This window comes from Streptoverticillium reticulum (assembly GCF_047456005.1).
Lineage (GTDB): Bacteria > Actinomycetota > Actinomycetes > Streptomycetales > Streptomycetaceae > Streptomyces > Streptomyces reticulum.
This window is the reverse complement of the sequence record NZ_CP179755.1, coordinates 6,878,874-6,994,216: the sequence shown is the minus strand read 5'-3', so window position 1 is coordinate 6,994,216 and position 115,343 is coordinate 6,878,874. Positions and strand designations below refer to the sequence as shown.

Here is a 115,343-nt window from a genome sequence, read left to right as displayed (position 1 = left end):
CGGGGGCACCGGCGATCTCGGCGCGCTCGGCGCGCAGCGCGCGGGCGGTGCGGCGGGCGTCGTCGGCGGCGCGCTGGGCGGCGCGGCGCTCCTCGTCGGCGGCGCGGGCGCGGTCGACGCACTCCTCCGCGCGCTCCTCCGCCTCGGCGGCCTCCTCGCCCAGGTCGCGCAACGTGGCCTGCCAGGAGGCGCGTTCGCGCAGCCGGTAGGCGAGACCGGCGAGCGCGTCGGCGACCCGGCGGGCGCGCTGGGCGGTCTCCTGCCGCTCGTCGCGGACGACGACCGCCTCGGCGGCGGTCTCCTCGGCCTCGGCCCGGGCCTCGCGCAGCGCCGCCAGCTCCTGCTGTGCGGCGTCCGCGGCCGTACGGACCCGCCCGGCCTCCGCGGCCAGTTCGGCGAGGCGGCCGGCCGGGCAGCCGGCACGCCACGAGGCGAGCCGGGCCGCGAGCGTGCGGTCGCCGGCCAGCCGGGCCGCGACCGTGCGGATCTCCTCGTCGCGGGCGGCGGCGCGGGCGCGCAGCGCGTGCCGCTCCTCGTCCGCGGCGCGCTCGTCGTGCATGGCCGGGTTCGGCGGGACCAGAAAGACGCCCGCCTCCTGTGCGGACGGCTCCGGCGCGGGGGCCAGCAGGGCGGCGGCCGTGCCGACGGCCACCGTGGAGCGGGGCAACAGCGAGGCCTCGGCGAGGACTTCGCGGGCCCGGGCGTGGGAGTCGGCGTCGGTGATGACCACACCGTCGACGAGCTCGGGGCGGGCGGCCAGCACCGCGGCGTGGTCCGCCGGGTCGACGGCCTGGGCGAGGTAACGCCAGCCGGGCAGCGCGGGGATGCCGTGCTCGCCGAGGAACTCGACGGTCGCCAGCACGTCGGGGCCGGGCGGCAGCAGGCCGCCGTCACCGAGCGCGCCGAGGATCCGGGAGTCGTCGGCGGCGGCCGTGCGCAGGTCGAACAGCTGCCGCTCGGCGGAGGCCACGTTCTCTTCGAGGAGGGCGTGGACGGCGTCGGCACTGCGGTCCAGTTCCTCGGCCGTCAGGGCGCCGGGGCGCGGAGTCGTCGGCGTCCCGTCGTCGTCGGCGGTGCGCTGGCCCGGCACCTGGCCGGAGGCCGCCGGCTGGGGCAGGCCGAGCAGGTCGGCCAGGCGCTGTTCCGATCCGAGGGACTCCGCCGCGCGGCGCTCCGCCTCGTACGCCGATTCGGCGGCCGTGGCCGCGTCCGCGGCACGTGCCGCGGCCAGTTCGGCGCGGCTCTCGGCGCCGGCCGCCTCCTTCGCGCGCTCGGTGGCCTCGCGTGCCGCCTCGCGGGCGGCCTCGTACGCGGCGACGGCCGGCTTCTCGGCGTCGCTCGCGGCGAGCGCGGCGCGGGCGGGGTCGGCGTCGGGGCCCGAGGCGTCGATCCAGCCGGCGCGCACCGCCTCCTCCGTCTCCTGCTCGACCTCGGCGAGGCGCTGGCGCAGGTGGCCGGACTCGCTGCGGGCGCGCTGGGCGTCGGTGGCGGCCGCGGTGGCGTCCCGGTGGGCGGCCTCGCCGGCCTGCTGGAGGGCGGCGGACCGTTCCTCCTGCTCGTTGGCGAGCACTTCGCCCTGCTCGGCGGCGGCGTTGAGGGCGCGCACGAGGTCCGCGGCGGCGCGGGAACGGGCGGCGAGGGCGGGGGCGGCGTCCTTCTCCGCCTCGTGGATGGCGGCGGCCACACGGGCCGAGCGGTCGGCGGCGGCACGGTGGCGCAGCACCGTTTCGGCAGCCTGCCAGGCAGAGTGCAGGGTACGGGCGTCGTTGAGCTCGCGGCGCTGCGAGGCGGCGGCCTTCTCGGCCGCGGCCAGGGCCAACGAGGCGTGCCGGTAGGCGAGTTCGGAGGCAATCAGCGCACTGCGACCGCGCGCCTCCTCGGCGTCGGTGACGGCGTGCCCGGCCGCGGCGACCTGCTCGGCCAGCTCGGCGGCACGGCCGCGCTCCTGTCCCCCGCGCGCGGAGAGACGGCGGGCGAGGGTGCGGGTGCGGCGCTCGGCCCCGGCGTGCACGCCGCGCGCCTGGTCGCGCCGGGCGCCGGCCTCGGCGATGCGCGCGAGCATGTCCAGCGAACCGGCCGTGAAGTCCCGCTCGGCGGTGAGCTCGGCCCGGCGGCCGAGCTTGTGCGCGAAGCCGTGCACGAGGTCGGCGAGGCCGTCGGTGTCACGGGTGTCGGTGACGGCGCGCAGCAGCAGGTCGGTGAAGTCGGAGTCGTTCTTGACGGCGAAGAGGCCGGCGGCCTCGCCCTCGTCGGCGTTCATCTCCCGCTGGTAGCGGAAGAGTTCGGGGTCCAGGCCGAGCTCGCCGAGGTGCTCGTTCCAGCGCTCGTGGATCTCCTCCCACACCACGTCCAGGTGCGGGTAGGCCTTGCCGGCCTCGGTGAGGGCGTCGCGGAAGCCCTTCATCGTGCGGCGGCGTCCCCGGGCGCCGGAGGCGCCGTCGGCGCGCGGGCGCATGGCGGAGGCCATCGGCACAACCGCTGAGACGGGCAGCGCGTCGAGGCTGAGCCCGGGGCCGGGGCGGAAGGAGTACCAGGCCTCGGCGAACTTGCGCGGGTCGTTGGAGACCTGGCGGCCGCGCCACTCGCTGACCTTGCCGACGACGATGCTCTCGCCGGTGAGGACGTGCTGCCACTCCAGGGCGACGTGGCCGCAGTCGTCGGCGAGCAGGAACTTGCGCAGCACGCCGGAGCTGGCGCCACCGAGGGTGTTGCGGTGGCCCGGGAGCATCACCGAGAAGATCAGCTTGAGCAGGACGGACTTGCCGCCGCCGTTCTCCAGGAAGAGCACGCCCGCGGGCGCCGGGCGGCGCGGCGGGCCGACGGGCTCCTCCGCGAAGAACTCCGCCTGCGCGGGCGCGGGGTTCGGCACCGGGGCCCCGACCCCGCGCAGGTCCAGCACGGTGTCGGCGTAGCGCGCACCGGCGGGCCCGATGGAGTAGAGGCGGACCCGGGACAGCTCGTACATGGCGGCGGACTCTCGTTGGATGCGGGGTCGGATGCGGGGACGGGGTCAGGCGGAGTGGAAGGGCAGGCCGGCGTCGGCCACCAGGTCGAGGGCGTCGGCCTCGTCCGGCGGCAGGAGCGTGGCGCCGCCGTCGGCAACGGGCACGATGCCCAGCTCCAGCAGTTCGGCCATGGCCGCGCTGCCCGCTATGTCGCGCACCTGGAGCTGGTAGCGGGCGGTGGTGCGGTAGGTGCCGCCGGACTCGTCGCCGGTGCGCTGGAGGAAGCCGGAGTCGACGAGGAAGGTGACGGCCTTGGCGATGATGCCGGTGGTGGAACCGGCCAGGCGGCGGGCGTCCTTGGTGGCACCGGTCGCGCTGCGCCGCGCGTAGACCCGCCAGGCGGCCTCCAGTCCCGGGGCGTCGGTGCTGGGGTCGGTGTTCTCGCCCTGCTCGGCGGCGCGCTCCTCCAGGCGGCGGCAGGCCTGGCGGACGAAGGCGTCCACGCCGTTGACGGTGACGCGGCCGATGTAGCCGTCGTCGGCGAGGTCCTCGGGGCGGGGGAAGGACATGGCGGCCACGGCGAGATGGGCCAGGCCGTGCAGGAAGCGGTCGCCGGAGTCGACGGTGGCGCGGCGCGCGTAGTCGCCCATGCGGACGGCGAAGACGGAGTCCTCGGCGGCGGTGACGGCCATGCCGGCACGGGTGGAGACCTCGAGCACGACGAGCCCGAGGCCTGCGGCCACGGCGTCGGCGAGGCGGGCGAAAGCGGGGTCCTCGCGGTGGCGGCGGAGGAGTTCGGCGTACTCCGCGTCGCGGGCGGGCTGCAGCTTGGGCTGCAGCCCGTAGGCCACCAGGCGTGCGGCGTCGGCCGCGTCGGCGGGGGTGACGTTCGGGGTGCCCACACGCTCCGGCTCGGCGTCCGGCTGCGCCGGGGCGTCGATGTCCTCGTACTCAGTCACGGTTGCTGCTCCTGCCGGGTGTTCCATGGGCGACGGTGGGTTCGGCACCGCCGGGCCGGATCGTCGTGGTTGCCCGCCGCTGCGGCGGGGGTTTGGCGCTGGCCGGGCACGGCGGCGACTGCCCGTCGGGGGCCTGCCGGCCCGCGGTCGGCTCGGCACCACCGAACCGCGTCATCGCAGTTGCTCACCGCTGCGGCAGGGGTTTGGTGCCGACCGTGCACAGCAGCGACTGCCCGTCGGACGTCCGCCACCGCGCGGCCGGTCCGGCACCGCCGGGCCGGATCGTCGTGGTTGCCCGCCGCTGCGGCGGGGGTTTGGCGCTGGCCGGGCACGGCGGCGACTGCCCGTCCGGCGGCGGGGGTTCCGGGGGGCCTCATACCGCGTCCTTTCTGTCCGCCGCCATGCCCGCCGCGTCCAGCAGCGCCTTGCCGACGATGAGGTCGGCGCCGCCGAATTCCGGATCGTCCAGCTGCGTGCCGTCGTCGACGGCGAACAGCAGCTGCTGTTCGCCCTGGCGGTAGGCCGTGCCGACCGCGGGGCTCGCGGCGTGGACGGCCAGGAGGGCGACCAGGTACGGGAGTTCGGGGTCGCGGCGGCGGGCCTCGGCCAGCAGGCCCGACAGGCGGCGGGGCGCGTCGGCCGGGAGGTCGAGCAGCTCCATCGCGGAGGCCAGCTGCTCCTCGCTGAAGCGGCTGTCGTCCGGGGTGGCGATCAGATCCGGCTCGGGCATCTCCGCGCCGAGGTGCTCGCGCTCCAGCGGCGGCGTCAGCAGCGCCTCCACCAGGTCCGTGATGCGCACCGCGGCCGGGGTGCGCAGGCCCGTGCCCCGCGCGAAGAAGGCGTCGGTGACGCGCGTCGCCTGCTCCACCGGCAGCGGCAGGACGGGCGCCACGAGCTGGCCGTACAGGTCCAGCCCGGACTGCGCGGCGGGCGTGGCGAACGCCTGCCGGTCCTGCTCGGCGCGGAACAGCGGCCCGGCCTCCAGCAGCCGGGACTGCAGCTGGGTGTGCCGGCGGATGCAGTCCTTGACGATGTCGACGAGCTCGGCGGCGCGGCGCTTGTGCTCCGGCTCCTCGGCCTCGTCGCGCGCCTTGCGGATGTTGGTGAGGATCGCGTTCTCGTGGCGGTAGCGGTCGGCGACGTGCTCGAGCGCTTCGGCGATCATGTCGGGGACGGTCTTCAGCCAGTCGACCGCGCGGACGTTGCGCCGGGTGGCGTCGAGGGTCTTGCGGAGGGTCTCCGCGTACTGCACGGTCCGGTAGCGGGCCTGCTCGGCGGCGAGCTGGGCGTCGGCGAGGCGGCCCCGGCTGATGAGGACCTCCAGCTTCACCTCGGCGGCGATCTGCGCGCTGGTGACGTCCGTGTCGAGGGCGCCGACGAGGACGTTGACGGCCTCGTCGGTGGTGCGCAGGAAGACCGTGCCGCCGGGGCCCGGGACCTCCTCGACGAGCTTGAAGTCGTAGTCCCGGCGGACGTAGACGCCGTCCGCGCCGAAGGTGCCGTAGACGGCGCGGAAGCCACGGTCGACGCTGCCGACGTTGATGAGGTTCTCCAGGACCCAGCGGCTCACGCGCTCGTGCTCGGCGTGCGGGCGCTCGGGGGCCTGGGCCGCGACGCGCGGCAGCAGGCGGGCCACTATCTGCTCGTGGTCGGCGCCGGTGTCGAAGTCCATGTTGAGCGTGACGAGGTCGATGGCGGCCAGGGCCACCTCCGCCATGGCGTAGACGCCGTACTCGCCCACGAGGTTGGCCTTGCGTGCGTCCAGGTCGTGCAGCGGCGCCGTGCACGCGAGCGCGCGCAGCCTGCGGGCCAGGCCCTCGTCGGCGGCCGGGCCCGGGGCAGGGCGTGGGGGCCCGTTGAGCTGGGGCGGAACGGCCGCCGGGGCTGGAGAAGTCACGTCGCACAGCGTAGGCGGTCACCCTGACAACGGACGAAACGGCACCGTCGGATCGGCGGTCAGACGGCAAAGACGGACATGATGCCGATATTGCAAGCAAGCAGGACAAACGCCGTCGGCAGTTGTGCCTTGATGGGCCCGTACTGGTCCGTGAGCTCCAGCAGCGCGGCCGGAACCATGTTGTAGTTGGCGGCCATCGGCGTCACGAGCGTGCCGCAGAAGCCGGCCAGCATGCCGACGGCCATGACCCCGGGTGCGCTGCCGTGGGCCTGCTGGACGAGAACCGGCCAGCCGACCGCGGCGGTCATCACGGGGAAGGCCGCGAAGCCGTTTCCCATGACGACGGTGAAGAGGAACATGCCCACGCAGTAGACGACGACCGCCAGGAAGACCGAGCCGTCGGGCAGTACCGCGGTGGTGATCCGGCGGACCTGGTCGCCGACCCCGGCGACGGAGAAGATGGCGCCGAGCGTGGCGAGCAGCTGCGGCAGCAGCAGGACCCAGCCGGCCTTCTCCAGGATGGAACGGCCCTCGTGCACCGGGACCGCGATCCGCTTCTCGCGCAGCATCACCATGGCGACGGCGAGGGCGACGACGGCGCCGATGCCCAGGCCCAGGATGGTCTCGCTGCCTTTCTCCAGCACCGGTTCGCCGCCGGCGTGCAGCCGCTTCACGCCCACCGCGCAGATCAGGGCGACGGCGGGGATGGTGAGTGCGGGCACGAAGAGGCGGTTGCCGAAGCGCGTCGCGTCGGCGGCCCGCTGTGCGGGCGTGGCCGTACGGGGCGTGCCGCGGCCGGTGAAGCCGAAGCCGGCGAGGCAGATCATGACGAGGACGGCGGCACCGAGCGGCTCGGCGGGGGCCGTCTTGTCCGCCACCCACGTGCTGTAGACGAAGCCCGCGCCGAGCAGGCCCCAGAAGGCGGCCGTGCCGTAGCGCTTGGGGTTGGTGCGGTCGGCGAGCATCTGGGCGGCCATGGCCAGGAGGACGCCGCCGACGAGCCAGAAGAACCACTCGGCCTTGATCACTTGCCCGCCTCCTTCGCGACCGCCCCCGCCACGCGCGCGTGCTCCAGCGTGCGGTCCAGGCGCAACAGCCGCCAGCCGTGCACCAGCAGGGCGCACAGCGCGGTCGGGACGGCCCACAGCGCGAGGTCCAGCGGTTCCAGGTGCGTGTGGTACGTGGTGTTGACGAAGCCGGTGATGAGCAGGATCGAGCCGACGGCGAGGAAGACGTCCTCGCCGAAGAAGAGCCCGACGTTGTCGGCGCTCGCCGCGTAGGAGCGCACCTTCTCCCGCACCATGTCGGGGAGTTGGCCGTGGCTGCGTTCGGCCGCGCCTTCGGCCATCGGCGCGGCGAGCGGGCGTACCGTCTGGGCCTGACCGAAGACGCTGTTGAGTCCGAGGGCTGCGGTGAGCTGGCGCAGGAGGAGGTAGAGGGCGAGGAAGCGGCCGACGGTGAGGCCGGCGAACCGTGCTATCAAGTGCCGTGCCTGTTCCTGGAGTCCGTGCCGTTCCAGGAGGCCGATGACGGGGAGGGTGATGGCGAAGATCGTCACCGAACGGCTGGAGGCGAACCCGGTGCCGAAGGCGGCGAGCACCTCCCGGGGCGACAGGCCGCCGAGCAGTCCGGTGGTGATGCCCGCAACACCCACCACCAGCAAGGGGTTGCGCCTCGTGGCGAATCCGGCCACGACCACGAGGACGCCCAGAAGTACGAGCATGCGTCCTGCCTTCCGCATTCTCGGACCTCACTCGACGAGGTGAGGCGGTTGGCGAGGAGGCTAGGATATTGTTGAACAATCCTCAACAGGCAATGCTGAAACCGTCGAAGGCTGAGACAGCTGGAGCGTCAGGAACAGCTGAAGCAGCCACTCCGCCGCAACCCGTGGGAGAGGCCATGGCCCTGTCCACCGCACAGCGTGTCGCCGCAGCACTGCGTGCCCGTATCGAGAACGGCGATCTGCCGCCGGGCCACCGGCTGTCGGAGGAGGCCCTCGGCAGAGAGCACGAGGTCTCGCGCAACACCCTGCGCGAGGCCTTCCGGCTGCTCATCCACGACAGCCTCGTCGTCCACCTGCTCAACCGCGGTGTCTTCGTACGAGTGTTGGAGCCCGCGGACGTCACCGACATCTACCGGATGCGCGCCGCCCTGGAGACCGCGGGCGTGCGGGCCGCGGCGGACGCCCCCCGGACACTGCACGAGACCCTCTCCGCCACGGTCGCCGAGGCCGAACGCGCCGCCGCAGCGGGCGACTGGCGGCACGTCGGCTCTGCGGACCTGCACTTCCACCGCGCGCTCGCCGCGCTGGCGCAGAGCCCGCGCATCGACGCGGCCATGGACCGCCTGCTGGCCGAACTGCGCCTGGCCTTCCACGAGATGCCCTCGCCGCGCCGCTTCCACGAACCCTTCGTGGCCCGCAACCGCACCCTCTCCAAACTGCTGGAGAGCGGGGAACACGCCCGCGCCGAGGCCGGGTTGACCGCCTATCTGGACGACGCCCGGGAGCTGATCCTGAGCGCCATGAAGGAGACCCACCGATGACCCCCGGGACCGCAGCAGCGCCGGAGACCGTCGTCCTCGACCTCAACGCCGACCTCGGCGAGGGCTTCGGGCGCTGGCGCCTCACCGACGACGACGCCCTGCTGTCCGTGGTCACCAGCGCCAACGTGGCCTGCGGGTTCCACGGCGGCGACCCCTCGACCATGCGCCGGGTGTGCGGGACGGCGGCCGAGCGCGGCGTCGGCATCGGCGCCCAGGTCTCCTACCGCGACCTGGCGGGCTTCGGACGCCGGGCGATGGACGTGCCGCCGCAGGAGCTGGCCGACGAGATCGCCTACCAGATCGGCGCGTTGGAGATCTTCGCGCGGGCCGCCGGCGCCCGCGTCGCGTACGTCAAACCGCACGGCGCGCTGTACAACCGCAGCGTGCACGACGCGGAGCAGGCCGCGGCCGTGGTCGAGGGCATACGGCTCGCGGGCGGGGCGCTGCCCGTGCTGGGGCTGCCCGGCTCCCGGCTGCACGAGGCGGCGCAGCGGGCCGGATTACCCGTCGTCGCCGAGGCGTTCGCCGACCGCGCGTACACCGCGGCGGGCACGCTCGTCCCCCGTCACGAGCCGGGCGCCGTCGTCACCGACCCGGACGCCGTGGTGCAGCGCTCGCTCGGCCTCGCCCGGGACCGGGCGGTGACCGCGATCGGCGGCCAGCGGGTGCCCGTCCGCGTCCGCTCGCTGTGCGTGCACGGCGACACCCCCGGGGCCGCCGCCCTCGCCCGCCGGGTGCGCGACGAACTGGAGGCCGCGGGCGTGCGGCTGGAGGCCTTCGCATGAGGGCCCTGCCCGCCGGGGACCACGGACTGCTGGTCGAGCTCGGCAGCACCGAGGAGGCCGAGGCGCTCCACGCCGAGCTGCTGCGCAGGGTGGCGGCCGGCGAACTGCCCGCCGTGCAGGAGATCGTGCCGGCCGACCGCACCGTGCTGATCGACGGTCTGGCCGAACCCGGCGCCCTCGCCGAGAACCTGGCCTCCTGGCACATACCTCCGCTGACCCGCGGCGCACAGCGGGCCGTCGAGGTCCGGGTCCGCTACGACGGCCCCGACCTGGCCGAGGTCGCCGAGCGGTGGGGCGTCACGCCGCGCGAGGCGGCCGCCCTCCACGCGGAGACCGAATTCCGCGTCGCCTTCTGCGGGTTCGCCCCGGGGTTCGGCTACCTCAGCGGGCTGCCCGCCCGCTACCACGTGCCGCGCCGGGCCACGCCCCGCACGAAGGTCCCCGCCGGTTCGGTGGCCCTCGCCGGGCGGTACACGAGCGTGTACCCGCGCTCCTCCCCCGGCGGCTGGCAGCTCATCGGCACCACCGACGCGACGCTGTGGGACGCGGCGCGCACCCCGGCGGCACTGTTCTCCCCGGGCACCCGGGTCCGCTTCGTACCGGAGGACCGCGCATGACGGAACGGACGGTCGCGGTCGTCCGCGCCGGAGCGCTGACCACCGTGCAGGACCTGGGCCGCACCGGCCACGCCCACCTGGGGGTGCCCCGCTCCGGCGCCCTCGACCAGCCCGCCCACCGGCTGGCGAACCGCCTCGTCGGCAACCCCGGCGGGGCCGCAACCCTGGAGACGACCCTGACCGGCTGTGCCGTCCGCGTCCGCCGGGCGGTGACGGCGGCGGTGACGGGCGCGCCGTGCGCGGTGACCGTGGACGGGCGTCCCGCCGCGTGGGGCGCGGCCGTCCGGGTCCCGTCGGGGGCGGTGCTGGAGGCCGGTCCGGCCGTGCACGGCGTGCGGAGCTATCTGGCCTTCTCCGGGGGGCTGGCCGTCCCGCCCGTCCTGGACAGCCGCTCGACGGACGTGCTCTCCGGTCTGGGGCCCGCCCCGCTGGCCGACGGCGCCGTGCTGCCGCTCGGCGCCCCGTGCGGGCCGCCGGCGGGCCCGGACGCGGTGCCGCACCCCGGCCCCGTACGGGAGTTGGTGCTGCCGGTCGTGCTCGGGCCGCGCGACGACTGGTTCACCGCCGGGGCGCTGCGGACCCTGGCGGCCGGCGGCTTCCGGGTGTCGTCCGCGGGCAACCGGATCGGCCTGCGCACGGAGGGCCCGTCCCTGGAGCGGGCGCAGGACGGCGAACTGCCCAGCGAGGGCATGGTCCTGGGCGCGGTCCAGGTGCCGCCCGACGGCCGTCCCGTGGTCTTCCTCGCCGACCACCCCACCACGGGCGGCTATCCCGTGGTGGGCGTCGTGCCCGGGGCCTTCCTGGCCGCGGCGGCGCAGGCGGTGCCCGGCACGCCGGTCCGCTTCGTGCTGCGAAGACCGCGGTTCCGCTAGGGGGCGCCCCGAAGGGGCGCGGGGAACTGCGCGCTCAGCTGCGACGCGCCCGCAGTCGAGGCACTCGGGGCTGCGCCCCGAACCTCTGGGGTGGTGCGTCCGGCTGCGGGCCGGTGGGGGCTGGTCGCGCAGTTCCCCGCGCCCCTTCGGGGCGCCTCCGGTCGCGCCCACGCGGCGGAGCCGCATATGTGAACAGCCCCGCGCCCCTGACGGGGCGCCATGGTCGCGCCCACGCGGCGGAGCCGCACATCGACACAGCCCCGCGCCCCTTACGGCGGCGCCCCGTAGCCGCCGCCTCCGGGCGTGCGGACCTCCAGGACGTCGCCCGCGCCGGCCTCCACCACGGCGCAGCCGGCCAGCCGCTCGACGGAACCGTCGGCGCGCTCGACGAGGTTGGCGCCGAGTGCCCCGGGCTCCCCGCCGGCCATGCCGTACGGGGGCACCCGGCGGTGTCCGGTGAGCAGGGCGGCCGTCATGGGCTCCAGGAAGCGGATGCGGCGCACCACGCCGCATCCGCCCGTCCACCGGCCGCGCCCGCCGCTGCCCCGGCGCACCGCGAAGCTCTCCACGCGCACGGGGTAACGCCATTCGAGGACCTCGGGGTCGGTCAGACGTGAGTTGGTCATGTGGGTCTGCACGGCGTCGGCCCCGTCGAAGCCGTCCCCTGCGCCCGAGCCGCTGGCCACGGTCTCGTAGTACTGGGCGCGCTCGTTGCCGAAGGTGACGTTGTTCATGGTGCCGGAGCCCTCGGCCTGGACCCCGAGGGCCGCGTAGAGGGCGCCCGTGACGGCCTGCGAGGTCTCGACGTTCCCGGCGACGGTGGCCGCGGGGAATTCCGGTGCCAGCATGGATCCTTCGGGGATGCGGATGTCGAGGGGCTTCAGGCAGCCGCTGTTGAGCGGGATGTCCTCGGCGACCAGCGTGCGGAAGACGTACAGCACGGCCGCCTTGACCACGGAGCTGGGGGCGTTGGCGTTGCCGGGCTGCTGGGGCGAGGTGCCGGCGAAGTCGAGGACGGCGCTGCGGGCGGCGCGGTCCACGCGGACGGCCACCTGGATCACCGCGCCGCTGTCGGTCTCGTAGCGGTGGGATCCGTCGCGCAGCCCGGCGACGATGCGGCGCACGGACTCCTCGGCGTTGTCCTGCACGTGCCCCATGTAGGCCCGGACGACGTCCTGGCCGAACTCCTCGGTCATGCGGCGCAGTTCGCGGATGCCCTTCTCGTTGGCGGCGATCTGGGCACGCAGGTCGGCGAGGTTGACGTCGGGGGCGCGCGAGGGGTACGGGCCGGAGGTGAGCAGCTCGCGCGTCTCCTGCTCGCGCAGCCGGCCGTCGCGGACGAGGAGCCAGTTGTCGAAGAGGACGCCCTCCTCGTGGATCGTGCGGCTGAAGGCGGGCATGGAGCCGGGGGTGATGCCGCCGATCTCGGCGTGGTGGCCGCGCGAGGCGACCAGGAAGAGCAGTTCGCCGCTGTGCTCGTCGAAGACGGGCGTGACGACGGTGATGTCCGGCAGGTGCGTGCCGCCGTGGTACGGGTCGTTGACGGCGTACGCGTCCCCCGGCCGCATCGCCTCGCCGTTGCGCCGCAGCACCTCCTTGATGGACTCCCCCATCGAACCGAGGTGCACGGGGATGTGCGGGGCGTTGGCGATCAGGTTGCCGTCGGCGTCGAAGAGGGCGCAGGAGAAGTCCAGCCGTTCCTTGATGTTGACGGAGTGCGCGGTGTTCTCCAGGCGCAGGCCCATCTGTTCGGCGATGGCCATGAAGAGGCTGTTGAAGACCTCCAGCATCACCGGGTCCACGTCCGTGCCGACGGCGGCCGTGCGGGGCCGGGGACGGACGCGGGTGAGCAGCAGGTGGCCCTTGTCGCCCGCCTCCGCCTGCCAGCCGGGGTCGACGACGGTGGTGGCGTCGGCCTCCGTGACGATGGCGGGGCCGGTGAGGACGTCCCCGGGGCGCAGGGCGGTGCGCTGCCGGAGCCGGGTCTCCTGCCAGGCGCCGCCGGTGAACATCCGGACGGTCTCGTCCTGTTCCTCCTGATCCCCTTGGCGTTCCGGCGGCGCGGCCGTATATGCCGTATATCCGGAGGCCCCGCCGGATGCCCCGACCGCCTCGACCGAGACGGCCTCGACGACCAGGGGCTTGTCCATGGTGAAGGCGTAGCGGGCGCGGTGGGCGCGGACGAACTCCGCGCTCATCGCGGCGGCGGAGTCCAGGGCCACGGGGAGGGCGGAGTCGGTGCCCGCGTAGCGCAGGTGCACGCGGGCGGTGGTGGTGACGGTGTCCTCCGGGACGCCGTCCGCGCGGAGTTCGGCGCGGGTGCGCTGCGCGAGCCGGTCGCAGGCCTCGTGCACCTGCGGCATCGCCTGCTCGTCCAGCTCGGTCTCCAGGGCCTGTTCGCGCAGGGCGGTGGCGTCGGCGACGCCGATGCCGTAGGCGGAGAGCACGCCCGCCAGGGGCGGCACGATCACGGTGCCGATGCCGAGCGCGTCCGCGACGGCGCAGGCGTGCTGGCCGCCCGCGCCGCCGAAGCCGGTGAGCGCGTAGCGGGTGATGTCGCGGCCGCGCTGCACGGAGATCTTCTTGACGGCGTTGGCCATGTTGAGGACGGCGATGTCGAGGAAACCCGCCGCGACCTCCTCGGGTCCGCGCCGGTCGCCGGTCGCGTCGGTGATCTCCCGGGCCAGCTGCGCGAAGTGCGTACGGACCACGTCGGCGTCGATCGGCCGGTCGCCGTCCGGGCCGAAGACGGCCGGGAAGCGGCCGGGCTGGATGCGGCCGAGCATCACGTTGGCGTCGGTGAGCGTGAGCGGACCGCCGCGCCGGTAGCAGGCGGGGCCGGGATCGGCACCGGCAGAGTCCGGGCCGACGCGGTAGCGCCGCCCGTCGAAGTGCAGCAGCGATCCGCCGCCGGCCGCGACGGTGTGGATGTTCATCATGGGGGCGCGCATCCGCACGCCGGCGACCTCGGTGCCGAAGACCCGCTCGAACTCGCCCGCGTAGTGCGAGACATCGGTCGACGTGCCGCCCATGTCGAAGCCGATGACCCTGCCGTACCCGGCCTCGGCGGAGGTGCGGGCCATGCCGACCACGCCGCCCGCGGGACCGGACAGCACGGCGTCCTTGCCGCGGAAGTGCAGCGCCTCGCGCAGCCCGCCGCTCGACTGCATGAACAGCAGCCGCACGCCTGGCAGTTCGCGGGCCACGTCGTCGACGTAGCGGCGCAGGATCGGCGAGAGGTAGGCGTCGACGACGGTGGTGTCACCGCGCGGGACGAGCTTCATCAGCGGGCTGACCTCGTGCGAACAGCTCACCTGGGAGAAGCCGGCCGCGCGGGCCGCCGCGGCGACCTGCTGCTCGTGCGCGGGGTACCGGTAGCCGTGGAGCAGGACGACGGCGGCGCTCGCGAAGCCGTCGCCGCGGGCCGCGCGGAGGGCGTCGGCGGTGGCGTCCAGGTCGAGCGGACGGACCGCTTCACCGTGTGCGCCGACCCGTTCGGGGATCTCCACGACCCGGTCGTAGAGCGCCTCGGGCAGCACGATGCGGCGGTCGAACAGGCGCGGGCGGTTCTGGTAGGCGATGCGCAGCGCGTCGCGGAAGCCCTCGGTGACGACCAGCACGGTGGGGGTGCCCGTGCGTTCCAGCAGGGCGTTGGTGGCGACGGTGGTGCCCATCTTGACGACCGCGATCCGGTCGGCGGGGACGGGGTCGTCCGGGCCCAGGCCCAGGGTCTGCCGGATGCCTGCGACGGCCGCGTCACGGTAGCGGGCGGGGTCGTGGGAGAGCAGTTTGCGGGTGACGAGCCGGCCGTCGGGGCGCCGGGCCACCACGTCCGTGAAGGTGCCGCCGCGGTCGATCCAGAACTCCCAGCGTTCTGCCATGGGGCCATTGTGGGACTGCGCCCCGTCAGGGGCGCGCCCCGAAGGGGCGCGGGGAACTGCGCGAGCAAGCACGACGCGCCTGCAGTCGAGTGCTCGGGGCTTCGCCCCGGACCCCTGGGGTGGTGCGTCGGCTGCGGGCCGGTGGGGGCTGGTCGCGCCCACGCGGCGGAGCCGCATATGGGAACAGCCCCGCGCCCCTTACGGGGCGCTGCACGCCGCCGGGCGGGCCGCCCGTTCCGCCAACACGTCGGCATAGTGCCGCAACAGCAGATCCCCCACCACCGTCCAGGTGCGGCCCAGCACCGAGCGGCGGCCGGCGAGCCCGTACTCCGCGCGGCGGCGCCGCCCGGACTCCAGGGTGAGGACCGCCTCGCGCAGCGCCTCCGCGTCGTGCGGGCGGACCAGGAGTCCGGTGCGCAGGTGCTCGACCAGGTCCAGGGGGCCGCCGGCCGCGGGGGCGACCACGGGGACGCCGCTGGCCTGCGCCTCCTGGACGGTCTGGCAGAACGTCTCCTGCGGGCCCGGGTGGACGAAGACGTCGAGCGAGGCGAAGATGCGGGCGAGTTCGCGGCCGGTGCGCGTGCCGAGGAAGCGCGCCCCGGGCAGGGCGGTCCGCAGCCGGGCCGCGTGCGGACCGTCCCCGACGACGACCACGCGCACGCCCGGCAGCGCGCAGACCGGGGCGAGCAACTCCACCCGTTTCTCGGGCGCGAGGCGGCCCACGTAGCCGACGATCAGCTCCCCGCCGGGGGCGAGGGCCCGCCGCAGCTCCAGGTCGCGGTGCGCGGGGTGGAAGCGTTCGGAGTCCACCCCGCGCGGCCACAGCCACACCCGCGGGATGCCATGGCCGATCAGGTCGCGGGCGGCCGCGGTGGAGGGCGCGAGGGTGCGGTCGGCGGCGCGGTGCACGGCCCTGATGCGGCGCCAGGCGACGCCTTCGCCGGCGCCCAGGTAGGTGCGGGCGTAGCCGCCGAGGTCGGTCTGGTAGACGGCGACGGCCGGCACGCCGAGCCGGGCGGCGGCGGCCATGCCGCGCGCCCCGAGGACGAAGGGGCTCGCGAGGTGGACGACGTCGGGGCGGTGCGCGGCGAGCACGCCGGCCAGGCGGCGGCCCGGCAGGGCGACCCGGACCTGTGGATAGCCGGGCAGCGGCAGCGAGGGCACCCGGACGACCGGGCAGGGGGCGCGGTCCTCGTCGCCGCCGTCCCCGGACGGAGCGGGGCCGGCCGGGGTCAGGACGAGCGGATCGTGCCCGCGGCGCCACAGGTGCCGGGCGGTCTGCCAGGCGCAGTGGGCGACCCCGTTGACGTCGGGCGGAAACGATTCGGTGACGATGGCGACCCGCATACGGCTGTTGTCGGCCCTGCGCGCGTGGCGTGGGCCACGTGGATCTTTCCGCCCGGCGAACGTCCCATGAGCGTTGACCCGGTCCCGCCCGGATTCCATACCCCATTCGGGTTAATTCAGGGGGAATTGGGTTAAAATGCAGGCAGGTCCGAATTGACAGCGAAAGAAGGTGGCCGATGTGACCGCCCCTACGTCGCCCCGGATCGACCAGCACCCGGACATCATGGCGCTCCGCGCCCACTCCGAGGAGACGACGGGGACCCCCGCCGCTCAGGCCGTCGAGGCCCTGGCCGTCCTCTGTGGTGTCTATCTGGCCGCTTCACCGTGGATTGTGGGCTTCAACGCCGCCTCCACCCTGACCGTCACCAACCTGATCACCGGTGTCGCCTTTGCCTGCCTGGTAGGCATCGGCCCCGCGTACGAACGCACGCACTCCATGAGCTGGGCCGCGCTGGGCATCGGCGTGTGGGCGATCGTCGCTCCCTTCGTGGTGGCGGGCCATGCGTTCGCCGCCCGTGCCGTCGTCAGCAACGTCATCGTCGGAGCCGTGGCCTGCCTGACCGCTCTGGCGCTGGCGGGCCTGGGCAGCGGCAGGCTGCGCCGCTGACCGCACACCGCGCATACCCGTACCGCGCCCCGTAAGGGGCGCGGGGAACTGCGCGAGCAACCACCGACGGCCTGCAGTCAACCTTCTCGGGGGCCGGGGCGAAGCCCCGGGACTTCGGCTGCGGGCGCGTCGTGGTTGCTCGCGCAGTTCCCCGCGCCCCTTACGGGGCGCCCGGCGTACGGCTCCGGCTCCGGATCCGCGCCACCGGCCGGGGGCGCAGCCGCCCGGCCGGCCCGCTTGCGGAGTTGCACGTTCATGTCCCGGCGGATACGTCGGATCATCTCATCCATGTCAGGCATGCGGCGAAGGTAGAGCCCCCGGTTCCGCAACGCCGCGCCCGCCCGGGGCCGTTCACCCGCGCGGATGAATACTCAGGTGATCTTCGGCTGCCGTGGCTTCGCCCGGCGGGAAGTGGCAATGCTCCCCTCTCCCGACCGGCCCCCACCCCAAGAGGTACGAGGCATGACGTCCGTACGCGCAACCGCCGCCGAGCCGTTGCCGTCCCGCCCCGCCGAACTCGCCCTGCACGCCCGGGACTCCGGGCCCACCGAACCGCCGCGCGCCCCGCGGCCGCCGCACCGCGGGAGGGCCGCCGCATGAGCACGGCGAACGGCGCCCGCGGCGGCGCGGGCCGGGAGGGCGGCCTGCCCGTCGCCTCGGCGGGCGAGAACCTGCGGCTGGCCCTCGTGTACTTCCTCCCCGACCACCTCAAGGGCGTCTTCCGCTGCCGCCCCCGGATGGCCCGGCTGGTGGCCCGGCTGGACCCGGGGCGGCGCCGGCTGGAGGCGATGCGCGGGCTGCGCCGCAGGCACGGCCGCGGACCGGTCCTGGTGCACGGCACCTGCGGCCCCACCCTGCTGGTGCTGGACGCCGAGGACGCCCGGCAGGTGCTCTCCGGGCCGGTGGAGGTCTATGCGGTGGACACCTGGGAGAAGGTGAACGGCTTCGCAGCCGTGCAGCCCGACGCCCTGGTCGCCTCGCACGGCCGGCAGCGCACGGCCCGCCGCGCCTTCAACGACGCGGTGCTGGACGCCGGTTGCGACGTGCACCGGCTGGCGGGCCACTTCCTGCGGGTCGTGGGCGAGGAGGCCCGCGCGCTGCTGGGGCCGGAGGCGGAGGCCGGACTGACGGCCGACGTGGTGCGCGAGCGCTTCGAACGGATCGGGCGGCGCTGCTTCCTGGGCGAAGCCGCCGCCGACGACACGGAGTTCTCCCGGCTCCTGGGCGAACTGCTGGCCGAGGCCAACTGGATGGGCACCCGGCGCTGGCGGACGGGCCGGGCCCGCAGAATCCGGCGGACGATGATGCAGCGCCAGTCCCGCTACCTGTGCGACGCCGACCCGCGCAGCCTGACCGGGCTGTTCCGCAGCGCACCCCGCGGCCCCGAGACCGCGCCCGAGAGCCAGCTCACCCAGTGGTTCATGGCGCTGGCCGTGGTGCACAGCGCCGTCGTGCAGACGCTGGCCCTGCTCGCCACGCACCCGCAGCACCACACGCGCGCCGCGGCCGAGGTCGCCGACGCCGACCGGCGGCACGGCCTGCGCACGGTGGCCGGCTTCCAGGGCATGCCGTACGTGCGCGCCTGCATCCAGGACGCGGCGCGGCTGTGGGCGCCCGTGCCCAGCCTGCTGCGCCGCACCACGGCGGAAACCCGCTGGCGGGCGGCGGTCGCGCCGGGCGGGATGAACGTCCTGGTGCCCGCCGCCTTCCACGCCCGCGACGACGAACGGCTCGACTACGCGCACCGGTTCGCGCCCGAGAAGTGGATGGACGGCACGGCCGAGCGGGACTGGGCCGTCAGCCCCTTCAGCCGCGGCGAGGCCCGGTGCAGCGGAATGGAGCTGGGGCTGCTGCTGGCCACCGGCTTCGTCGCCGAGTTCCTGCGCGACGGCGAACTGGCCGTCGCGGGCGTGCGGTTGACGCACCGGAAGCCGCTGCCGCACAGCTTCGACGCCTCCCGGCTGCGGATCGGCTACCGCGCCCACCGGGCCCCGGCCCGCACCGTCCCCCCGCCCGTCCTGGAGAGCGACCGATGACCCCGGCACCCCGCCCGCGCCGCGAGTGGCATTCCCTGCCCCTCCCCCTGGCGCTCCTGGAGCTGCGCCGGCAGCGGCAGTTGCTGCGCGCCCACAACCTGTACGACGCCCACGGCGGCGCACGGCCTCCTGAGCCGGTCCGCGAACTGCTGCCCCACCGCAGCTACGACGGGTCGGGCTCCTGTCCCTCCGACGCCGCCATGGGCCGCGCGGGCACCCGCTTCGACCGCAACTGCGCGCTGCCGCAGGCCTTCCCCGAGCCCGAGGACGACGGCCTGTTCTCGCCGAGCCCCCGCGAGGTGAGCAGACGGCTCCTGGCCCGTACCGCCGGCTTCCGCCCGGCCCCGATGCTCAACCTGCTGGCCGCGGCCTGGATCCAGTTCCAGCAGCACGGCTGGTTCCACCACGGCACCCGCCCCTCCGGCCCGCCGCTGGACGTCCCCCTCGCCGCCGACGACGACTGGCCGCAGTGCCCGATGCTGCTGCGCCGCACCCTGCCCGACCCAGCGGGCCCCGCCGGCGCGTCCCTGCCGCCCGCCTACGCGAACGCGGTGACCCACTGGTGGGACGGCTCGCAGATCTACGGGTCGAGCGAGGAGCAGTGCCGGGCGCTGCGCACCGGCGAGGGCGGCAAGCTGGCCGTCGTGGACGGCAGGCTGCCGGACGAGGAGCGGGCGGGCCTGTCCGGCATCGACCGCACGGGCTTCAACGAGGACTACTGGGCCGGCCTGTCCCTGCTGCACACCCTCTTCGCCAAGGAGCACAACGCGATCTGCGACCGGATCGCCTCCGCCCGTCCCACCTGGGGCGACGAGCGTCTCTTCCAGACGGCGCGGCTGGTCGCCACCGCCGTGATGGCCAAGATCCACACGGTGGAGTGGATGCCGGCCGTCGTCGACCGGCCGGTGACCCGGGCCGCGATGCACCTCGACTGGTACGGGGTGCTCCCCGCCCGGCTGCGCCGCCGGGTGCGGCGCTTCGGCCGGGGCGAGACGCTGTTCGGCATCCCCGGCTCGCCCACCCGGCACCACACGGCCCCGTACGCGATGACGGAGGAGTCCGTCGCCGCCCACCGGCTGCACCCGATGATCCGCGACGAGTACGAGATCCGCTCGCACCTGACGGGCGACCTCGTCGAGCGGACGGACTTCGATCCGCTCCAGGCGCTGGCCACCCGCAAGGCCGTCGAGCGCTGGGGCACGGCCGACCTGCTCTACTCCTTCGGCACCATGCACGCGGGCGACATCACCCTGCACAACCACCCCGACTGTCTGCGGGAGCTGGTGCGCGTCTCCGGGGAGCGCATCGACCTCGGCACGGTCGACGTGCTGCGCGACCGCGAGCGCGGCGTCCCCCGCTACACCGCCCTCCGCGCGGCGCTGCACCGGCCGCCCGTGCGCAGCTTCGGCGAGCTCACCGGCGGGGACGCCGCCCTGGCCGGCGAGCTGCGCGAGGTCTACGGCGGCCGGCTGGAGCGGGTCGACACCATGGTCGGCCTGTACGCGGAACCCCGGCCGCACGGCTTCGCGTTCAGCGACACGGCGTTCCGGATGCTCGCGCTGATGACGGCGCGGCGGCTGAAGAGCGACCGCTTCTTCACCACCTGCTACCGGCCGGAGATCTACACGGCCGAGGGCCTGGAATGGGTCGACCGCACCTCGATGGGCGACGTCCTGCTGCGCCACCACCCGGAGCTGGCCCCCGCATTGGAGGGCGCGCGCAACGTGTTCGCGCCCTGGAGGCTGCTGTAACAGCGCCCCGTAAGGGGCGCGGGGCTGTGACATGTGCGGCTCCGCCGCGTGGGCGCGACCAGCCCCCACCGGCCCGCAGTCGACGCACAACCCAGGGGTCCGGGGCAAAACCCCGAGAACCTCGACTGCAGGCGCGTCGTGGCTGATCGCGCCCACGCGGCGGAGCCGCAAATCGAAGCAGCCCCGCGCCCCTACGGGGCGCCCTGGCGGCTGGCGTACCAGCGGTCGCCGCGCAGCTCCGCCAGGCCGTGACCGGCCAGGCCCTGCACGTGCTTGAGGATCGTGCGCGCCTGGTAGCCCACGGACGCGCACAGGTCGTCGACGGAGGCGCCCCCGTCCCCGCAGGCCCGCAGGCCGTCCCAGGTGCGGGCCTCGTGGCGGCCGAGGTCGGGGAGCACCCGCGGGTGCTCGGGCCGCGTCTCCGGCCGCGGGGCGTACGGGCGGGATGCGCCGACCGGGCGCGGGGTGCGGTTGACCCGGCGGTGCCGGCGGCCCTTCTGGCGTTTGCTCATGGCTGAGACCACTGCTCCGTCCTGCGTGCGAACTGTTCTTCCACCGTGTTTCGATGCGTCAACTCGACGCGATGTCGGCCGGTTACGGCCGCCACCACCGAGTGTGCGCGACGTCACGCATCGTCATGCAGCACCCACGCCGGAAGGGTGTCATGCCGGATATGTGAGGCTGGGGGCGTGCGCATACTGATAGTCGAGGACGAGGTGGGGCCCGCCGATTCGCTCCGCCGTGGGCTGACCGCCGAGGGGCACTGGGTGGACGCCGTCCACGACGGCCGGCGCGGTCTGGAGGCCGCGCTCTCCGGCACGTACGACGTGATCGTGCTGGACGTGATGCTGCCCGGCCCGGACGGCTACGAGATCTGCGCCCGGCTGCGGCGGCTCGACCAGTGGACCCCGGTGCTGATGCTCACCGCGAAGGACGGCGAGTACGACGAGGCGGCCGGGCTGGACGCGGGGGCCGACGACTACCTGACCAAGCCGTTCTCCTTCGTGGTGCTGACGGCCCGGCTGCGCGCCCTGGGCCGCCGCCGCGGCACCGGCACGTACGGCGAACTGCGCGCCGGGGACCTGATGCTGGACCCCGGCGCGCGGCGCTGCCGGCGCGGCGGGACGGAGGTCGAGCTGACCGCCCGTGAGCTGTCCGTGCTGCGCCACCTGCTGGAGAACGCCGGGCGGGCCGTGGCCAAGCGGGACATCCTCGACGAGGTGTGGGACTCCCCCGCCGAGACCGACCCCAACATCGTCGAGGTCTACGTCTCCTCGCTGCGCCGGAAGATCGACGCCCCCTCCGGGCGCCGCTCCATCCTGACCGCCCACGGCACGGGCTACCGGCTGTCGCCCGACGGCGGCTGAGCGCGTGGCCCGTCTCCTCCCGCGCACGGTCCGCGGCCGGGCCGCCGCGGCCGCCGCGCTCGCCATGACGCTGCTGCTGGCCGCGGGCGGCGCCTGGCTGTACACGGTCCTGCGGACCAACCTGCTGGACAACGCCAACAGCCGCACCGAGCTGGCCGCCCGCGAGACCGCCGCCCTGGCCGACTCCGGCGAGCTGCCCGCCCTGCTGCCCGCACCCCGCTCCGGGGTCGACGTGGTCCTCGTGCTCGGCCCGCACGGCGAGATCGTCGCCACCAGCCGCCCCTCGGCCGGCCCCCTGGCCCGCGCCTTCGCCCCGGTCCGCCCGGCCGCCGACGAGGACAGCGCCTCCCGCGTGCTGTGCTGCACCCCGGCCACGGGCGGCCGGCGCGGCGCCGTGGTGGTGGTCCGCGCGACCCCGCCGGGCGGGGAACGGTACGTCTACGCCCTGACCGTGCTCAGCGACGTGAACGACGCCGCACACACCATCGCCCTGGGCCTGGTCGCCGGGGCCCCGCCGCTGATCGCCCTCGCGGCGGCCATCGCCTGGGCCGTGACGGGCCTGGCCCTGCGCCCGGTGACGGCCATCCGCACCGAGCTGGCCGCGGTCGGCGCCCGCGAGCCGGACCGCAGGGTGCCGGAGCCGGCGGACGGCGACGAGGTGGCGCTGCCGGCCCGTACCGTCAACGCCACCCTGGACCGGCTGGAGCAGGCCGGTCGGCCGGCAGCGGCAGTTCGTCGCCGACGCCTCGCACGAGCTGCGCAACCCGGTGGCGGCGGTGCGCTCGCAGCTGGAGGTGGCACTCGTCTCCTCCCCTGCGGGAAAGAGGTGCCCGTCCGCCGAGTCCGTGCGGGCGGCCCTCGCGGAGACCGTGCGGCTGCAGGCGATCGCCGCCGACCTGCTGCTCCTGGCCGGGCTCGACGCGCGGGCGTCGGGCCCGGGCGAACCGGTGGACCTGGCGCTGCTGGCCGCGGAGGAGGCGGCACGCCGCCCGGCGCCCCGCGTACCCTTGACCGTCACCGCCGACGTGCCCGTGCCGATGCGCGGACGCCCGGGGCAGCTGGAGCGCATGCTGGCCGACCTCGTCGACAATGCGCTGCGGCACGCCGCGTCCCGGGTGACCGTGCGCGCGTCCCTGGACAAGCGGGCGCGGGAGGCGGTGCTGGAGGTGGCCGACGACGGTGCCGGGATCCCGGCGGCGGAGCGGGAGCGGGTCTTCGAGCGCTTCGTGCGGCTGGACGCCGCGCGACCGGGAGCGCGGGGGCAGCGGCCTGGGGCTCGCCATCGCCCGCGGGATCGCGCGGGCGCACGGCGGGGAGCTCGAGGTCGCCGCGGGTGCTCCCGGTGCCCGGCTGACGGCCCGTTTCCCGCTGCCTCCGGACCCCGGTTCCTGAAGACGGCTTCAGGAACCTCAGGATTTCTTCAGCCGACCCCGAGGATCATGGACGGTGTGACCGTGGAAACCGTACGAGTCGAGAGCGACGACGGGAGCGGCGTGTCCGCCGAGGCGCGCGCGGCCTCGGCCAAGTGGCGCCGCCACGAGGCGGTCATGCTCGCCTTCGGCGTCGTGATCTGCGTCGGCGGCTATGCGTACACGGGCCTGGCGACCACCGGCAGCGTCCCGGGCGGGCTCGCCGGATTCGCGGCCAGCATGCTGTGCCTGGCCCTGGTGCCGCACCTGGCGGTGCGCCGCTGGGCGCCGTACGCGGACCCGCTGATCCTGCCGCTGGCCGTGCTGCTGTCCGGGTTCGGGCTGGTGCTGCTCTACCGGCTGGACTACTCCTACAAGGAGCGGTTCAACTCCGCGCCGACCGCCTCCGGCCAGCTGATGTGGACGGTCATAGGGGTGGCGGTCTGCGTCGCCGTGCTGGTGCTGCTGAAGGACCACCGCTGGCTGCAGCGCTACATCTACCTGATGATGGCCGTCGCCCTGGTGCTGCTGATGGCGCCGGCCTTCTTCCCCGGCGACACCTACGGCGCCAAGCGCTGGATCTTCCTGGGGCCGCTGTCCTTCCAGCCCGGCGAGTTCGTCAAGACCATGATCGCGGTCTTCTTCGCGGGCTATCTGGTCATCCACCGCGACGCGCTGGCGCTCACCGGCCGGAAGGTCCTCGGCGTCCGGCTGCCCCCGGGCCGCCAGCTGGGCCCGATTCTGGCCGTGTGGCTGCTGAGCCTGTTCGTCCTGATCATCGAACGGGACCTGGGCACCTCGCTGATCTTCTTCGGCCTGTTCGTGGTGATGCTCTACGCGGCCACCGAGCGGGGCAGCTGGGTGATCGTCGGCGTGCTGATGGCCTCGGTCGGCGCGGTGGTCGTGGGCTCGATGGAGCCGCACGTCAAGGGCCGCATCCTGGCGTGGCAGCACCCCTTCGACGCGTACAAGCCGGGCAGCACGGTCTCCACCCAGCTGGCGAACGCCCTGTTCGGCTTCGGCAGCGGCGGCGTCACGGGCACCGGCCTGGGCCAGGGCCACCCGGAGCTGATCGGCTTCGCGGGCCGCAGCGACTTCATCCTCACCACGGTGGGCGAGGAACTCGGCCTGGCCGGGGTGATGGTGGTGCTCATGCTGTACGGGCTGATGGCCCAGCGCGGCCTGAGCGTGGCCCTGCGCTCGCGCGACCCGTTCGGCAAGCTCCTGGCGGTGGGCCTGGCGGGCGCGCTGGCCCTGCAGGTCTTCGTGGTGGCGGGCGGTGTGATGGGCCTGATCCCGCTGACGGGCAAGGCCCTGCCCTTCCTGGCGAAGAGCGGTTCGTCCCTGGTGGCCAACTGGCTGATGGTGGCCGTATTGATCCGGATCAGCGACGGGGCGGGCCGGTCGAGGATCCGCCCCGGCCCCTGACGGGCCCCGTACCGCCCCCTGGAAAGGTCCGCCTCCCGGCGGGCCTTTTCTGCTGTCCGCCCGCCTACGCGGCGTCCGCCGGGAGCTCGACGGGGTAGTCCTCGCCGAAGTCGGCGGAGGCGGAGACGGCCTGCCAGGCTCCGGCCTCGGCGAGCTGCCGCTGCGCGTGGTCGAGCGCCATGCGGGCCGCGTTCGTGCCCAGGGGCAGGTGGGTGGGGAGGTGGTCGCGCTTGACGACGCGGACCAGGATCCCGGCGCCGCGGTCCGGGTCACCGGCGGCCAGGCCGGCACGGGCCCGGTCGTGGAAGGCGCCGACGGTCTCCCGGTACTCCGGCGGGACGTCCTGGACGTCCATGGAGGCGCCGGCCCAGTCGGTGGCGAAGCCGCTGGGCTCGACGACCAGGTAGCGGATGCCGAACGGCGCGGTCTCGGCGGCGAGCACGCGGGTGAAGCCGTCGATGGCGAACTTGGCCGCCTGGTAGGAGCCCAGACCGGGGCTGCCGCCCACCCGGCCGCCGATGGAGGAGAACTGGACGACGATGCCGCCGCCCTGTGCTTTCAGCAGGGGCAGTGCCGCCTTGGAGACGTTGTACACGCCCCAGAAGTTCGTCTCGAACTGGCGGCGGAAGTCGTCCTCCGGAGCCGTCTCGACCGGGGCGACGTTCGCGTAGCCGGCGTTGTTGACGATCACGTCGATGCGGCCGAAGCGGTCACGGGCGGCGTCGAGCGCGGCGGCGGCCGCGGCGGCGTCGGTCACGTCGAGCGCGACCGGGAGGACCCGGTCGCCGAACCGCTCGGCCAGGTCGGCGAGCTGTTCCGGCTTGCGGGCCGTGGCGACGACCCGGTCGCCCGCCTCCAGGGCGGCGACGGCGAGGGAGCGGCCGAAGCCGCGGGAGGAACCGGTGATGAACCACGTCTGGATTGCCATGGGCGTTAGCAAAACATGGTTGCGTTAATAGTGCAACCCGGTTGCGTTAGGATGCGGGCATGGCCGGCAGCAGTCAGTCCACAAGAGCCCGGAGCCCCGAGGCCAAGCGCGCCCGCGAGGCCGCGATCCTCGCCGCGGCGACCCGCCTGGCCACGGCGCACGGCATCCGGTCGGTGACCCTGACCGACATCGCCGCAGAGGTCGGCATGCACAAGTCGGCGATGCTCCGCTACTTCGAGACGCGGGAGGAGATCTTTCTCCGCCTGGCCGCCGCCGGATGGACGGAGTGGTCGCGGGCGGTGCGCGACGCCGTGCACGGCATGGACCGGGAGCCTCCCCTGCAGGCGGTCGCCGGCCTGCTGGCCGAATCGCTCGTGGCGCGGCCCCTGTTCTGCGACCTGCTCGCCCACACGCCGATGAACCTGGAGCGCAACGTCTCGCTGGAGAGCGTGCGCACCTTCAAGGTGACCGCCCTCGCCGAGGTCGCGGCCGTGAGCGAGGCGCTGCGCCGGGCTGCCGCACTGAGCCCGGAGCAGGCCGGCAACGTCGTCGCCACGGCCACGTCGATGGCCGGGGCGCTGTGGCAGATGGCCGCCCCGGGAACGGAGGTGCGCCGCCTCTACGAGTCGGACCCGGACCTCGCCCACGCCGTCGTCGACGTCGCCCCCCGCCTGACCGACATCCTGACCGCACTGCTCCGGGGCTACAGCGCCCCGTAAGCGCCCCGCAGGGGCGCCGGGGCGGTCGACGTGCGCGGCTCAGCTGCCGCCCTGGAACAGCTCCAGCAGATCCTGCCGCCCGAAGACCTGCGCCGCCTCCACAGCGGAAGGCGTCCCGGCGGACGGGTCCGCGCCGTGCGCCAGCAGGATGCGGACGGCCTCCTCCTCGCCCTTGAAGACCGCACCCGCCAGCGGCGTCTGACCGCGGTCGTTGGCCCTGTCGGGGTCGGCGCCGCGGTCCAGCAGTGCGGTGACGGCGTCCGCGTGCCCGTGGTAGGCGGCCAGCATGACGAGCGAATCGCCGCGGTCATTGGTGAGGTTGACCGGCACGCCTGCGTCCACGTAGGCGGCGAGGGTGGCGGTGTCACCGTGCCGGGCCAGGTCGAAGACCTTGGCCGCGAGCTGGAGCACCTCGGGGTCGTGGGCGGGCTCGGTCGACTCGGGGGTCGGTCCGGTCATGATGTGCGGTCCTCCGCTCGGGTTACCAACGGTTGCCGTGGTGACACATTCTGTGAAGCTGGAGGAGCTCATGGTGACCGTCCCCCAGCACCCAGGAGATTCCCATGATCCTCTCCATCTCCGGCGTCGTCCTGCTCGGTGTCGTGGTGTTCCTGTTCTTCCGCAAGGACGGACTCAAGGCTTCGCACCTGATCGTCTGCTCCCTGTTCGGCTTCTACCTCGCCAGCACCGGGATCGCCCCGAGCATCAAGGCCGGTGGAGCCAGCCTGGCGAGTCTGCTGGGCGGGATCAAGTTCTAGCGGCGCCCGCCAGGAGACCGACGTGGGCCGGCGAGGACTTCCGCGCACCCCGCACCGCAGCCCCCGGCTGCCGCAGGGCCGGGAGTTCGCACAGACGGTCGCCGAGAGCGCCCGGGACGTCTTCCACCCGCTGATCGTCATCACCCGCGGCCTGCGGGCGCTGGCGGTCTCCGGGCGGCGGCGGTGGGCGCAGACCCCCCGGGACCGGCGCGGCTCCGCGGTGCTCCTGGCGGCCTCGTGCCTGGCCATCGTGGCGCTGGTGCCCTACGGGCCGCCGCTGGCCACGGTCTCGCTGCTGGCGGCCGGCGCCTGGGCCGGGCGCGCCCGGCGGACGCAGCGGACGCAGGAGCCCGAACCGGCGGAGACGGCCCGGCTGCAGGCGCTCTACGAGGCGCTGGTGCCGTACCTGTCCGATCCGCAGGACCCGAGGCCGCTGTACGAGCACGGGGGCAGCTGGCGGAAGGCGTTCGACGAGTACGTCTTCGACGACCGGGGACGGCTGGCCGCGCTGCAGCTGCGCTACCCGGGCTGGTTCACCGACGGCGAGAACGCCTCCCGCACCCGGATCGAGCAGCTGCTGCACCTCAAGGCCGGGCGGGACCGCGAGTACGGCTTCGACTGGGACGAGTCCGCCAACCGGCTGTGCCTGACCGTACTGCCCCCGCTGCCGACGGAGGTCTGCGCCCAGCGCTTCGTGACCGCCCCCGGGGAGACCGTGCTGGGCTTCACCGACCCCTCGGCGGTCCAGCGCACCCTGCCGGTGGCCGAGGGCGACGAACTGTACGACGCCTCGCCCGTGGTGTGGCGCACGGGCCCGCGCTCCGCCGAACCGCACCTGCTGGCGCTGGGCCGGCCGGGTGCGGGCGTCACCACCCTGCTGCGCTCGGTCCTGCTGCAGGCGCTCCCGCACGGCGACGCGGTGATCCTGGACGGCGGCGGCACCGGGGAGTACGCGGCGCTCGCCGGGCGCCACGGGGTGCTGGCCGTGGAGTCCTCGCTCACCGGGGCCCTCGCCGTGCTGGAGTGGGCGGGGCACGAGACGGAGCGGCGGCTCATGGCCGTCAACTCGGCGCGGCAGCAGGGGCATCCGGTGCCGGAGGACGCCCGCCGCCCGCTGTGGATCGTCGTGGACCGGCCCGCGGCGCTGAGCCGCCTCGCCGCGGCCCAGGAGCGCCCCGACCCGCAGACGCTGCTGCAGGTGCCCCTGTTCAACGGCCGGGTCGCGAACGTGACGGTCGTGATCGGCGAACAGCTCGACGCCGAGGGGCTGTTGGACGCGCAGGTGCGCTCCCAGCCCCTCGCCCGGGTGCTGCTCGGCGCGGTCACCTCCGAGCAGGTACTGGCGGCGCTCGGCGCCCCCGCGCACTCCACGACCGTCAACGACGTGCCGCCGGGCCGGGGTTACGCGCGGCTGGGCGCCGGCCCCGTGCACCGCCTGCAGGTGCCGGCCACGCCGGACCCGTACGACGAGGACGCCGGCGAGGCCCAGCGGCAGGCCGTGCTGGACCTGCTGCCGGAACCGCTGCTCCCGGCGTACCCCGCGGCGGATCAGGCCACGTAGGTGCGCGGCGTCTCGGCCGCCGCGGTCGCGCCGCTGGCCACCAGGTGCGCGGCCTCGGCCAGCCTGGTGGCGGCCTCCTCCGCGACCGCGCCGTTGACGGTGAACGGCAGGCGCACATAGCCCTCGAAGGCCCCGTCGACCCCGAACCGCGGTCCGGACGGCACCCGCACGCCCAGCCGCTCCCCCGCCTCGGCGATCCGCGAGCCGGAGAGCCCGCCGGTGCGCGCCCACAGGGTCAGGCCGCCGTGCGGGACGGTGTACTCCCAGTCGGGCAGGTGCCGCCGGAGCGCCGCGACGAGCGCGTCGCGGTTCTCGCGCGTGGTGGAGCGCCGTATGGCGATGGACTCCTCCCAGCCCTCGGTGTTGAGCAGCCAGGTGACGGCGAGCTGGTCGAGCACGGGGGTGGCCAGGTCGGCCCAGGCGCGGGCGGCGACGAGGCTGCGGACGATGTCGGGCGCGGCCCGCACCCAGCCGATGCGCAGGCCGGCCCAGAAGGACTTGCTGGCCGAGCCGACGGTGATGACGGAGCTGCCGGCGGGGTCGAAGGCGCAGACCGGGCGCGGCAGTTCCACGTCCTCGTCGAGCACCAGGTCCGCCATGGTCTCGTCGGCGATCAGCACGGTGCCCGCGGCCCGCGCCGCCTCGACGAGCTCGCGGCGCTGCTCCTCGGGGGCGAGGGCGCCGGTGGGGTTGTGGAAGTCGGCGATGACGTAGGCCATGCGCGGTGCGGCGTCGCGCAGCACCTGCCGCCAGGCGGCCAGGTCCCAGCCGGCGAGCCCGTCGGCCATGGCCACGGGCACCAGCCGGGCGCCGGCCTCGCGCATCAGCTGCAGGACGTTGGCATAGGAGGGCGACTCGACGGCGACCCGCTCGCCGCGCCCGGCCAGCAGCTTGCAGATGGCGGCGACGGCGCCCATGGCCCCGGTGGTGACCATGATCTGCTCGGGCATGGTGGGGATGCCGCGGGCGGTGTAGCGGTCGGCGAGGGCCTGCCGCAGCGCGGGCAGACCCGCCGGGTAGTCGCCGTGGGTGTGGGCGTAGGGCGGGAGTTCGCCGAGGGCGCCCTGGAAGGCGCGGGTCAGCCAGGGCTCGGGGGCGGTGAGGGCGGCGCAGCCCAGGTCGATCACCGAGCCGGCGGCCTCCGGCGGCAGCGGGTCCAGGCCCCGGGTGGGCAGCGGGTTGCCGGCGGGCACGGCCGTCCAGCTGCCCGCGCCGCGCCGGGACTCCAGGAACCCCTCACCGCGCAGGGCCTCGTAGGCGGCGGCGACGGTGGTGCGGCTGACGGAGAGGGCGGCGGCCAGCTCCCGCTCGGCGGGCAGCCTGGCGGCGACGGGCACGCGGCCCTCGAAGACCAGCAGCCGGATGCCGTCCGCGAGGGACCGGTAGGCGGGCGCCCGGCGGCCGCCCAGCGGGGTCACCGTGCCACCGCGGGAGTGCTGCGAACCGAGGAGGCGCGCCAGTTGTGGCGCCCCCACCGAAGAAGTCCACTGACTCATCTTTCCGGTCCACCTTTCGGGGATTGGCCATGGATCTTGTCTTGACCCAGTCCACAGACTGTCATGCCACAGGCCACTTGCACCACTGCCGGGAGCTGCCCGGAACCGCCGAGGAGGAGTCTTGTCCGCATCAGGGGGGTCGCACCTCGCCCGCCGTCTCGTCCAGCTGTACGGCGGGCTCACGCTGTACGGGATCAGCTGCGCGCTGCAGCTGCGGGCGGGTCTGGGGCTGGCGCCGTGGGACGTGCTCAACCAGGGGATCGCCCGGCACTCGGGCCTGTCGGTCGGCACGGCCACGATCCTCGTCGGGGTCGCCGTGCTGCTGCTGTGGATCCCGCTGCGGCAGCGGCCGGGGCTGGGCACGGTCTCCAACGTGCTGCTGATCGGCCTGGTCATGGACGCCACGCTGAGCCTGGTGCCCGCGCCCGGGTCGCTGTGGGTGCGGGTGCCGCTGCTGCTGTTCTCGGTCGCCCTGTGCGCGCTGGCGACCGGCCTCTACATCACGCCCCGCTTCGGCCCGGGCCCGCGCGACGGACTGATGACCGGGCTGCACCGCAGGACGGGACGCTCGGTGCGGCTGGTGCGCACGGGAATCGAGATCGTGGTGCTGGCGACGGGGTACCTGCTCGGCGGCACGGTCGGCGTGGGCACGGTGCTGTTCGCGGCGGCCATCGGCCCGCTCTCACAGTTCTTCCTGCGGCTGTTCGCCCCGCGCCCGACGGCGCCCGCCGAGCCCGTGGCATCCGGAACAGGGGGCCTGGTGCAGGAGCCGGAAATGCGAACCGGTAGTGTACGCCTTTGATTCACCGGACGGACCGTTACTGCACGTTGAAGCACCTGAATCACAGGGTGACATCTGGTGCCAGATGTGACAAACCGGGCGCTGGTGGGTACAAAAGGGGCGGCACGACGGGCGACGCATGTCCCTCAACGGGGAATCTTCACCGCCGACCGGACGTTGACCGGATGACGACGACAGCGACACCTGTCCTGTGGGCGACAAGCCCGGGAGGCACGATTCATGAGTGAGCGAGCTCTCCGCGGCACGCGACTTGTGGTTACCAGCTACGAGACCGACCGCGGCATCGATCTGGCCCCGCGCCAGGCGGTGGAGTACGCATGCGAGAACGGCCATCGATTCGAGATGCCGTTCTCGGTGGAGGCGGATATTCCGCCGGAGTGGGAGTGCAAGGCGTGCGGCGCCGTGGCACTCCTGGTGGACGGGGACGGCCCCGAGGAGAAGAAGGGCAAGCCTGCGCGTACGCACTGGGACATGCTCATGGAGCGACGCACCCGCGAGGAGCTCGAGGAGGTGCTGGCCGAGCGGCTGGCCGTCCTGCGCTCCGGCGCCATGAACATCGCGGTGCATCCGCGGGACACCCGCAAGTCCGCCTGACGGCGGCGGGTACAGACCCGAATCAAGGGCCCGGGCCGCTGCATTCGCAGCGGCCCGGGCCCTTGTGTGCACGGAACCAGGGGCTCAGCGCGGCAGCTGGGGGTCGTCGTAACGCGGCGCCGGGGGCTCGTCGTTCCGGATGACCTCGCCCTGGACGACCTTGCCGTCCGGCTGGTGCATGCGCGCCTGCCGGAAGGCGTCGCCGAGCGAGCCCGGTGCCGGGGCCGTACGGCCCAGCCGGCGCTCGAAGCCCTTGCGCAGCAGGTTGCGGGTCGGCGGGAAGAGGCACAGCAGCCCCGCCGCGTCGGAGATCAGGCCCGGCACCATCAGCAGCAGCCCGCCCAGCATCGTCAGGGCGTTCCCGCCGCCCGCCCCTTCCCGGCCGCCGAGCTCGTCCCGGCCGGCGGCGGACGGTTCCTGGGCCTGCTGCATCGAGCGGGTCAGCCGCTGCCAGGCGCGCCGGCCCGCGCGCTTGATCACGTACGCACCCGCCACCACGCCCGCGGCCAGCAGGGCGGCGACGGTGAGCCCGCCCGCCGCCCCGGCCACGAGCGTCAGCAGCCAGATCTCCAGGACCGCCCAGACGGCCACTCCCAGCGGGACGAGCCTGCGGGCGCCGCCGCCCTTGGGCGGACGGCCCGCTCGGCTGCGGGCGGACTGCTGCTGTGCTCCGAACGTCATGCCTCAAGTGTGCCTGGGCCGCCGCGGAACGGAGCCGCCGCACCCTGCGGCCGCAGCAGGCCGCCCAGGAACCGGCCCACCGCCCGGGTGCCGGGGCTGGAGGCGACCCTGACGAACGCGTCGCGGGCCAGCTTGCCGACGGTGTTGGCGGGCATGAAGTAGTGCTGCATGTACAGCGCCGTCTTCTGGTGCCTGGCGATCTCCGGGCGCAGCTCCTGCTCCCAGGCGCCGAGGGCGACGGCGATGTCCCCGGGGTGCTCGGTCAGCTTGCGGGCGAGCAGTTCCCCGCCCGCGATGCCCATGCCGGAACCCTGGCCGGAGTGGAGCGTCATGCACCACGCGGAGTCGCCGACCAGCACCACCCGGCCCTGGCTCCAGCGGTTGATGTGGATCTGGCTGACCTGGTCGAAGGCGGTGGACTCGGCGCCGTCCATCGCCGCCAGCATCGGCGGCACGATGCGCCCGCCGAACCCGGCGAAGGCGGCGCGCAGCGCGTCGGCGGGCGGCTTGCGGACCTCGGCGGCGGGCCAGGGGGTGCGGTAGACGAAGAAGGCCACCGGCGGGTGGTCGGCGTAGCCGGTGATCCAGGCGGCGCGCCCGGCATCGGTGGCGATCATGCAGTCGCCGTCCTTCAGCCCCGGGACGGGCCGGTCCATCACACAGGCCGCGACGACGTGGCCGAAGTCCTTGCGGTAGAGGTCCTCGGGCCCGAACACCAGGGAACGGACGGTGGAATGGATGCCGTCGGCGCCGACGAGGAGGTCGGCGCTCTCCTCGCTGCCGTCGCCGAACACGGCCGTCACCCGGTTCCGGTCCTGGGTGATGTGCACCGGGCTCGTGCCGTAGCGGATCTCCACCCGGTCGCGCACCTGCTCGTACAGCACCTGCTCCAGGTCGCTGCGGAGCAGGGTGAGCAGGGGGGTGCCGCCCATGAACTTCGGGAAGGCCAGCCCGCGGGAGAGGCGGCCCCGGTGGTCCACCTCGTACACGCGCCCGCCGGGATGGCGCCGGTCGGGTAACTGCCCGACGATGCCCAGGCGTTCGGCCGCCCGGTAGCCCGGGCCGTTGAAGCGGACGAAGTAGCCGCCGGTGCGGCGCCGTGGGGCGCGTTCGACGATCAGCGCGTCCCAGCCCGCCCGGTGCAGAGCGAGGGCCGTGGTCAGGCCGGAGATGCCGGAGCCGACGATCAGGGCGCGGGGACGGTGTGAACGGTGAGACGAGGGGGGCGTCTGTGGCGTCATATCGGCGACCGTAACACCGCGCAATACCGAGTGACCAAGTTTGAAATTCAGTCATACAGGTCCCGGACGGCGGTTTTCGGCTAGCATCCCGGACGCATGGACGACGAGCGCGCCGAGCGCATTCTGGGGGCGGCCCGCGAGCTGCTGCTGCGCTGGGGCTACAAGCGGGTCACCGTCGACGACGTGGCCCGCCGGGCCCAGGTCGGCAAGGGCACCCTGTACCTGCACTGGAAGACCAAGGAGGAGCTCTTCACGACGCTCCTGCGGCGCGAGTTCGCGGCGATGCTCGCCGACGTGGCCGCCCGGATCGAGGAGGACCCGGCGGGCGTCCTCCCCCACCGGCTGCTGCGCTGCGTGTACTTGGAGCGGCTCCGGCAGCCGATCGTCCGGGCGATCCATGCGGAGGACGACGAGGTGCTGGGCGCGCTGCTGACGAACGCCCCGACCGGGGTGCCGCTGACGGAGGAGCTGCGGATCCACACGACGCTCGCGGACATCGTGTGTGCGCAGAACCGGCACGGGCTGCTGGTTCCTGCGGAGCGGCTGGAGGAGCAGGTGTACGCGATCGACTCCGTGCTGATCGGCTTCTTCTTCACGGCGGACACCGGGGCGCTGCCGCCGGAGCGGCAGGGGGATCTGCTGGCGGAGACGGTGCGCGCGGCGTTCGAGCCGCGACGGGCCGTCGGCGCCGCGGCGGTGCGGGCCGCGGCGCGGGAGGTCCTGGACATCCTGGGCGAGGCCCAGAAGGCCCTTTGCCCGTAACGGGGTTGCCGCGGGTCGGTTGCTGCGCGCCCCGAAGGGGCGCGAGGAACTGCGCGAGCAACCGCCGACGGCCCGCAGCCGACGAACCGAGGGCCGCGCCCCGTAAGGGGCGCGGGGAACTGCGCGAGCGGCCACAGCGGACCCGCGGCCGAAGTACCGCACATCCAGCGGAAGGCTAGACGGCCTCCGCCTCCACGATCGACTGCCAAGACGCCGTCGGGACAACCCGCACCGGCCTGAAGCCCGACTCCCGCAAGAGCGCAGCGAATTCGGCCTCGGTGCGCTCCTTCCCCCACAGGGTCGACAGCATGATGATGTCCGCGGCCTTGCCGTAGTGCGGCTCGTTCCCGGCAGGGAGCACCGCCTCCACCACCAGCAGCCGGACACCCGGCCGCACGGCCTCGCGCAGGCCGCGCAGGATGCGCACGGAGTCCTCGTCGTTCCAGTCGTGAAGGATGTTCTTCAGCAGGTAGACGTCACCGCCCCCGGGCAGCTTCGAGAAGAAGTCGCCCGGCTCGGTGCGCCAGCGGCCCGCCAGTTCGGGCACGTCGAGGATGTGCTCGCGGACCGTCTGCTCCTGGTCGAACAGCACGCCGGACAGACCGGGGTTGCGCTGCAGCACGGTCCGCAGCAGCCCGCCGCGGCCGCCGCCGACGTCGATGACGGTGCCCTCGGCGGGGAACTCGTAGGCCGCGGTCACGATGTCGTCCAGCGGACCGGAGAAGGAGGACATGCCCCGGTCGAAGAGCTTCTGCAGCTCCGGCTGCGTGGCCAGGTAGTCGAACAGCGGCATTCCGTAGGCCGCTTCGAAGGCCGGCACCCCGGTGCGCACGGCCCCCGTCATGCCCGCGACCGAGCGCTGGAAGAGCTCGTTGGTGAGCAGCAGCGCGCCGTCGTGCTGGGAGACGGGCGCGTCCGCGCGCAGCAACTCCGCGGCGGGGGTGAGCCCGAAGGCCCCCTTCTCGTCCTCGCCGAAGACCCCGCGGCCGGCGAGCAGCCGCAACACCCGTCGCAGGGACGGCGCGTGGGTGCCGGTGCGCCCGGCGATCTCCTCGGGCGTGAGCGGGCCGTCGGCCAGGCAGTCGGCGACGCCGAGCTCGACGGCGGTGCGCAGTGCACTGGAGTAGATGTGGCCGAGCATGAGGTCGATCAGGACGGCCCCGGGGTCACCGGTCGGCGTGCTGGAGAACGTCGAGGTGTAGGGCGGGTTGCTGGGCGAAGTGGTCAACGGTCGTCTCCCGTTCATCGGCCGATACTGGTTGACACTTGACCCAATGTGTCAGCCCGAAGTCCGGGCTGTCACCGGTGGTCCCGCCAGGAATGGCGCACTCCGGCGGGTTTCCGCAGTTCATTGGCCGAAACGCGACGGACCCCAACGCGCCGTCCGGGACCGGATTTCGGACATCCGGTCCGGCAACGCCGAGGGGCGGACACCGTCGCGGTGCCCGCCCCTCGCTGCGCTGCTGCCGGTCAGCCCCGGCCCAGCGCCTTTCCGACCTTGGCGGCCCGGGAGCCGATGCCCCAGGACGTCACCCGCCACAGGGCCTCCGCGACGATGTCGCGGCTCATCTTGCTGTCGCCCAGCTCCCGTTCGACGAAGGTGATGGGGACCTCCAGCACGTGGAAGCCTGCCTTGACCGCGCGCCAGGCCAGGTCGACCTGGAAGCAGTAGCCCTGGGAGGCCACCTCCTCCATGCCGAGGCCCTCCAGCGTCTCGCGGCGGAAGGCGCGGTAGCCGCCGGTGACGTCGCGCAGCGGCACGTCCAGGAGGAGCCGCGAGTAGGTGGAGCCGCCGCGGGAGAGGAACTCGCGGGACTTGGGCCAGTTGACGACCCGGCCGCCCGGCACCCAGCGCGAGCCGAGCACCAGGTCGGCGCCCTTGAGGGCGGTGAGCAGCCGGGGCAGCTCCTCCGGCTGGTGCGAACCGTCGGCGTCCATCTCCACCAGCACGCCGTAGCCCTGCTCCAGGCCCCAGCGGAAGCCCGCCAGATAGGCGGCGCCGAGCCCCTCCTTGCCCTTGCGGTGCAGCACCTTGACGTGGTCGTCGTCGGCCGCCAGCTCGTCGGCTATCTTCCCGGTGCCGTCCGGACTGTTGTCGTCGGCGACGAGGACGTGCGCCTCCGGTACGGCCGACCGCACCCGGGCGACGATGGGCTTGATGTTCTCCGCCTCGTTGTAGGTCGGGATGATCACCAAGGTCGTGCCGAGCGGACCGTATCGCCGCTGACCACCGTCGTTCACTCTTGCCCCTTCATGTCCAGTCGTCCTCGCCGGCCGATCAGGATCGCGGCCGCGCAGGACAGAAGGCCCACCATAGCGAGCGCCCATTCGGGGCCCGCACCCACGCGGTCGGCGACGGTCGTCCCGTCCCGCAGCGGGATGCGTGCGGTGATCACGTCCCGGGTGAACTCTTTGCTGCGCTGCAGCACCCGGCCGTCCGGGGCCACGACGGCGCTGATGCCGCTGGTCGCGGCGGTCACCACGGCCCGGCCGTGCTCGACGGCCCGCAGCCGGGACATCGCCAGCTGCTGCTCGGGCTGGCCGGTGCGGCCGTAGGTGGCGTTGTTGGTCTGGACGACGAGTGCCCGGGCGCCGGCCGTGACGGTGTCGTGCACGATCTCGTCGTAGGCCACCTCGAAGCAGATGACGTCCCCGAGCCGGGCCGGGCCGACCTGCATCACGCCCGTGTGGTCGCCGGGGTAGAAGTCGCGGGGCACCCGCTGGAGCCGGGTGATGACCTGGCTGAGCTCGGCCCGGAACGGCACGTACTCGCCGAACGGCACCGGGTGCTGCTTGGCGTACGAGGCCCCGGGGCCGGTCTGCGGGTCCCAGACGATGCCCTTGTTGTCGATGTAGCCCGGCTTGCCCGGGTGGTCGACGAGGGCGCCGACGAGGACGGGCACGCCGACCGACCGCACGGCCGAGTCGATGCGGTCGTAGGCCTCCTGGTACTGGAAGGGGTCCAGGTCCGAGGAGTTCTCCGGCCAGATGACGAGGTCGGGCTTCTTCACCTTCCCCGCCTTGATGTCGGCGGCCAGCTGGAGCGTGGCGGAGACGTGGTTGTCGAGGACCATCAGCGGGCGGCCGAGGAAGTCCATGCCGGGCTTCTCCACGTTGCCCTGCACGATGGCGATGTCCACCGTGCCGTCGGCCTTCGTGGGCACCGGCACGGCGTACCCCGCGACGGCGACGGCCACCGCCAGGGCGGCGGCCTCCACGGCGGGCAGCAGGGCCCGCAGCCTCCGCCCCGCGCCGCGCGCCCGCCAGAGAGCGGCAGCGGCGTACGCCAGCAGCCCGCCCGCGAGCGCGACGGCGAAGGTCACCAGGGGCGCCCCGCCGAGCGCCGCCAGGGGCGTGAAGGGTGAGCCGGTGTTGGCGAAGGCGAGCCGGCCCCAGGGGAAGCCGCCGAACGGCACCCGGTCCCGGGCCCACTCCTGCGCGATCCACAGGCAGGCGCCCCACAGCGGCCAGGCGGGCAGCCGCGAGGTCAGCGCGAGCCCGGCGCCGAGCGCGGCGACGAAGAGCGCCTCGACCAGCGACAGGCCCGTCACGGCGTCGTAGCCGACGACGTGCAGCCAGCGCAGCAGGCAGAAGAAGAAGGGGAAGGCGAAGGCGAAGCCCGTCCACGCCCCCTGGCGGGCCGTGCGCCCCCGGGTGAGCAGCGCGAGCGCCGCGACGGCGACGACGGACAGCGGCCACACGTCGTACGGCGGGAAGGCCGCGGCCAGGGCCAGCCCGGCGGCGGCCGCCAGGCCCGTGCGGGGGGCCTCGCGGCGGGCGAGCCGGGCCAGGCGCGCGCCCCGGCCGGGGCGCGCCGGGGCGGTGGTGTCCGGTGCCGGTGCGGCATCGGTCACCGTGGCTTCGGGAGAGATTTCGGGGCCCGCGGGCACGGTCGCGCCTTCCTGACAGCTTCGGGGTGCAGAAGCCGACCGTACCCGAAGCCGCTGAAGGGGGGCCCGGCGTCCTTCGGGCCGGCCCGGGCACCCGCTGGCTGCGGCGGCCGAGAGCCGTTGTCTACTGAACGTCCGGGCCCCACCCGGGTCGCACCTGCCGGACGGGCGGAACCTTCCCTCGCCCCCGCACGCTGGACCTGGCTCCCAGTGGCGGGGTGCCTGACCGGCATCCCGCCCCATGGCCCAGCGGACGGCGACGACTGCGCGGAGTCTGCCGGCCGGACGTCCTGTGGTGGACTCGGCAGAACCTACCGGCCGCCGCCCGCACCGTGTCAACACCCTCGCGACCTGCGTGGCTTCCTCAAATCAGCAGGTCAGTACGGCAGATGGGGCGCCGGCGCGACAGGCCGACGGCACGTCGTTCGGCGGTACGTGATGATCTCCGCATCACTCGTTCGGGCGCGGGGGGCGCCCAGTAAGGGGCGCGGGGAACTGCGCGATCAGCCACGACGCTCCCGCAGTCGACGTACCGGGGCTTCGCCCCGGACCCCTGGGGCGGTGCGTCGGCTGCAGGCCGTCGGTGGCTGGTCGCGCCCACGCGGCGGAGCCGCACATGTGAACAGCCCCGCGCCCCTTCGGGGCGTGAAGGTCCGCTAAACCCGTCCCTCGTGGACGACCCTGCCCCCGACAACCGTGCGCAAGCACACCGGCAGCGGGGCGCCCGGAGTGAGGTCCGGCAGGCCGGGTGTGCCCGAGCGCGGGTCGGTGGACCAGTTGGCCACCCGGGTGTCCGGGACCTGTACCAGCAGCTCGCCCGTCTCCCACACCGCGTAGTCGGCGGGCGCCCCCGGCACCAGCACGCCCGCGTCGTCGCGGCCGATCGCCCGCCAGCCGCCGCGGGTGTGCGCGGTGAAGGCGGCCCGGACCGAGACGCGGTGCTCGGGGGTGCGGTGGAAGGCGGCGGCCCGGACGGTGCCCCACGGGTCGAGCGGGGTGACGGGGCTGTCGGAACCCAGCGCCAGGGGCACCCCGGCGCGCAGCAGCGCGGCGTACGGGTTGAGCGTGCGGGCCCGCTCGCGGCCCAGCCGCTGCGCGTACATGCCCTCCTCGCCGCCCCAGGCGGCGTCGAAAGCCGGCTGCACGGAGGCGGTGAGGGCGAACTCGGCGAAGGCGGCGATGTGTTCGGGGGTGAGCATCTCGGCGTGCTCGACCCGGTGCCGGGCGGCGCGGACGGCCGCGAGGCCGACCTTGTCGGCGGCGGCCCGCACGCCCTCGACGACGGCGGTGAGCGCGGCGTCGCCGATCGCGTGGAAGCCCGCCTGGATGCCGGCCTCGGTGCAGGCGGCGACGTGGGCGGCGACGGCCGCGGCGTCCAGGTGCGCGGTGCCGGTGTGGCCGGGCGCGGGCGCGTCGGCGTAGGGGGCGTGCAGGCAGGCGGTGTGCGAGCCGAGCGAGCCGTCGACGAAGAGGTCGCCGGCGGCGCCGGCCGCGCCGAGTTCCCGGATCCGCTCCGCGTCCGCGGCGGAGGCGAGGGCCTCGGCCCAGTAGCCGGTGACGCGCGGGCCCGGCTCCCCGGCCGCCAGCCGCAGCAGCCCGGTGAGGTCCTCGGCGCTGGAGATCTGCGGCCCGGCGCACTCGTGGACGGAGCCGATGCCGAGCGCGGCCGCGCGGGCCAGCGCTGCGCGCTGCAGTTCGGTGCGCTGGGCGGCGCCGATGCTGCCGAGCGCGGCGGCGCGCACGGCGTGGTGGTCGTCGCCGGTCAGCGGGGCGCCGTCACCGGCGGCGACCTGCGGGACGAGGTCGAGCAGGGCCGTGGTGACGACGGCGGAGTGCACGTCGGCGCGGGTCAGGTAGAGGGGACGCCCGCCGGTCGCCTCGTCGAGCTCCCGGCGGGACGGGGGCCGCTGCTCGGGCCAGCGGCTGGCGTCCCACCCGTGCCCGAGCAGCACCCGGTCCGCGGGGCGCGCGGCGGCGTGCGCCCGCACCCGGCCGAGCGCCTCGCCGAGGGTCCGGGCGCCGGTGAGGTCGAGGCCGGTGAGCGCGAGGCCGGTGGCGGTGGTGTGCACGTGCGCATCGGTGAACGCGGGCGTGACGAGCGCGCCGTCGAGGTCGACGACCTCGTCCACCCCGTCGGCGAAGGAGTCGGCGGCCCCTTCGGAGCCGACCCAGGCCACGCTGCCGTGCTCCACCACCATCGCCGTCGCGAACGGGTCGGCGGGACTGTGCACGGTGCCGTTGCGCAGGAGAACGGTGCGAAGCGGTTCGGTGGGCTGGCTCATGGGGGCCATTCTGCCCCGGGGCTCCTACCCCACCCGCGGCGGCCGTGCCTCGTACGGGGTCGACAGGACGATGGTCGTCCGCGTGGAGACCCCGGCCAGCGAGCGGATCCGGGCCAGCAGGTGCTCCAGCTCCAGCGGGGTCGCCACCCGCACCTTGAGGATGTAGTTCTCGTCCCCGGCCACGCTGTGGCAGGCCTCGATCTCGGGGATCTCGGCCAGCCGGTCCGCGATGTCGTCGGGAGCGCTGGGATCGAAGGGCTTCACCGAGATGAACGCGGTGAGCGGCAGCCCGACCGCCTCGGGGTCGACCACGGCCGCATAGCCGCGGATCACGCCGCGCTGTTCGAGGCGCCGTACGCGCTGGTGCACCGCCGAGGTGGACAGGCCGGTGGCCTTGCCCAGGTCGGTGTAGCTCATCCGCCCGTCCTTGACGAGCAGTTCCACGATCTCTCTGTCCAACTCCTCCACGCGGATCAACCTACTGGGTCCGCGCGCGCCCGGCACAGTCGGCTGCACCTCTGGCGCACAAAGTATGTGATGAACACCACAGGCATGCACCCGTGTCCTCCCGGGCCGGGCGATTACCGGCCCCGCCACCAGGGAAGTGCTTGCTGTGGCCGAGACGGGGTCCGGCCGGACAGCTGAGGGGGAGAAAGACTATGCCCAGCCTGGAACGCACCGATCACGAGAGCGACGGCGGCCCGTACGAGGGCTACGAGATCACCGAGATGTTCCGGGTCGTCTGCCCGGACTGCGCCCGGCCGATCGCGCTGCTCCCCGACGAGGAGGTGCTTCCCGAGCACGCCCTGTGCCCGTCCCCGTGGAACCCCTTCGGGCTCACGGTCTGCCCGGGCTCGGGCAGCAGCGCGGACGAGGCCGGCCCGGCGGACGACGCGGCGGAGGCGCAGGGGCTCGACACCGCGCTCCTGCTGACGCTGCCGGAGAGTCTGGACTGGCGCACCCAGCCGTTCTCGCACATCGGCGGACCGGGCTCGCGTCCGCTGCGCGTCCGCTAGGGGCCGGGCGCCCCGAAGGGGGCGCCCCATCAGGGGCGCGGGGAACTGCGCGATCAGCCACGACGCTCCCGCAGTTGACGTTCTCGGGGCTTCGCCCCGGACCCCCGGGGTGGTGCGTCGGCTGCAGGCCGTCGGTGGCTGGTCGCGCCCACGCGGCGGAGCCGCATATGTGAACAGCCCCGCGCCCCTTCGGGGCACTACCGCGACTCCGGCCCGGCCAGGTACCGGGCGACCACCATCCGCTGGATCTGGTTGGTGCCCTCGACGATCTGCAACACCTTGGCCTCCCGCATGTACCGCTCCGCCGGGAAGTCCGCGGTGTACCCGTAACCGCCCATCAGCTGCACCGCGTCCGTGGTGACCTGCATCGCGGCGTCGGTGCAGAACAGCTTCGCCATGGCGGCCTGCTTGGAGAACGGCAGCCCCTGGTCCCGCAGCCGCGCCGCGGCCAGGTAGAGGGAACGGCCCGCCTCGATCTGCGTGGCCATGTCGGCGAGCATGAAGCGCAGCCCCTGGAAGTCGGCGAGCGGCCGGCCGAACTGGCGGCGCTGCTCGACGAAGGCCAGGGCCTCGTCCAGGGCCGCCTGGGCCACGCCCACGGCGCAGGCGGCGATGCCGAGCCGGCCGGAGTCGAGGGCGGAGAGGGCGATGGCGAAGCCCTGGCCCTCGTCGCCGATGCGGCGCGCGTCGGGGACGCGCACCCCGTCGAAGTGCAGCTGCGCCGTGGGCGAGCCCTTCATCCCCATCTTGCGCTCGGGCGCCGCCGCGGTGAGGCCCGGTGCGTCGCCCGGCACGAGGAACGCCGTGATGCCGTGGGCGCCTTCGCCGCCGGTGCGGGCGAGGACGGTGCAGAAGTCCGCGATGCCGCCGTGGGTGATCCAGGCCTTGGTGCCCTCGATGGTCCACGTGTCGCCGTCGCGGGTGGCGCGGGTGCGCAGGGAGGCCGCGTCGGAGCCGGAGGACGGCTCGGAGAGGCAGTACGCGCCGAGCAGGCCGCCGCCCAGCATGGCCGGCAGGTGCTCCGCCTGCTGCTCCTTCGTGCCGTACCCGGCGAGGGCATGACAGGCGAGGGTATGCACGCTGACGCCGAGGCCCACGGTGAGCCGGGCGGCCGCGAGCTCCTCCAGGACCTGCAGGTAGACCTCGTACGGCTGGGCGCCGCCGCCGAACTCCTCGGCGTACGGCAGGGCGAGCAGCCCCGAGGCGGAGAGCAGCCGGAAGACCTCGCGCGGGAACTGCCCGGCGTCCTCCTCCTCGGCGGCGCGGGGCTTGATCTCCCGCTGAACGAGCTCGCGCACGAGTGCGATCAGATCGCGGGCCTCCTCGGTGGGCAGCTGACGCTCCACCGGCTGCGGGCCGTGGTCGGTCATGGGGGCGCTCTCCTCCCTGTCAGGGCGCTGCGGCGGACGGCGCGCAAGGGTGGCGGCGCCGTCACCGTGGGTGCCCAGTCGACGATCACGCGGCCGGGTCTCGGACTGGTCGTGACCTGCGGCTGTGGCGCTTCGGAGTATGCCCGATCAGGGGCTCTGCGTCACGGGTTGACGGATCGTGACGAGCTCTCCCCGGGTGTCACCTTCGATTTGGTCCGAACCATTGACCCAACTGGTCTAGTCCTTCTACGGTCTCCCAGCGCTTGATCTCCCACCCCACCGAGGAGAACCCATGCACCGACCGTACGGACCCGCGGCCGCCCTCACCGCCGTCGCGGCCCTGCTCGTCACCGCCCTCACCGCCGCTCCCGCCGGCGCCGACGACTCCGGTCCCGGCGACGCGGGCGCCGGGCACAAGGTCGTCGGATACTTCACCGACTGGGGCGTCTACGGCCGCAATTACCACGTCAAGAACATCGAGACGTCCGGCGCCGCGAACAGACTGACCCACATCAACTACGCCTTCGGCAACGTCACGGGCGGCAAGTGCGCCATCGGCGACGCCTACGCCGACTACGACAAGGCCTACGACGCGGCGGGCAGCGTCGACGGCAAGGCCGACACCTGGGACGCCGGCGCGCTGCGCGGCAGCTTCAACCAGCTGCGCAAGCTCAAACAGCTCCACCCGGGCCTGAAGGTCCTGTGGTCCTTCGGCGGCTGGACCTGGTCCGGCGGCTTCGGCGACGCCGCCAAGGACCCGGCGGCCTTCGCCGACTCCTGTTACAACCTCGTCAACGACCCGCGCTGGGCAGGGGTGTTCGACGGCATCGACATCGACTGGGAGTACCCCAACGCCTGCGGCCTGACCTGTGACACCGGCGGGAGCGACGCCTTCCGCAACCTGATGGCCGCGCTGCGCGCCCGGTTCGGCGGCAGCAGCCTGGTCACCGCCGCCATCACCGCGGACGGCTCGCCGGGCGGCAAGCTGGAGGCCGCGGACTACGCGGGCGCCGCCCGCTACGTCGACTGGTACAACCCCATGACCTACGACTACTTCGGCGCCTGGGACGCCAAGGGCCCCACGGCCCCGCACTCGCCGCTCACCTCCTACGACGGCATACCCAAGCCCGGCTTCCACAGCGACGCCGCCATCCAGAAGCTCAAGTCCCTGGGCGTACCGGCGAACAAGCTCCTGCTGGGCATCGGCTTCTACGGCCGCGGCTGGACCGGGGTCGGCCGGTCCGCGCCCGGCGGCACCGCGACGGGCCCCGCCGCGGGCACCTACGAGCAGGGCATCGAGGACTACAAGGTCCTCAAGACCAAGTGCCCCGCCAACGGCACGGTGGCCGGCACCGCCTACGCGTCCTGCGGCAGCGACTGGTGGAGCTACGACACCCCGTCGACGATCGCCGGGAAGATGGCCTACAAGGACCAACAGGGCCTGGGCGGAACGTTCTTCTGGGAGCTGAGCGGCGACACGTCGGACGGCGAACTGGTCCGCTCCATCACCTGACGCGGCAGAACGACGCGCCCGGCGCCCTCACGGCTCGCTCCGTGCCGGCGCCGGGCACTCCGGCACGTAGTCCTCGATCATCCGCAGCGTGTCCCCCAGCCCTCGCACCAACAGCGAGCACACCACCTCGCGCGGCAGCCCCTGGTGGTTCAGCCAGTCCAGGGTGACGCCCTCGACGCCGGCGAGCCAGCCGATCAGTGCGGTGCGGGCGACAAGGGGGACGTCGCCGCGGCCCCAGGCGCCGCGGGCGATGGCGAGCACCAGTTGCTCGCGGACGCCTTCGCGCAGCGCGAGCACCTCGGCGTCGAAGCCGACGCCGCCCGTGACGATCGCCCGGTAGGCGGCCTGGTGGTGCTGGGCGTAGCGCAGGTACCCGTCCACCGTGCGCTGCACGCGCTCGGCGGGCGGCAGGTCGTGGGTGGACGCCGCACGCACCACGAGCTCGGCGACCGAGTCCTCGATGATCGCCAGGTAGTAGCCGCGCTTGTTCTTGAAGTAATAGTAGATCAGGCCCTTGGCGACGCCCGCGTGCCGGGCGATGTCGTCCACCGACAGGGCGTCGTAGGACGTGTCGGCGAACAACTTCCGCCCGATGGCGATGAGTTCGGCACGCCGCGAACGGGAACGGCCCGTACCGTGCTGTTGACTATTATTCAAATTCGGCCCTAGTCTCCCAAGCACCGGACGTCCGCAAGTATGACAGAGAGCCCCACCACTCACTCCCTGCGGGAGGAAGCAGTGAGCGGATCCGACCGACGTCTGCCCGAGGGCCGAACGGCCTGGAAGAAGACCGCCGTTGTCACCGTCCCCGCGCTGGCCGCGGTGGCGGCGATGGGCATGGTGATGGCCCAAGGAGCCCTCGCCGCCTCGTTCGCGGTCTCCGGGACCAACTTCCAGGTCTCGTCCGGGAAGCTGACGAGCAAGGGCCTGGCCTCGTACGTCCAGACCGACCACGCCGTGGACGACACGGGACACCCGGTCGCCCTGCTGGGCATCGGGGACGCGACGCTGAGCGACATCTGCCAGTCGGCAGCCGTGGACACGCCGCTGGGCAAGGTCACCTTCCGGCTCACCGCGGGCGGCGACGCCGGGGAGGTGACGGCGAGCAGCCTCGTCATCGACGGCGAGGACCTCGTCGGCGACGCCCGCTTCGGGACCGCGCAGATCGGCCGCGACGCCTCCACCCTGGACCAGGTCCCGGACGCCAAGGGCGAACCGGGGAAGTTCGGCCTGCAGGCCGGGGACATCACCGTGGCCGGGGTGCGCTCGCACGCCTGGTCGGCGACCGGCGGCAACTTCCGCCTCAAGGGCCTGCGGCTCGCGGTCGGTCTGGACGGCAAGCAGTGCTTCTGAGGCCGGACGCCCGCGCCGCGTTCCGGTCCTGGCGGCGGACCCGGCCCTTCTGGGCCGGGCTGCTGCTGATGCTCGGCGGGACGGAACTGCTGGTGGTCCCGCTGTCGCCGCTGACGGTGCTGGTGAGCCTGGGCCTGGGCGGCCTGGCCGCGATCGGGATCGGGCTGGCGCTGATCGCCGCGGGCCAGTTCCTGTGGTGGCTGCCGTCGGCCCGGCACTACGTGAGCATCAACGCGCTGATCCTGTCGGTGCTTTCGTTCGCCGCGACGAACCTCGGGGGCTTCCTGGTCGGGATGCTGCTGGGGATCGCGGGCAGCGCGATGGGGTTCGGCTGGACGCCGGGTGCCTCCGGCGGTTCCGGCGGCTCCAAGGGGCTGGCCGTGCTGCTGCCGTTGGCCCTGCTCGCGGCCCTCGTCCCTGCCGGGACCGGCCGCGCGGAGGCCGCGCCGCAGGGCCTGCGCGCAGCGGCGGTACCGGCAGCCGTCACCACGACGCGCTTCGCGCCCCACGGGTTCGCCTTCGCAGGGGTCGGGCAACTGCCCACGGCCGAGGGCCCGGTGAAGGTCATGATGCTGACGATGGGGGCCGCCTCGCTGACCGACTACCGCATGACCACACGGGACAAGGGAAACCCCGAACTCGCCCTGACCGCCGGGAAACTGGACCTCAGCGGCCATGTGACGCTCTACCTCACGCGCTTCAGCGGCTGCCTGGAGGGGCTGCTGTGCGTCACGTTCTCCCCGGACGGGCTGCCGGTGCCACCGGTGATACCGCCGTTCGTCTTCATGACACGGGTGACGGCGGAACAGGCCCTGGTGACGGCGGATCTGATCGTGGCGGACGGGTTGCGGCTGACGGTCTGAGGGCGGGACCGGGGCACCCCCTACCCTGAACCCCATGACCGTCACGCTCGACCTGGCCTTCTTCCGCCGGTTCCTCGACCGCGCCACCCGCGTCATCACCGCCGAGTCCGCCCGCCTCACCGAGCTCGACGCCGCCATCGGCGACGCCGACCACGGGGTCAACCTCAAGCGCGGCTTCACCTCCGCCGCCCAGGCCCTCGCCGCCGATCCCCCGGCCACCCCCGGCGCCCTGCTCACCGCGGCCGGTGTGCACCTCACCAACACCGTCGGCGGCGCCTCCGGACCGCTCTACGGAACGGTGCTGCGCCGCATGGGCAAGGTCCTCGGCGAGGACCCCGTCGTCGCGCCGGAGGCCCTCGGCCGGGCGCTGGCCGCGGCCGTGGCGAGCGTGCGGCGGCTCGGCGACTCCGCGCCGGGCGACAAGACCATGGTCGACGCCCTGCAGCCGGCCGTCGACGCCTACACCGAGGCGCTGGAACAGGACGCCGATCCCGCGGGCGCGCTGGAAGCGGCCGCCCGGGCGGCCCGCGACGGCGCCGAGGCGACCGTTCCGCTGCAGGCGCGGCGCGGGCGCGCCAGCTACCTGGGCGAGCGCAGCATCGGTCACCTGGACCCGGGCGCCGCCTCCTCCGCCCTGCTGCTCACCGCGCTGTACGAGGCGACGGACCCGGAGCTGTGCGCGGCGGAGGTCCCCGCCGCCGCGGAGCCGGAGCCGGCACCGGAACGGCAGCCGCCCGCCGGGCGCGTCGGCACCGTGCTCGTCTCGCACAGCCGCGAGGTGGCCACCGCGACGGCCGCCCTCGCCCGCGCCCTGGTGGGTTCGGGCGACCCGGCCGCGGTGGCGGTGGCCGGCGGTCTGCCGGACGGCTCCGTCGGCACCAGCGCCGAGCTGGTCCGGCAGGCGGTGCGGACCGTCGACGAGGGCGCGGGCGTGGTGGCGGTGTGCGACATGGGCAGCGCGGTCCTCACCGTCAAGGCCCTGCTGGCCGAGAGCGGCATCGCGGCCGCGGGCATGCGCATCGCGGACGCCCCCTTCGTCGAGGGCGCGGTGGCGGCCGTGGTCACCGCGTCGGCGGGCGGCGGTCTCGCCGCCGTCCTCGCGGCGGCCGAGGACGCCCGCGCCTACCGCAAGATCTGACCGGTGGCCGGGCCGGACCGCCCGTGGAAGGCTGAACGGGTCGGTCCGTCCCTGTCCGCGGAGGTCTGCCCCGGTGCGCTCGCTGTCGCGCGGACTGCCCTTCGCGCTGGTCCTGGGCTACCTCACCGCCGTCGTCTGGATCGACCTGGCGACCCGGGCGGCCCTGCGGCTGGACGTCTACGCCGCCCTGGCACCGGTGTTGGCGGCGGTGCTGTGCACGTACCGCCAGACGCTGTTCGTGGGGGCCGTCGACTTCGTCCTGATGGTGACCCGGCACGGGGTGATGCTGCCCTCCGAGGTGACGCTGGTCGACCGCATCGGGGCGGTCCTCGGCAACGTCCTCATGGTCGGCGCGGCCGTCGCCGTGGCCCGGCTGCGGCGGGACGAGGACGAGCTGCTGGAGCGCGTCCGGGCCACCGGCGAGGCCGCCCAACGGGCCCTGCTGCGGCCGCTTCCGCTGCGCACGCACGGCGTGCTGGTGGACGGCTTCTACGTGTCCTCGCAGCGGGAGGCGCTGATCGGGGGCGACATCTACGAGGTCGTCGACACCCCGTACGGCACCCGGGTGCTCATCGGCGACGTCCGGGGCAAGGGGCTCGGCACCCTGGGCGCGGGGGCCGCGGTGCTCACCGCCTTCCGGGAGGCGGCGTACCACCGGCGGGACCTGGTCAGCGGGGTGGAGGCGATGGAGCAGGGGCTCCAGCGCTACCACCGGTCGGCCGAGTACCAGGCGCGGTCGCAGCCGGACGCCCGCATCCGGCCGGAGGAGGTGCGGATGCGGGCGTCGGAGGAGTTCGTGACGGCCCTGGTCCTCGGCGCGGAGGAGCCGGAGGAGGCGAAGGAGCCGGAGGGGGCCGCGTCGGCCGGGGCGGACGACCGGATCCACCTGGTGCTCGTGGACTGCGGTCACCTCGCCCCGTTCCTGCTCGGCCCGGACGGCGGCGTGCGCGAACTGGAGCCGCTGGAACCCGGCCTGCCGCTGGGGCTGGGGCACCTGGTGGCGGCGCCCCGCACGGCCCAGCGCGTGACGCTGCCGTCAACGGCCCGGCTGCTGGCCTGCACCGACGGGGTGACCGAGGCGCGGGCGCCGGACGGCGCCTTCTACCCGCTCGCCGAACGGCTCACCGCCTGGGCCGCGCTGCCGACCTCCGAGCTGCTGGCCCGGCTGCACGCCGACCTCGCCGCGCACACCGGCGGGCGGCTGCAGGACGACGTGGCCGTGCTGGTGATGGAACGGGCGTCGGCGGAGGTCAGCGCGTGAACAGTTCGAACGCCACGGCGGGGCGGCCGCCGAACCGCTCGGCGGTGCGGGCCATGGCGCTCTCCAGGAAGGACCGGCAGTAGCCCTCCGGTTCGTCCTCGGTGAGCGCCTCGATGTAGGTGCGGTGACAGAGCAGGGACTGCACCGCGCGCTCGAACCCCGCGCTCGCGTCGACCGCGTGGGTCGGCTGCGGGGAGCCCGCCACGGCCACGTAGCGCACCCCGTTCCACGGCTGGAGGCCGTTCCCGTCGAGGTCGGGGAAGATCCACCGGTTGCCGGCGTCGGCGACGGCGTCCAGCGCGGCCCGCCCGACGTTGCGGTGGTCGGGGGTGTTCCAGTAGGTGCCGCCCCAGGTGTCGTGGTGGTTGAGGGTGAGGACGAGGTCGGGGCGGTGGCGCCGGATGGCGGCGGCGATGTCGCGGCGCAGCGCGGTGCCGTACTCGATGACGCCGTCGGGGTGGCCGAGGAACTCCACCTCCTGCACCCCGACGGCCGCGGCGCTCGCCCGCTGTTCGCGCTCGCGCAGCGGGGCGGCCTCGGCGGGGGCCAGGGTGTCGATGCCCGCCTCGCCGGAGGAGGCCAGCACATAGACGCACGCGCGCCCGGCGTCGGTCCAGGTGGCGACGGCGGCGGAGGCGCCGTACTCGAGGTCGTCGGGGTGCGCGACGATCGCGAGGGCACGCTGCCAGTCGGTGGGCATCTCCTCCAGCTGCTCCGCCATGCCGCTCGTCTCCTTCGCTCGAACCGTCCGACCTGGATTGCAGCGTATGCCGCACTTCTTCACGACGTCCGGGAACCGGTCGGGCATTCCGTCCGACTACCTGATCCGGGCCTGCTCCGGCGGGCCCGTCTGTACGTCGGACTTGTCGAACCCTGGAGAGTTTTCTGATGCGCGCTCGTGCGTGGAGCGGTGTGCTGGCCGCGGTGGCCCTGTCGGCGACGGCCTGCGGCGGTGGTGGCGGCAATGCGGAGAAGAAGGACGACGCGGGCGCGTCCGCCGCCGCAACCGGCTTCCCCGTCAGCGTGACCGACTGCATGGGCGCGAAGACCACCTTCGACGCGGCGCCGAAGCGCATCGTCACCAGCAACGCCTCCGGCCTGGAGCTGCTGATGTGGCTGGGCGCGGGCGACAAGGCCGCCGGCACGGGCTTCCCGCCCGGCAACGGCGCCATGCCGCAGCAGTACGCGGAGCAGGCGGCGAAGGTCCCGGTGCTCGGCAAGACGGTGATCCCCAAGGAGAAGCTGCTGGGTTCGGGCGCGGACCTCTACCTCGACTCCTTCTCCTCCATGAAGAACATGGGGAAGATGGGCGACGCCCCCACGGCCGAGGAGTTCAAGGCCGCGGGCATCAAGCACGTCTTCCTGAAGTCCTCGGCGTGCGCGGCCATGAGCAAGTCCCCTCGCACCGACCTGTCGGGCATCGAGGCCGACATCGAGGAGCTCGGCAAGGTCACCGGCACCTCGGCGCGCGCCGCCGAACTCGTCGCGTCCATGCGGAAGAAGACCGGTGCGGTGCAGGGCGCGCTCAAGGACGTCCCGCAGGACAAGCGGCCCACCTACTTCCTCTTCGACTACGACGCCGGCACCAAGCAGCCCATGGCCGTCTGCAACCGGCAGGTCGCCAACGCCGTGATCACCCAGGCCGGTGCGCGCAACGTCTTCGACGGCTGCGACGGCGACTTCAAGCCCGTCGGCTGGGAGGACGTCGTCGCCAAGAACCCCGACTGGATCCAGCTCGCCGTGCGCAACCGCGGCAGCGAGGAGGCCAACCGCAAGGCCTTCGACGAGGCCGCCGACTTCCTGAAGTCCTTCCCGGCCACCAAGGACCTCAAGGCCGTGCAGGAGGGCCACTTCCTGCGCATCGCCTCCGAGCGCACGACCATCGGCGGGGTGCGCAGCGCGGACACCGTCCAGGAGATCGCCCACACCCTGTACCCGGAAAAGGTCAAGTAGGTGACGGCCGTGGCCCCGGCCGCCGCGGAGGGCCGTGAGCGGGGTGCGGGGGTACGGGCCGGCTGGATCGGCATCGCCCTGGGCGTCCTCCTGTTGGTGGCGCTGACCGCCTCGGTGTGCCTGGGCTCGACCCGGGTGCCGCTCGGCGAGGTGTGGTCGGCGGTGGAGCGCGGCATCTCGGGGCAGGCCCCGGCGCCGGGCACGCAGGACCTGATCGTGTGGCGGCTGCGGGTGCCGCGCGCCCTGCTGGCGGCCGTCGTGGGGGCGGGCCTCGGCCTGGTCGGCACGGCGGTCCAGGCCCTGGTCCGCAACCCGCTCGCGGACCCGTACCTGCTGGGCATCTCCAGCGGCGCGTCGCTGGGCGCGGTCTCGGCGATCGTGCTGGGGGCGGGCGCGGGCGGCGCGCTCGGACTGGGCCTGTCCTCGGCCGCGTTCGCCGGGGCGCTCGCCTCCTTCGCGCTGGTGTGGACGTTCGCCCGGCGTGGGGGAGGGTTCCGGCCGTTGCGGCTGGTGCTCGCGGGGGTGGGGATCGGGCAGTTCCTGTCCGGTTTCACCCACTACCTGGTGCTCCAGGCCGGGGACGACCAGCAGACGCACGGCGTGCTGTTCTGGCTGATGGGCTCGCTCGGCGGGGCGCAGTGGACGACGCTCGCCGCCCCGACGGCGGCCGTCCTGCTGGGACTTGCCGCCCTGCTGGCCCGCGCCCGGGCGCTCAACGCGCTGCTGATGGGCGACGAGACGGCGGCCAGCCTCGGCGTGGACGTCACCCGGCTGCGGCGCGAACTCTTCGTCGTGACGAGCGTGCTGACGGGCGTGCTGGTGTCCGTATCCGGGGCGATCGGCTTCGTGGGCCTGATGGTCCCGCACGCCTGCCGGATGGTGGTGGGCGGCGACCACCGCCGCCTGCTGCCGGTCTCGGCCCTGTTCGGCGCGGTCCTGCTGACGGTCGTCGACCTGATCGCCCGGACCGCCCTGCCCGACCAGGAGTTGCCGGTGGGCGTGGTCACCGCGCTGATCGGCGCGCCGACGCTGCTGTATCTGCTGGACCGACGCCTGGAACGGGGCTGATCCGGATGAGGATCTCCGTGGAGGACCTGGAAGTGGCCCTGTCCGGGCGGACGGTGGTCTCCGGTGTGCACATCGTCGCCGAGGACGGCGAGATCGCCGGCCTGATCGGCCCCAACGGCAGCGGCAAGTCGACGGTCCTGCGCACCGTCTACCGCCACCTGCGCCCGCAGGCGGGCCGAGTGCTGGTGGGCGGCACGGACGTACGCACCCTGACGGCCGTCGAGTCCGCCCGCCGGGTGGCGGCGCTGCCGCAGGAACGCGGAACCGACTTCGAACTGTCCGTCCACGAGGTCGTCGCCATGGGCCGCACCCCCTACAAGCGCGCGTTCTCCGGCGAGGACCGCACGGACACCGACACGGTGGCGGCGGCCCTGTCCCGCGTCGGCATGAGCGGCACCGGCCGCCGCCGCTTCTCGGCCCTGTCGGGGGGCGAACGCCAACGGGTGCTGCTGGCGAGGGCCCTGGCCCAGGACCCGCAGGTCCTGGTCCTGGACGAGCCGACGAACCACCTGGACGTGCGCCACCAGGTGGAACTCCTGACCCTGCTGCGCGAGCAGCGCCGCACGACGCTGCTCGCCCTGCACGACCTCAACGCGGCGGCCTCGGTGTGCGACCGGCTGCACGTGCTGCACGACGGTGCGGTGGTGGCGTCGGGGACGCCGCGCGAGGTGCTGACGCCGGAACTCCTGGCGGAGGTGTTCGGGGTGCGGGCGGCGGTGGTGGAACACCCGCTGACGGGCGATCCGTTGATCGCGTTCGATCACCGGGGGGCGGTGGGGGTGGGGGCGGTGTAGGGGGTGCCCCGGTCCCGCCCTTTCGCCGTTTCTCCCCCCAGCTGACGCTGGGAGGTGCCCCCAGGGGGCTTCGCCCCCAGACCCCCTTTTCGGGGCGGAGCCCCGAGAAACGGCGAATCCCGATGCTCCAGAGTTGTAGTTCTGGAGTGGTCGGCCCATGGTGGCATCTTCGCAGGTCAGGGCACGTCGGCAAGGTTTGCTCCCCACAGGAGGTATGGAAAAGCACGGTGTAGCAGGTCCCCGACTCGTTCCCGGCGGGAATCTATCCGTCCCTACGACGGGCGTGGAAGAACAGAGATCAGCCTCAGCGACGCTCGCGGGAGCAGTGCCCACCGAGACCCTGCGGGGCGTGCGGTGTATCCGTCTGTCGGTCCTGACCGACGAAACCACCAGCCCCGAGCGGCAGCGCGAAGCCGACAACATCGCCGCCGCTGCCCTCGGCATCGACTTCGGCAAGGGTGACGACCTTCGTGAAGCGGTCGACCTGGACGTGTCCGCGTCCAAGGTCGGCCCCTTCGACCGGCCACAGCTGGGCATGTGGCTCTCCCTGCCCCACACCTTTGACGCGTTGGTGTTCTGGCGCTTCGACCGTGCCATCCGGTCCATGGCCGATATGCACGAGCTCGCCAAGTGGGCCCGTGAACACCGCAAGGTTCTTGCCTTCGCGGAAGGGGTCGGCGGGGGGCGGCTGATCTTCGACTTTCGCAACCCCATGGACCCCATGGCCGAACTCCAGATGCTCATGCTGGCGTTCGCGGCGCAGGTGGAGTCCCAGAACATCAAAGAACGCGTCACCGGAGCCCAGGCAGCCATGCGCACCATGGCCCTGCGGTGGCGCGGCGGCGGTGCACCCCCGTACGGCTACATGCCTGCCCGGATGCCGAAGAAGCACGGCGGGGCCGGCTGGACCCTGGTCGCCGATCCCGAAGCCGTTGAGGTGATCGAGCGAATCATTGCCCTGCTCCTGGATGGCAAGACCCCCCACGCTGTTGCGCAGATCCTCAACGCTGAGAAGGTGCCGACACCGCGCGAGCACTGGGCAGCGCTGAAGAGGCGTCTCAAGCACGGCAACGACACCGACGAGACCGCCGACACCGAGACCGCCGGGGCGATGAAGAAGCGTCCGGCGCAGTGGCGTTCGACCACCATCGTCAAGATGCTCAAGCGGGAATCGCTGCTGGGCTGGAAGATGCACCAGAGCGCCCCTGTCCGCGACGAGCAGGGCAACCCCGTCATGGCCACCGAAACCCCGGTCCTCGCCCGCGAGGAGTTCGACCAGATCGGCGCACTCCTCACCCCGGAGCCCGGCACCAAGCGTGCTCCGCAGCGCAAGGACTCAACTTCCCTGCTGTTGCGGGTGATCCACTGTTCCGGGTGCCGGGGGCGCATGTACTACAACGCGCACAACGAGAAGTACGGGTGCGGCTCGTACAAGGACGGGTCCTACTGCCCGGCCCCGGTGACCATCCGCGCGGACTGGGTCAACGAGTACGTGACCGAACAGTTCCTCAAGGACGCAGGCCCCGTGCAGATCACGCGGGTGCGGGAGGTACCCGGGTACGACCCCGAGCCGGAGTTGAACGCCACCCTCGTCGAGTACGAAGCCCACATGGAGGAGAAGGCCGAACATGCCGTGAGCAAGGCACTCATGGCCGTGTGGAACAAGCGAGCCAAGGCACTGCGGGCCCGCATCACGGAGTTGGAGGGACGGGAGAAGACCGAGACCCGCCGCATCGCCACCCCCACGGGACGCACCTACGCCGACGACTGGAACGACGCCGACACAGCGGGCAAGCGCGCCATGCTCGTCGACGCCGGGGCCCGGCTGGAAGTCAAGCGCGGAACCAAGGGCGGATGGCGCACCCTCAACCTGCGACGAGTTGAGTTCACCATCACCGGAGACCTTGTCCCCGCTATTGAGGAACTCGCCACCATCGCTGCGGAAGTCGAGCACGAGAACAACCCCGAGCACGCCCCCGCACCCGGCGCCCGCGTGCGACTCCAGCAGGACACGGTGACCACAGCCGCGTAGGGGCCCCTGGGGGCTGCGGGCGCCCCGGACGATCCTTTGCCCGTCCGGGGCTTCGTCGCGCCCGCAGACAGGCGCACGGGGGCTTCCCTCGCCGACTCGAGGCTCCCTCCGGACCGCCCTACAGCGGGCTGAGCGGTGATGGAGTGACGGTTTACACCACTTTTTTAGAACACATAGAAAAAATACAAATAAAGAGAGATCGGTACCTCAAACGGCACCGCATCACCGGACGGTCCCCCGGGCAAGGCTTGCTCCCCACTAGACCCGGGAGAGATATCGGCCCGTCCGCCATCAAGGGCGTAGGAATTCGCCGGTCCCTACTGCTTGCACCGAGAGGGCGGGGTTACGGCACGCCCTCTCCAGGGGAGCACGCAACGACAACGAGCACCAGGCGGTGAATCATGACTAACTGCATAGAGTGCAGCGAGACGGCAACTCGCCGCGGACGCTGCGACGTTCACGATGCCCAGTACCAGGACCGTCCCACGGTTCGGGCTCGACGGTCCCGAGGAAAGCGACGGGCGGCACGGCGTGACGCTGCTGCACGGCTCCGCCGGATCGTTGAGCGCAAGGGACAGGCGTGGTGTGACTGGTGCATGGGCACGTTCCCGGCGTCTGCTGTGGACGTGGACCATGTGCGGCCCCTGTCGCTCGGCGGCGAGGACACAGACGACAATGTGCACGTTCTGTGTCGTGGCTGCCATCGGCTCAAGACGGCAACGGAGTTCGGGACGCTCGATCACCGAGTTGTGAGCCACGCCGTGAATGCCGACCCGCTGCACGTTCCCAGGGCCGCCAAAAGCCGTACGGGGATGTGCTGAAGGGTCATGCGGAATCCGCCGATACGGATGTCTAGTGCGGGGGTGCTGTGGTCGGCTTCCATGGCTGACCCTCCCTGTGTTGTCCGTGGATCGTGCACACACAGTCACTCCCCAAACTAGGGACGGGTGACGCGAGTGGGGAAGAGGAGTTGCCCCTAAGCCCCTTGTGCACCCCCCTCGTACGTAGTTGACGCCGTACGCGCGTAGGCCGCACAGGGTCGCTATATCGATACTTCAGCCCCGCCCCCCTGCTCTACCCTCGGGCGCCCTGAGCTGACCCGTGCCGGCGGTCGCTGCGAGCGGGAATCGGTCCTGCGTTACCGGCTCGTCCACCAGGCGGCCCCAGCTCCGGTTCCGGCTGCTGTGGTCACCAGGGTGACGAGCCAGGCAGGGACGCGCTGAATGGTCAAGTGCAGTCCGCCGCAGCGGAGTTCGAAGTCAGGGCGCTGCCTGGTGCTGCGTGTTCTCGCTGTCATGCGGTCTAGTAAGCAGGGTTTGCCCTGTCCATCTCTACGCCATCTCGCCCTCATTTCTGTCTCATCTCACTCCCGCTCTGCACGTCGTTGCGGTCCGAAAAGTGCGATAGCTCCCGATTCCGCTTCCGCGCCTCAGACTGCAAATGAGGCAGAGATGAGACGGAGATGAGGCAGAGATGAGGCAGATCAACTCCGCGAAGTGCCCCCGCTGCAATGGGCGTCCCTATGCAACCCCGCCCCCTACTCGGAGGTACCCCATGCCCCGCAGACCCCGCCCCCCTTGCTCGATCCCCGGGTGCCCTGAGCTGACCCGGGCCGGCGGCCGCTGCGAGCAGCACGAGCGTGAGGCGAACCAGTTGCGCGGGACGAGCACGGAGCGGGGCTACGGGACCAGGTGGCAGCGCCTGCGTAAGCGGTACCTGTATGCGCATCCGTGGTGCGTGCTGTGCGGTCGTACGGCCACGGTGCCGGACCATTTCCCGCTGAGTAGGCGGCAGTTGATTGCTCAGGGTGTGGCGGATCCGGATGCGTGGAGCAGGCTTCGGCCGCTGTGTACTCAGTGTCACAACCGGGAGACCGCGAAGCATCAGCCTGGCGGTTGGGCTGCCGCGAACGCGAAGCCCATTAGGTCGTGATGTCCGTTTTACCCCCAGGGGGGTACCCCTTGCCCTCCCCGAGCCGAGTCGGCAGGGAGGCGAAAAACTCGCATGGCTCATTTGAGCACTTCTGTGGGTCATGCTGACCGTCAGAAATGATACGCGCTCACGTGACAGCTATTCATGAGCGCTACCTAAAGGAGAAAAATTATGGCACTCACCCTTGCTGAATCTGCAAAGCTCTCTACCGACATGTTGCAGCGCGGCGTCATTGAAATGTTCGTGCAGGAATCCCCGATCCTCGATCGGCTGCCGCTGATTCAGGTGACAGGCAACGCCTTCAAGTACAACGAGGAGTCCACGCTTCCCGGAGTGTCCTTCCGGGCTGTGAACGAGGCGTACCCGGAGAGCACGGGCACGCTGAACCAGCGCATCGAAACCCTGGCCATCCTCGGCGGCGACGCCGACGTGGACAAGTTCATCGTGCAGACGCGTGGTGACCTGAACGATCAGCGCGCTATTCAGACCACACTCAAGATCAAGGCTGCCTCGGTCCACTTCGCAGACCAGTTCTTCAACGGTGACGTGGAGGTCAACCCGAAGGGCTTCGACGGCCTGCGCAAGCGGCTGTTCGGTACTCAGGTGCTGGACGCAAAGGGAGCAGGGCCGATCGCCAACGGCCACGACTTCTTTGACGCCCTGGACGCGCTGGCAGCACAGGTGCGAGGCATCAGCGGCGCCAACGGCGCGCTGTACATGAACGCCGCGATCCGAGCCAAGATCGAGTCTGGGTTCCGCCGACTCGGCGGTGGCGAACTCCTGCGCGAGGAGATCGCAGGCAAGCGCACCGTCACGTGGAAGGGCATCCCGCTCCTGGACGCCGGACAGAAGCTCGATGGGGCCGACGTCCTGCCGCTGACGACGGGCACCGGCGGGAAGCAGACCGGCGACATCTACGCTGTCCGCTTCGGTACGGGCGAGGCCGACGCCGGGGTCTCCGGGCTGACCAACGGCGGAGTCCAGGCAACAGACCTGGGCGAGGCTCACGACAAGCCCGTCTACCGCACCCGCATCGACTTCTACTGCGGTCTCGCCCTGTTCGGCGGCAAGGCCGCCGCCCGCCTGAACAACGTCCTCGTCGGCTGACCACTCACACCCCCGCACTCGTCACCTCACCAGGTCGACGGGCGCGGGGGCTTTCGCGTTTATGCAGCGCTGCCAAGTACGGCCCGGACTTCCGGCACGTCGCGGAACTCCTCAAGCCGGGCCAGTACGATACGGACCCGCTTCGCCGTCCGATCGCTGGCGACATCGGTGGAGAGGGAGATCACCCGCTCTGCGACAGCCGCCGCTTCTTCGGGCTCGTTGGCGTCCGCCAGGGCAACGGCAAGCCAAGACAAGTAGAGCGCTAGTTCTCGTGTGTGCGTCGTGTCGTACCGGCTCAGGACGTCCCGCAGTAGTGGGACGGCGCGAAGTGGGCGGCGCAACTCCGTGTAGACACGGGACTCCATGACCTGAAGTTCGCCGGAATCCACCCAATAGAGGTAGCCCGGGGACTCGATCCCGGCGCTGTCCTGCGCCAGCGCCTCGCCGGCTTCCCCCAGGGCCCGCATGGCACTCTGGGCGTGTTCTGCCCCCATCTTCGTCTCTGCCCACGCCACGCGGTCCAGGTACAGCGCCCGAGCCTTTGGAGGCGCATCCGGTCCTGCGCCGTCCAGGGCAGCGCGAGCAAGGCTCAGTCCTTCGGTCTCTCGTCCGGTGTTGCTGAGCTGGTAGGCCAGTGATCCGCCCAGGTTCCCGGCCAGCGTCATGTTGCCTGCCTGCTTTGCGGCGCTGATTCCAAGACGGTAGACCGTCTCTGCCTCTTCGTGCTGTCCGGCATCGCTGGCGATCCATCCTGCGATCTGGGCCAACTCGCCGATCTGTGCGAGGAGGTTGCAGCCCACTGCTTCGCTGTGGGTGGTCTCGCGGTACAGCCTGATAGCCGAGCGCAGGTCCCGCAGGGCGGGCCGGATCAGATCTCCACCGGCGATCACGTCGTCAGCAAGCCTGAGAGCGTGCACACGCTGTTGCAAGTCGCTGACGGTCCCCATCCCGATGCGTCGCCCCTCTCGGGCATGCAGGGGAGACAGCGGATCACCCGGGGGCAGGTAGTCGGCCAGTGTGGGCCGGGGCGGTTCCGTGGGAACCGTGGGCATCGTGAAGACTTCCGGAGGCACGCCAAGGGCTGCGGCGATGAAAGGCAGCCACTCGCGCGGCGAGCGCCTCCCCCTCTCGTACCGGCTGATCTCTTGACGTCCGAGCGGCTCACCTTGGATACCAGCCGCACGGCATGCCTCATGTGCTAAACGGGCCTGGCTCCAGCGTCGTTGTTGACGTAGACGCCGGATGGTCTGGCCTACGGTTTCCCCACTCATATGCCCATGCTGGCCCACAGCTGGCCTACATGTGGCCGCTAGCCGCTGATCACCGCGACGTCGATGCTTGACGGCACGGCAAGCAGAGGCGGCAGCAGACCGAGTGAAGTCCTGCGGACGCCCGCTCAGATCCTGTTCCGGTCATCGTCCGTAGCCCATCAAAGTGGCGAGATGCGGAGTGGGTTCATGTCCCGGTACCACCCAACAGAGGAGGTAAGACGTGACAACCGTTCAGGAACGACCCGCAATTGACGCGGGAACGCTGGTCAACGAACAGTTGCGGGAGACCATCGCGGCCGACGTGCGGGGCAAGTTCGAACACATCACACAGGACACTGCGCTGCGAGGTGTGAGCCAGATGCTGGCGTTCGTGGCTGCCAGCGCGGCAAGCGAGGATCCGCTGAGCCCGTCTCCGCTCGTGGATGACTTCTGGCATGCCTTCGTCCTGCGCACGAAGGCATACGCCGACTTCTGCCAGGGCACGTTCGGGAAGTTCGTGCACCATCAGCCCGGATTCCTGGACCGGGACGAGCATGGCGGCGGCAAGGCGCTGCGGGCCCGGACCGTCGAGGCCATTCAGGCGGCGGGATACGCGGTTGATCTGGAGTTCTGGCCGGAGCTGGACATCGCCGACTGCTCGCAGTGCCACGCGAACTGCCACAACAGCCCGAAGCACAACACCGCCCCGACCGGTTGAGTACAGCGCAGGCATCAAGGGCCGACCGTACCCGTGTGGTGCGGTCGGTCACCCCGTGAGCGCACGATGGAGTGAGCACGTGACCGACACCACCGCATGGGACACCTACGCCCGCCGGAAGCCCGGCCGTCGGGAGAAGAACGCCAAGGGCGAGTCCACGTGGTTCAACTGGACCCAGTACCCCGACCACGGCCCGGGCATCGAGGTCCTGAGCGTGAGCGAGGAGGCCTCAGTTCTTGAGTTGGGGTGTGGCACGGGCGGGAACCTCGCACACGTTGCCACCCTCGGACACCGAGCCGTCGGAGTCGACGTGTCCCCAGTCCAGCTCAGCGCCGCCCGCGAACGCTGGGGTGACCTGCCAGGGCTGGAACTGCACCAGCGCGGCGCGCTCGCCTTCCTGAGCGAAACCGCCGACCGCTTCGACGCGGTGTTCTCCGTGTTCGGCGCCGTCTGGTTCACCGACCCGGCCCAGATGCTCCCTGCCGTCCGCCAGGTCCTCAAACCCGGTGGCGTCCTAGCCCTCTCCCAGCGGCCGGCGGTCGAAGGCTGCTACGGATGCCAGGCGTCCTATATCAACCAGGCCGACGACCCCAACCCCTTGGTCGTCAAACGCTGGGACTACACCACCGATGCCTGGACCGCTTTGCTGGACCTACACGGGTTCCAGGCGCCAATGGCCGTCGAGATCACCCCACCCGAAGGATGGAAGACAGGCACACTTCTCGTGCGTGCCCTGGCGCCAACGCTCTGAGCCCCGGATCACAGCCGCATTCCATGCGGAGCATGGCCCCTGGACGTGACGTTCGGGGGCTTATTGCTTGGGCCGGTCTCCCCGTTCCTCCACAAAGGAGCCCATGCCCGACGTCGTACTGATCAAGCCCTCTTCGCGCAATGCTTTGGTCGTCTTGCGCATCGTGTCCCGGTTGACGCTGAACTCCCGTGCCAACTGCACTTCAGAGATCAGAAAGTGCGGCGGGTACTCGCCGGTCTTGATCCGCGTACGGATCACGTCAGCAATCTGCTGCCACTTCGGGCGCCTCGGGTCGAACTCCACACCGGAGACCGTACACAAATCAGCCTTGGGCGCTCACCCGCCCCTGGTGACCCCGAGGGGTGGACAGGGGTCAACAGGATTGAGTAGCGTCCCGAACCGGAAGCGCCCCGGAAGACCGGTCCTACGCGGTCAGCCGGGGCTTAGCCGACCAGCTTTCGAGGAGCTGAACGACTCATGCGAGACCTTATCGTCCGCATCCTCTTATGGGTGCTCCGCATACTGCTGCCCGCCCATGGCAAGCACGGCGGGGGACGCTGCACTCCTCCTGCAGCGGACCCGGTGTCGACGCCACCCGCCCCGACGTCGGCCCTGCCAGCTCAACCGCCCTACGAGATCTGCGGCGGCCACAAGCCGATCCCGCCGCATCACCTCGCCCGGTACATCCTCCCGCCCGACACCCGCCCACTCGTTCCGCGGTTCATGGAGGAACACGAGAAGGGGCAGGCGAAGGAGCAGGAACGCGCGGCGGAACGCGAGCGGCAGCGTCAACGCTGCGTGGCTCTCGTAGCGGCAGCACTCGGCTACGACTACCCGAACCCCGAGCGGTACGACTTCGTGGCGGTGACCGCATGAGTGCCGCTATCTGCTGCAACTGCGGCAGGTCCACGGAAGCCCCGGTGACCGTCAGGTACATCCCCAGCGCAAGCGGTCCCGGCTTCTCCCTCTACGCCTGCCCTGACTGCGCCCTGAAGATCGGCGCCGGACCGTCGCCCGAGGACGCGCAGAGCCCGCTAGACCCCCGCTGACCTACAGCGCCCCGCCCCGCCTGGTCACGAACCGGGCGGGGCCCGTAGAACCCCCCGTTACGAGCATCGGGAAAAGGGTGGGACCGGGGCCCCAACACCCCTACCCCACCACGTAATGGCTGGGCCGCTCACCCCGCCACACCAGCCGCCCAACCCCCTCGGCCTCCACTCGCCGCATCAACCGCGCCCCCGGCCAGGGGCCCCTTACCACCACCGAATGCCACGGCGTGGCCCACGCATCCACAGAGTCGAGCAGCCGGATCCCGAACTTCCCCGCCCCCATCGGCTGCGGATGGATCGACAGGCGCACCGACCGCGGAAAGTGATCGGCGATCAGCTCGCCCCACGCCCGGCTCCGGGCGATGACCTCGTACGCCCGCGCCCGGCACTCCCGTTGCAGCGCGGACCGGCTGCCCGCGTGCCCCGCAGGCGTGTCCTCCACCAGGAACCGTGTGATGCCGCGGTACAGCCGCGCGGTCTCCTCGTCCGTCCGCGTCTGTGCCCGCAGCGCATCCAGCGGCGGCGCGTACGCCTCCGTCACCAGCCGCCGCTTCTCCTCGTGCGGCAGGTCCCCGTGCACCTGCCGGAGGTCGAAGGTCTCCAGGTGCTGCAGCCCTTCCTGCCGTATCAGGGCCCGCAGTTCGTCCCCGTAGGCGTCGATGTCCGCATCGGACACCTTGATCTGGTCCGCGAAGATGTGGCCGTCCGAGCAGATCACCATCCGCGCCCCGGGCGCGTAGATCTCGCCGATGCGGGCGCAGAGCCCGTCCAGGAAGGACAGCGAGAGCCGCTCGCCCTCGTCCGGCAGGTGGCCGAGGACCTTCTCGGGGTTGGGGGACTTGCACGGGAAGCCGGGAAGCGTGAACAGAACGGGCTCGCCGCGTTCGGTGAACGTGCGTATCTGGTCGAGCTGTTCCGGATGATCCTGCGGATCGGCGGACGCCGGACCGGTGGTCCGGTGGTACGGCAGGAGCAGGCCGAGGATACGGGCGTCGACCGAGGTCGTCTGCGTGATCACGGGATCACCCGCGCTTGCTGCGGGGGCACACGGCCCCGTCGAAGGCCACGGGCAGTGCGGCCGTGCCCCGGCCGAGGACGGCCGGGATCCAGGACAGCTTCTCCTCCGGCACGGCGAGCCGCAGCCCCGGCAGCCGCCGGATCAAGGTGTCGAGGGCGACCTGGAGTTCGATGCGGGCGAGGGCGGCGCCGGGGCAGAAGTGGATTCCGTGCCCGAAGCCCAGGTGCGGGCCCTGCTGCCGGTCGAGGTCGAGCGTGTCGGGGTCGGGGAAGCGCTCGGGGTCGCGGTTGGCGGCGCAGAGGGAGACGATCACGGAGTCCCCGGCGGGCACCCGGGTGCCGTGCAGCTCGGCGTCCTCGGCGAGGAAGCGCCAGGTGGTGAGCTCGAACGCGCTGTCCAGACGCATCAGTTCCTCGACGGCGGCCGGCATCAGCTCCGGCTCGGAGCGCAGCCGCTCCAGGGCCTCGGGGTGGCGGAACAGCGACACCAGCGCGGTGGTGATCTGGTTGGTGACCGGCTCCTGACCGGCCACCAGCAGCTGGAAGATCATGGAGTCCAGCTCCTCCTGCGACAGTTCGCCCGCGTCGCGCGCGGCGACCAGCCGGCCGAGCAGACCGTCACCGGGGTGCTCGCGCCGGTCGGCCACCACGTCGGCGATGTAGCCCTGGAGCCCGCGCAGCAGTTCCTCGTAGGCGGGCCGCCGCGGGTCCTCCGGGCCGACGGGCGCGACGACGCCGCCCCACTCGCGGCGGAAGCGGGCGGCCAGGTGCGCGGGCAGCCCGATGGTCTCGGCGAGGACCTGGAAGGGGAACCGGGCGGCGAAGCACTGCACCAGGTCGACGGCGTCGGCGCCGGCCGGCATCCCGTCCACGAGCGCGTCCGCCATCTCCTGGAAGCGCGGCCGCAGTTCCTCGACGCGGCGCGGCGCGAAGGCGTCGGTGATCAGCCGGCGCATGGCGGTGTGCTTCGGCGGGTCCTGGTGCAGCAGGTGCACCTGGAGCTGCGAGTGCTGCGGCTCGGGCATGATCGAGGCGCGGGCGCGCCACCGGTCGTTGCCGCGCGCGTGGTTCTTGCCCAGCCGGGGATCGGCGAGGGTGCTCTGGGCGGCGGCGTGGCCGGTGACCAGCCAGGCGGTGACGCCGCTGGGGAAGAGCACCCGGTGGATCGGCCCTTCCTCGCGCAGCCGCGCGTACAGCGGGTAGGGATCGCGCTTGTACGCGGAACCGGAGAGGTGCACGGGTTCGGACGGCGGCACGGCGGGATTCTCCTCAGGAAGTCGTGGACCCCTGAGAAGTCGTACGGACCGGGTTCCGAGTTCCCGGAGGTTCGCAGGAAGCGTTCCGGAACACTCCTCGATCTCCAGGTAGTCGGCCGGACGGGGCCGTTGGTTCCCGGCCGCGAAAGGGACAATCCTCACGTGCCGCGCAACGGGCGCAAGGCGCGGATCGCCCGCCGGACCGTGCCACGATGCCTCGATGACCGCACGTCACCCCCTCAGTCCGTACGCAGCACTGATCGGCTTCGCCCTGCTCCTGACCGCGCTCTTCGGCGTCGCGTACGCCGTCGGCTCCGCGGCCGGGCCCGTCTCCCCCGGCATGCACCGCACCGGCGGCGGCCCGGGCTCCGGGTCAGGCGGCAGCGGCGGCGGCATGGACGGCATGCCGGGGATGGGCCACTGATGAGCAGCACCGCAACAGCCTCTCCGGCCACCGAGACCGAGCTGATCGTCGGCGGCATGACCTGCGCCGCGTGCGTGGCCCGCATCGAGAAGAAGCTCGGCCGCCTGGACGGCGTGAGCGCCACCGTCAACCTGGCCACCGGCCGCGCCCGCGTCAGCCACCCCGCGGCCGTGACGCCGGCCGAGCTGATCGCCGTGGTGGAGGGGGCGGGCTTCACGGCCGCGCTGCCCGAGCCCGAGCGGCCCGCCGCACCCGACGACGACGGTCCCGGCACCGCGGCCCTCACCCGGCTGCTGCTCACGGCCCTGCTGTCCGTGCCGGTGCTGGTGTTGTCCATGGTTCCCGCGCTGCAGTTCCGCAACTGGCAGTGGCTGTGCTTCGTGCTGGCGACGCCGGTCGCGGCGTGGGGCGCGTGGCCGTTCCACGAGCGGGCGCTGCGCGGGCTGCGACACTCGGCCGCGACGATGGACACGCTGGTCTCGCTGGGCGTGCTGGCCTCGTACTCCTGGTCGGCGTACGCCCTGTTCCTCGGCGGCGCCGGGAACCCGGACATGCGGATGCCGTTCACGCTGGTGCCCTCGATGTCGGGCGGTACGGCGGACGTGTACCTGGAGGCGGTCGTCGGCGTCCCGCTGTTCGTCCTGACCGGCCGGCTGCTGGAGGCCAGGGCCCGCCGCGGCACGGGCTCGGCGCTGCGGGCCCTGGCCTCCCTCGCCGCCAAGGACGTGACCGTCCGGGCGGCGGGCGGCGCCGAACGCCGCGTCCCGATCGCGGAGTTGCGGGTCGGCGACCGCTTCGTGGTGCGTCCCGGGGAGCGCGTGGCGACCGACGGCACGGTCGTCGCGGGCAGTTCGGCGCTGGACCTGTCCCTGGTCACGGGCGAGAGCGCGCCCGTGGAGGCCGGTCCGGGCTCGTCCGTGGTGGGCGGCGCGGTCAACTCCGGCGGGCTGCTGGAGGTGCGGGCGGAGGCGGTCGGCGCGGACACCCAACTGGCCCGGATCGCCCGGCTGGTGGAGGAGGCGCAGGCCGGCAAGGCGAAGGTGCAGCGGCTGGCGGACGCGGTCGCGGGCGTCTTCGTCCCGGCGGTCCTCGCCGTCGCCGTCACGGTCCTCGGCTTCTGGCTCGGCGCGGGCGCGTCCCCGCAGGCGGCGGTCACCGCGGCGGTCGCGGTGCTGGTGGTCGCCTGCCCGTGCGCCCTGGGCCTGGCCACCCCCACCGCCCTGCTGGCGGCGACCGGCCGCGGCGCGGGCCTGGGCATCCTGGTCCGCGGCCCGCAGGCGCTGGAGGGCCTGCGGCGCGTGGACACGGTCGTCCTGGACAAGACGGGCACGCTGACGACGGGCTCGATGACCGTGACGGCGGTGACGCCCCGCCCCGGCGGCCTCGGCGCGGAGACCGCGGTCCGCCTGGCGGCGGCGGCGGAGTCAGGCTCGGAACACCCGGTGGGACGGGCGATCCACGCGTTTGCGGGGGCCGGGGGGCTGCCGCCCGCAACGGAGTTCACGGCGACGCCGGGCGTGGGCGTGAGCGCAACGGTGGAGGGGCACCGGGTGGAGGTGGGGCGGCCGGAGGCCGCATCGGCCGAACCGGGGGGCGGGGTGCGGGGCACGGCCCCGGAAATTCCCCGGGCCGAACCCGGGGACGCGGTGCGGGGCACGGCCCCGGAGATCCCCCCGGCCGAACCCGCGGACGGACTGCCGGGCGCAGCCCCGGAAATCCCCCAAGCCGAACCCGCGGACGGAGTGCCGGGCACAGCCCCCGAGACCCCCCGCGCCGAACCCGGAAACGGGCCCCGGGGCGCAGCCCCGGAGAATGCTTCCGCCGCAACGGCGAGCAACCCCGGCGCCGAGGGTTCGGCGGAATCACGACGGCGGCAGCCCGACCACCCCCTGCCGGAGGCCCTCGCCACGGCGCTGCGAACCGCCGAACAGGACGGCCACACGGCCGTCGTCGTCACAGTGAACGGCACCCCCGAAGCCGTCATCGCCCTCGGCGACACCGTACGGGCCGGCAGCTACCGCGCCGTCGACCACCTCAAGCGGCTCGGCCTGCGCCCCGTGCTGGCCACCGGCGACAGCGAGGCCGCGGCCCGCACCGTCGCGGCCGGGCTCGGCATCACCGAGGTCCACGCGCGGGCGACGCCCGAGGACAAGGCCGGGCTCGTGCGCGCGCTGCGCGCGAAGGGCCACCGGGTCGCGGTCATCGGCGACGGCGTCAACGACACCGCCGCCCTCGCGGGCGCCGACCTCGGCATCGCGATGGGCAGCGGCACGGACGCGGCCATCGGGGCCGCCGACGTCACCCTCGTCCGCGAGGACATGGGGGCCCTGGCCGACGCCGTGCGCCTGGCCCGGCGCACCTCGGTGACCGTACGGGCCAACCTCGCCTGGGCGTTCGGCTACAACCTGGTGACCGTGCCGCTCGCCGCGGTCGGGCTGCTGAGCCCGATGGTCGCCGCGGCGGCGATGTCGGTCAGCTCCCTGCTGGTGGTCGGCAACAGCCTGCGGCTGCGCGGCTGGCAGCCGGTGCCGGCCCGGACCGGCCGGTCCCGGCGCCCCGCTCCGACCCGTGAGGAATCGTGATGAAGGAGATGAAGGACTCGTTGCTGCGCACCGCCCGCGCGGCGCTCGTGCCCGTCGCCGCGTGCGCGGTCGCCCTCGGCGGGCTGACCGCCTGGACGGCCTCCGGCGCCGCGGGCCGCCCCGCCTCCGTGACGGTCGAGGACGCGCGCCTCCTGGTCCCGTTCGGGACGGACGACACCGCGGCCTTCTTCCGGCTGCGCAACGACGGGGACACCGACGACGAGCTCGTCGGCGTCGAGGTCCCCTCGGCTCGCGGCGCGATGCTCAGCCGCACGGTCGTGAAGAACGGTGCCGGAACGATGCGGATGGTGCACTCCGCGACCGTCCCGGCGCGCGGCACGCTGGAGATGTCTCCGCACGAGCTGGACGTGATGGTGTCCGGGCCGCCGCGGCTGCGCGTCGGCGACCGGCTCCCGTTCGTCCTGCGCTTCCGCGAGAGCGGCGAGGTGCGGGCCGAGGCGGTGGTCGTCCGGCCGGGGAACTGACCCCCGGTATGCGCGAAGGGGGCTATGGGCACTGTCGCCCATAGCCCCCTTCGCGCGCTTTGCCGCCTACCCAGCCATGGCCGGTACGCGCACCGGCACATCGCGTTCGGCCGTCTCCAGCTGGCCGATCAGCGACTCGCGGGCCCGCGCCACGCGGGACCGCACGGTGCCGACCGGGCAGCCCGCGACCACCGCGGCCTCGGCGTACGGCAGTCCGAGCAGCTGGGTCAGGACGAACGCCTCGCGACGCTCGTACGGCAGCCGGTCGAGCAGCTGCGAGAGGGCCACGCCCTCGTCGAAGCCCGGCAGTCCGGCGGACTGGGCGCGCTCGGCGGCCGAGAGCCAGTCGTCGGTGTCGGACAGCCGCGGCCGCGCCGCCTGGAAGCGCAGCCGGTCCACGACCGTGCGGCGGGCGATGGACAGCAGCCAGGTGCGGGCGGAGGAACGGCCCTCGAAACGGGCCAGCGAGCGCAGGGCCCGCAGGTACGTCTCCTGCACGAGGTCGTCCGCGCCCTGCGGGTCGTTGCTCAGCCGGGCCACGTACCGCCGCACGTCGCTCTGCGTCGCGCGGATGAAGCGCTCCACCGCGTCGGCGTCGCCGCTGCGGGCGGCGAGCGCCCAGGCGGTCACCGTCTCGTCGTCACGCACGGCGGCCTCCTGCGACGATGGCCAGGTGCATTGCAGTGAGGCCCGTACCGCCGTATCCGCCCGCGTCGACCGCGAGGAGCTGCCGCCGGGCACGACCGGCGCGGCGCTCGACGCGCACCTGCGCGGGTGCGCCGAGTGCCGCCGCTGGGGCGAACGGGCGCTGCGGCTCAAGGTGTTGGCCGAGCAGCTGGGCATGAGGTGACAGGGTTGTTCGGGCAGGGGTCATCGCCCTGGGTCCTTCCTGGATTCCGGGCACCCGGTCGTGCGGAGCGGGCGGCCCGGTGACGTGTTCGGCCGGGTGGGTCGCCGTCAGCAGAAGGCGACACGGGCGGCCGGCGGACCACGCGTGGCGATGACATGGGCGTACAGCAGCTGGCGCAGCCGCTGTGCGGCGCGCGACCGGTCGGCGCGGATGCGCGGCGGGCCGGAGCGGGCCGGTACGTCGTGGAAGAGGAAGAGCAGCGGGGCACGCAGCCGCGCGCCGATGGTGCGGCCGAGCCGGAAGGCGGCCTGTTCGCCGCCGGCGAGCCAGATGCCGCAGACGACGGCGACCAGGACGTGCGCGGACCACATGCCGAGGGCACCGTGGCCGGCACCCATGGACATGTGGCCCATGGACGACATGTGGTCCATGGGCATGGGTGTCGCCGTCGCCATCGGCGGGAGCCCCCCGCAGGTGAGGTGGTCCCCTGCGGGGGCCGACGGCACCGTGCCGGCCGCGGCCCGCTGCGCCACGTTCTGCGCCAGCGAGAAGAAGGAGTGCAGACCCGTCTGCGCGCCCACCGTGGCGAGCGTGATGAGCAGTGGCCCGCGTTCACGTCCCGCCAGGAACCAGGCGCAGCTGCCCGTTCCGGTCAGCGCGACGGCGACGGCCCACCAGGGAACCGTGGTCCCCGACATGACGGCGTGGCCCAGGGCGGCGAGCAGCACGCAGACCGCTGCGAACACGGCGGCTCGCAACGCTCGCGGCACTTGTCCCGCCTGCTGCCCACTTTTCATGACCCGCACATCGTTGCACCCGCTCCGTGCGGAGCGAAGGCGGGGTGCGTACTGCACCCGGGTCATGGCCCCGCCCCGTACCGTCCGCCCGGCGGTACGGGGCGGCGGGCCGCCGGCTCGGGGGGATGGACCGGGGCCCGGTCCCGTCGCGCCAAGTGGGACTCGCAAGAGAGAGTCTTCCGCGCGGCGGGCCGGTCCGGGAACGTGTGTGAGGGGGTGTGCGAGGGCGCGCCGCGCACACCCCGTGTGAAGGGAGGGATTCCGCTACGCCGTGCTCATGCCTGCTGCCGAAGCCGCCGTGGCAGCCACGCGGCGCTGTCCTTGTCCCCGAAGCGGCTCCCGATGGCCCCCTTGATCACGGAGAGGGCGGCGGGAATCGCGGCGATGGCGGCGGCCTTGAGGGCGGAGACGCTGGCGAGGTTCGCTCCGTCGGCTATGAGCAGGCCGAGGAACGTGGTGACGTAGGCGGCGAGGGTCCGTTCGACTATGTCGGCGAGCACCTTGGAGGACATGCTTCTTCCGTTCACGGGAGTCCGGGGCGTTCCGGAGCAGGGAGGGGGTGGAGGGGTACGAGTGGGCGGGGTCGCGCGGAGTCGTCCGCGTGACGTGTCCACCACACATTCGTGCCTGTCCCGGATGTACCCGGTACGGACCCGTCCCGCACCATCCGCGCACCACGACCTTCGAGGAGGTGCCTCGTGGCCAGCACCCACGCGGAGTTGGTGGCCGCGTCCTGGCGGCGCTCGGCGGCCGCCCTGGCGGCGCCCGAATTCCTGGCCCCCGTCGAGCTCTCCGGCCCCGACCTGGAGGGCTACCGCCGGGCACATCCCCTGGCCCGGGCGATGCCGCTCTTCCGCGAGCTGCTCGGCTCCCTCGCCGACGACGGGACGCACCTGCTGGCGGTCTGCGACGCGGCGGGCCGCATGCTGTGGGTCGAGGGCCACCCCGGGCTGCGCGGCCGGGCCGAGCGCATGAACTTCGTCGCGGGCGCCCGCTGGGACGAGCGGCACGCCGGCACCAACGCTCCGGGCACCGCTCTCGCCCTGGGCCGCGCGGTGCAGATCGTCGCCGCCGAGCACTACAACCGGCTGGTGCAGCCGTGGACCTGTGCCGCCGCGCCCGTCCACGACCCGCGCACCGGGCGACTGCTGGGCGCCGTCGACATCACCGGCGGCGACCACCTCGCTGCCCCGCACTGCCTGGCGCTGGTCCGCGCGACGGCCCGCGCGGCCGAGGCCCAGCTGGCCGCCGACCGCGGCGGCGTGGCCGGCGGCTGGTCGCTGTCGGCGCTCGGCAGGGACGAGGCGCTGCTGACCGGGGCCGGCCGCCGGTTACGGCTGGGCCGCCGGCACAGCGAGATCCTGGTGCTGCTGGCCGCCCACCCCGAGGGCCTCACCGGCGACGGCCTCGCGGCCGAACTCTACGGCTGCGAACGCGCCGTGCCCCCGGTGACGCTGCGCGCCGAACTGTCCCGGCTGCGGCGCCTGGTGGGCCCGCTGCTGGGCTCGCGCCCGTACCGGCTGTCCGCCCCGGTGGAGACGGACGCGTCCGACGTGGAACGCCATCTGGCGACCGGCGACCTCCGCACGGCACTCGACCGCTACGACGGCCCCCTCCTCCCCCTGTCCGAGGCGCCGGGCGTCCGCAGACTGCGCCGCCTGCTGGAGGACCGGCTACGGCGCGCGGTCCTGGGCAGCGGAGATGCGGGCGCGCTGCAGGCGTGGGCCGACAGCCCGTGGGGCGAGGACGACCTGGAGGTGTGGGAGCGGCTGCTGGCCGCGCTCCCGGAGAGCGCGGCGCACCGCCGCTCGGTCGCGGTACGGGCGCGCCTGCTGCGGGCAACGTTCGCGCAACCTGTCCGGCGCTAGCGTCCTTGGCCGCACAGTCGAACGCCAACCGGCAACTGCCAACCGGAGGACGTCCCATGACCCGCTACGCCAGCCCCGGCTCCCCTGACGCGATCGTCTCCTACCGTTCGCGCTACGACCACTGGATCGGCGGCGCGTACGTACCGCCCAAGCAGGGACGGTACTTCGAGAACCCGACGCCGGTGAACGGGCAGCCGTTCACCGAGATCGCCCGCGGCACGGCCGAGGACGTCGAGGCCGCCCTGGACGCCGCCCACGCCGCGGCCCCCGGCTGGGCCCGCACCTCCCCGGCCGAACGGGCCGCGGTGCTGAACCGCATCGCCGACCGCATGGAGCAGAACCTGGAGCTGCTCGCGGTCGCCGAGTCCTGGGAGAACGGCAAGCCCGTCCGCGAGACCCTCGCCGCCGACATCCCGCTCGCCGTCGACCACTTCCGCTACTTCGCGGGCGCGATACGGGCCCAGGAGGGCTCCCTGTCCGAACTGGACGAGGACACGGTCGCGTACCACTTCCACGAACCGCTGGGCGTGGTGGCCCAGATCATCCCGTGGAACTTCCCGATCCTCATGGCCACGTGGAAACTGGCCCCCGCCCTGGCGGCGGGCAACGCGGTGGTCCTGAAGCCGGCGGAACAGACTCCGGCGTCGATCCACGTCTGGCTCGACCTGGTCTCGGACCTCCTCCCGCCGGGCGTGGTGAACATCGTCAACGGCTTCGGCGTGGAGGCCGGCAAGCCGCTGGCCTCCAGCCCGCGCGTCGCCAAGATCGCCTTCACCGGCGAGACGACGACGGGCCGGCTGATCATGCAGTACGCCTCGGAGAACCTGAAGCCCGTCACCCTCGAACTCGGCGGCAAGAGCCCGAACATCTTCTTCGACGACGTCTCGGCGGCCGACGACGACTTCCTCGACAAGGCCCTCGAGGGCTTCACCATGTTCGCCCTCAACCAGGGCGAGGTGTGCACCTGCCCCTCCCGCGCCCTCATCCAGCGCGGCCACTACGCCTCCTTCCTGGAGGCGGCCATCACCCGCACCGAGGCCATCGTCCCCGGCCACCCCCTCGACACCACCACGATGATCGGCGCCCAGGCCTCCAACGACCAGCTGGAGAAGGTCCTCTCCTACCTGGACATCGGCAAACAGGAGGGCGCCCGCATCCTCACCGGCGGCACCCGCGCCGACCTCGGCGGCGAACTCAAGGGCGGCTACTACGTCCAGCCCACGGTCTTCGAGGGCACGAACCGCATGCGCATCTTCCAGGAGGAGATCTTCGGCCCGGTCGTGGCCGTCACCTCCTTCACCGACTTCGACGACGCGATCACCATCGCCAACGACACCCTCTACGGCCTCGGCGCCGGCGTCTGGACCCGCAACGGCACCACGGCCTACCGCGCGGGCCGCGCCATCCAGGCGGGGCGCGTCTGGACCAACTGCTACCACGCGTATCCGGCTCACGCCGCGTTCGGGGGGTACAAGCAGTCGGGGATCGGGCGGGAGGGGCACAAGATGATGCTGGATCACTACCAGCAGACGAAAAACGTTCTTTGTAGCTACTCCCCCAAGAAGCTTGGGTTCTTCTAGATCGCTTGAGGCGGGCTCTGATCTGGGAAGTCACCGATAGGCGCCTTCATTTCCATCGCGTCACACGGGGACCTGATTGCCCTGTTCATCCCGGTATCACCACCACTCAGGCTGATCTTCCGGACCAGTCACGGACCACATGACGGTCCAGCTGGGCATGATCGGCTTCGTCGTCGACGGCGAAGCCGGTCTATCCGTCCTCTCCGGGAACGACCAAGAAGGGGGAACCGTCAGCTCTGAACAGCGCTCGCGCACGAATACCCCCACCGCCGCAGGATCCGCTCCAGCCCACAACTCGAACCCCGCGGCCCAGGCCAACGCCTCACTGGCACTGCAGCCAGCGTCCATCAGCCGCACCGCCGCTCCGCCACGTCGATCCAGGACGGCCCAGCCGCGGGCAGCGCCCAGTCGACCCGGTACCCGCGATCAGCCGCGACCAGCAGGCTGTGCGGATTCGTGTCCGTGTGCAGCAGCGCGTCGCCCAGCAGCAGCTCCCGCTCCGCCGCCGACACCGAGCTGCCCAGCTCGCGGTCCACGTACTGCGGCAGCTCCACACCCGCCGACGCCTTCAGACCCTGGGCCCGGTCGAGGACCGCGGCTACCAGTGGCAGATCCGGCGACCCCGGCGACAGATCCGTGCGCCGACTTGAACCATCCCGGCCCCCAGCGGGCCGGGAACCCTTTGGGCAAGACCGCCTCACCAGCCAACAGCCCTGCTTGCCACCGGGACACGAGGCGACGCCCTGACCGACCGGGAGCCCACCCGCACCCCCGCCACCAGCACAAACGACCGACCGGGCCACTGACCAAGCGGACCACAAAGCGGCAATTCCTGAGGAATGGGGGTAAAAAAGACCACGCGAACCGTCGCCTGTCCCGAATGCGGTTGGCCCAGCAACTCCGACGAACCCCAGAAGACCGCTGGATCCTCCTCGAACTTGAACCACTCCCCAGCGCCGAAGTCCCTCAAGGGCAACGCTGGCTGATGACACCAGGCGGATGGGCCAGCACCGGACCCGAAGGCGAACCTCTCCCCGGCGGCTACTGCTACATCGCCCACCACTACGTCTGCAGCCGCCGTACCCACACGAACGACATGCCCGACATCTACGCCGTCACCTGGAGCCGCAACCGGGTCCGCGACGGACTACCCATCGAGGGCATCACCTCAGACCCCTGACCTGACAGCCGGGCGACTCACTGTCACCTGGCCCCAGCTCACCCGACGCCGAACTCCGCCCCCCCTTGCCGCCAGCCACGCCAGCACCCCATCCAGCCGATCACCGGCAGCCGTCTGCACCTCGCCTCGTTCGGGCGATTGCCGCGTGACCGTGCGTGCGGAGTCGCGTTCATCGGCTACGCGAAAGATCATCACGCCTGGTCGCTGGATCTGGTGTGCTCCGGGAATCGGCACTCTCGGTAGCGTGACCATCTGCTGCATGGGGTGCCCACGTGTCCGGCTGGTCCGTGCGGGGTCTTTCGACGAAGAGTGATGAGGCTGCAATGAGTGAACTGACGAAGCCCGAGGTCGACGTTCCGGAAGGTGACGCTCCTACCGAGCTGACCATCCGGGACCTGATCGTCGGGGACGGGGCTGAGGTAAAGCCGGGCATGGTGGTCAGGGTCCACTATGTCGGGGTGACCTTCGAGTCCGGGAAGGAGTTCGATGCCTCCTGGGACCGGGGCCAGCCGTTCAAGTTCGCCCTGGGCAGTGGCAGGGTCATCAAGGGCTGGGACCGGGGAGTGAGGGGGATGAAGGTCGGCGGTCGGCGCGAGATCATCGTTCCCCCACGCCTCGGCTACGGCAAGCAGTCGCCCTCGCCGTTGATCCCGCCAGGCTCGACCCTGGTCTTCGTGGTGGACCTGCTTGACTCGTATTCCAGCACAGCCGGGTGGAGCAACGCCAGCAACGCCTAGCGCTGCGCCGTCTACCGGGGTTGACGGACGGCGGGTGTGCAGAGCGGGCGCCGGTACGGCCGTAATGGCGCGACCGATCGGCAGCCGGCTGAGCGGGATCCTCTCGGTCAGTCGCGTGTCGACCTTCCCACAGAGCGCGACTATCCACCCGATCACCGCTGTCGCCGAGCACCGCACACGCCAAGATCCGGACCATTTCCGGACCAGCATCGCCAGAAGCCCGTATCAACCACCGCTTCCCCCGGTCGGCATGGGTGCCACCGCGGCATCATCGGCTTCGGCGGCGACGGCGAAGCCAATCCATCCGTCCCGCATCAGCGCCCTCCCCATGGCTAAGCTCAGCGAGCTCACTGAGCTCACAAAGGAAGAGGACTGACATGCGGCTGCGCTGTGCCGTGCTCGACGACTTCCAGGACACCGCCACCACCGTGGCCGACTGGAGCCCCGTCCAGGACCGAGTGGAGGTCGTCGCATTCACTGATCACTTCGCAACCGAGGACGAACTGGCAGCCGCTCTGGCGGACTTCGATATCGCCGTGACACTGCGCGAACGCATCCCGTTCCCGGCCTCGTTGCTCGACCGGCTGCCCCGGCTGAAGCTGCTCATCGCCTCCGGCATGCGCAACTCGGTCATCGACTACGCAGCCGCCGCCCGAAACGGCATCACCGTGTGCGGCACCCAGAGCACCTCCACCCCGCCGGTGGAGCTGACCTGGGCACTGCTGCTCGGCCTCGCCAGGTCCCTCGTCACCGAGAACAACGCGCTGCGCTCCGGCGGCCCCTGGCAGTCCACCGTCGGCGCCGATCTGCACGGCCGTCGGCTCGGACTGCTCGGCCTCGGCAAGATCGGCAGTCGGGTGGCCCAAGTCGGCCTCGCCTTCGGCATGGAGGTGACGGCCTGGAGCGAGAACCTCACCAAGGAGCGCGCCAACGAGGTGGGCGTCCATCTAGCGGCCTCCAAGGAGGAGTTGCTGGAGACCAGCGACTTCGTCTCGCTCCACCTCGTCCTCAGTGACCGCACCCGGGGCATCATCGGATCCCCCGAGCTGGCACTGCTCAAGCCGAGCGCCTACCTGGTCAACACCTCCCGTGCGGCCCTCGTCGACCAGGACGCGCTGCTGGCCGCCCTGCACGAGGGCCGGATCGCCGGCGCCGGAGTCGACGTCTTCGACATCGAGCCGCTCCCCGTGGACCACCCCGTGCGCAGCACACCCCGCCTGCTGGCCACCCCGCATCTCGGCTATGTTTCGCAGAGCAACTACCGCACGTACTACGGGCAGGCCGTCGAAGACATCGAGGCCTATCTGGCCGACGCCCCGGTCCGCAAGCTCGGCTGACAACTCCTTCCCCCGCCGCGAGGGGCGTCGGCGTACTCCTATGGAACGGGCGGTCAGGACACGTCCCCGCCACTCGCTCTTGCGGCCCGCTCAGTCCTCCAGTACCCGCCAGCGCCCGTCGACCCGCTCCACGATCACCGTGCTCTTCTTCGCGGCACCGCCCCCCGAACTCACCTCGACTCGGGCGGCATTGCCCTCGACTGCGGCCTTCCCCACGTCGATATCGGCGACCCGACCGCGGTCCTTGCGGCTCAGTCGGTCGCCGATCTGGGCGCGCATGGCTCCCGGGCAGCCGCCTTCCGCCCGACCCATGGAGGCGGTCACGCGCGGGTGCAGCAGTCGGCACGCCTCGCCCATGTCGCCGTCGGCGAGCGCGTCGATGTAGGCGATGACCAGTTTGCGAGCTCCCTTCTCGCCCGGCTGAGCTCCGGGGTCCTGGAACCACCACAGGTACGCGCCCCCGGCGACTGCCGACGCGAGCAGTGTGGCCGATGCCACCAGAGTCGACAGCCGGCGTCGGCGTGACGACCACAGCCAGGTGCCCAGGTAGTGCGCGACCTGGGCCAAGCGCTGCCCGATCGCCCCTGTCGTCTGTCCGGCAGGGGAGGATCCCAGCTGATCCGGCACGCTCTTCCACTCCTCTTGGCCTGGCCGTTGAACCCGGCTGCACTCGGCCGGACTCGGCTGAGCCCGGCACGTCTGATAGGTCCGTGAGACGGCCGACCGTGTGCGGCCAGGGTGGCAGGGATCGAGCCCTGCCACCCTCCGTCGTCCTCACCCGGTCACGGACCCGCGCGAGGACTCGACAGCCCTTTGGGCCGGGCTACTTGGCCGCGGGGGCGGTCGGCTTCGTGCCGGACTTGGCCGTCGGGCCGCCGGTGAACAGCGACTCCGGCGCCGACTCCGGCGTGGTGCTGCGCTTCATCCGGGTGTTCGGGGCCGCCATGGCCGCCGACCCGTTGGCCGGGGTGAGCCAGTACATGCGCTCCACGCCCTCGGTGTCGAGGAAGAAGACGCCCCAGCGGCCGTCGGCGAGCTGCACGACCGACGGGTCGGTGGCGGCCTTCCCGGACCAGACCATGGCCCAGTTACCGAAGGAGCCGTCAGGGCGCTGGGCGGAGTAGCGGATGTAGCCCTTGTCGTCGCGGACGAGGACGCCGAGCGCCTTGTCCTTGTTGACGACGGCCACCGGGGAGCCCTCGGTCTTTATGCCCGGGATCACCGTTCCCTCACCGTAGAAGCCATTGAGGGTCTTGCCGCCTGAGGTGCGGGAGGACTCCTTCGCCGCCCAGATCTCCCCGTCCTTGGTGCGGGCGAAGGCCACCATCTTGCCGTCCGCGCCACGGACCGCGGACGGCGTCCCGATCAGGCCAGTGGTGTCGGATACGCCCCACACCCACCAGCCGTCGCGCTTGTCGTCGGCGCGGTTCACACCGAGGCGGCCCTGCTTGTCGATGCCGAGGACGAACGCGCGGTCGCTCTCACCGTCCACCACGGCTGCCTGGCTCGCCCCGGCGAACGTCTGCTTCTCGTAACCCGCCGGGACCGAGGAGTACGCGTCCTGGGTCCGCCACGGGATGAAGTCCTCACTGCTGGCGGTGCGCTGGTTCAGATACCAGAGCTTGCCGTCGCGATCGAAGGCGTCCACCTGGACGACGCCCTTGGAGTTGCGGACGACGGTCGGGGCGGCGACGAAGTTGCCGCCGAGGTCCGTGAGCGGGGACCAGGTCGAGCCCGGCTGCCGCTTGGTCATGTAGATGTGGCCGTCCTTGCCCAGGACGAAGGCCATCGGGGTACCGTCCGCTTGCTCGGTGACGACGGGCTGGTCGACCATATTCTGTGCGCCGGGTACGACGCTGTACACCACGGTGCCGAGGTCGTTGATGTCGCGCTGCGCGCCCTGGATGAGCCAGCCGCGGCCGACCCCGTCCGTGGAAGCGAACCGCTACACGTACGGCAACGCGGATCCGCTGGACTACACGGACCCGACGGGCCACTGGCCCAAGTGGATCAAGAAGGCGGCGAGCAAGGTCTCGTCCGGCGCCAAGTGGGTCGGCAACAAGGTCTCATCCGGCGCGAAATGGGTCGCCAACAAGGCCGTGTCCGGCGCGAAATGGGTCGCCAACAAGGTCGTGTCCGGCGCGAAATGGGTCGCCGACAAGGTCGTGTCCGGCGCCCGATGGCTCGGTAACAAGGTCTCGTCCGGTGCCAGTTATGTGAGGAACCAAGGCGCCAGGATTTACAAGTCCGCGGCACAGATCTACCGCGAGAGCAGGCAGTACATCAGCGACAAGGCGCGCGCCGCGAAGAAGTACATCGCGACGCACAACCCGATTCCGGTGCTGGCCAAGGCACTTCGCCCGGTCTACGCCGGCATGAAGACGGCTGTGCAGATCGCGGTCAATATCCCGGCGGCGATCGTCCAGGAGACCAAGCACTTCGTCCAGGACGTGGCCAAGGTCGCCACCGAGGTCGCGAAGGTCGTGGCCGACGTGAGCGCCCGGATGGTCTCGGCCGTCGACACGGCGATCACAGCGGTGTCCGAGTTCGCTCAGACTGCCGCGCCGTATCTGAAGGCGGGCTTGGAGTTCGCCGCTGAGGTCACCGGCGTCAACGACGCCATCAATTGCGCAACCAAGGGCGACGTCGAGGCGTGCCTGTGGACGGCGGCCACGGTCGCGAGCGTCTTCGTTCCGGGGTCCACGGCGGCCGTGCGCGGGGCGAAGGCCGCGCGGATGGCCGGGAAGGCGGAGCACTTCGTCGAGACTGCGAGCAGGGCGGAGCACCTTGTCGAGAGCGGCAAGGATGTGGAGAAGGCCAAAAAATTCGTCTCTGAAGCCTCCGAAGCCACTACGTGTCCCGTCCCGAACAGCTTCGCCCCGGAAACCCTGGTGGTGATGGCCGACGGCTCCACGAAACCGATCAACGCCATCCAGGTCGGTGAAAAGGTCCTGGCGACCAACCCCACTACAGGCACGACCGAGGCCCGCCCGGTTGAGGACGTCATCGTAGGCAACGGTGAGAAGCACCTCGTGCGCCTCACCGTCGATACCGACGGCGACAAGGGCAATGCCATCGAATACCGGGTCGCGCAGCACGACCGGCAGAACCGTGGGAGATCCCCAGGAGGAATCCGTGACCCCATTGAAGGCGCTCCAAGAGTGGTACGCATCCAACTGCGACGGGGATTGGGAGCATTCGTTTGGAATCCGCATCGAGACATCCGATAACCCCGGATGGATCCTCGTCGTCGATCTCGAGCGAACTTCGCTCTACGGTCGCTTCTGCGACAAGGAGGATTCTTCTGTCGACGGGTCCTGGATTTCAATGAAGAGTGATGGTCGGGAGTTCGTAGCGGCATGCGACCCATGTTCACTCGACAGGGCCGTCGACTCGTTCGTGAAGTTCGCACAGTAGGTCGTTCCTGACATTAGATTGAATCGAGTTGGCCTCGGTCCATCAGCAAGCTCCAACCGCTGATGGACCGAGGCCACTCGGCTTTCTCCCGCCAAATCCCCGACTGCCCAGCGCCTCAGAGCACGCCAAGCCGGAGCGCGGGGCGGACACCTTCGGACTGAGACCTGGATCGGTCGGGGTGTTCAATTCAAGAATCGCCAGATTTGGAAGGGTGGGCGACTGGCGACTTTCCCGAATGGCGAAAACTGTCAGGCCGATCAAGTGGAATCACTTGTGAACGGGTTCCTTACGGAATCCTCGTCGGCTCGGTCCTCGGAGGGCCGGTCTTCGAGGACTCCGGCGAGGGCCGAGGCGGCGAGGGCGACGGCGCGGTCGTCGTCCTGGGTCAGTTGGCGCAGGATGTCCTGCGCGGTGGTTCCCGCGAGCTCGACCAGCGCCTGGGTGAGGCGGATCCGTGTCGCGGAGTCCGCGGTGGGCGCGGCGAGTTCGTCGGCCAGGGCGGTCGTGATCCGGTCCGCGCACCCGGGGTCCTGGGACAGCGTTCCCAGAACCTCCGCCGCGTCCACATCGTTGGAGCCCTCGACCACCATGCCGACGAGCGTGGGCACGGCCGCGGCCACGCCATGCCTGCCCAGAGCCAGAGCGGCGTGCCTGCGCACCGTCGTGTCCGGGTCCCCGAGGGCGTCCGCGAGCACCGCGGTCGCGCCCGGAGCCTCGGGCATCTCGGCGATCGCCAGGACTGCGCGCCGCCGGATGTCGACGTCCTCCGAGTGCGCGCCGGCGTGCAGTGCCGCCACGCCGTCGCCGCCCGATCGGGCGAGCGCCCAGCGCAGGGCGCCTGCGACATGGGGGTCGGATTCGGCGAGGACCGCCCCGGCCAGCAGCTCGGCGGGCAGCGACACGCCCTCCGACCGGGCCAGAACGGCCTGTTGCCGGCGCGCGGCGCTGGTCGAGTTGAATTCCCGCATGAGTTCGACGATGCGCAGGACGTCCTGCCAGCCGGTGGGCGCCGATGCGTCGATCGCACGGAGCCGCTCGAGCAGTTCCTGTTCCCGCGCCAGGCGGTCCTCCGTCCACCGGATGAGGTCGCCGACCAAGGCGGACGGCGTGAAGGCCGGGTCCTCCAGGGCGCGCCCGACCTGCTTGAGCGAGAGCCCGAGGGACCGCAGGCTCTCCACGTGGAAGATCCTGCGGACGTCCTCGGCGGAGTACTCGCGGTAGCCGCCGACGGTGCGGCCCGTCGGCCGCACCAGTCCCAGGGCGTCGTAGTGCCGGAGCATCCGGGTGCTCACCCCGGAGCGGCGGGCCACATCACCGATCAGCAATCCGCGGTCTCCGAAGACTCTGCGGCCCCGGCGGTTTCCGAGGTCTCGGTGTCTGCCGGCGCATCCACGGCAGCAGCCAGTTCCGGGCCGAGGGTGACCATGCGCTTCGCCTCTTCGATGGCCGCGTCGAAACCGGTCTCCGGGTCCTGCCGGAGCAGCTCGGTGGCACGCGCGTGCGCGGCCACCGCCGGGTCGGGATGTTCCGCGGCCTTCTCCAGGGCGGGCTTGATCACGTCGCCGAGGTCGACGAAGGCCCGGCTCAGGCTCAGCTGCATGCTGCGGTCGCCGCGGCCGAGCTGCAGAACCAGTTCGCCGACCAGGTTCTTCTCCTCGTCCTCGGGCACGAGGGAGACCGCGACGCGCCACGCGGTCCGCGCGACCTCGTCGTCGGCGTCGCGCAGCATGTCGCGGGTGATCCAGGCCCACGCGCTCTTGTCGCCGATCTTCGAGAGCGTGTGCAGCGCCTGGCTGCGGGCCTGGGTGCGCTCGGAGTCGAGCTCCTGGCGGATCCGGGGCAGGGTGATCTCCGGCGAGAGGCGGGTCAGCGCCCAGGACAGCATGTCTCGTACGAAGAAGTCCGGCTCGACCGCGCATCGCTCGACGAGCGGCTCCAGGAACACGGGATCCGGGTTCGAGCCGACCGCCAGGGCCGCCTGAAGCCGGACCGACGAATCCTCGGCGCCCAGGGCCTTGGCCACGCGGGTGTTCTGCGGGGTCACGTTGGTCGTGTTGATCGGGACCACCTCCTGCGTCCAAGTGGAAACCCTGACATCGTGTCAAGGTCAAATCCGTGGCCGGCGAATCGGGAAATCCTGGTCACGGAGTCGGTCAGGACGTCCGGCGCGCGAGCACCCGGTAAGTGTTGGACAGGCCGCGGCCGCCCCCGACCGACGCGGAGACCCGGTCCACCAGATAGGCCAGCGCGAGCACCGGGACGCTCGCGTTGAAAGCGACCTTGCGCAGCAGCGCACGGGCGCGTGACGGAGGGGCCGGTCGCCACGCCAGGTCCTCTCCGCCGATCAGCCCCGCGTTGATCGCCAGGACCGCGGCGCTGACGAGGTCCTGCCCGTTGTGCGGCTCGGCCCGCTGTTCGGAGACGACGGTCAGTCCCAGAGCGTTCAGCTCGGCGCGCAGGTTCGCGATCGGGATCATGTGCAGGTGCTGGGGCTGCAGCCAGGAGATCCACCACTTGCCGAGGAGCCGGGCCCAGGCGCACTCCGGGTCGGGCAGTTCGATGGCCAGGTGCCCGCCCACCGGCAGGGCCGCCGCCGCTGCGGCCATCTCCGCCTTGGGGTCCGCGGTGTGCTCCAGGTAGTGGTACATGCTGATCACGTCGTACTCGCCGGCGAACCCGGGTGCGAGGTCGACGAAGCTTCCCTGGTAGGCCTTGCGGACCCGCCCCTTCTGCTGGGCTATCAGCACTCCGTCGGTCCGGTCGAGCCCGTCGAACTCGGTGTCCGGCAGCACCCTCTTCGCGTCGGCCAGGAAGTGCCCGTGCCCCGTGCCGACATCGAGCCATTGCTTCGGCTTGCCTTGCGCGGCGACCATGCGGGTGCGCCCGTCGTGTCCGGCGCTCTTGGTCCCGAAGATCTTGTTCATGTTCTCTTCGCCGAGACCGTCGTAGAAGTCCCGGTAGTAGAACTCGAGTCCGTCGTCGTTCAGCCGGGGGTTCTGGAAGACGTGCCCGCAGTCCTTGCAGGATTCCAGGACGAAGACGCCCGGCTTGTGCTGCATCACATCCGTCGTCCGCAGCAGGACACCGAGTTGCTTGGAGTCGCACCACGGGCAGGATTCCCTGCGCTCGTCGAAGAACCTGCCGGTCCCGGCGGCGAGGTCTGACAGGTAGGCCGGTCGGCGCTCGGCGACCGCATCGCTTCTCGTGGTCATGCGCGCGATGCTAGTCGTTCGCGGTCCAACTCGGCTCGATCTTGGCCGAATTTGCACGGTGATCGACACGTCGAAGGCCGCTCGACGTCTATTCCCGGCCGACACCGCCCCTACTGTTACTGCTGATTGTGGAGGTGTAGTAGTGAAACCAGGCGGCTGATACGGTGCGTTGACGGTGATCACGGCCACCGGCGGGCAGGACCTCGGATCCTGTTGCGCCGCATCGGCGAAGGGCACAACGCGCGACCGCACCGTCCATGACCAGAGTTGTCGGTTTCCAGCGCCATCCGTTCGGTCTCACGATCCGGAAGTCTCCGAAGTCTCCGAGCGCGCGGACGACCTGGTTCCCGTTTCCCGACCGGTGGCAGGTGCCGGTTCTTCACTTGGGGGAAAGATGCCCGCAGCACTCTTGCCATATGACGGTCTTCACCGGCCCGAGCCCGTCGTGGCCGTCGTCGGCGCAGGAGGCTTCCTCGGCAGAAGCGTCATGCGAACGCTGTCCGGAGCCGGAGTCGAGACACTCGGGTTCACCAGCGCGGCACCGGCTGTCGACGGTATGCGGCTCGACCCCGCGCTCCGCCACTGCGACGTGGTCTTCTATCTGGCGACCCGGATCAGCCCGGCCATCGCCCAACGCGAACCGGAGCGCGCCGCACAGGAGGTCGCCGGCTTCCGGACCTTCCTCGACGCGCTCCGCGAGAACCCGCGACGACCGGTCGTGGCGCTCGCGGCATCGGGCGGCACCGTGTACGACCCGCGGTGCGAGCCGCCGTACGACGAGCAGTCACCCGTGGGTCCGAGCAACGTCTACGGCAGGGCCAAACTGGAGCAGGAGGAGGCGCTGGCCCGCGCCTCCGACTGGCTCGCTCCCGTGGTGCTGCGGCTGTCCAACGTGTACGGCCCTGGACAGCGCACCACTGCGGGGTACGGAGTGATCGGGCACTGGATGCAGGCCCTGCTGACGGGCGAGCAGCTCCGCATCCTCGGACACGGCGGGTCGAGCAGGGACTACGTGCACATCGACGACGTGGCGAACTCGATGCTCGCCGTGCTGGGCAGGGCTCCCGCGCTGCGTGCGACGGACCGGCCGACCGTACTGAACATCGGCGCCGGGGCACCGACCTCGCTGAACGACCTGCACAAGTGCCTGGAGGCCACGGTGGGCCGGCCGGTTCCCGTGGAACGCGAACCGGCCCGCCCGTTCGACCGCAGGGACGTGTGGCTGGACATCCGGCGTGCGGCGGAAGTGCTCGGCTGGCGGCCGGAGATCGGCCTCGCCGAAGGGATCGCCGACACCTGGAGGTACCACCTCAGCACGGAGCGGAAGCCCGCCCGTTCGGCGCACCGGCCGGACGGCTGGTAGCCGCCTCAGCCGTGCGAGGGGCGGCGCAGCACCGCGATGATCACCCCGACCGCCGGGTCGTCCTCGATCAGCCAGTGCAGCCGCTTCTCGCCGGGGCCCGCCTGCAGGATCTTCCTGATCTCCGGCGGAACCTCGTTGTGCTTGGCGTACTCGTAGACCGCCCCGTAGAACCGGTGTGCGGTGTACTTGGTGTTCTGGCTGATGTCGGTGACCTCGACGACCTCCAGGCCCGCGGCGGAGGCGAACGACGTGTAGTCCGCCGCCCGGACCAGCGGAGCCGTGTGCCAGGACTCGATGACCTTGGCCAGCGCCGCCTTCTGCACCTTGTCGACCATGCTGCTCTGGATCCTCTTCAGCAGCGAGGGGTTGGGCAGTTCGGCGGCGGCAGCGGGGGTCCGCTCGACGAAGTCGGTGAGCGCCACCGAACCTCCGGGTCGCAGCACCCGTGCGATCTGCTGGAGCACCTGGACGCGGTCCGGCATGTGCACGATGGACTCGAGCGCGAGGACGTGGTCGAAGGAGTCGTCGTCGAAGGGCATCTTCAGAGCGTCGGCGTGCTGGAAACGCGCCCGGTCCGCGCATCCCTCCTGCTGCGCACGGGCGTTGGCCAGTTCCACGTCGCGCGCGCTGATCGAGATCCCGACCAGTTCCGCACCGGTCCTGGTGGCCAGTCGCACGCCCGGTGTGCCGACACCGCAGCCGACGTCGAGCACCCGGTCGTCCGGGCCGGGCCCCAACTTGTCGATCAGGATGTCGGACAGCCGGTCGGACGCCTGCTCGAACGTGCTGTCGTCCTCGGGGCCGTTCCAGTAGCCGTAGTGCATGCTGCCGCCCTGGAAGCGGGCGATCAGGTCGTTGGCCGCATCGTAGAACGCACCCACTTCCTCGGGCTTGGGAAGCGATATACCAGTGCTCATCTGAACCCCTCAGTAGACACGGCTTCACCTGCCGAAACGCGTCGAACGTTACCAGCGGGGCGGCCTGTTGGGCAGCGTTTCAAGATCTTGAACACCGCGCGGGCCGGGAGAGGAAGGGCACTCCCGTGATCTTTCCCTGTTCGGAGCCATCACGCGTAGGGTGTGGCCAACGAGTCTGGGGGAGATCTCGTCACACCACCGGGGTGCCGGAGCCCGAGCGCCGGACACGGGTCCCACCAGGCCGCGTAACGCTTGCTTCCGCCGAACCGACCCGAGGAAGTCCCCATCATGCGCGTGCTGTTCACCGTCAATCCTGAGAAGAACATATTCATGTACCTCGTGCCGATGGCATGGGCGCTGCGCACGGCCGGCCACGAGGTGCTCGTCGCCAGCCAACCGCGCTTCGCCCCCACCATCACCCAGGCGGGGCTCACCGCCGTGCCCGTCGGGAACGACTTCGACAAGTGGCAGTTCGGCCGCCAGTATCCGGAGCTGCTGGAGTCGATCCGCCCCGGGCTGACCCCGCCGTGGGACGTGGCGGAGGACCCGGAGGGCACGACCTGGGAGCGCATCTCGCAGAGCCACAAGGCCGCGGTGGAGGGCGCACACGGCGGGGAGACCTCCGCGGTGATCGACGACCTGGTGGCGTTCGCCCGCCACTGGAAGCCGGACCTGGTGGTGTGGGACTCCTTCAGCTACATCGGCTCGATCACGGCGAAGGCGTGCGGTGCGGCGCACGCGCGAGTGGTCTTCGGCGCCGACGTGTTCGGCGCGACCCGCGACATCTACCGGCGGTTGATGGCGCAGCAGCCCGTGTCGGAGCAGGAGGACCCGCTGGCCGACTGGCTGGCCGGTCAGGCGCGGGCGTTCGGCGCCGAGTTCAGCGAGGACATGACGACCGGACATGTGACGGTTGATCAGTTCCCGCGCAGCCTGCAGCTCGACACCAGCCTGGAGGTCCTGCAGACGCAGTTCATCGGATACGGCGGCCCTGCCGTCGTGCCCGACTGGCTGAAGACCGCTCCGGAGCGTCCGCGGGTCGGCATGACCCTGGGGCTGACCGCGACCGAGGTCTTCAACGGCTACAACATCCCGCTCACCGACATCCTGGACTCGCTGGCCGAGTTGGACATCGAGCTGGTCGCGACCATCGCCGAGAGCGAGCAGCAGAAACTGGGGAAGGTCCCGGACAACATCCGCCTCGTCCCCTTCGTGCCGTGGCACGCCATCGTTCCCACGTGCTCCGCGGTCATCCACCACGCGGGTGCCGCGACCCTCGCGACCACCGCGCGCCACCCGGTGCCGCAGCTGTCCCTGCACTACCACTTCGACCAGCCGATCCTGGCCCGGAAGCTGGCCGAGCAGGGTGCCGGGCTGGAGATCCACACCACGCAGGCCACCGGGCAGAACATCAAGGAGAGCGTCGACCGCCTGCTCACCGAGCCCCGGTTCGCCGAGCGCGCGACCGCGCTGCGCGACGAGATCCTGGCCGCCCCCTCGCTCAACGACCTGGTTCCCCAGCTCGAAGAGGTCGCGGCCAAGCACCGCGCCGGCTGATCGCTACGGGGCCGCCGGGGCCGCGCTGGAGCGCGGCGCCGGCGGCCCCTGTCGTGCCCGGGCTACTCCACGCTGACGCGCACCGGCAGTGCCTGCAGCGCCCGCAGCACCGTACCGGGCTTCCAGCGCACGTCCCCCTCGTCGACGTCCAGTTGGATGTCGGGGAACCGGTCGAGCAGACGGCCGAACGCGATCTCGGCCTCCAACCGGGCCAGCGGGGCACCCACGCAGTAGTGGATGCCGTGCCCGAACGCCAGGTGGCCGCCGGTCTCCCGGGTGATGTCCAGCTTGTCCCCGCCGGGGAACTGGTCCTCGTCGCGGTTGGCCGATGCGATGGCGACCACCACGAGCTGGTTCTCCGGTATGACGACTCCGCCCAGCTCGACCGGTTCGGTGGTGAACCGCAGCGAAGCGGTGTTGACCGGGCCCTCGTAGCGCAGGAACTCCTCGATGGCGCCGGGCAGCAGCGAGCGGTCGGCGCGCAGCGCGGCGAGCTGGTCCGGGTGGCGCAGCAGCGCGAACACGCCGTTGCCGATGAGGTTCACCGTCGTCTCGTGGCCCGCGACCAGCAGAAGGAACGCCATCGAGACCAGTTCCTGGGCGCTGAGCTTGTCGTCCCCGTCGCTTGCGTGCACCAGGTCGGTGAGCAGGTCGTCGGAGGGGTTGGCGCGCTTGCTCGCGACCAGCTCGTCGAGGTACCCGAGCAGGGCGGGCGCGGCTTCGGCGAGCCGCTCCGGGTCGCCGGAGAGCTGCGCGGCGACCCATCCGCGGAACCGGTCCTGGTCGAGCAGCGGGACGCCGAGGAGCTCGCAGATCACCGCGATCGGCAGCGGGGCGGCGAAGGCGCTCATCAGGTCCACCCGGCCTGCCCGCTCCATCGCGTCGAGCAGGTCCGTCGTGACCTCCTCGATCCGGGGGCGGAGCCGTTCCACGGCCCGCGGGGTGAACACCTTGTTGACCAGCTTGCGCAGGCGGGTGTGGACCGGCGGGTCGGAGTTGAGCATGTGCGCCGACAGCTCGGTTGCGAACATCAGCCGCATTTCCTCGCTGTCGGTGTTCTGCTCGATCACCTTCTGTCCGACCTCGACGTTCTTGGACAGCTTGGTGCTGCTCAAGGCGGGACGGGCGTCCTCGTGGCGGGTCACCATCCACACGCCCAGCCCACCCGGCGCGGTCACCTTGCTGACCGGGGCCTCCGCCCGCAGGGCGCTGTACAGCAGGTGCGGATTCTGCTCGAACGCCGCCTGTTCGGCCTCGCTCGGCATCGGGCTGCCGTCACTCATCGGCACAACTCCTCGATCGTCCTCTGTCGACATCGGAAAACCATGCCGAACGGGTGGTGTGGGGGGGCGTCACAGCGCTGCCATGAACGCCTGGAAGTCGTTCATCGACTTCACGTCGTTGCCGAAGCGGTTGACGGCGCTCACGTGGCGGGAGCCGTCGCCCGGTCCGGCGATGTACTTCACGAAGGTGGCCAGCGTGGCGCTGGGGCCGAGGTCGACGAACGTGGCGCCGTCGGCGACGCTCGCCTTCTCGATGGTGCGGGAGAACTCGACGGGCTGTCGCACGGCCGCCCAGATGCCGTCGGCGGACACCTCGTCGACCCTGTCGGCCGTGGCGGACGAGATGATCGGAATCTGCGGCGGCGCGAAGCTCAGGGAGTCCATGAGGCGCCGTGCCTGTTCCTCGACGGGATCGATCAGCCCGGTGTGCACGCCGTAGTCGACGGGCAGCCGCTGGCACAGGACGGACATCGAGTTCAGCGCGTGCTCGAGCGCGTCGATGTCGGCGGCACGCCCGCTCACGACGAAGTTCCCGTCGAAGTTACGTCCCGTCACCCAGCAGCCCGCGAACAGGGTCTCGTGCGTCCGCAGGAGGTCCGGCGAGCCGAAGACCGACAGCATGCCGCAGCGCGGGGTCCGTTGCTCCAACAGGCGCGCGAACTCCACCGCGAAGCCGATGCCGTCCTCCAGGGGCAGTGCCTCCGCGACCACGGCCGCGGTGATCTCCCCCAGGCTGTAGCCGAGGAGGACGTCGCACTGGTGGCCGAGTTCCTGGACGACTCGCGTCAGGCTGTATTCGACGCAGATCAGCGCCGCGCTGGAATCCGGCAGGGAGTCGAACGGGGCGCTCTTGTCCCGCCGGGGATCGAAGACCGTGTCCAGCAGCGATTTCCCGATGAGGGGCGAGGCGATCTCGTCGCAGTGCTCCAGCCAGACCCGGTAGCGCGCGTTGCTCTCGTACAGCTCGCGCGTCATGTGGAAGTACTGGGACCCCTGTCCCGAGTACATGAAGACAACGGGCCTGGTCATCGCCACTTCCGCAGGCAGATCGCCGAACTCAGGCCGCCGAACCCCATGCTGAGGCTGATGGCGGTCTCGAACGCGTACGGCAGCGACTCCTGCCGCACCCACCCGAACGAGGGGTTCACCGGGTCGACCAGGTTGCGGGTGGGGTGCAGCCGTTGCTCCCGCATCTGCAGCAGCGTCGCCACGACTTCCACCGCGCCCGCCGCGGTCAGGCCGTGCCCGGTGATCGACTTGGTGGCGTTGATCCGCGCGTTGCCCAGGCCGCACTCGGCGAGGGCGCGGAGTTCGGTGTCGTCACCGATCACCGAGCCGGTCCCGTGCGGGTTGACGTACTCGATGTCGCCCGCCGACAAGCCGGCCTGCGCCAGCGCTCCCTCGATGACGCTGATCTCCCCCGCCAGCGAGGGATCGGGGTTCCGGTTGCCGTCCACCGCGGTGGCCGTGCCGATCACCCGGGCGTACGGCTCGGGATGGCGACGGGCGCCCTCCCGCTCCACGACGACCGCGCCGCAGGCCTCGCCGAAGACGAACCCGTCCCGCTGCCGGTCGAACGGCCTGCACGCCGAGCCGGGGTCGTCGGCGAAGTGGTCGGACCCCATGGCGCCCATGGACCGGAACGCCAGGAACTCCCAGTACGAGAGGTCCATCAGCGCCCCCAGGGCGATGCACACGTCGACCTGGCCCGACCGCACGGCCTGCACGGCCTGCAGGACGGCGAGCTGTCCGCTGGCCGAGGCGCCGCCCAGCGTGTGGGCGAAGCCCCGGACGGGGAACAGCTCGGTGCACAGCCCGCACAGGTCGCTGTCCATGAACGTCAGGCCGTACGTGGGGCGTACGAACTCCGGATGGTCGGCGTGCCGGGCGTGCGCCTGCGTCAACTCCCGCTGCTGGACGTTGGACCCGCCGACTACCAGACCGATGCGGTGCGGGTCGGCGTCGTCGAGAACCGCCTCGTGCCATGCCTCGGAGAGCGTCGCCAGGGCGACGCGGGCGGACAGGGACGCGGTGCGCAGCACCCGGGCGGGGATCGTCCCGGGTACCGCCAGCTCCGCGATCTCGGCGCCCAGGAAGGATGTCGCCGGCTCGTCGCCCGGCAGCGATCTGCCGGGCCTGCGCATCGGGGCGAAGGCGTGGCGGCCTGCGAAGAGCGCGGCGGTGAAGTCCTCCTTGCCCTGGCCCACCGCGGTGGTGACCCCGAGGCCGGTGATCACCACATCGCGCCGGTCAGGAAGCGGACTTGTCATGGATGAGCTTCGCCAGTTCACCTACGTTGTTCGCGCCCGCCAGCTCGACCAGCGGGATGGTCACCGACAGCGCCTCCAGCGTCATCATGATGATCTCCGCCCGGTCCATGGAGTTGGCCCCCAGCCCCCGCAGCGAGTCGGTGGCGGCGAAGGTGTGGCCGTCGAGTTCGGGCATGACCTCGCACGTGTGCTTCACGACCAGGTCGAACACTTCTTGAATCGTCATGTCGTCAACCGCCTAGATACCGGGCTTGGATGAGGTCGCGAACCTCGGGCTGGTGAAAGGTCTTGTCGTGCATCGCCACCTCTCGCTCGATGTACGAGGGGAGTTCGGCCCGCAGGTCCGACACGAGGTGGTCCTTGAGAGTGATGAGGGAGACCCGCGGCTTCTCGGCGAGGTTCTCCGCCAGCTCCAGCGCATAGGGCAGGACCTCGGCGCGCCGCAGGACGGGGAAGGGGACCCCCCGTTCCTTCAGGTCGCGCCCGTAGAAGGTCCTCGCGGACAGCAGCATCTCCTGCCCCAGGCTGAAGCCGAGCTTCTTGGGCAGGATCAGCGTCGCGCCCATGCCGGGAGTGAATCCGTACTGCATGAAGTTCGTCGTGTAGACGCTCTCCTGGCTGAGGACGACGAAGTCGGCGAAGAGCCCCATGGCGAACCCGCCGCCGATGCCGTGCCCCTGCATCGCGGAGATGACCGGGACGGGGCAGTCCAGGGCCAGCCCGTAGATGTTGGAGTCGGTGAAGCTGATCTGCCGGTCCTGGATCTGCAGCAGGCTTTCCTTGGTGCCGCCGCTGGCGAAGTAGTTGTCGTAGCCCGTGAGGACCACGGCCTTGCACCGCGTGTCGGCCGCCACCCGCTCGAACGCCTCGCTCAGGCCGTTGATGAGCCGGCCGGAGAAGGTGTTCTTGTGTTCCCTGTCCTGCATGGTGATCTGCACCACGCAGTCCCCGAACTTGGTGTAGCCCACCGGATCGTTCTGCATGCGCTACTCCTCCTCCCAGGGGAACTGCCCCGTCCGCACGTAACGCGAGATCTTGGCCAGGTTCTCCGGGTCGGAGAAGACCTCGCGGTTCGCCTCGACCGCCTTCTCGCGGGACGCGACGAGCGTGTCGTCGAGCGCTCCGAGGTATTTCTTGTAGCGCGCGACGCCGGTCTTCGGCAGGTAGCGCAGCCTCAGCAGGTGCTTGCGGAGCAGATTGGCACTGTTGACCTCGCAGGCGTCCGCCAGCTGCCAGTCCAGTGCCTGCCTGGCGGTGACCGGCTGGGTCATCAGCGTCAGGTAGTTGGCCTTCGCGACGCCGACCTTCCTGATGAGGAAGGGCATCACGCACGCGGGCATCAGGCCGAACAGCAGCTCCGACAGGCTGAAGACCGCCTTCTCCTCGCACAGGACGACGTCGCACGCGGCCACGAAGCCCACTCCCCCGGCGTTGACCCTGCCGCGCACGTGCGCGACGGAGACGAACGAGCCCAGGGCGATCGACAGCCAGAGGTCGTACAGCGCCTCGGCGTGCGTCCGTTCATAGCCGTCGCCCTGGGGCGCCGAGCTGATCTCCTGGAAGTCGGCACCCGTGCAGAAGACCTCGGGCAGGCCCTCGAGCACGAGCACCTTCGCGTGCTGCTCGCAGAACTCGACGACCCTCGCGCACTCCTCGACCAGACGGCTGCTGATCCGGTTCTCGGCGTCGGGCCGGTTGATCCGCAGGAAACAGATCTCGTTGTCGAACCGGACCTCGACGGTCCGGTACTCGACGCCGTTCAGGAGACCCACTCGTACTCCCGGTGGAACTCGTTTATCCGCTTCAGGAAAAGCCGCTCGCGGCCGAGCGCGGACCTGGCCTCGGGGACGGTGGAGCCTGCGAGTTCGACGTTGCGCGTACCGAACCGGACCGCGTCGTTGTTCTTGAGCAGCAGGTCGTACTGCGCCATGTCCAGCTCGTACCGGTCGTCGAGTGACGCCGCGATGCCCATCCGGCGCAGTTGTGCCTGGCTCTCCGGCCGCACGACGCCGCTGAAGAACTCCGAGCAGCACCCGGAGCCGTAGGAGAAGCACCCCACGCGCTGGGCGCCGCCGGACAGGTCCGCGTTGTCGATGGTGCTGGCCAGCGCCAGCATCGTGGTGGCCCCCATGACGTTGCCGACCCGTCGGCAGTACGTCAGCCCCGGCCCCATGCGGCGCGTGAAGTCCTCCTCGATGGCCGCCGGGCGCGCCTTGTTCATCTTCCGCATCAGGTTGCGGTGCGCGCCCTTGACCATCCCGCCGAAGGGCGTGTGGAACGCCAGGTACCCGAAGGTGTCGACGAAGTCCACGTCGCCCACGCGCCGCTGGTACTCCAGGAAGGCGTTCTCGCAGCAGTCGAGGTAGGACAGCAGCGACAGCTCGGCGTTGCCCGCCTCGCTGTCGGGCAGCGGCCTGCAGGTGTCCATCACCTCGTGGCCGTAGTAGCCGCTCGCGCCGACATCGATCTGGAAGACCTTCGGGTTCTCGCCGACGAGCATGGCGACCGCGCCGGCCCCTCCGCTGGGCTCGGCGAAGGACCAGTCCTCGGACAGGGCGTCGCCCCCTTCGGCCACCATGAACCGCGTGAGGTCCGTGGCGATCACCAGCGCCTTGGCGCCCGGCGACGTCTGCGACAGCACGAAGTTCACCGCGGTCTGCAGGGCGGCCACGCCCGAGTAGCACGCGACCTTGATCTCCATGAGGCGGCAGTTGCGCCCCAGCCCGAGCAGGCTGTGGAAGTACGTGCTCATCGACTTGCCGAAGTCGAAGGCCGACTCCGTCGCGGTGATCACCAACTCGATCCGGTCGCGCTCCTCCTCGCTGAGCGCGTCGATGATCGGCTTCGCGGCGTTGACCCCGAACGTCACCGGATCCTCGTTCGGCAGCGCGACGGTCTTCTCCTTCATCAGGAGGTTCTCGAACCGGGCGGTGTCGAGTCCGCGGTGGACCGCCAGCTTGCCGACGTCCACGTAGCTCGTACCCGCGAAGACGTTCATCGCCTCAATGCCCACAGGCATCATGAGATTCCTCCCCCTGGCTGACGGCGGCACGGACGCCTCGCGCCAACCCTCCCTGCCCGCCACACTAGTTGACCGACTCGATCTCAGTAAGATCAAAGTAGCCCTGATATCCGATCATGTACACCGCCGCCCGGTGCCCGAACAGCACCGTTGCCGGAGTTGCGGTCTCCAGGTCCTGGTATTCGCCGACCTTGGACCGGACACGGGTGCCGACCGGGTGGCGATCGTTCCACTGCCGCACCAGCTCCTGTGCGGACAGGAGCGGCTGCGCCACGGCGGGCTGTGGCCGCTGCGGTTGCGGCGACTCCCGGCGGATCTTGTTGATCAGCTTGGTCAGGACGTTGCCGTGCCCCAGCTCCGTGAACTCCATCTCACCGAGCCCGAGAAGATACTCCACACTGGACGACCAGCGCACCGCACTGGTCAGTTGCTCGGCCAGAAGTTCCTTGGCCCGGTGGTCCTCGTAGGGGCGGGCGGTCACGTTCGAGATGACCGGGACCTTCTGCGGGGAGAAGTCCACGGTCTCCAGGAAACGTGCGAACTCCCGGCGCGCCGGCTCCATGTACCGGGAGTGGAAGGCGCCACTGGTGTTCAGCGGGGCGAACAGGTGAGTTCCGGACTGGAAGAGCGGCCGGGCGGCCTTGATGTCCTCCGGCGGTCCCGATATCACGATCTGTGACGCGGAGTTGAAGTTCGCCAGGTCGATCGACGTGAGGCCGTTGTCGTCGAGGATGGTCCGGATCTCCTCGGCCGACGCGTTGAGCACGGCCGCCATCGCGCCCTCCTGCGCCCGGGCCATCAGCTCGCCCCGCTTGCGCACCAGCCGCAGTCCGGTCTCGAAGCTGAAGCATTCGGCCGCCAACAGGGCGTTGAACTCGCCGAGGCTGTGCCCGGCGAGGAAGTCCGGCGCCGGCTCCGATTCCTGCAACTTCTTGTAGTACGACAGCGCGTTGACGACGTAGAGGGCGGGCTGGGTGAATTCCGTCCGGTTCAGCCTGTTGTCCGGGTCCTCCAGGCACAGTTCCTTGACGGAGTAGCCCAGGATCGAATCGGCCGCCCGGGTGAGCGACGCGAACTCGTCGAACAGGGAGCCTCCCATCGTCTTCTTCTGTGATCCCTGACCGGGGAATACGTACGTCTTCACGACAAGCCCTCTCTGTTCTTGCCACCATCGCGGTGTGCGTGCGTGTTCACCGGGTCCGGGCCGGCCGCTTGGCGCGGCGGCGGCCCACCCACTTCTTGGCGTTGGTGATCCGGTTCTTCTCCCGACCGCTGGAGTAGAACACCTTGCAGAAGGCGCGGATGGCGGACAGTGAGGACTCGTCGCTGAGCATCAGGAAGTGGTTCGACGAGTCGACATCGGTCCGCTGGAAATCGGGGATGCGCTTCTCCCATTCCCCCCAGTACACAACGTGGTCCAACGCCTTGGCGTCGTCCTGGGTCGACAGCACCGGTTCGAGATCACCGTAGAAAAGACCGCTGCTGTTGCGGAAGTAGAAACAGGTCACCGCCTCGGGACGGGGCAGCGGCAGCACCTCGTACTCCAGCACCTGGTACGCCTCCAGGACACGGATGTTCCGCTCGATGCGTTCGCGCACCGCATCCGTCTCCCCGACCAGCCCCCGCTGCCGGGCCAGCGGGAGGAGTTCGTCCAGCAGTTCGTCGGCGTCGCGGCTCAGGTCCACCTCGTAGCCCGCGATGAACGCCGCGGGCGCGTCGGGTTCCGCGGGCCCGGCCCCGGCCTGCAGCAGCGCGTTCACCTGCTGCAGCACCATGTCCTTGCGCGACATGGTTCTGGCCTTGACCTCGTCGCCGTACATCGTGTCCAGCATGGTGATCGACTCGACGACGCAGTCCGCCTCCTGCAACTGCCGTGCGACCTCGTAGGCCAGCATTCCGCCGAGCGAATACCCGCCCAGGTCGTACGGGCCCTCGGGCTGGACGGCCCGGATGATGGCCGCGTAGTGGGCCGCCATCACGGGGACGCCCGTCAGCGGTTCGCTGTCGGTCATCCAGCCCCTGGCCTGGATGCCGTAGAAGGGCCGCTCGATGCTGTCGGCGACGGCGCCGTACGCCTCGACGCCGCCGAGGCCGCCGTGGAACCAGAAGACGGGCCTGCCCCGGCTGCTCCCGTTGAGGTGGACGACCTCCGGCATCTCCGCCGGTTCGTCGGAATCCGGGGAGGCCGGCCGGGGCGCGGTCCCGAACCGGCGCACCAGGTCCCGCGTCGACCGGCAGTCGGCCAGCTCGTGCAAGCCCGCCCCGGGAGTGAACCGCTGGATCCGCTGCAGCAGTTGGGTCGCCAGGATGGAGCTGAAGCCGAGGTCTTCCAGCGGCGCGTCGAGGTCGAGGTCCGCGGCGGGCAGGCCGAGCAGATCGGCGACGAGGGCCGGGATCCCGTCCGGTGCGGGGCGCGGCGCCGGTTCCCGGGCTTCCGTGTGCGGCGCCACGGCCGCGGTCCCGTCCGGCCGGCCGGGGTTGACCCAGTGCCGCTGCCTGTCGAAGGGGTAGGTGGGCAGCGCCGACAGCACCCTGCGCACTTCCCCTGCGCCCGGGACGCGGTCCCAGGGCACCACTCCTCCCCGTGCCCAGAACAGGGCGATGTCCTCCGGCCGGTTCTCGGCGAGCAGCTGCTGGACGAGCGCTTCGCCGGCCGACCCGGTCAGCAGCGCGCCGATGTCCGCACCGTCACGCCTGGTGTCGCCGGTGAAGAGCGGTACGGGGGCCGTTTCCGCCGCCCCGTCCCGCAGGAAGTGCTCCAGGCCCACGACGAGTTGCTTCGCGTCCTCGGCGACCAGGGCCAGCCGGTGTTCCATTGCTTCCCGCCCGCTCTGCAGCGTGTACGCGAGATCGGCGACGGACACCCCCTCGTGCGTCCTCACGAACTCCAGCACCCGGCCGGCGTGGACCCGCAGCCGGTCCGCGGTGCGGGCCGAGAGGACCACGATGCGCGGCTCCGCGACGTCATCGGCGGGCACCCGCGCGTCGGCTCCGGGCAGGTACTCGTCGACGACCAGGTGTGCGTTGGACCCGCCCGCCCCGAAGGCGCTGATGGTCGCACGCCTCGGATGCTCCTGTCGCACTCCGTCGATCTCGACCACGGGCCGGTCCCACCGCGTGACCTGCTCCGGCAGGTAGAACGCGGTCCCTCCGAGCTCCAGGCCGGGGTTGAGCCTGCCGCGCCGCAGCGGCGGGGGGAGCTGGCCGTGCCGCATCTGCAGGGCGACCTTGCTGAGCTGGGCGACGCCCGACGCCGCTTCGAGGTTGCCGAGCGTGGACTTGACCGTCCCCAGCGCGCAGAACCCCTCGTCCGGCGTGTGCCTGCCGAAGACGTTCTTGAGCGCCGCGAACTCGATGGCGTCGCCCAGCTGTGAGCCGTTGGCGGACGCCTCGACGTAGCTGACGGTGCGGGGGTGCACCCCCGCCCTGCGCAGGTTCTCCTCCACCAGCGCTTCCTGCTGCTCGACGCCGGGCACCATGGGGCCGTTCGTACGGCCCTTGTGGTTGACCGCGCTCGACCTGATCACCGCCAGGACCTCGTCCCCGTCGGCGACGGCACGGGACAGGGGCTTGAGCAGGACGGCGCCGACGCCTTCCGCGGGGACGAACCCGTCGCCGTCGAGGAACGCCCTGCTGTCCGGGCCGCTGCCCATCAGGCCCGTCATGCGCAGCCCCAGGTACTTCTTGGGGTGGAGCGAGAGGTTGACCCCGCCCACGATCATCAACTCGCTGCCGCCCCGGCGCAGTTCCTCGCACGCCATGTGGATGGCCACCAGCGACGAGGAGCACGTGGTGTCGACCGCCATGCTCGGCCCGCGCAGGTCGAAGAAGTGCGAGACCCGGTTCGCGACGGCGCTGCCGGACACCACCGACGTGATGGACTCGTGGACGACGTCGGACGACAGCAGCTGGTACTGCTGGTACATGGTGCCGACGTAGACCCCGACCCGACCGCCGTGCCTGGTCCGCAGCCTCTCCCGGGTGTACCCGGAGCTCTCCAGCAGGGTCCACACGCACTCGAGGAACAGCCGGGTCTGCGGGTCCATGATCGCTGCCTCGCTGGGCGCGACGTTGAACAGCAGGGCGTCGAAGTCTGCGACGGAGTCGAGGAAGCCGCCCCACCGGGGGACTTCGCCCGGCTCGCCGGCGACCCGCTCGTGGTCCCAGCGGTCCGCCGGCACCTCCGTGACGCAATCGCGGGCGGTGACCAGGTTCTCCCACAGCTCGTCCAGGTCCGCGGCCCCGGGGTAGCGGCCCGCGAGGCCGATGACCGCGATCGCCTCCTCTTCGCCGGGTCCGGCCGGTCCTGCGGAGGCTTCGGACACGAAGGGCTCGGACACGAAGGGCTCGGCCGCGGTGCGCGACCGTACGGGCGGTGCGGCGAGCGGCTGTTCCGGTGCGGCAGCCGGCCGCTCCGGTACGGCGCCGATGCCCAGGAGCGGCTCCAGCGCGTCCGCGTGGGCTCCGAGGAAGTACCGGCCCAGATCGTCGATGCACTGGTGCTCGAACAGCAGCGTCTTGGACAGCGAGCCGAAGTCGGCTTCCAGCCGGTCGGTGATGGTCAGCGCCAGCACCGAGTCGATGCCGTACCGCTCGAAGGGCGCGGCCGCGTCGAGGCGGCGCGCCGGGACCTGGATGGCCTCCGAGATGACGGTGCGCAGGTACCCGACGACCTTGGAGTGAGGGGCCTCACGGCCCGTGGCACCGCGGTCGGTCGCACCGCGGTCGGTGCCGGCGTGCGGGCGCTCCGCGGCCGGGAGGGCGGGCGCCCGCTCCGGCCCGGGGTCCTCGCGCAGCACCGTCCGCCTGATCCTCGTGGCGTCGCCCGCGATGACCAGGACCTGGGTGTGGGCGGCGTCGAGGGCGGCGTAGAGCGCCTGCATGCCCGTCGCGGTCGGCATGGGCGCCATGCCCAGCCGCTCTCGCATCACCGACTCGGTGCGCTCGTCGACGCGCATCCCGCCGTCGGCCCACAGCGGCCAGTCGACGGACACGCTGGCACCCGACCGCAGGCCCTGCTCCACGAGGCCGCGCCTGTGGTGCGCGTAGGCGTCCAGGAAGGCGTTGGCGGCGGCGTAGTCGGCCTGCCCGGTGTTGCCGAACACCCCGGCCACGGCCGCGAACGTGACGAAGAAGTCCAGCGGCAGGTCCCTGGTGGCCTCGTCCAGGTTCACCACGCCCGCCACCTTCGGCGCGAGGACCTCGCGGCACTCCTGCGGCGTCTTGCGGCCGACGAAGTTGTCCCTGACGATCCCTGCGCCGTGGACGACGCCGTGCAGGGTGCCGTGGTCCCGGACGATCCCGTCGACCAGGGCCTTGACCGCCGCGGCGTCGCCGACGTCGACGCGGGCGTGGCGCACGTCCGCTCCCTGCCCGCGCCACCGCGCGACGAGCGCCTCCTGTTCGGGGCTCAGCGGTGAACGGCCCGCCAGGACGACGGTGACGTTCCCGACCCCGGCGACCGCATCCGCCGCGACGAGCGTGCCGATGCCGCCGAGCCCGCCCGTGACCAGGTAGACACCGCCGTTCTTCCACGGGACCCGCCGCTCCGGCGGCGCCTTGTGCTCGGCCCAGGCCAGCGTCTCGGCCTCGGCACCGCGGAAGCGTATGCAGTCCCCCTCGGCGCGCCGGCTGCCCTCGAGCACCTGGGAGACCAAGCGGTCGGTGCTGTCGCCCGCGTCGACGAGCACGGCCTGGACCAGCAGGGCGGGATCCTCCGCCCGCGCGGACTTCAGCAGTCCGAGCAGGCCCAGCGCCAGTGCCCGGTCGCCGTCCTCCGGGACGACGAGCTGCACCAGCACGGGCTGCCGCGCGGAGCCGGGCAGGACGCGTCGGACGTGCTCCAGCGTCTGGACGGCGTACTCCGTGAACCGCCCGGCCGTTCCGGCCTCGGCGGAGGTCAGGCGCAGCACCTCGGCGGACGGGCACCGGGCCTCGAACGCGTCGGCCAGCCCGGGCATGTCGCACAGCAGCACCACGTGCCGCGAGGGCTCCGTCCCCGCGCCGCCCTGCGCCGCCCTCTCCCACACGGGCAGGAAGGTGACGCACGTGTCACCGGGTTCCTCGTCCAGAACGCGGTAGGAGATGCCCTTCACGCGGGCGCGCACCGAGCCCTGTTCGTCGCAGAGGTCCATGTCGAGCTTGAAGACCTTGCCGTCCTTCGCCGTGCCCGGGCTGTAGCGGATCCACGCCCACATGCCCTCCGTGCACGGACCGAGTATCTCCAGCTCGTCCAGGGCGAACGGCAGCGACGGCTTCATCCCGGAGACGTCCAGGGCGGATTCCGGCGCGGACGCCGCCCCCATGCCCAGGGAGCCCTGCAGCATCGAGTCGAGCAGGCTGGGGTGCAGCACGAACGCGTCCAGGGTGTCGCGCACCGGTCCGGGCTGCGCGAGCCGCACCAGGACCTCGTCCCGGCCGATGTGCAGGCGCTCGACACCGCGGTGCGCGGGACCGTAGTCGAAACCGATGCGCTCGTACAGCGGGTACAGCTGTGCGGCGTCGAGTTCGGCGCGGTCGCACGCGGCCCTGACCCGCTCGACGTCGAGCACGGCCGGTGTACCGGGCTTCCGGATCACCTGTCCTCGGCTGTGCACGACGGCGTCCGCGCCGGTGATCGCGAAGTCGGTCTCGTCCTGGTGGCCGGGGGTGAGCGTCGTGGTGAGCGTCGCCGGGCTCCGGCCGACCGTCACCGGGCGCGCCCACACGACATTGCGCAGGGTGATCCCCGTCATGTCCCGGTCCGGCTCGGCCAGTTCGGCGGCCGCCCGCGCCATCTCCAGGCAGGCGACGCCCGGCAGGACCTTCCGCCCCTTCACCACGTGGTCGGTGAGGAAGTACTCGCTGCCGGTGAACGTGGACTCGTAGCGCTGTGAACGGAACGTCGAGGCGTTGACGTGCAGCAGCGGATGCGGTGCGGACGGCGTCGGTTCGAGCGCCGCCGGGCGCTGTGCCGCCGCGGGCACCCAGTAGCGGTCGCGTGCGAACGGGTAGGTCGGCAGCGGCACGCGCACGGGCCGCTGCCCGGCGAACAGCCCCGCGTAGTCGAGGTCGTACCCCTGCGCGTAGAGGTCCGCGACGGTCGACAGCAGCTCGGTGAGGGATGCGGCGTCGGCGGCCGAAACCGACCGGCGGACGCAGTCGTTGCCGTAGCCCTTCAACGAGGCCCGCTCGCCCTGTCCGCGCTCGGCAGGCCCGCCGATGTGCACCTGCGGGCTCGCTCCGGTGGCCAGCCACTGGCGAAGCGCGTGGACGGCCTCGTCCTGGCCGCGCGCCACACAGGCCAGGCGGTGCGGGAGGTGCCTGCGCCCGAGCAGCAGGGTGAAGCTCACGTCGCCCATGTCGAGCCCGGGGTGCGCCGCGCAGTGCGCGGCCAGCCGCTCGGCCTGCTCGCGCAGTTGCTCCGCGCTGTCCGCGGACAGCGTGACGAGGTGGACCGGGTGCCCGCCGCCGCGCCGGGCGCGGTGCGGTGCCTCTTCGATCACCATGTGGGCGTTGGTCCCGCTGACGCCGAACGAGCTGACGGCGGCGCGGCGTTTCCCGTCCGTTCCCGCCTCCCAGGGGCGGTCCACCGTGTTGACGTAGAAGGGGCTGTCGGTGAAGTCGATGTGGGAGTTCCCCACTTCGAAGTTGATCGAGGGCGGGATGCGCCGGTGCCGCAGCGAGAGCAGGATCTTGATGACCCCGGCGACACCGGCGGCGGTGATGGTGTGCCCCAGGTTGGACTTGACGGAGCCCAGCGCGCAGAACTCCCGCCGGTCGGTGTAGCGGCCGAAGGCCCGCTTCAGCGCGTGGTACTCGATGGGGTCGCCGAGCTTGGTGCCCGTGCCGTGCGCCTCGACCAGCTGGATGCCTCCGGGGTCGATCCCGAACGCGTCGTAGACGGATGTCTCCAGGCGCTCCTGGGACTTGGCGCTCGGCGCGGTGATGCCGTTGGACGCACCGTCCTGGTTGATCCCGGAACCGCTGATGACGCCGTGGATGTGGTCCCCGTCGGCGAGGGCGTCGCCGAGCCTCTTGAGGACGACCACCCCGACGCCCTCGCCCGGCACGAACCCGTCGGCGCGGTCGTCGAAGGTGTGGCAGCGGCCGCTCGGGGAGAGCATCCCCGCCCGGCCCGCGAGCCGGTAGAACTGCGGCGTGCACTGGACGGAGACGCCGCCCGCCAGCGCCATCTCGGTCTCGCCGCCCCAAAGGCCCTGGCAGGCGAGGTGGATGGCGACCAGCGAGCTGGAGCACGCGGTGTCCACGGCGACCGCGGGGCCCTGCAGGTCGAGGTGGTAGGAGATCCGCGCGGGCAACGCCGACAGCGCGTTGCCCCACATGGCCGGCGCCGGGACCTCGTCGCCGAAGAGCGCGGTGTACCCGCTCTCCTGGCAGCCGACGTACACCCCGCAGCGCCTGCCCCGGGCGGCGGACCCGGCGTAACCCGCGTCCTCCAGCGCCTTCCACGCCTCTTCGAGGAACACGCGCTGCTGGGGGTCCATGTAGGCGGCCTCGACCCCGGAGAGGTTGAAGAACGCCGGGTCGAACCGGTCGTGGTCGTCGATGAAGCTGCCGTGCCTGCACTCCGGGGCGCCCGGGGGCGGGTCCGGCAGGTTCCAGCGGGAGACCTCCTCGACGAGGTCGTCCCCCCGCACCAGGTGCTCCCACAGCGCCTCGACGTCGGGCGAACCGCCGAACCTGCCGCTCATGCCGACGATGGCGATCGGCTCCCGGTCCGAGTCGGACGGCCGCGCGGCACCGGCCGGGACGGCACCGACGGAGTCCACGCCGGAGGAGTCCGCACCGGAGGGCTCCGCACCGGCCGGTACGGGCTCCGACGGGAGCGGCTCGGGCCCGGCGGCGGCGGTCGTCGGCCCGGCGTGCAGCGAGGCGGCGGCCTGCGCCCGGTGCTCGTCGAGGACGTACGCCGTCAGCTGCCGGACCGAGGGGTGGTCGAACAGGTCGGTGGTGGCCAGTTCGACGCCGAGCCGCTCGTTGATCTCGTGGATCAGCCGGACGCCGATGATGGAGTCGACGCCGTAGTCCATGAAGGCGTCGTCGGCGTCGATCCTGGCCCTGTCGACCTTGAGGGCCTGCGCGAGCCGGTCGAAGACGACGTCCTGGACGTGCTGCTCCAGCACGTCGTCGGTGACCGACGCCCCGCGCGCGGGGTTCTCCCGCCGCGGCGCGGGCCGCGCCGCGGCGGCCTGCGGGCTGCGGTCGTCCTGCCGGGCGCCGGTCTGCTGCTCGGCCTCCTGCCGGATCACGCCGTCGCTCTGCGCGGCGACGATCTGGTAGCCCAGTTCGTGCAGGCCCGTCTTGGGGAACGGCACGGCGTCGAAGCCTTCGTCCTCCAGCGCCTCCGACCAGGACTCCGGAGACAGCCCCGGGCAGCCGGGGATGCGCAACTCGGCGTCCTCGTACAGCCACCACCCCGGCAGCAGGCCGAACGTCAGGTGGGTGAAGAGCGAGTTCGCCGACATCTCGTTGGCGAGCAGGACGCCGTTCTCCTTGAGCGCCGCCTTGGCGTTGCGCAGCGTCCTGCGGATGTCCCGCGTGGCGTGCAGGACATTGGTGGCCAGCACGATGTCGAAGCTGCCGAGCTCGATGCCCTGGGCCGCCAGCGGCTTCTCGACGTCGAGGAGTCGGTAGTCCAGGTAGGGGTGTTCCGGTCCGTACTCCTGCTCGGCGTGCATGAGGAACGACCGCGACACGTCGGTGTAGCAGTAGGTCTCCACGTGGGACGCGAACGGCTCCAGCCGCTGGAAGACCTTCCGGCTGCCGCCGCCGGTGCCCGCGCCGATCTCCAGGATCCTGATCCGGGCCTGCCGGTCGCCTTGTACGACGGCACGCACGACGGCGGCCGCGGTGTCGGCCAGGAGGCCGTTGAAGAGGTCGGTGACGGCGTTGCCCTGATAGATCCCCTCGACCAGCTCCAACGAGGAGCCGGGGAACAGGACGTCGGTGGCGGGGACGGCGCCGGTGAGGATCCGGGGCAGTGCCCGGAGCGTGGCGTCGAGGAGCCGGACCTGAGCGCGCAGGTCCGCGTCGGCGGCCCACCGCGCGCTCCGCTCCTCCCAATCCGCCCAGAGGTCACGGCTGCTGTCCGCACCGCCGGGGCGCATGTGGGCCGGGCCGCCGTGAAGATGACCGCGGATCAGGAGCTGTCGTACGGACTCGCCGGCCCAGCGGCGCAGTTCCTCACCTACGGGGAGCCCGGCGATCGCCTCGTCGACCGAGGGAGCACCGCCGCGCGCGAACAGCCCGGCGCCACGCAACTGGTCGAGCAGGAGCCGGCCGAGCAGGTCCTCGTCGATGACCGCGTCCGCGTCCCCGGGAAGCCCGGCGAGGGGGACGTCCACGCCGGCCGCGACGTCCCGGCACAGCCGGTCCAGTTGCACCGGGGCGCCCGTCCGGGCCGTGGTGATGGTCTCCTTGCGGGTTGTGCCCCACATCTACGCGTTACCCCCCATGTCCTTGACCAATCCGAGTTGGTCGAATGCCCCGCCGAGAAGAACGTCGAGAGCGGACATGCCGTCAGCGGGCCCGATCGAGCCCGCTCCCGCCCTGCTCATGCGCTCTTGGTGCTCGGGGGTGGCGACGACGCCGACACTACCCCAGTAACCCCAGTTCATGATCTTCGTGGTGAACGAGGCCTTCCCCGCGAGGCTTTGGGCGTAGGAGTCCTCGAACACCGATCCCGCAACGTAGTTGGACTGCCCCGGCGCCTTCATGAACGAGTTCATCGAGGAGAAGAACAGCATGAAGTCCAGCGGCTCGTCCCCGAACACCTGCGTCATCCGCACACTGACATCGATCTTTGCCGTGACGGCCGCGCGGAAGCGTTCCTCGTCCATCCGCTCGATGCTCTGGTCCAGGAGGACGATCGCGGAGTGGACCACGCCGTGGACGACCGCGTGGCTCCGCCTGATCTCCTCGTAGGCGCGTTGCAGCGACCGCCGGTCGGTCGCGTCGGCCCGCACGTAGCGGGGCGCGGGGCCCAACTTCGCCAGCCTCCGCAGCTTTTCACGGATCGAGGCGTCCTCCTCCCGCCTGCCGATCCAGACGACGTGGGCGCCGTGGGCGCGGATCAGGTGTTCCGTCCACGCCTCGCCGATGCCACCGGCACCGCCGATCACGACGTACGTGCCTCCTCGGCGGTACACCGGACGGCCCGGGGACTCTTCGGGCGTGTCCTGCAGCGGTATCAGCGCCTGCCGGTACCAGCGGTTCCGGCGGTGCGCCCAGATGCTGCCGCGCTCGGCCTGGGGCAGGCTCAGGATCTCCGCCAGCGGCAGGTCGTCCCCGCCCTCCAGGTCGACCAGGCGGACGTTCCAGCCGGGGTACTCCTTGGCCACGGAACCCATCAGGCCGTGCATACCGGAGTGGGTCGGGTCCACCTGTTCGCTCCGCCGCACCCGCTGGCTGCGTTCCGTCAGGACGGTCACCTCGAGCGGACGCTTGCCGTACCCCGTGCGGAGCAGCGCCTTCAGCGTACGGAAGCACGCGTAGAGGCCGCCTTCCTGCGCCTCGACCAGTGCGTCGCCGGCTCCTCCCGCGGCCTCGGCCGGGGCCGGGGCCGGGGCCCAGATGATGTGGCCGATCGGTCCTTCCCACGCCAACAGCCGCTCCGCGAGCGTCTCCACGGTGTCGGCGGCGCCGACCGGGAACCGCTCGGCACCGGGAAGAGCCGCGCGGATCCGCTCCCACTGCTCGGGCCCGCCGATCACGACGACCCGGCCGCCCGGGGCGGCCGTGCTGACCGGTTCAGGCCTGGGCACCGCGTCCCAGACGGGCTTCAGCAGGACGTTCGTGCCAGGGGTCGGGACGTCGGCGGTCGGGGCCTCGGTGGGCAGGGCGTCGGCGAGCAGGGCCTCGGCGGGCAGGCCGAGCCAGTAGCGCTCGCGCGCGAAGGGGTAGGCGGGCAGCGGTACACGGCGCGGCTTGCCCTGCGGGTGGAGCAGGGTCCAGTCGACCGCAGCGCCCCGGACCCAGCGGTCCGCGAGCGCCTCGCCGTCCGCGGTGGTCAGGACACCGCCCGCGGGGACGGACGGCTTCTGCCCCACGTCGGAGGCGGCCTTGCCCCGGCGGGCCTTGACCCGTCCGGTGAACAGGCCATCCGCCGGGCCGCCGGCGAGGTACCGCGTCACCTTCTCGACGAACTCCCCGTGCGTCGCGGCGACGAAGGCCAGCCGCCACGTCATCGCCTCGCGCCCCGTCTGGAGCGAGTACGCCAGATCCGGCAGGTGTACGGACGGGCGCGCTTCGACGTGGTCCTTGATCCGCTCGGCGACCGCCCTGAGCTGTTCCTCGCCCTTCGCCGACAGGACGAAGACCGACGTCCCGGCGGTCGTCACCGGCTCGGTGTCCTCGTCCCCGGCGTCGTACTCCTCCAGCACGAGGTGGGCGTTCGTGCCGCTGAAGCCGAAAGAGCTCACAGCCGCGCGGCGGGTCTCGCCGTCGCCCACCTTCCACGGCGCCAACTCGGTGTTGACGTAGAACGGCGAGTTCTCGAAGTCGAAGTGCTCGTTGGGGGTGTTGAAGTGCAGCGTCGGCACCAGCTGCTTGTTCTTCATGCAGAGCAGCGCCTTCTGGACGGCGGCCACGCCCGCGGCCGCCGAGGTGTGCCCCACGTTGCTCTTGACCGAACCGATGGCGCAGTAGCCGACCTTGTCGGTCTTCTCCCGGTACACGGAGGCCAGGGCCTCCAGTTCGATGGGGTCTCCGAGCTTGGTACCCGTGCCGTGCATCTCGACGTAGCCGATGGAGCCGGGGTCCACGCCGTACCGCTCGTACACGTCGTGCTGGAGCTCCCGCTGGCTGGCGGCGTTCGGCGCGGTGATGCCGTTGGTCCGCCCGTCCTGGTTGATGCCGGAGCCGCTGATGACGCCGTGGATGGTGTCCCCGTCGCGCTCGGCGTCCGCGAGCCGCTTGAGGACGAGCGCGCCCACGCCCTCGCCCGGCACGAACCCGTCGGCGGCGTTGTCGAAGGTCTTGCACCTGCCGTCCGGCGCCAGCATCCCCGCACCGCACATGCTGATGTAGGACTCCGCGGTCAGGTAGAGCGTGACTCCGCCCACCAGCGCCATGTCGATCTCGCCGCTGCGCAGCGCCTGGGTCGCGAGGTGGGTGCCGACGAGCGAGGACGAGCAGGCCGTGTCGAGGGCGATCGCCGGGCCCTTGAGGTTGAGGATGTAGGCGATGCGCGCGGCCGTGATGGCGTTGCTGTTGCCGGTGGCCGAGCTCGCGTCGCCGCCCTGCTCCCGCATGAGCGCGCTGTACTCATTGCTCATGATGCCCAGGTAGACGCCGCACTTCCGGCCGCTCAGCTCCTGGACGTCGTACCCCGCGTCCTCGAACGCGTGGTACGCCTCCTGCAGGAAGAGGCGCTGCTGCGGGTCCATCGCCTCGGCCTCGGCCGGCGGGATGCCGAAGAACAGCGGGTCGAAGACGTCGACGTCGTCGAGCAGCCCCATCCACTTGCAGTAGACCTTGCCGGGCTGGTTCGGCCGCGGGTCGTAGTACTCGGTGACGTCCCACCGGGACGCCGGGATCTCCCGGACGCAGTCGCGTCCGTTCGCCAGGTTGGCCCAGTAGTCGTCCAGGTCGTCGGCGAGCGGGTACTTGCCCGCCATGCCCACGACGGCGATCGCGTCGGCGGAGGCTGCGGGACGGGTCCGCGCCGGCGCGGGCGCCACCACGGGTTCCGGCTCCGCCACCGGCTCGCGCACGGGGGCCTGAGCGGGCGCGGCGACAGGGGCCACCGGTTTGCGGGGCCGCCCGGATCCGCCCGTCCTCGCGACCTCCGCGACGACGCGGGCGGCGAGTTCCTGGACGGACGGGTGGTCGTAGAGCTTGGTGGCCTGCAGGGCGATGTCGTACCGCTTGTTGATCGCCTTGATCCACTCCACGCCGACGATCGAGTCCAGCCCGAATTCGGTGAAGTTGCGGTCCAGGTCCAGCTCGTCCTCCGCCAGGTACAGGGCTTCGGCGAGGCTGCTCAGGAGTTCGGCCCGCACCCGCTCCTCGTCGAGGGCGGGTTCTCCCTCGACGAGGACCTCGTCGACGACCGCGACCGGCTCCTCGGCGGCGTGGTCCGCCGTCGTGTCCGCGGGCGGCTCGACCCGGACCTGCGGCCGCTCCTGAGCGGTGGGCAGCAAGGCCTTGAGGTGGGCGGCCAGCCCGGCGACCGTGGGCGTGTCGTAGAGCCTGGTGGCCGCCAGCTCCAGCCCGTACCGCTTGTTGACGGCCCTGATCCACTCCACGCCGACGATGGAGTCCAGACCGAGGTCGGTGAAGTTCGCCTCCGGGTCGATCTCGTCCTCGGCCAGGTACAGGGCCTGGGCGAGCAGCGTGGTCAGTTCGGCGACGAGCGTCTCCTCGTCCGGGCCCGCGACCGGGGCCACCGGTCGGGCCGGGGCCGGGGTGCGTCCGGTGGTCCTCGGGGGGACCGGCTCCGCGGCGGTGAGGGTCACGGACGGTACGGAACGCCGCGCGGGGGCTTGCGCCTCGACCGTTCCGGGGATCCGTGTCGCACTGCCGAGCGGCGCCAGGCCGATGCCCCGGGGCTTCGACGTCACGGCCGCGCCGGCCGGCGTCGTGGTGCGGGCGGGCTCGGCCGCCTTCCGCTGCGGTGCTTCCTCCGCCACCGCGGAAGGCGCGGAAGGCTTCGGCTCCGCGCGCGGCGGCGCGTCCGCCACGCTCTCCTGACGGGTGCTCCCCGGGATCCAGGACCGCTTGCGCGCGAAGGGGTACGTGGGCAGCGCGACGCGGCGCGGCGGGTTCGCGTAGCAGCCGCGCCAGTCGAGGCTCAGCCCGTTGACCCACAGCTCCAGGAGCTTGCCGAGCTTGCGCTTGCGCAGCCAGGCGTCGACGACACCGGTCAGGTCCTCGTCCTCGAACAACGACGACACGGCGGCCGCCGAGCGCTGGGCCCTGCCCCGGTACAGCCCGGCGGCCTCGCCGCTCTCGACGTGGGCGCGCAGCCCGGCGACGAACTCCGGCACGGAGCCGGCGAGGAACGCCAGCCGTTCCTCCATGTGTTCACGCCCCGCCTGCAGCGTGAACGCGATGTCGGGCAGGTCGGCGTCGGTGATCCGTTCCTCCTCCGCCCAGTCGAGCAGCCGCTGGGCGTACGCCCGCAGCTGTTCGGCGGTCCTTGCGGACACGATCACGACGGACGACAGCGGGTCCGCCACCGGTTCCGGGGCGGTCGTGTCCGCCGGGACGTACTCCGACACGATGACGTGCGCGTTCGAGCCGCCCGCGCCGAACGACGAGATGCCCGCGATGCGCGGGTGCTCCCGCACCTCGCCGTCGGCCGTGGTGACCGTCGGCCGCTTCCACTCGGCGGCCTCGCGCTGCACCCGGAAGGGCGTTTCGGCGAAGTCGATGTGCGGGTTGAGCACCTCCGCGTGCAGCGACGGCACCAGCTTGCGGTGCTGGAGCTGCAGCAGGACCTTGGTCAGCGCGGAGATCCCCGCCGCGCTCTCGCAGTGCCCGATGTTGCTCTTCACCGAGCCGATCGCGCAGAACTGACGGTCGTCGGTGTCCCGGGAGAACGCTTTGGTCAGGCCCGCGATCTCGATGGGGTCCCCGAGCTCGGTCCCGGTGCCGTGCGCCTCGACGTAGCTCACCGTACGGGCGTCGACACCCGCCTTGTCCAGGGCGGACGCGATCGTCGCGGCCTGGGCATTGGGGTTGGGGACCGTGTAGCCGTTGGTCCTGCCCCCGTGGTTGACCGCGGTGGATTTGATGACGCCGTATATCCGGTCGTTGTCGGCGATCGCCCGGTCGAGCGGCTTGAGCAGCACGGCGCCCACGCCCTCGCCCGGCACGTAGCCGTCACCGCCGCTGCCGAAGCTCTCGCACATGCCCCTGCTCGACGCGAACCCGGTCTGCCCGAGCAGCAGGTACTTGGCGGGGTGCAGCGACAGGTTGACACCGCCCGCGACCGCCACCTCGCAGTCGCCGACCCGCAGGCTCTGGCACGCCAGGTGCAGTGCCGTCAGCGACGACGAGCACATCGTCTTCACCGTGACGCTCGGCCCGTGCCAGTCGCAGAAGTACGAGACGCGGTTGGCGATCGAGGCCGAGTTGCCCGGTATCACCTGGGTGCTCTCCGGCCCCTGCCCGCCGACCCCGTAGAGCTGGTACTCGTCGTACATCACGCCCACGAACAGGCCGACGTTGCCGTCGACACCGTTCGAGCGGTACTCGCGCAGGGCCTCCCGCGTGTACCCGGCGTCCTGCAGCGTCTCGTAGACGCACTCCAGGAACAGCCGCTCCTGGGGGTCGACCACCTCGGCCTCACGGGGCGAGATGTTGAAGAACTGGGGGTCGAACCGGTCGATGTCGTCGAGGAAACCGCCCCACTTGCAGTACGTCTTGCCCTGCTGCGAGCCGTCCGTGTCGAGGTAGAGGCTGTGGTCCCAGCGGTCGCGGGGGATCTCGACGATGCTGTCCCTGCCGTCGGACAGGTTGCGCCAGAACTCGCGCAGGTTGCGGGCCTGCGGGTAGCGCCCGCCCAACCCGATGATCGCGATGTCGGCCACGGGCGGCACGACCGCCGCCGGAGCGGCCGCGGGCGCCGTGACGACCGCCGTCCGCGGTCCGGGCCCGGGCTCGGGCTCGGGCACCTGCGTCCCGGCAGCCGCCGTGGTGGCTCCGGCCCCCAGCAGCTCCCGCAGCCGGGCCTCGTGCACGGCGAGGAAGTACCCGGCCAGGGCCGTGATGTTCCGGTACTCGAAGAAGAGCGTCTTCGGCAGACGCCCGAAGACCTCCTCCAGCTTGCTGGTCATGGTCAGCGCCATCACCGAGTCGATGCCGTAGCGGTCCATCGGGAGGTCGGCCTCGATGCGCTGCCACGGCACCTTCAAGGCCGTCGCGAGCAGCGACTTGATGTAGTTGACCGCCGCCGGTGCCAGGTCCTTCTCCTGCGGCGTCGGGGTTGCCGTCCTGCTCTCGGCGCTCATGGGTCGTATGTCCTCGCTCGGGTGCTGTGCCTTGAGGGCGCTTCGGAAGGCCGCCACGTCCCCCGCGACGACGAGCACTTGGTGGTGACTGGTCCGCAGGCATCGCGCGAAGGCCTCGAGCCCCGCCTCGCGGCGCAGCGGGGTGATGCCGAAACGCTCGCGGAGAACCTCCTCGCCGGTGGCGTCGGGGCGCATCCCGCCCTCGGCCCACAGCGACCAGTTGATGGAGAGCGTGCGGCCGCGACGCTCGCCGCGGGTCACCAGGTGCCGGCGGCGATCGGCGTAGGCGTCCATGAACGCGTTCGCCGTCGCGTAGTCGGCCTGGCCCATGTTGCCGGTCACCGCGGCGCCGGAGGAGAACATCACGAAGAAGTCGAGGTCCACGTCCCGGGTCGCCTCGTCGAGGTTGACCGTGCCGCTCACCTTGGGCGGCAGGACGCGGGCGAATTCCTCGCCGGACTTCTTGAGGATGAAGTTGTCCTCCCGCACCCCCGCGCTGTGGATGACGCCGTCGATGCGCCCCGCGTCGCGCAGGGTGTCGGCGACCAGGGCCTCGACGCCGGCCCGGTCGGTGACGTCGAGCCGCGTGTAGGACACCCGCGCCCCCGCCGCCCGCAGCTCCGCCAGGAACCGGCGTGACCGCTCGGTCTCGGGAGAGCGGCCGGTCAGCACGAGGGTGACGTCGTCGGCCTGCCCGGCGATCTCCTCGGCGAAGATGCGCCCGAGGCCGCCGAGGCCGCCGGTGATCAGGTAGACGCCCCCGGTCCGCCACGGGGAACGGGGCCGGTCCGCCGCGCGCTCCTCGTCCCACACGACCATCTCGCGCCGCCCGTCCCGGTACCGGACCGTCGCGTCCTCGGGGTGCAGCCGCTCGGCCGCGAGGCGTGCCCGCAGGGCGGCCACGTCGTCGTAGTCGTCCACGACGACGACCTGTCCCAGGATCCCCGGGTTCTCCTGGCGCGCGCTCCACACCAGCGCGCCCAGGCCGGACAGGGCCGCCGCCTCCGGACGGTCCCGCACCACGATCTGCACGAGCGTCTCGGCTCGCGGACTGTCGCGCAGGATCGCCTTCGTCTTCTCGAAGACCTGCAACGCGTAGTCGGCGTAGCGGCCGTCGGCGGTGGTCGCCCGCGAGGTGAGGACCACCACCTCGCACGTCGGGTCCGAGGCCAGCGCATCCGCGACGGCCCCTTGCTCCACGCAGACCAGCGCGTGCTGCGGACCGTCCGTGCTCCGCGCGGGCTTCGGCAGCTCGTGCCTCTCCCAGCGCGGGAACAGCAGGATGCCGGCGTCCTCCGGCGCGCCGCCGCCCGCGGCCCGGACCGCGAAGCCCCTCACCCGCACGCGGACGCGGCCCGTGTCGTCGCAGAGGTCGAGGTCCAGGCGGCGTGCCGACCCGTCGGACGGACCGTCCGAACCCTCACGGACCCAGGCCCACATGGTGCCCTCCAGGGAACCGAGCACCTCGACGCGTTCCACGGCGAACGGCAGCAGGGGACGTGAGGTGTCCGTGGTGTTCCAGAGCACTCCCAGGGCGGCCTGCAGGGCCGCGTCCATGAGCCCCGGGTGCAGCAGGTAGCCGTCCGGGATCCCCTGCGCGGCGCCGGGCAGCGCGAGCCGCGCCAGTGCCTGCCCTTCGCCGACGACGATGCGCTCGACACAGCGGAACGAGTCGCCGTACTCGATGCCCGCAGCCCCGAACGCGGCGTAGACCTGCGCGGCGTCCAGTTCCCGGGCGCCGCACTCGGCACGGAGCCGGGCGATGTCGATGCGGTCGATGCGGTCGACGTGGTCGATGTGGTCCGCATCGACCACCGCGGCTTCCGCGAGCGGGACGACCGAGCCCTCGCTGTGGACGACCGGATCCGTCGCCTCGCCGTCGGCGTCCGACGCCGGTGCGAGGACCTCGAAGTGCGTGGTCCGTGCGTCGTCCCGGCGCAGGGTGATGTGCAGATCGCGCGGGCGGTCGCCCACCTGGAAGGGCCGGGACCAGACCACGCCGGTCAGCGCCATCCCCGTGGGCCGCGCCGCTCCCGAGGCGTCGGCCACCGCGGCCAGCGCCAGCTCCAGGTACGCCGCGCCGGGCAGGACCTTCCGGCCCTGCACGCGGTGGCCGGTGAGGAAGTCCTCGTCGCCGGTGAACGTCGAGGTGTAGCGCTGGGCCGCGAACCCGGACGTGTTGCGGTGCAGCAGCGGATGCAGCACCGCGGTCGACGTGCTCGTCGCACGCCGCTTCGGCTCGACCCAGTACCGCTCCTCGGCGAAGGGGTACGTCGGCAACGGCAGGCGCAGGGGCGCGGGGTCCGCGTGGAGTGCGGGCCAGTCGACGACGCAGCCGTCGACCCATGCCTGCGCGAGCCGCCGGAGGTCCTTGTCCGCGGTCCACGCCCGCACGAGCGACTGCTGCCGCTCGTCGTCCTCCTGACGGGCCGACTGGTCCGGCGTCACCCGGCCGCGCACGAGCGCGCCGTCGTCCGCCCGGTCCAGATGCGCCCTGAGCCCGCGCACGACCTCCGTCAGGGAGCCCGCCACGAACGCCAGCCGTTCCTCCATCGCCTCCCGGCCCACCTGGAGCGTGTGTGCCAGGCGTGCCAGGTCGGGCCGGGGCTCGTCGTCGACGAACGCGAGCAGGTTCTCGGCCAGGTCGTCCAGCTGTTCCCCGGTCCTGGCGGACAGGAGGACGACGACGGGCTCCGGCTCGGCCGGGGTGCCTCTCCCCCCGGCGCGGTACTCCTCCAGTACGACATGGGCGTTGGTCCCGCTGAACCCGAACGAGCTGACGGCGGCGCGCCGCGGCCGGTCGCCGGACGGCGTCTTCCACGGCTCGGGGGCCGTGACGACGCGGAAGGGCGAGTTCTCGAAGTCGAAGTGTTCGTTGGGTACTTCGAAGTTGAGGGACGGCGCCAGCGTGCCGTGCCGCATGCTCAGCAGCACCTTGTGCACGCCCGCGACCCCGGCGGCCTCGGACGTGTGCCCGATGTTGCTCTTCACCGACCCGATGGCGCAGGACCGCGCGGGGACCCCCGACTCGCCGTACACGGTGCCCAGCGCGGAGAGCTCGATCGGGTCGCCCAGCTTCGTGCCCGTACCGTGCATCTCGACGTAGTCGATGGTCGCCGGGTCGATGCCGTGGCGGTCGTAGACCGTGCGGACGAGTTCCCTCTGGCTGGCGGCGCTCGGCGCCGTGATCCCGTTCGTCCTGCCGTCCTGGTTGATGCCGGACGCCGCGACGACGCCGTGGACGTGGTCGCGGTCGGCCTCGGCGTCCGTGAGGCGCTTGAGCACCAGGGCGCCGACCCCCTCGCCGGGCACGAACCCGTCGGCGCCGTTGTCGAACGACTTGCACCGCCCCTCCGGGGAGAGCATCCCCGCCTGGCACATGCCGACGTAGGTGTCGGGGAGCAGGTACAGCGAGACGCCGCCGACGAGCGCCATGTCGATCTCACCGCTCAGCAGCGCCTGCCGGGCGAAGTGCAGCGCGACCAGCGACGACGAGCAGGCCGTGTCGACGGCGACGGCCGGGCCCTTGAGGTTGAGGTAGTAGGAGATGCGCGAGGCTGCGATGGCGTTGCTGCTGCTCGTCGCGGACGCGGACGGCCCGTCGCCCCCGGACACCAGGAAGCTGTACTCGCTGCCGCTGATGCCCAGGTAGACGCCGCACTTCCGGGAGGCGAGGGACTGCGGGTCGTACCCCGCGTCCTCGAACGCGCGGTAGGCCTCCTGGAGGAACAGCCTGTGCTGCGGGTCGATCCCTTCGGCCTCCAGCGGGGAGATGTTGAAGAACAGCGGGTCGAAGCGATCGGCGTCCGGCAGGTACCCCAGCCACTTGGAGTACGTCTTGCCTTCCTGGCCGGGGCTGGGGTCGTAGTACCGCGAGACGTCCCAGCGCGACGGCGGGACCTCGGTCACGCAATCGCGGCCGCCGCGGAGGTTGTCCCAGTAGGCGTTGAGGTCCGCCGCCTCGGGGTAGCGCCCGGACATCCCGACCACTGCCACCTTGTCGGTGGCCCGGGCGGCGGGCGCGGGTTCGTCCGCCACCGGTTCGTCCGCCGCCGGCGCGGTGTGCGCGACGGGCTCGCCGACCTCGGCCGGCGCGGGCACGGAGGCCGACGGCACCAGCGTCAGCAGGAAGTCGGTGAGCTCGCGCACCGTGGGGTGGTCGTACAGCTGGGTGGCCGCGAGCGACGTCCCGTAGTTCTTGTTGAGGACCTTCACCCACTCCACGCCGACGATGGAGTCCATGCCGAGTTCGACGAAGTTGCGGTCGGCGGCGATGTCCTCGGGGGCGAGGAACAGCACGTCGGAGAGGCTGGTGCGCACCCCTTCCAGCAGGACGGCCTTCGGGATCCGGGGACGGTCGGGCGCCGCCGCCACGGGTGCCTGCTGGACGGGCGCGGCCTGCTCGGGCGCGAACGCGGGCGCGGACGCGGCCAGTTCGCCCCGGACGAAGTCCGCGAGTTCGCGCACCGACGGATGGTCGTAGAGGTTCGTGGCGGCGAGGTCGGTCCCGTACTTCTTGTTGATGGCCTTGACCCACTCCACGCCGAGGATGGAGTCCAGGCCCAGGTCCATGAAGTTGCGGCCGGGGTCGATGTCGCCCTCCGGCATCTGCAGGACGTCGGCGAGGCCGCTCCTCAGCTCCTGGCGCAGCTCGCCCACGGCCTTCGCCGGGGCCGCGTCCGCCCGTACCGCGGCGGGCGCGGGCGCCGCCACCGGCTCGGCGGGCGGCAGGGCCGGGGAGGCCGGAACCGCCGGAGCGACGGACCGCTCCGGCAGGCCGGCCGGTCCCGTCCGCCCCTCCAGGTCGGTCAGCCGTACGTTCCTCGGCTTGGCGGCCGTCGGCGGCGATGCGGTGATCGCCTCGGCCGGGTTGCGCAGCGTGACCCGGGGGCGTCCGGCGACGGGCCCCGAAGGCCCCTCGTACGCCGGTTCGTTCGCCGGTCGCGCCGCCTCGGCGCCGGACGGCACGGTCTCGTCGGACGCGGGCCGCGTCGATGCGGGGTTCTCCCGGTTCACCCAGTACACCTTGCGCGAGAAGGGATAGCCGGGGACGGCCACCGGCTGCGGATCGTCGCCGGCGAACAGCGCTCGCCAGTCGGGGGACGCGCCCCGGAGGTAGAGGTCCGCAAAACCCAGGAGCACATCGCGGTGCCCGGCGGTGCCCGCGGCGGCGAGCCGCGCGAACAGCGCCTCGCCCTCGGCCTCCCGCGGCCGGTCCCGGCGGGCGCCCGGCACCTCGCCGAAGCGGACCCCGGGGTGCTGCTCGCCGCGTCCGGCGGCGCCCAGCACGGACACGGCCTCGTCGAGGTCACCGACGACGAGCGCACAGCGGTGGTCGAAGTGCTGCCGGCGCTCCAGCAGGGTGTGGCTCACGTCCGTGAGGGAGACGACGGCACGGTCCGCGGTCCGCAGCGCCTCGCCCAGGTCACGGATGCGGTCGCGCAGCGCCCCTTCGGTCTTCGCGGACAGGACCAGCAGGCGGGCGGGGGCTCCGGCGGGCCGCGCCGCGCGGGCACGCCCCCGGTAACTCTCCACGACCATGTGGACGTTGGTGCCGCTCATGCCGAACGAACTCACGGCTCCGAGCCGCGTCCCGGCCGGGTTCTCCGGCCACGCCTTCAGGGCCTTGTTGACGTAGAAGGGGCTCCGCTGCCAGGCGATGTAGTCGCTGTCCTGCTCGCAGTGCAGGCTCGGCGGGATGATGCCGTGGCGCACCGACTGGACGAGCGCTGTCAGGCTGACGATGCCGGAGGCGGCCAGCGTGTGCCCGACGTTGGGCTTGGTGGAGGTGAGCGCGCAGAACCCGGTCCTGTCCGTGTGCTCGGAGAACACCTCGTTCAGCGCATTGACCTCGACCGGGTCACCGAGCCGGGTGCCGGTGCCGTGGGCGACGACGTGGCCGAT

At 72.1% G+C, this 115,343-nt stretch carries 91 protein-coding genes and 3 pseudogenes (2 of these 94 cut by a window edge); 47 read left to right on the top strand and 47 right to left on the bottom strand.

The window, feature by feature from the left end; all coding sequences use genetic code 11:
- The 5 genes from ACMATS_RS31985 to ACMATS_RS31965 all read right to left on the bottom strand — a co-directional run.
- Positions 1 to 2,965, bottom strand: partial view of a hypothetical protein gene (locus ACMATS_RS31985; RefSeq protein ID WP_414169852.1) — the 5' portion only. The gene continues 1,697 nt to the left of window position 1, outside the view; only the first 2,965 of its 4,662 coding nucleotides appear in the window; its start codon is at positions 2,963 to 2,965; its stop codon lies off the left edge, out of view.
- A gap of 45 nt (positions 2,966 to 3,010) precedes the next feature.
- On the bottom strand, positions 3,011 to 3,904 hold the full coding sequence (locus tag ACMATS_RS31980) for a hypothetical protein (RefSeq protein ID WP_390779248.1): 894 nt from the start codon (positions 3,902 to 3,904) through the stop codon (positions 3,011 to 3,013).
- Positions 3,905 to 4,277: 373 nt separating this feature from the next.
- Positions 4,278 to 5,801: a hypothetical protein gene (locus ACMATS_RS31975; RefSeq protein WP_390779246.1), complete on the bottom strand. Its 1,524-nt coding sequence runs from the start codon at positions 5,799 to 5,801 to the stop codon at positions 4,278 to 4,280.
- Positions 5,802 to 5,860: 59 nt separating this feature from the next.
- Positions 5,861 to 6,829, bottom strand: a complete 969-nt coding sequence (locus ACMATS_RS31970) for a DUF979 domain-containing protein (RefSeq protein WP_390779245.1) — start codon at positions 6,827 to 6,829, stop codon at positions 5,861 to 5,863.
- Positions 6,826 to 7,524, bottom strand: coding sequence for a DUF969 domain-containing protein (locus ACMATS_RS31965; RefSeq protein ID WP_390779244.1), 699 nt, complete (start codon positions 7,522 to 7,524; stop codon positions 6,826 to 6,828). The genes ACMATS_RS31970 and ACMATS_RS31965 overlap by 4 nt, the downstream gene beginning before the upstream one ends.
- A gap of 176 nt (positions 7,525 to 7,700) precedes the next feature.
- Here ACMATS_RS31965 and ACMATS_RS31960 point away from each other — a divergent pair, with 176 nt between their 5' ends.
- Genes ACMATS_RS31960 through ACMATS_RS31945 form a run of 4 tightly spaced genes read left to right on the top strand, consistent with a single transcriptional unit; the run spans position 7,701 to position 10,619 of the window.
- Positions 7,701 to 8,345 (top strand): GntR family transcriptional regulator, encoded by a 645-nt coding sequence (locus tag ACMATS_RS31960; protein ID WP_414169851.1) that lies wholly within the window; start codon positions 7,701 to 7,703, stop codon positions 8,343 to 8,345.
- Positions 8,342 to 9,130 (top strand): LamB/YcsF family protein, encoded by a 789-nt coding sequence (locus ACMATS_RS31955; protein WP_414169850.1) that lies wholly within the window; start codon positions 8,342 to 8,344, stop codon positions 9,128 to 9,130. Before ACMATS_RS31960 ends, ACMATS_RS31955 begins: the two co-directional genes overlap by 4 nt.
- Positions 9,127 to 9,747 carry a 5-oxoprolinase subunit B family protein gene (locus tag ACMATS_RS31950; RefSeq protein ID WP_391155171.1) on the top strand — a complete coding sequence of 207 codons (621 nt, stop codon included), beginning with the start codon at positions 9,127 to 9,129 and terminating at the stop codon, positions 9,745 to 9,747. The genes ACMATS_RS31955 and ACMATS_RS31950 overlap by 4 nt, the downstream gene beginning before the upstream one ends.
- Positions 9,744 to 10,619 (top strand): biotin-dependent carboxyltransferase family protein, encoded by an 876-nt coding sequence (locus ACMATS_RS31945; protein ID WP_390779240.1) that lies wholly within the window; start codon positions 9,744 to 9,746, stop codon positions 10,617 to 10,619. Before ACMATS_RS31950 ends, ACMATS_RS31945 begins: the two co-directional genes overlap by 4 nt.
- A 269-nt stretch (positions 10,620 to 10,888) precedes the next feature.
- Here ACMATS_RS31945 and ACMATS_RS31940 read toward each other — a convergent pair whose 3' ends face one another.
- Positions 10,889 to 14,500 (bottom strand): hydantoinase B/oxoprolinase family protein, encoded by a 3,612-nt coding sequence (locus tag ACMATS_RS31940; RefSeq protein WP_414169849.1) that lies wholly within the window; start codon positions 14,498 to 14,500, stop codon positions 10,889 to 10,891.
- Between the two features lie 198 nt (positions 14,501 to 14,698).
- The gene (locus ACMATS_RS31935; protein ID WP_414169848.1) at positions 14,699 to 15,847 is read right to left on the bottom strand and encodes a glycosyltransferase family 4 protein; all 1,149 of its coding nucleotides are present in this window, start codon (positions 15,845 to 15,847) and stop codon (positions 14,699 to 14,701) included.
- 178 nt (positions 15,848 to 16,025) lie between these two features.
- Between ACMATS_RS31935 and ACMATS_RS31930 the strand changes: the two genes are divergently transcribed.
- The 4 genes from ACMATS_RS31930 (at position 16,026) to ACMATS_RS31915 (ending at position 20,241) form a co-directional block, all read left to right on the top strand.
- On the top strand, positions 16,026 to 16,454 hold the full coding sequence (locus ACMATS_RS31930; RefSeq protein WP_390779237.1) for an SPW repeat protein: 429 nt from the start codon (positions 16,026 to 16,028) through the stop codon (positions 16,452 to 16,454).
- A 462-nt stretch (positions 16,455 to 16,916) separates the two neighbouring features.
- Positions 16,917 to 17,054 (top strand): hypothetical protein, encoded by a 138-nt coding sequence (locus tag ACMATS_RS31925; RefSeq protein ID WP_414169847.1) that lies wholly within the window; start codon positions 16,917 to 16,919, stop codon positions 17,052 to 17,054.
- Positions 17,051 to 18,490, top strand: coding sequence for a cytochrome P450 (locus ACMATS_RS31920; protein ID WP_414169846.1), 1,440 nt, complete (start codon positions 17,051 to 17,053; stop codon positions 18,488 to 18,490). The genes ACMATS_RS31925 and ACMATS_RS31920 overlap by 4 nt, the downstream gene beginning before the upstream one ends.
- Positions 18,487 to 20,241, top strand: coding sequence for a peroxidase family protein (locus ACMATS_RS31915; protein WP_414169845.1), 1,755 nt, complete (start codon positions 18,487 to 18,489; stop codon positions 20,239 to 20,241). Before ACMATS_RS31920 ends, ACMATS_RS31915 begins: the two co-directional genes overlap by 4 nt.
- 191 nt (positions 20,242 to 20,432) lie before the next feature.
- Here the strand turns inward: ACMATS_RS31915 and ACMATS_RS31910 are convergent, their stop codons facing one another.
- Positions 20,433 to 20,753, bottom strand: coding sequence for a hypothetical protein (locus ACMATS_RS31910; protein WP_390779234.1), 321 nt, complete (start codon positions 20,751 to 20,753; stop codon positions 20,433 to 20,435).
- 177 nt (positions 20,754 to 20,930) lie between these two features.
- On the opposite strand from ACMATS_RS31910, the gene ACMATS_RS31905 reads away from it, so the two are divergent.
- On the top strand, positions 20,931 to 21,608 hold the full coding sequence (locus ACMATS_RS31905; RefSeq protein ID WP_414169844.1) for a response regulator transcription factor: 678 nt from the start codon (positions 20,931 to 20,933) through the stop codon (positions 21,606 to 21,608).
- A gap of 438 nt (positions 21,609 to 22,046) precedes the next feature.
- On the opposite strand, the gene ACMATS_RS31900 is transcribed toward ACMATS_RS31905, so the two are convergent.
- Complete coding sequence (locus tag ACMATS_RS31900; RefSeq protein ID WP_414169843.1) at positions 22,047 to 22,298, bottom strand: hypothetical protein; 252 nt, start codon at positions 22,296 to 22,298, stop codon at positions 22,047 to 22,049.
- A 77-nt stretch (positions 22,299 to 22,375) separates the two neighbouring features.
- Here ACMATS_RS31900 and ACMATS_RS31895 point away from each other — a divergent pair.
- The 3 genes and pseudogenes from ACMATS_RS31895 to ACMATS_RS31885 form a co-directional block, all read left to right on the top strand.
- Positions 22,376 to 22,810, top strand: a pseudogene (locus ACMATS_RS31895) (ATP-binding protein); the annotation flags it as partial.
- Entirely contained in the window at positions 22,788 to 23,000 is a 213-nt protein-coding gene (locus tag ACMATS_RS31890; protein ID WP_391155177.1) for an ATP-binding protein, read from the top strand. The pseudogene ACMATS_RS31895 and the gene ACMATS_RS31890, both read left to right, overlap by 23 nt.
- Before the next feature lie 155 nt (positions 23,001 to 23,155).
- Positions 23,156 to 24,445 (top strand): FtsW/RodA/SpoVE family cell cycle protein, encoded by a 1,290-nt coding sequence (locus ACMATS_RS31885; RefSeq protein ID WP_390779276.1) that lies wholly within the window; start codon positions 23,156 to 23,158, stop codon positions 24,443 to 24,445.
- Positions 24,446 to 24,509: 64 nt separating this feature from the next.
- On the opposite strand, the gene ACMATS_RS31880 is transcribed toward ACMATS_RS31885, so the two are convergent.
- The gene (locus ACMATS_RS31880) at positions 24,510 to 25,373 is read right to left on the bottom strand and encodes an SDR family NAD(P)-dependent oxidoreductase (protein ID WP_391155179.1); all 864 of its coding nucleotides are present in this window, start codon (positions 25,371 to 25,373) and stop codon (positions 24,510 to 24,512) included.
- Positions 25,374 to 25,432: 59 nt separating this feature from the next.
- On the opposite strand from ACMATS_RS31880, the gene ACMATS_RS31875 reads away from it, so the two are divergent.
- Positions 25,433 to 26,092 carry a TetR family transcriptional regulator gene (locus ACMATS_RS31875; protein ID WP_414169842.1) on the top strand — a complete coding sequence of 220 codons (660 nt, stop codon included), beginning with the start codon at positions 25,433 to 25,435 and terminating at the stop codon, positions 26,090 to 26,092.
- A gap of 39 nt (positions 26,093 to 26,131) precedes the next feature.
- On the opposite strand, the gene ACMATS_RS31870 is transcribed toward ACMATS_RS31875, so the two are convergent.
- Positions 26,132 to 26,551: an ankyrin repeat domain-containing protein gene (locus tag ACMATS_RS31870; protein WP_390779229.1), complete on the bottom strand. Its 420-nt coding sequence runs from the start codon at positions 26,549 to 26,551 to the stop codon at positions 26,132 to 26,134.
- A 104-nt stretch (positions 26,552 to 26,655) separates the two neighbouring features.
- Here ACMATS_RS31870 and ACMATS_RS31865 point away from each other — a divergent pair, with 104 nt between their 5' ends.
- Together ACMATS_RS31865 and ACMATS_RS31860 are read left to right on the top strand one after the other, a co-directional pair.
- Positions 26,656 to 26,850, top strand: a complete 195-nt coding sequence (locus ACMATS_RS31865) for a hypothetical protein (protein WP_171083410.1) — start codon at positions 26,656 to 26,658, stop codon at positions 26,848 to 26,850.
- Positions 26,851 to 26,872: 22 nt separating this feature from the next.
- Positions 26,873 to 28,411, top strand: a complete 1,539-nt coding sequence (locus tag ACMATS_RS31860) for a hypothetical protein (protein ID WP_414169841.1) — start codon at positions 26,873 to 26,875, stop codon at positions 28,409 to 28,411.
- On the opposite strand, the gene ACMATS_RS31855 is transcribed toward ACMATS_RS31860, so the two are convergent.
- Positions 28,399 to 29,907: a PLP-dependent aminotransferase family protein gene (locus tag ACMATS_RS31855; RefSeq protein ID WP_414169840.1), complete on the bottom strand. Its 1,509-nt coding sequence runs from the start codon at positions 29,905 to 29,907 to the stop codon at positions 28,399 to 28,401. The genes ACMATS_RS31860 and ACMATS_RS31855 overlap by 13 nt on opposite strands.
- 121 nt (positions 29,908 to 30,028) lie before the next feature.
- Here ACMATS_RS31855 and ACMATS_RS31850 point away from each other — a divergent pair, with 121 nt between their 5' ends.
- Both ACMATS_RS31850 and ACMATS_RS31845 read left to right on the top strand, forming a co-directional pair.
- Positions 30,029 to 30,709, top strand: coding sequence for a YczE/YyaS/YitT family protein (locus ACMATS_RS31850; RefSeq protein ID WP_390779226.1), 681 nt, complete (start codon positions 30,029 to 30,031; stop codon positions 30,707 to 30,709).
- Positions 30,710 to 30,928: 219 nt separating this feature from the next.
- The gene (locus tag ACMATS_RS31845) at positions 30,929 to 31,303 is read left to right on the top strand and encodes an RNA polymerase-binding protein RbpA (RefSeq protein WP_390779225.1); all 375 of its coding nucleotides are present in this window, start codon (positions 30,929 to 30,931) and stop codon (positions 31,301 to 31,303) included.
- 84 nt (positions 31,304 to 31,387) lie between these two features.
- Here the strand turns inward: ACMATS_RS31845 and fxsA are convergent, their stop codons facing one another.
- Complete coding sequence (gene fxsA / locus ACMATS_RS31840) at positions 31,388 to 31,984, bottom strand: FxsA family membrane protein (RefSeq protein WP_414169839.1); 597 nt, start codon at positions 31,982 to 31,984, stop codon at positions 31,388 to 31,390.
- Positions 31,981 to 33,225: an FAD-dependent monooxygenase gene (locus ACMATS_RS31835; RefSeq protein WP_390779223.1), complete on the bottom strand. Its 1,245-nt coding sequence runs from the start codon at positions 33,223 to 33,225 to the stop codon at positions 31,981 to 31,983. The genes fxsA and ACMATS_RS31835 overlap by 4 nt, the downstream gene beginning before the upstream one ends.
- A 96-nt stretch (positions 33,226 to 33,321) precedes the next feature.
- On the opposite strand from ACMATS_RS31835, the gene ACMATS_RS31830 reads away from it, so the two are divergent.
- A complete protein-coding gene (locus tag ACMATS_RS31830; RefSeq protein WP_414169838.1) occupies positions 33,322 to 33,987 on the top strand; it encodes a TetR/AcrR family transcriptional regulator in 666 nt (221 codons plus the stop codon).
- Positions 33,988 to 34,162: 175 nt separating this feature from the next.
- On the opposite strand, the gene ACMATS_RS31825 is transcribed toward ACMATS_RS31830, so the two are convergent.
- From ACMATS_RS31825 to ACMATS_RS31805, 5 genes are all read right to left on the bottom strand, one after another.
- Entirely contained in the window at positions 34,163 to 35,215 is a 1,053-nt protein-coding gene (locus tag ACMATS_RS31825; RefSeq protein ID WP_390779221.1) for a methyltransferase, read from the bottom strand.
- A 242-nt stretch (positions 35,216 to 35,457) separates the two neighbouring features.
- Positions 35,458 to 36,228, bottom strand: coding sequence for a polyprenol monophosphomannose synthase (locus ACMATS_RS31820; protein ID WP_390779220.1), 771 nt, complete (start codon positions 36,226 to 36,228; stop codon positions 35,458 to 35,460).
- A complete protein-coding gene (gene lnt / locus ACMATS_RS31815; RefSeq protein ID WP_390779219.1) occupies positions 36,225 to 37,877 on the bottom strand; it encodes an apolipoprotein N-acyltransferase in 1,653 nt (550 codons plus the stop codon). Before lnt ends, ACMATS_RS31820 begins: the two co-directional genes overlap by 4 nt.
- Before the next feature lie 656 nt (positions 37,878 to 38,533).
- The gene (locus ACMATS_RS31810) at positions 38,534 to 40,168 is read right to left on the bottom strand and encodes an amidohydrolase (RefSeq protein ID WP_414169837.1); all 1,635 of its coding nucleotides are present in this window, start codon (positions 40,166 to 40,168) and stop codon (positions 38,534 to 38,536) included.
- Positions 40,169 to 40,183: 15 nt separating this feature from the next.
- Complete coding sequence (locus ACMATS_RS31805; RefSeq protein ID WP_030365423.1) at positions 40,184 to 40,627, bottom strand: Lrp/AsnC family transcriptional regulator; 444 nt, start codon at positions 40,625 to 40,627, stop codon at positions 40,184 to 40,186.
- A gap of 191 nt (positions 40,628 to 40,818) precedes the next feature.
- Between ACMATS_RS31805 and ACMATS_RS31800 the strand changes: the two genes are divergently transcribed.
- The gene (locus ACMATS_RS31800) at positions 40,819 to 41,175 is read left to right on the top strand and encodes a hypothetical protein (RefSeq protein WP_390779217.1); all 357 of its coding nucleotides are present in this window, start codon (positions 40,819 to 40,821) and stop codon (positions 41,173 to 41,175) included.
- Positions 41,176 to 41,372: 197 nt separating this feature from the next.
- Here the strand turns inward: ACMATS_RS31800 and ACMATS_RS31795 are convergent, their stop codons facing one another.
- Entirely contained in the window at positions 41,373 to 42,545 is a 1,173-nt protein-coding gene (locus tag ACMATS_RS31795; RefSeq protein WP_390779216.1) for an acyl-CoA dehydrogenase family protein, read from the bottom strand.
- Positions 42,546 to 42,837: 292 nt separating this feature from the next.
- Here ACMATS_RS31795 and ACMATS_RS31790 point away from each other — a divergent pair, with 292 nt between their 5' ends.
- The gene (locus tag ACMATS_RS31790; protein ID WP_414169836.1) at positions 42,838 to 44,058 is read left to right on the top strand and encodes a glycoside hydrolase family 18 protein; all 1,221 of its coding nucleotides are present in this window, start codon (positions 42,838 to 42,840) and stop codon (positions 44,056 to 44,058) included.
- 27 nt (positions 44,059 to 44,085) lie between these two features.
- On the opposite strand, the gene ACMATS_RS31785 is transcribed toward ACMATS_RS31790, so the two are convergent.
- The gene (locus ACMATS_RS31785) at positions 44,086 to 44,715 is read right to left on the bottom strand and encodes a TetR/AcrR family transcriptional regulator (protein ID WP_414169835.1); all 630 of its coding nucleotides are present in this window, start codon (positions 44,713 to 44,715) and stop codon (positions 44,086 to 44,088) included.
- A gap of 81 nt (positions 44,716 to 44,796) precedes the next feature.
- Between ACMATS_RS31785 and ACMATS_RS31780 the strand changes: the two genes are divergently transcribed.
- The 5 genes and pseudogenes from ACMATS_RS31780 (at position 44,797) to ACMATS_RS31760 (ending at position 48,673) form a co-directional block, all read left to right on the top strand.
- Complete coding sequence (locus ACMATS_RS31780) at positions 44,797 to 45,411, top strand: DUF6230 family protein (protein ID WP_414169834.1); 615 nt, start codon at positions 44,797 to 44,799, stop codon at positions 45,409 to 45,411.
- Positions 45,402 to 46,274, top strand: coding sequence for a DUF6114 domain-containing protein (locus tag ACMATS_RS31775; RefSeq protein ID WP_414169833.1), 873 nt, complete (start codon positions 45,402 to 45,404; stop codon positions 46,272 to 46,274). The genes ACMATS_RS31780 and ACMATS_RS31775 overlap by 10 nt, the downstream gene beginning before the upstream one ends.
- A gap of 34 nt (positions 46,275 to 46,308) precedes the next feature.
- Positions 46,309 to 46,935, top strand: a pseudogene (dhaL, locus tag ACMATS_RS31770) (dihydroxyacetone kinase subunit DhaL); the annotation flags it as partial.
- 93 nt (positions 46,936 to 47,028) lie between these two features.
- Positions 47,029 to 47,412: a PTS-dependent dihydroxyacetone kinase phosphotransferase subunit DhaM gene (locus ACMATS_RS31765; protein ID WP_414170833.1), complete on the top strand. Its 384-nt coding sequence runs from the start codon at positions 47,029 to 47,031 to the stop codon at positions 47,410 to 47,412.
- A gap of 73 nt (positions 47,413 to 47,485) precedes the next feature.
- Positions 47,486 to 48,673: a PP2C family protein-serine/threonine phosphatase gene (locus ACMATS_RS31760; protein ID WP_391155193.1), complete on the top strand. Its 1,188-nt coding sequence runs from the start codon at positions 47,486 to 47,488 to the stop codon at positions 48,671 to 48,673.
- Here the strand turns inward: ACMATS_RS31760 and ACMATS_RS31755 are convergent.
- The gene (locus ACMATS_RS31755) at positions 48,663 to 49,394 is read right to left on the bottom strand and encodes a PIG-L deacetylase family protein (protein ID WP_414169832.1); all 732 of its coding nucleotides are present in this window, start codon (positions 49,392 to 49,394) and stop codon (positions 48,663 to 48,665) included. The genes ACMATS_RS31760 and ACMATS_RS31755 overlap by 11 nt on opposite strands.
- A gap of 167 nt (positions 49,395 to 49,561) precedes the next feature.
- Here ACMATS_RS31755 and ACMATS_RS31750 point away from each other — a divergent pair, with 167 nt between their 5' ends.
- The 6 genes from ACMATS_RS31750 (at position 49,562) to ACMATS_RS31725 (ending at position 57,559) form a co-directional block, all read left to right on the top strand.
- The gene (locus ACMATS_RS31750) at positions 49,562 to 50,626 is read left to right on the top strand and encodes an ABC transporter substrate-binding protein (protein WP_390779209.1); all 1,065 of its coding nucleotides are present in this window, start codon (positions 49,562 to 49,564) and stop codon (positions 50,624 to 50,626) included.
- A gap of 9 nt (positions 50,627 to 50,635) precedes the next feature.
- The gene (locus ACMATS_RS31745; protein WP_414170832.1) at positions 50,636 to 51,694 is read left to right on the top strand and encodes a FecCD family ABC transporter permease; all 1,059 of its coding nucleotides are present in this window, start codon (positions 50,636 to 50,638) and stop codon (positions 51,692 to 51,694) included.
- 5 nt (positions 51,695 to 51,699) lie between these two features.
- Positions 51,700 to 52,488 (top strand): ABC transporter ATP-binding protein, encoded by a 789-nt coding sequence (locus ACMATS_RS31740; protein WP_414169831.1) that lies wholly within the window; start codon positions 51,700 to 51,702, stop codon positions 52,486 to 52,488.
- Between the two features lie 349 nt (positions 52,489 to 52,837).
- On the top strand, positions 52,838 to 54,520 hold the full coding sequence (locus tag ACMATS_RS31735; protein ID WP_414169830.1) for a recombinase family protein: 1,683 nt from the start codon (positions 52,838 to 52,840) through the stop codon (positions 54,518 to 54,520).
- 401 nt (positions 54,521 to 54,921) lie between these two features.
- Positions 54,922 to 55,341 carry an HNH endonuclease gene (locus ACMATS_RS31730; protein ID WP_414169829.1) on the top strand — a complete coding sequence of 140 codons (420 nt, stop codon included), beginning with the start codon at positions 54,922 to 54,924 and terminating at the stop codon, positions 55,339 to 55,341.
- A 1,282-nt stretch (positions 55,342 to 56,623) separates the two neighbouring features.
- Positions 56,624 to 57,559, top strand: a complete 936-nt coding sequence (locus ACMATS_RS31725; protein ID WP_414169828.1) for a major capsid protein — start codon at positions 56,624 to 56,626, stop codon at positions 57,557 to 57,559.
- A 59-nt stretch (positions 57,560 to 57,618) separates the two neighbouring features.
- Here the strand turns inward: ACMATS_RS31725 and ACMATS_RS31720 are convergent, their stop codons facing one another.
- The gene (locus ACMATS_RS31720) at positions 57,619 to 58,488 is read right to left on the bottom strand and encodes a hypothetical protein (protein ID WP_414170831.1); all 870 of its coding nucleotides are present in this window, start codon (positions 58,486 to 58,488) and stop codon (positions 57,619 to 57,621) included.
- Between the two features lie 144 nt (positions 58,489 to 58,632).
- Positions 58,633 to 58,830, bottom strand: a pseudogene (locus tag ACMATS_RS31715) (helix-turn-helix domain-containing protein); the annotation flags it as partial.
- Between the two features lie 220 nt (positions 58,831 to 59,050).
- On the opposite strand from ACMATS_RS31715, the gene ACMATS_RS31710 reads away from it, so the two are divergent.
- Both ACMATS_RS31710 and ACMATS_RS31705 read left to right on the top strand, forming a co-directional pair.
- On the top strand, positions 59,051 to 59,527 hold the full coding sequence (locus tag ACMATS_RS31710; RefSeq protein ID WP_414169827.1) for a glycine-rich domain-containing protein: 477 nt from the start codon (positions 59,051 to 59,053) through the stop codon (positions 59,525 to 59,527).
- Positions 59,528 to 59,606: 79 nt separating this feature from the next.
- The gene (locus tag ACMATS_RS31705; protein WP_414169826.1) at positions 59,607 to 60,278 is read left to right on the top strand and encodes a class I SAM-dependent methyltransferase; all 672 of its coding nucleotides are present in this window, start codon (positions 59,607 to 59,609) and stop codon (positions 60,276 to 60,278) included.
- Between the two features lie 60 nt (positions 60,279 to 60,338).
- On the opposite strand, the gene ACMATS_RS31700 is transcribed toward ACMATS_RS31705, so the two are convergent.
- Positions 60,339 to 60,581 (bottom strand): GntR family transcriptional regulator, encoded by a 243-nt coding sequence (locus ACMATS_RS31700; protein ID WP_414169825.1) that lies wholly within the window; start codon positions 60,579 to 60,581, stop codon positions 60,339 to 60,341.
- Positions 60,582 to 60,755: 174 nt separating this feature from the next.
- Between ACMATS_RS31700 and ACMATS_RS31695 the strand changes: the two genes are divergently transcribed.
- Positions 60,756 to 61,154: a hypothetical protein gene (locus ACMATS_RS31695; RefSeq protein ID WP_414169824.1), complete on the top strand. Its 399-nt coding sequence runs from the start codon at positions 60,756 to 60,758 to the stop codon at positions 61,152 to 61,154.
- Between the two features lie 273 nt (positions 61,155 to 61,427).
- Here the strand turns inward: ACMATS_RS31695 and ACMATS_RS31690 are convergent, their stop codons facing one another.
- Together ACMATS_RS31690 and ACMATS_RS31685 are read right to left on the bottom strand one after the other, a co-directional pair.
- Positions 61,428 to 62,345: an L-tyrosine/L-tryptophan isonitrile synthase family protein gene (locus tag ACMATS_RS31690; RefSeq protein ID WP_414169823.1), complete on the bottom strand. Its 918-nt coding sequence runs from the start codon at positions 62,343 to 62,345 to the stop codon at positions 61,428 to 61,430.
- Positions 62,346 to 62,349: 4 nt separating this feature from the next.
- A complete protein-coding gene (locus ACMATS_RS31685; protein WP_414169822.1) occupies positions 62,350 to 63,600 on the bottom strand; it encodes a cytochrome P450 family protein in 1,251 nt (416 codons plus the stop codon).
- Between the two features lie 220 nt (positions 63,601 to 63,820).
- On the opposite strand from ACMATS_RS31685, the gene ACMATS_RS31680 reads away from it, so the two are divergent.
- Genes ACMATS_RS31680 through ACMATS_RS31670 form a run of 3 tightly spaced genes read left to right on the top strand, consistent with a single transcriptional unit; the run spans position 63,821 to position 67,091 of the window.
- Entirely contained in the window at positions 63,821 to 64,024 is a 204-nt protein-coding gene (locus ACMATS_RS31680; protein ID WP_390779196.1) for a hypothetical protein, read from the top strand.
- Positions 64,024 to 66,606 (top strand): HAD-IC family P-type ATPase, encoded by a 2,583-nt coding sequence (locus ACMATS_RS31675; protein ID WP_414169821.1) that lies wholly within the window; start codon positions 64,024 to 64,026, stop codon positions 66,604 to 66,606. The genes ACMATS_RS31680 and ACMATS_RS31675 overlap by 1 nt, the downstream gene beginning before the upstream one ends.
- Positions 66,606 to 67,091, top strand: a complete 486-nt coding sequence (locus tag ACMATS_RS31670; protein WP_390779194.1) for a copper chaperone PCu(A)C — start codon at positions 66,606 to 66,608, stop codon at positions 67,089 to 67,091. The genes ACMATS_RS31675 and ACMATS_RS31670 overlap by 1 nt, the downstream gene beginning before the upstream one ends.
- Positions 67,092 to 67,157: 66 nt before the next feature.
- Here the strand turns inward: ACMATS_RS31670 and ACMATS_RS31665 are convergent, their stop codons facing one another.
- Positions 67,158 to 67,739 carry a sigma-70 family RNA polymerase sigma factor gene (locus ACMATS_RS31665; RefSeq protein WP_336416720.1) on the bottom strand — a complete coding sequence of 194 codons (582 nt, stop codon included), beginning with the start codon at positions 67,737 to 67,739 and terminating at the stop codon, positions 67,158 to 67,160.
- A gap of 25 nt (positions 67,740 to 67,764) precedes the next feature.
- On the opposite strand from ACMATS_RS31665, the gene ACMATS_RS31660 reads away from it, so the two are divergent.
- Positions 67,765 to 67,941 (top strand): zf-HC2 domain-containing protein, encoded by a 177-nt coding sequence (locus tag ACMATS_RS31660; protein WP_390779193.1) that lies wholly within the window; start codon positions 67,765 to 67,767, stop codon positions 67,939 to 67,941.
- Between the two features lie 107 nt (positions 67,942 to 68,048).
- Here ACMATS_RS31660 and ACMATS_RS31655 read toward each other — a convergent pair whose 3' ends face one another.
- Positions 68,049 to 68,687, bottom strand: coding sequence for a hypothetical protein (locus tag ACMATS_RS31655; protein WP_390779192.1), 639 nt, complete (start codon positions 68,685 to 68,687; stop codon positions 68,049 to 68,051).
- A 326-nt stretch (positions 68,688 to 69,013) separates the two neighbouring features.
- Positions 69,014 to 69,250: a hypothetical protein gene (locus ACMATS_RS31650; RefSeq protein WP_390779191.1), complete on the bottom strand. Its 237-nt coding sequence runs from the start codon at positions 69,248 to 69,250 to the stop codon at positions 69,014 to 69,016.
- 186 nt (positions 69,251 to 69,436) lie between these two features.
- On the opposite strand from ACMATS_RS31650, the gene ACMATS_RS31645 reads away from it, so the two are divergent.
- Both ACMATS_RS31645 and adh read left to right on the top strand, forming a co-directional pair.
- Positions 69,437 to 70,606 carry a GAF domain-containing protein gene (locus ACMATS_RS31645; RefSeq protein WP_414169820.1) on the top strand — a complete coding sequence of 390 codons (1,170 nt, stop codon included), beginning with the start codon at positions 69,437 to 69,439 and terminating at the stop codon, positions 70,604 to 70,606.
- Positions 70,607 to 70,662: 56 nt separating this feature from the next.
- Positions 70,663 to 72,186, top strand: a complete 1,524-nt coding sequence (gene adh / locus ACMATS_RS31640; RefSeq protein ID WP_414169819.1) for an aldehyde dehydrogenase — start codon at positions 70,663 to 70,665, stop codon at positions 72,184 to 72,186.
- Positions 72,187 to 72,533: 347 nt separating this feature from the next.
- On the opposite strand, the gene ACMATS_RS31635 is transcribed toward adh, so the two are convergent.
- Complete coding sequence (locus tag ACMATS_RS31635; protein ID WP_414169818.1) at positions 72,534 to 72,740, bottom strand: hypothetical protein; 207 nt, start codon at positions 72,738 to 72,740, stop codon at positions 72,534 to 72,536.
- A gap of 326 nt (positions 72,741 to 73,066) precedes the next feature.
- Between ACMATS_RS31635 and ACMATS_RS31630 the strand changes: the two genes are divergently transcribed.
- The 3 genes from ACMATS_RS31630 (at position 73,067) to ACMATS_RS31620 (ending at position 75,440) form a co-directional block, all read left to right on the top strand.
- Positions 73,067 to 73,366, top strand: a complete 300-nt coding sequence (locus ACMATS_RS31630) for a DUF6083 domain-containing protein (RefSeq protein WP_414169817.1) — start codon at positions 73,067 to 73,069, stop codon at positions 73,364 to 73,366.
- A gap of 323 nt (positions 73,367 to 73,689) precedes the next feature.
- Entirely contained in the window at positions 73,690 to 74,103 is a 414-nt protein-coding gene (locus ACMATS_RS31625; protein ID WP_414169816.1) for an FKBP-type peptidyl-prolyl cis-trans isomerase, read from the top strand.
- A gap of 377 nt (positions 74,104 to 74,480) precedes the next feature.
- Entirely contained in the window at positions 74,481 to 75,440 is a 960-nt protein-coding gene (locus ACMATS_RS31620) for a D-2-hydroxyacid dehydrogenase family protein (RefSeq protein ID WP_414169815.1), read from the top strand.
- A 90-nt stretch (positions 75,441 to 75,530) separates the two neighbouring features.
- On the opposite strand, the gene ACMATS_RS31615 is transcribed toward ACMATS_RS31620, so the two are convergent.
- Together ACMATS_RS31615 and ACMATS_RS31610 are read right to left on the bottom strand one after the other, a co-directional pair.
- On the bottom strand, positions 75,531 to 76,067 hold the full coding sequence (locus ACMATS_RS31615; RefSeq protein WP_414169814.1) for a DUF4878 domain-containing protein: 537 nt from the start codon (positions 76,065 to 76,067) through the stop codon (positions 75,531 to 75,533).
- 196 nt (positions 76,068 to 76,263) lie between these two features.
- The gene (locus ACMATS_RS31610; RefSeq protein ID WP_414169813.1) at positions 76,264 to 77,274 is read right to left on the bottom strand and encodes a hypothetical protein; all 1,011 of its coding nucleotides are present in this window, start codon (positions 77,272 to 77,274) and stop codon (positions 76,264 to 76,266) included.
- Between ACMATS_RS31610 and ACMATS_RS31605 the strand changes: the two genes are divergently transcribed.
- Positions 77,252 to 78,670, top strand: a complete 1,419-nt coding sequence (locus ACMATS_RS31605) for a hypothetical protein (protein ID WP_414169812.1) — start codon at positions 77,252 to 77,254, stop codon at positions 78,668 to 78,670. The genes ACMATS_RS31610 and ACMATS_RS31605 overlap by 23 nt on opposite strands.
- On the top strand, positions 78,552 to 78,857 hold the full coding sequence (locus tag ACMATS_RS31600) for an immunity 53 family protein (protein WP_414169811.1): 306 nt from the start codon (positions 78,552 to 78,554) through the stop codon (positions 78,855 to 78,857). Before ACMATS_RS31605 ends, ACMATS_RS31600 begins: the two co-directional genes overlap by 119 nt.
- A 257-nt stretch (positions 78,858 to 79,114) precedes the next feature.
- Here the strand turns inward: ACMATS_RS31600 and ACMATS_RS31595 are convergent, their stop codons facing one another.
- From ACMATS_RS31595 to ACMATS_RS31585, 3 genes are all read right to left on the bottom strand, one after another.
- Positions 79,115 to 80,182 carry a MerR family transcriptional regulator gene (locus ACMATS_RS31595; protein ID WP_414169810.1) on the bottom strand — a complete coding sequence of 356 codons (1,068 nt, stop codon included), beginning with the start codon at positions 80,180 to 80,182 and terminating at the stop codon, positions 79,115 to 79,117.
- A complete protein-coding gene (locus tag ACMATS_RS31590) occupies positions 80,176 to 80,925 on the bottom strand; it encodes a HEAT repeat domain-containing protein (RefSeq protein WP_390779164.1) in 750 nt (249 codons plus the stop codon). Before ACMATS_RS31590 ends, ACMATS_RS31595 begins: the two co-directional genes overlap by 7 nt.
- A gap of 85 nt (positions 80,926 to 81,010) precedes the next feature.
- Complete coding sequence (locus ACMATS_RS31585) at positions 81,011 to 82,069, bottom strand: class I SAM-dependent methyltransferase (RefSeq protein ID WP_390779163.1); 1,059 nt, start codon at positions 82,067 to 82,069, stop codon at positions 81,011 to 81,013.
- 394 nt (positions 82,070 to 82,463) lie between these two features.
- Between ACMATS_RS31585 and ACMATS_RS31580 the strand changes: the two genes are divergently transcribed.
- On the top strand, positions 82,464 to 83,432 hold the full coding sequence (locus ACMATS_RS31580; protein WP_414169809.1) for an NAD-dependent epimerase/dehydratase family protein: 969 nt from the start codon (positions 82,464 to 82,466) through the stop codon (positions 83,430 to 83,432).
- Positions 83,433 to 83,437: 5 nt separating this feature from the next.
- Here the strand turns inward: ACMATS_RS31580 and ACMATS_RS31575 are convergent, their stop codons facing one another.
- Positions 83,438 to 84,349, bottom strand: a complete 912-nt coding sequence (locus tag ACMATS_RS31575; RefSeq protein WP_390779161.1) for an SAM-dependent methyltransferase — start codon at positions 84,347 to 84,349, stop codon at positions 83,438 to 83,440.
- A gap of 288 nt (positions 84,350 to 84,637) precedes the next feature.
- Between ACMATS_RS31575 and ACMATS_RS31570 the strand changes: the two genes are divergently transcribed.
- Positions 84,638 to 85,906 (top strand): activator-dependent family glycosyltransferase, encoded by a 1,269-nt coding sequence (locus ACMATS_RS31570; protein WP_390779160.1) that lies wholly within the window; start codon positions 84,638 to 84,640, stop codon positions 85,904 to 85,906.
- A 62-nt stretch (positions 85,907 to 85,968) separates the two neighbouring features.
- Here the strand turns inward: ACMATS_RS31570 and ACMATS_RS31565 are convergent, their stop codons facing one another.
- From ACMATS_RS31565 to ACMATS_RS31520, 10 genes are all read right to left on the bottom strand, one after another.
- Positions 85,969 to 87,189, bottom strand: coding sequence for a cytochrome P450 family protein (locus ACMATS_RS31565; RefSeq protein WP_390779159.1), 1,221 nt, complete (start codon positions 87,187 to 87,189; stop codon positions 85,969 to 85,971).
- 69 nt (positions 87,190 to 87,258) lie between these two features.
- Entirely contained in the window at positions 87,259 to 88,218 is a 960-nt protein-coding gene (locus ACMATS_RS31560; protein WP_390779158.1) for an acyltransferase domain-containing protein, read from the bottom strand.
- On the bottom strand, positions 88,215 to 89,459 hold the full coding sequence (locus ACMATS_RS31555; protein ID WP_414169808.1) for a beta-ketoacyl synthase N-terminal-like domain-containing protein: 1,245 nt from the start codon (positions 89,457 to 89,459) through the stop codon (positions 88,215 to 88,217). Before ACMATS_RS31555 ends, ACMATS_RS31560 begins: the two co-directional genes overlap by 4 nt.
- Positions 89,440 to 89,685, bottom strand: a complete 246-nt coding sequence (locus tag ACMATS_RS31550; RefSeq protein WP_390779156.1) for an acyl carrier protein — start codon at positions 89,683 to 89,685, stop codon at positions 89,440 to 89,442. Before ACMATS_RS31550 ends, ACMATS_RS31555 begins: the two co-directional genes overlap by 20 nt.
- A gap of 4 nt (positions 89,686 to 89,689) precedes the next feature.
- Positions 89,690 to 90,442, bottom strand: coding sequence for a polyketide synthase (locus tag ACMATS_RS31545; protein ID WP_390779155.1), 753 nt, complete (start codon positions 90,440 to 90,442; stop codon positions 89,690 to 89,692).
- Positions 90,443 to 90,445: 3 nt separating this feature from the next.
- Positions 90,446 to 91,231 (bottom strand): enoyl-CoA hydratase/isomerase, encoded by a 786-nt coding sequence (locus ACMATS_RS31540; RefSeq protein ID WP_414169807.1) that lies wholly within the window; start codon positions 91,229 to 91,231, stop codon positions 90,446 to 90,448.
- Positions 91,219 to 92,478: a hydroxymethylglutaryl-CoA synthase family protein gene (locus ACMATS_RS31535; protein WP_414169806.1), complete on the bottom strand. Its 1,260-nt coding sequence runs from the start codon at positions 92,476 to 92,478 to the stop codon at positions 91,219 to 91,221. The genes ACMATS_RS31540 and ACMATS_RS31535 overlap by 13 nt, the downstream gene beginning before the upstream one ends.
- A 67-nt stretch (positions 92,479 to 92,545) precedes the next feature.
- Positions 92,546 to 93,625, bottom strand: coding sequence for an ACP S-malonyltransferase (gene fabD / locus ACMATS_RS31530; RefSeq protein ID WP_390779152.1), 1,080 nt, complete (start codon positions 93,623 to 93,625; stop codon positions 92,546 to 92,548).
- A 46-nt stretch (positions 93,626 to 93,671) separates the two neighbouring features.
- Positions 93,672 to 102,920: an SDR family NAD(P)-dependent oxidoreductase gene (locus tag ACMATS_RS31525; RefSeq protein WP_414169805.1), complete on the bottom strand. Its 9,249-nt coding sequence runs from the start codon at positions 102,918 to 102,920 to the stop codon at positions 93,672 to 93,674.
- Positions 102,921 to 115,343, bottom strand: the 3' portion of a protein-coding gene (locus ACMATS_RS31520; RefSeq protein WP_414169804.1) for an SDR family NAD(P)-dependent oxidoreductase. 5,013 nt of this gene lie beyond the right edge of the window; only the last 12,423 of its 17,436 coding nucleotides appear in the window; its start codon lies off the right edge, out of view — the gene reads right to left on this strand; the stop codon is at positions 102,921 to 102,923.

What these genes read in the sequence shown, in the direction of transcription:
- ACMATS_RS31965 (WP_390779244.1), bottom strand. Translation starts at nt 7,524, where the DNA reads ATGCTCGTACTTCTGGGCGTCCTCGTGGTCGTGGCCGGATTCGCCACG.
- ACMATS_RS31960 (WP_414169851.1), top strand. Translation starts at nt 7,701, where the DNA reads ATGGCCCTGTCCACCGCACAGCGTGTCGCCGCAGCACTGCGTGCCCGT.
- ACMATS_RS31955 (WP_414169850.1), top strand. Translation starts at nt 8,342, where the DNA reads ATGACCCCCGGGACCGCAGCAGCGCCGGAGACCGTCGTCCTCGACCTC.
- ACMATS_RS31950 (WP_391155171.1), top strand. Translation starts at nt 9,127, where the DNA reads ATGAGGGCCCTGCCCGCCGGGGACCACGGACTGCTGGTCGAGCTCGGC.
- ACMATS_RS31945 (WP_390779240.1), top strand. Translation starts at nt 9,744, where the DNA reads ATGACGGAACGGACGGTCGCGGTCGTCCGCGCCGGAGCGCTGACCACC.
- ACMATS_RS31940 (WP_414169849.1), bottom strand. Translation starts at nt 14,500, where the DNA reads ATGGCAGAACGCTGGGAGTTCTGGATCGACCGCGGCGGCACCTTCACG.
- ACMATS_RS31935 (WP_414169848.1), bottom strand. Translation starts at nt 15,847, where the DNA reads ATGCGGGTCGCCATCGTCACCGAATCGTTTCCGCCCGACGTCAACGGG.
- ACMATS_RS31925 (WP_414169847.1), top strand. Translation starts at nt 16,917, where the DNA reads ATGACGTCCGTACGCGCAACCGCCGCCGAGCCGTTGCCGTCCCGCCCC.
- ACMATS_RS31920 (WP_414169846.1), top strand. Translation starts at nt 17,051, where the DNA reads ATGAGCACGGCGAACGGCGCCCGCGGCGGCGCGGGCCGGGAGGGCGGC.
- ACMATS_RS31915 (WP_414169845.1), top strand. Translation starts at nt 18,487, where the DNA reads ATGACCCCGGCACCCCGCCCGCGCCGCGAGTGGCATTCCCTGCCCCTC.
- ACMATS_RS31910 (WP_390779234.1), bottom strand. Translation starts at nt 20,753, where the DNA reads ATGAGCAAACGCCAGAAGGGCCGCCGGCACCGCCGGGTCAACCGCACC.
- ACMATS_RS31885 (WP_390779276.1), top strand. Translation starts at nt 23,156, where the DNA reads ATGCTCGCCTTCGGCGTCGTGATCTGCGTCGGCGGCTATGCGTACACG.
- ACMATS_RS31880 (WP_391155179.1), bottom strand. Translation starts at nt 25,373, where the DNA reads ATGGCAATCCAGACGTGGTTCATCACCGGTTCCTCCCGCGGCTTCGGC.
- ACMATS_RS31875 (WP_414169842.1), top strand. Translation starts at nt 25,433, where the DNA reads ATGGCCGGCAGCAGTCAGTCCACAAGAGCCCGGAGCCCCGAGGCCAAG.
- ACMATS_RS31870 (WP_390779229.1), bottom strand. Translation starts at nt 26,551, where the DNA reads ATGACCGGACCGACCCCCGAGTCGACCGAGCCCGCCCACGACCCCGAG.
- ACMATS_RS31865 (WP_171083410.1), top strand. Translation starts at nt 26,656, where the DNA reads ATGATCCTCTCCATCTCCGGCGTCGTCCTGCTCGGTGTCGTGGTGTTC.
- ACMATS_RS31855 (WP_414169840.1), bottom strand. Translation starts at nt 29,907, where the DNA reads ATGAGTCAGTGGACTTCTTCGGTGGGGGCGCCACAACTGGCGCGCCTC.
- ACMATS_RS31845 (WP_390779225.1), top strand. Translation starts at nt 30,929, where the DNA reads ATGAGTGAGCGAGCTCTCCGCGGCACGCGACTTGTGGTTACCAGCTAC.
- fxsA (WP_414169839.1), bottom strand. Translation starts at nt 31,984, where the DNA reads ATGACGTTCGGAGCACAGCAGCAGTCCGCCCGCAGCCGAGCGGGCCGT.
- ACMATS_RS31835 (WP_390779223.1), bottom strand. Translation starts at nt 33,225, where the DNA reads ATGACGCCACAGACGCCCCCCTCGTCTCACCGTTCACACCGTCCCCGC.
- ACMATS_RS31830 (WP_414169838.1), top strand. Translation starts at nt 33,322, where the DNA reads ATGGACGACGAGCGCGCCGAGCGCATTCTGGGGGCGGCCCGCGAGCTG.
- ACMATS_RS31810 (WP_414169837.1), bottom strand. Translation starts at nt 40,168, where the DNA reads ATGGCCCCCATGAGCCAGCCCACCGAACCGCTTCGCACCGTTCTCCTG.
- ACMATS_RS31800 (WP_390779217.1), top strand. Translation starts at nt 40,819, where the DNA reads ATGCCCAGCCTGGAACGCACCGATCACGAGAGCGACGGCGGCCCGTAC.
- ACMATS_RS31795 (WP_390779216.1), bottom strand. Translation starts at nt 42,545, where the DNA reads ATGACCGACCACGGCCCGCAGCCGGTGGAGCGTCAGCTGCCCACCGAG.
- ACMATS_RS31790 (WP_414169836.1), top strand. Translation starts at nt 42,838, where the DNA reads ATGCACCGACCGTACGGACCCGCGGCCGCCCTCACCGCCGTCGCGGCC.
- ACMATS_RS31755 (WP_414169832.1), bottom strand. Translation starts at nt 49,394, where the DNA reads ATGGCGGAGCAGCTGGAGGAGATGCCCACCGACTGGCAGCGTGCCCTC.
- ACMATS_RS31750 (WP_390779209.1), top strand. Translation starts at nt 49,562, where the DNA reads ATGCGCGCTCGTGCGTGGAGCGGTGTGCTGGCCGCGGTGGCCCTGTCG.
- ACMATS_RS31740 (WP_414169831.1), top strand. Translation starts at nt 51,700, where the DNA reads ATGAGGATCTCCGTGGAGGACCTGGAAGTGGCCCTGTCCGGGCGGACG.
- ACMATS_RS31730 (WP_414169829.1), top strand. Translation starts at nt 54,922, where the DNA reads ATGACTAACTGCATAGAGTGCAGCGAGACGGCAACTCGCCGCGGACGC.
- ACMATS_RS31725 (WP_414169828.1), top strand. Translation starts at nt 56,624, where the DNA reads ATGGCACTCACCCTTGCTGAATCTGCAAAGCTCTCTACCGACATGTTG.
- ACMATS_RS31695 (WP_414169824.1), top strand. Translation starts at nt 60,756, where the DNA reads ATGCGAGACCTTATCGTCCGCATCCTCTTATGGGTGCTCCGCATACTG.
- ACMATS_RS31680 (WP_390779196.1), top strand. Translation starts at nt 63,821, where the DNA reads ATGACCGCACGTCACCCCCTCAGTCCGTACGCAGCACTGATCGGCTTC.
- ACMATS_RS31675 (WP_414169821.1), top strand. Translation starts at nt 64,024, where the DNA reads ATGAGCAGCACCGCAACAGCCTCTCCGGCCACCGAGACCGAGCTGATC.
- ACMATS_RS31670 (WP_390779194.1), top strand. Translation starts at nt 66,606, where the DNA reads ATGAAGGAGATGAAGGACTCGTTGCTGCGCACCGCCCGCGCGGCGCTC.
- ACMATS_RS31650 (WP_390779191.1), bottom strand. Translation starts at nt 69,250, where the DNA reads ATGTCCTCCAAGGTGCTCGCCGACATAGTCGAACGGACCCTCGCCGCC.
- adh (WP_414169819.1), top strand. Translation starts at nt 70,663, where the DNA reads ATGACCCGCTACGCCAGCCCCGGCTCCCCTGACGCGATCGTCTCCTAC.
- ACMATS_RS31630 (WP_414169817.1), top strand. Translation starts at nt 73,067, where the DNA reads ATGCGGTTGGCCCAGCAACTCCGACGAACCCCAGAAGACCGCTGGATC.
- ACMATS_RS31625 (WP_414169816.1), top strand. Translation starts at nt 73,690, where the DNA reads ATGAGTGAACTGACGAAGCCCGAGGTCGACGTTCCGGAAGGTGACGCT.
- ACMATS_RS31620 (WP_414169815.1), top strand. Translation starts at nt 74,481, where the DNA reads ATGCGGCTGCGCTGTGCCGTGCTCGACGACTTCCAGGACACCGCCACC.
- ACMATS_RS31610 (WP_414169813.1), bottom strand. Translation starts at nt 77,274, where the DNA reads ATGGTCGACCAGCCCGTCGTCACCGAGCAAGCGGACGGTACCCCGATG.
- ACMATS_RS31585 (WP_390779163.1), bottom strand. Translation starts at nt 82,069, where the DNA reads ATGACCACGAGAAGCGATGCGGTCGCCGAGCGCCGACCGGCCTACCTG.
- ACMATS_RS31580 (WP_414169809.1), top strand. Translation starts at nt 82,464, where the DNA reads ATGCCCGCAGCACTCTTGCCATATGACGGTCTTCACCGGCCCGAGCCC.
- ACMATS_RS31575 (WP_390779161.1), bottom strand. Translation starts at nt 84,349, where the DNA reads ATGAGCACTGGTATATCGCTTCCCAAGCCCGAGGAAGTGGGTGCGTTC.
- ACMATS_RS31570 (WP_390779160.1), top strand. Translation starts at nt 84,638, where the DNA reads ATGCGCGTGCTGTTCACCGTCAATCCTGAGAAGAACATATTCATGTAC.
- ACMATS_RS31565 (WP_390779159.1), bottom strand. Translation starts at nt 87,189, where the DNA reads ATGAGTGACGGCAGCCCGATGCCGAGCGAGGCCGAACAGGCGGCGTTC.
- ACMATS_RS31560 (WP_390779158.1), bottom strand. Translation starts at nt 88,218, where the DNA reads ATGACCAGGCCCGTTGTCTTCATGTACTCGGGACAGGGGTCCCAGTAC.
- ACMATS_RS31555 (WP_414169808.1), bottom strand. Translation starts at nt 89,459, where the DNA reads ATGACAAGTCCGCTTCCTGACCGGCGCGATGTGGTGATCACCGGCCTC.
- ACMATS_RS31550 (WP_390779156.1), bottom strand. Translation starts at nt 89,685, where the DNA reads ATGACGATTCAAGAAGTGTTCGACCTGGTCGTGAAGCACACGTGCGAG.
- ACMATS_RS31545 (WP_390779155.1), bottom strand. Translation starts at nt 90,442, where the DNA reads ATGCAGAACGATCCGGTGGGCTACACCAAGTTCGGGGACTGCGTGGTG.
- ACMATS_RS31535 (WP_414169806.1), bottom strand. Translation starts at nt 92,478, where the DNA reads ATGCCTGTGGGCATTGAGGCGATGAACGTCTTCGCGGGTACGAGCTAC.
- ACMATS_RS31525 (WP_414169805.1), bottom strand. Translation starts at nt 102,920, where the DNA reads ATGTGGGGCACAACCCGCAAGGAGACCATCACCACGGCCCGGACGGGC.